At 60.3% G+C, this 112,359-nt stretch carries 111 protein-coding genes (2 of these 111 cut by a window edge); 32 read left to right on the top strand and 79 right to left on the bottom strand.

Annotation, left to right across the window (positions count from 1 at the left end):
• A protein-coding gene (queA, locus tag B5G12_RS02965) for a tRNA preQ1(34) S-adenosylmethionine ribosyltransferase-isomerase QueA (protein WP_087228603.1) crosses the window boundary here: on the bottom strand, nt 1–296 show its 5' portion. Its footprint begins 733 nt before the window's first position; the window shows 296 of its 1,029 coding nt (coding positions 1–296); it begins with the start codon at nt 294–296; its stop codon lies off the left edge, out of view.
• Nucleotides 297–473: 177 nt separating this feature from the next.
• Here queA and asd point away from each other — a divergent pair, with 177 nt between their 5' ends.
• The 6 genes from asd to B5G12_RS02995 all read left to right on the top strand — a co-directional run bounded on the left by asd (nt 474) and on the right by B5G12_RS02995 (nt 6,000).
• Nucleotides 474–1,556 (top strand): aspartate-semialdehyde dehydrogenase, encoded by a 1,083-nt coding sequence (asd, locus tag B5G12_RS02970; RefSeq protein ID WP_087323702.1) that lies wholly within the window; start codon nt 474–476, stop codon nt 1,554–1,556.
• A gap of 63 nt (nt 1,557–1,619) precedes the next feature.
• Nucleotides 1,620–2,510: a 4-hydroxy-tetrahydrodipicolinate synthase gene (dapA, locus tag B5G12_RS02975; RefSeq protein ID WP_087323868.1), complete on the top strand. Its 891-nt coding sequence runs from the start codon at nt 1,620–1,622 to the stop codon at nt 2,508–2,510.
• A gap of 78 nt (nt 2,511–2,588) precedes the next feature.
• Nucleotides 2,589–3,347, top strand: a complete 759-nt coding sequence (gene dapB / locus B5G12_RS02980) for a 4-hydroxy-tetrahydrodipicolinate reductase (RefSeq protein ID WP_087323704.1) — start codon at nt 2,589–2,591, stop codon at nt 3,345–3,347.
• 75 nt (nt 3,348–3,422) lie between these two features.
• A complete protein-coding gene (locus B5G12_RS02985) occupies nt 3,423–4,694 on the top strand; it encodes a CapA family protein (protein WP_087323706.1) in 1,272 nt (423 codons plus the stop codon).
• A gap of 68 nt (nt 4,695–4,762) precedes the next feature.
• Nucleotides 4,763–5,230, top strand: a complete 468-nt coding sequence (locus tag B5G12_RS02990) for an ACT domain-containing protein (protein WP_087228818.1) — start codon at nt 4,763–4,765, stop codon at nt 5,228–5,230.
• 242 nt (nt 5,231–5,472) lie between these two features.
• Nucleotides 5,473–6,000, top strand: a complete 528-nt coding sequence (locus B5G12_RS02995; RefSeq protein ID WP_087323707.1) for a PTS sugar transporter subunit IIA — start codon at nt 5,473–5,475, stop codon at nt 5,998–6,000.
• A gap of 157 nt (nt 6,001–6,157) precedes the next feature.
• Here B5G12_RS02995 and tyrS read toward each other — a convergent pair whose 3' ends face one another.
• From tyrS to B5G12_RS03125, 26 genes are all read right to left on the bottom strand, one after another.
• Nucleotides 6,158–7,378, bottom strand: a complete 1,221-nt coding sequence (gene tyrS, locus B5G12_RS03000; RefSeq protein WP_087323709.1) for a tyrosine--tRNA ligase — start codon at nt 7,376–7,378, stop codon at nt 6,158–6,160.
• 373 nt (nt 7,379–7,751) lie between these two features.
• Nucleotides 7,752–8,399, bottom strand: a complete 648-nt coding sequence (locus tag B5G12_RS03005; protein WP_087323711.1) for a flavin reductase family protein — start codon at nt 8,397–8,399, stop codon at nt 7,752–7,754.
• On the bottom strand, nt 8,396–8,614 hold the full coding sequence (locus B5G12_RS03010; protein ID WP_087323714.1) for a hypothetical protein: 219 nt from the start codon (nt 8,612–8,614) through the stop codon (nt 8,396–8,398). Before B5G12_RS03010 ends, B5G12_RS03005 begins: the two co-directional genes overlap by 4 nt.
• Before the next feature lie 102 nt (nt 8,615–8,716).
• The gene (gene recN, locus B5G12_RS03015) at nt 8,717–10,396 is read right to left on the bottom strand and encodes a DNA repair protein RecN (RefSeq protein ID WP_087323716.1); all 1,680 of its coding nucleotides are present in this window, start codon (nt 10,394–10,396) and stop codon (nt 8,717–8,719) included.
• A gap of 27 nt (nt 10,397–10,423) precedes the next feature.
• On the bottom strand, nt 10,424–10,912 hold the full coding sequence (locus B5G12_RS03020; protein ID WP_087228624.1) for an arginine repressor: 489 nt from the start codon (nt 10,910–10,912) through the stop codon (nt 10,424–10,426).
• A gap of 45 nt (nt 10,913–10,957) precedes the next feature.
• Nucleotides 10,958–11,809, bottom strand: a complete 852-nt coding sequence (locus tag B5G12_RS03025) for an NAD(+)/NADH kinase (protein ID WP_087228626.1) — start codon at nt 11,807–11,809, stop codon at nt 10,958–10,960.
• A 28-nt stretch (nt 11,810–11,837) separates the two neighbouring features.
• On the bottom strand, nt 11,838–12,641 hold the full coding sequence (locus B5G12_RS03030; RefSeq protein WP_087323717.1) for a TlyA family RNA methyltransferase: 804 nt from the start codon (nt 12,639–12,641) through the stop codon (nt 11,838–11,840).
• Complete coding sequence (gene dxs, locus B5G12_RS03035; protein WP_087323719.1) at nt 12,638–14,521, bottom strand: 1-deoxy-D-xylulose-5-phosphate synthase; 1,884 nt, start codon at nt 14,519–14,521, stop codon at nt 12,638–12,640. Before dxs ends, B5G12_RS03030 begins: the two co-directional genes overlap by 4 nt.
• Before the next feature lie 39 nt (nt 14,522–14,560).
• Nucleotides 14,561–15,040, bottom strand: a complete 480-nt coding sequence (locus B5G12_RS03040) for a divergent PAP2 family protein (protein WP_087228632.1) — start codon at nt 15,038–15,040, stop codon at nt 14,561–14,563.
• 37 nt (nt 15,041–15,077) lie between these two features.
• Complete coding sequence (locus B5G12_RS03045; RefSeq protein ID WP_087323722.1) at nt 15,078–15,959, bottom strand: polyprenyl synthetase family protein; 882 nt, start codon at nt 15,957–15,959, stop codon at nt 15,078–15,080.
• Nucleotides 15,956–16,207: an exodeoxyribonuclease VII small subunit gene (xseB, locus tag B5G12_RS03050; protein ID WP_242955904.1), complete on the bottom strand. Its 252-nt coding sequence runs from the start codon at nt 16,205–16,207 to the stop codon at nt 15,956–15,958. The genes B5G12_RS03045 and xseB overlap by 4 nt, the downstream gene beginning before the upstream one ends.
• Nucleotides 16,185–17,405, bottom strand: coding sequence for an exodeoxyribonuclease VII large subunit (xseA, locus tag B5G12_RS03055; protein WP_087323723.1), 1,221 nt, complete (start codon nt 17,403–17,405; stop codon nt 16,185–16,187). Before xseA ends, xseB begins: the two co-directional genes overlap by 23 nt.
• Nucleotides 17,393–18,331: a tRNA (adenosine(37)-N6)-threonylcarbamoyltransferase complex transferase subunit TsaD gene (locus B5G12_RS03060; RefSeq protein ID WP_087228640.1), complete on the bottom strand. Its 939-nt coding sequence runs from the start codon at nt 18,329–18,331 to the stop codon at nt 17,393–17,395. Before B5G12_RS03060 ends, xseA begins: the two co-directional genes overlap by 13 nt.
• Nucleotides 18,328–18,783 (bottom strand): transcription antitermination factor NusB, encoded by a 456-nt coding sequence (gene nusB / locus B5G12_RS03065; protein ID WP_087228642.1) that lies wholly within the window; start codon nt 18,781–18,783, stop codon nt 18,328–18,330. The genes B5G12_RS03060 and nusB overlap by 4 nt, the downstream gene beginning before the upstream one ends.
• A gap of 78 nt (nt 18,784–18,861) precedes the next feature.
• Nucleotides 18,862–19,242 (bottom strand): Asp23/Gls24 family envelope stress response protein, encoded by a 381-nt coding sequence (locus tag B5G12_RS03070; RefSeq protein WP_087323725.1) that lies wholly within the window; start codon nt 19,240–19,242, stop codon nt 18,862–18,864.
• Between the two features lie 187 nt (nt 19,243–19,429).
• On the bottom strand, nt 19,430–20,059 hold the full coding sequence (locus B5G12_RS03075; RefSeq protein ID WP_087228646.1) for a SpoIIIAH-like family protein: 630 nt from the start codon (nt 20,057–20,059) through the stop codon (nt 19,430–19,432).
• Nucleotides 20,060–20,104: 45 nt separating this feature from the next.
• Nucleotides 20,105–20,620 carry a SpoIIIAG-related protein gene (locus tag B5G12_RS15065; RefSeq protein ID WP_275532636.1) on the bottom strand — a complete coding sequence of 172 codons (516 nt, stop codon included), beginning with the start codon at nt 20,618–20,620 and terminating at the stop codon, nt 20,105–20,107.
• Between the two features lie 4 nt (nt 20,621–20,624).
• Nucleotides 20,625–21,095 carry a hypothetical protein gene (locus tag B5G12_RS03085; RefSeq protein ID WP_087323727.1) on the bottom strand — a complete coding sequence of 157 codons (471 nt, stop codon included), beginning with the start codon at nt 21,093–21,095 and terminating at the stop codon, nt 20,625–20,627.
• A 3-nt stretch (nt 21,096–21,098) separates the two neighbouring features.
• Complete coding sequence (locus tag B5G12_RS03090; protein WP_087323730.1) at nt 21,099–22,184, bottom strand: stage III sporulation protein AE; 1,086 nt, start codon at nt 22,182–22,184, stop codon at nt 21,099–21,101.
• Nucleotides 22,166–22,549, bottom strand: a complete 384-nt coding sequence (locus B5G12_RS03095) for a SpoIIIAC/SpoIIIAD family protein (protein WP_087228652.1) — start codon at nt 22,547–22,549, stop codon at nt 22,166–22,168. The genes B5G12_RS03090 and B5G12_RS03095 overlap by 19 nt, the downstream gene beginning before the upstream one ends.
• A gap of 12 nt (nt 22,550–22,561) precedes the next feature.
• Nucleotides 22,562–22,756 (bottom strand): stage III sporulation protein AC, encoded by a 195-nt coding sequence (spoIIIAC, locus tag B5G12_RS03100; protein ID WP_087228655.1) that lies wholly within the window; start codon nt 22,754–22,756, stop codon nt 22,562–22,564.
• A 23-nt stretch (nt 22,757–22,779) separates the two neighbouring features.
• Nucleotides 22,780–23,265, bottom strand: coding sequence for a stage III sporulation protein SpoIIIAB (gene spoIIIAB / locus B5G12_RS03105; RefSeq protein ID WP_087323731.1), 486 nt, complete (start codon nt 23,263–23,265; stop codon nt 22,780–22,782).
• On the bottom strand, nt 23,262–24,158 hold the full coding sequence (locus B5G12_RS03110; RefSeq protein WP_087323733.1) for an ATPase, T2SS/T4P/T4SS family: 897 nt from the start codon (nt 24,156–24,158) through the stop codon (nt 23,262–23,264). The genes spoIIIAB and B5G12_RS03110 overlap by 4 nt, the downstream gene beginning before the upstream one ends.
• 116 nt (nt 24,159–24,274) lie before the next feature.
• On the bottom strand, nt 24,275–25,513 hold the full coding sequence (gene spoIVB / locus B5G12_RS03115; protein WP_242955906.1) for a SpoIVB peptidase: 1,239 nt from the start codon (nt 25,511–25,513) through the stop codon (nt 24,275–24,277).
• A gap of 44 nt (nt 25,514–25,557) precedes the next feature.
• Nucleotides 25,558–26,385, bottom strand: a complete 828-nt coding sequence (locus tag B5G12_RS03120) for a hypothetical protein (RefSeq protein WP_087323735.1) — start codon at nt 26,383–26,385, stop codon at nt 25,558–25,560.
• Between the two features lies 1 nt (nt 26,386).
• The gene (locus B5G12_RS03125) at nt 26,387–27,844 is read right to left on the bottom strand and encodes a spore germination protein (RefSeq protein WP_087323737.1); all 1,458 of its coding nucleotides are present in this window, start codon (nt 27,842–27,844) and stop codon (nt 26,387–26,389) included.
• A 93-nt stretch (nt 27,845–27,937) separates the two neighbouring features.
• Here B5G12_RS03125 and B5G12_RS03130 point away from each other — a divergent pair, with 93 nt between their 5' ends.
• Both B5G12_RS03130 and B5G12_RS14705 read left to right on the top strand, forming a co-directional pair.
• Entirely contained in the window at nt 27,938–28,642 is a 705-nt protein-coding gene (locus B5G12_RS03130) for a DUF421 domain-containing protein (RefSeq protein WP_087323739.1), read from the top strand.
• Entirely contained in the window at nt 28,639–29,007 is a 369-nt protein-coding gene (locus B5G12_RS14705) for a DUF4363 family protein (RefSeq protein WP_087228666.1), read from the top strand. The genes B5G12_RS03130 and B5G12_RS14705 overlap by 4 nt, the downstream gene beginning before the upstream one ends.
• Nucleotides 29,008–29,063: 56 nt before the next feature.
• Here B5G12_RS14705 and nrdR read toward each other — a convergent pair whose 3' ends face one another.
• The 34 genes from nrdR to B5G12_RS03305 form a co-directional block, all read right to left on the bottom strand.
• Entirely contained in the window at nt 29,064–29,525 is a 462-nt protein-coding gene (gene nrdR, locus B5G12_RS03140; protein ID WP_087228668.1) for a transcriptional regulator NrdR, read from the bottom strand.
• Between the two features lie 52 nt (nt 29,526–29,577).
• On the bottom strand, nt 29,578–31,896 hold the full coding sequence (gene secF, locus B5G12_RS03145) for a protein translocase subunit SecF (RefSeq protein WP_087323741.1): 2,319 nt from the start codon (nt 31,894–31,896) through the stop codon (nt 29,578–29,580).
• Between the two features lie 75 nt (nt 31,897–31,971).
• Nucleotides 31,972–33,252, bottom strand: coding sequence for an aspartate aminotransferase type Ic (locus B5G12_RS03150; RefSeq protein WP_087228672.1), 1,281 nt, complete (start codon nt 33,250–33,252; stop codon nt 31,972–31,974).
• Nucleotides 33,253–33,520: 268 nt separating this feature from the next.
• Nucleotides 33,521–34,849 carry an ATP-dependent Clp protease ATP-binding subunit ClpX gene (clpX, locus tag B5G12_RS03155; RefSeq protein WP_087228674.1) on the bottom strand — a complete coding sequence of 443 codons (1,329 nt, stop codon included), beginning with the start codon at nt 34,847–34,849 and terminating at the stop codon, nt 33,521–33,523.
• Between the two features lie 50 nt (nt 34,850–34,899).
• Nucleotides 34,900–35,499, bottom strand: a complete 600-nt coding sequence (locus B5G12_RS03160) for an ATP-dependent Clp protease proteolytic subunit (protein WP_087228676.1) — start codon at nt 35,497–35,499, stop codon at nt 34,900–34,902.
• A gap of 162 nt (nt 35,500–35,661) precedes the next feature.
• Nucleotides 35,662–36,978 (bottom strand): trigger factor, encoded by a 1,317-nt coding sequence (gene tig / locus B5G12_RS03165; protein ID WP_087323743.1) that lies wholly within the window; start codon nt 36,976–36,978, stop codon nt 35,662–35,664.
• 201 nt (nt 36,979–37,179) lie between these two features.
• Nucleotides 37,180–37,863 (bottom strand): metallophosphoesterase, encoded by a 684-nt coding sequence (locus B5G12_RS03170; RefSeq protein ID WP_087323745.1) that lies wholly within the window; start codon nt 37,861–37,863, stop codon nt 37,180–37,182.
• A 46-nt stretch (nt 37,864–37,909) separates the two neighbouring features.
• The gene (gene thrC, locus B5G12_RS03175; protein WP_204245654.1) at nt 37,910–39,370 is read right to left on the bottom strand and encodes a threonine synthase; all 1,461 of its coding nucleotides are present in this window, start codon (nt 39,368–39,370) and stop codon (nt 37,910–37,912) included.
• Nucleotides 39,371–39,422: 52 nt separating this feature from the next.
• Nucleotides 39,423–39,791, bottom strand: a complete 369-nt coding sequence (locus tag B5G12_RS03180; RefSeq protein WP_087323749.1) for a YraN family protein — start codon at nt 39,789–39,791, stop codon at nt 39,423–39,425.
• Entirely contained in the window at nt 39,791–40,435 is a 645-nt protein-coding gene (gene rnhB, locus B5G12_RS03185; protein ID WP_087323751.1) for a ribonuclease HII, read from the bottom strand. The genes B5G12_RS03180 and rnhB overlap by 1 nt, the downstream gene beginning before the upstream one ends.
• On the bottom strand, nt 40,432–41,349 hold the full coding sequence (gene ylqF / locus B5G12_RS03190; protein WP_087323753.1) for a ribosome biogenesis GTPase YlqF: 918 nt from the start codon (nt 41,347–41,349) through the stop codon (nt 40,432–40,434). Before ylqF ends, rnhB begins: the two co-directional genes overlap by 4 nt.
• Nucleotides 41,346–41,897 (bottom strand): signal peptidase I, encoded by a 552-nt coding sequence (gene lepB, locus B5G12_RS03195; RefSeq protein ID WP_087323755.1) that lies wholly within the window; start codon nt 41,895–41,897, stop codon nt 41,346–41,348. Before lepB ends, ylqF begins: the two co-directional genes overlap by 4 nt.
• A 151-nt stretch (nt 41,898–42,048) precedes the next feature.
• On the bottom strand, nt 42,049–42,390 hold the full coding sequence (rplS, locus tag B5G12_RS03200) for a 50S ribosomal protein L19 (protein ID WP_087228691.1): 342 nt from the start codon (nt 42,388–42,390) through the stop codon (nt 42,049–42,051).
• 191 nt (nt 42,391–42,581) lie between these two features.
• Nucleotides 42,582–43,217: a TIGR03936 family radical SAM-associated protein gene (locus tag B5G12_RS03205; RefSeq protein ID WP_242955914.1), complete on the bottom strand. Its 636-nt coding sequence runs from the start codon at nt 43,215–43,217 to the stop codon at nt 42,582–42,584.
• Complete coding sequence (locus tag B5G12_RS03210; RefSeq protein WP_087323874.1) at nt 43,201–45,093, bottom strand: TIGR03960 family B12-binding radical SAM protein; 1,893 nt, start codon at nt 45,091–45,093, stop codon at nt 43,201–43,203. The genes B5G12_RS03205 and B5G12_RS03210 overlap by 17 nt, the downstream gene beginning before the upstream one ends.
• Nucleotides 45,094–45,177: 84 nt before the next feature.
• Nucleotides 45,178–45,678, bottom strand: a complete 501-nt coding sequence (locus B5G12_RS03215; RefSeq protein WP_087323759.1) for a M50 family metallopeptidase — start codon at nt 45,676–45,678, stop codon at nt 45,178–45,180.
• On the bottom strand, nt 45,675–46,253 hold the full coding sequence (locus B5G12_RS03220; RefSeq protein WP_242955907.1) for a M23 family metallopeptidase: 579 nt from the start codon (nt 46,251–46,253) through the stop codon (nt 45,675–45,677). Before B5G12_RS03220 ends, B5G12_RS03215 begins: the two co-directional genes overlap by 4 nt.
• Nucleotides 46,254–46,362: 109 nt before the next feature.
• On the bottom strand, nt 46,363–48,708 hold the full coding sequence (ppk1, locus tag B5G12_RS03225) for a polyphosphate kinase 1 (protein WP_087323764.1): 2,346 nt from the start codon (nt 48,706–48,708) through the stop codon (nt 46,363–46,365).
• An 11-nt stretch (nt 48,709–48,719) separates the two neighbouring features.
• Nucleotides 48,720–49,103 carry a ComEA family DNA-binding protein gene (locus B5G12_RS03230; RefSeq protein ID WP_087323766.1) on the bottom strand — a complete coding sequence of 128 codons (384 nt, stop codon included), beginning with the start codon at nt 49,101–49,103 and terminating at the stop codon, nt 48,720–48,722.
• 72 nt (nt 49,104–49,175) lie between these two features.
• A complete protein-coding gene (locus tag B5G12_RS03235) occupies nt 49,176–50,003 on the bottom strand; it encodes a haloacid dehalogenase (protein ID WP_087228703.1) in 828 nt (275 codons plus the stop codon).
• Entirely contained in the window at nt 50,000–50,932 is a 933-nt protein-coding gene (locus B5G12_RS03240; protein WP_087228705.1) for an RluA family pseudouridine synthase, read from the bottom strand. The genes B5G12_RS03235 and B5G12_RS03240 overlap by 4 nt, the downstream gene beginning before the upstream one ends.
• Before the next feature lie 3 nt (nt 50,933–50,935).
• Complete coding sequence (lspA, locus tag B5G12_RS03245) at nt 50,936–51,418, bottom strand: signal peptidase II (RefSeq protein ID WP_087228707.1); 483 nt, start codon at nt 51,416–51,418, stop codon at nt 50,936–50,938.
• Between the two features lie 119 nt (nt 51,419–51,537).
• Nucleotides 51,538–54,330 (bottom strand): isoleucine--tRNA ligase, encoded by a 2,793-nt coding sequence (gene ileS, locus B5G12_RS03250; protein WP_087323768.1) that lies wholly within the window; start codon nt 54,328–54,330, stop codon nt 51,538–51,540.
• Between the two features lie 166 nt (nt 54,331–54,496).
• Entirely contained in the window at nt 54,497–55,225 is a 729-nt protein-coding gene (locus tag B5G12_RS03255) for a DivIVA domain-containing protein (protein ID WP_087323770.1), read from the bottom strand.
• 21 nt (nt 55,226–55,246) lie between these two features.
• The gene (locus B5G12_RS03260) at nt 55,247–56,074 is read right to left on the bottom strand and encodes a YlmH/Sll1252 family protein (RefSeq protein ID WP_087323771.1); all 828 of its coding nucleotides are present in this window, start codon (nt 56,072–56,074) and stop codon (nt 55,247–55,249) included.
• Complete coding sequence (locus B5G12_RS03265; protein ID WP_087228715.1) at nt 56,058–56,522, bottom strand: cell division protein SepF; 465 nt, start codon at nt 56,520–56,522, stop codon at nt 56,058–56,060. Before B5G12_RS03265 ends, B5G12_RS03260 begins: the two co-directional genes overlap by 17 nt.
• Nucleotides 56,523–56,655: 133 nt before the next feature.
• Nucleotides 56,656–58,011 (bottom strand): biotin/lipoyl attachment domain-containing protein, encoded by a 1,356-nt coding sequence (locus B5G12_RS03270; protein ID WP_087323773.1) that lies wholly within the window; start codon nt 58,009–58,011, stop codon nt 56,656–56,658.
• 6 nt (nt 58,012–58,017) lie between these two features.
• Nucleotides 58,018–58,974, bottom strand: a complete 957-nt coding sequence (gene miaA, locus B5G12_RS03275; protein WP_242955908.1) for a tRNA (adenosine(37)-N6)-dimethylallyltransferase MiaA — start codon at nt 58,972–58,974, stop codon at nt 58,018–58,020.
• Nucleotides 58,958–61,021, bottom strand: a complete 2,064-nt coding sequence (gene mutL / locus B5G12_RS03280) for a DNA mismatch repair endonuclease MutL (RefSeq protein ID WP_087323775.1) — start codon at nt 61,019–61,021, stop codon at nt 58,958–58,960. The genes miaA and mutL overlap by 17 nt, the downstream gene beginning before the upstream one ends.
• Before the next feature lie 32 nt (nt 61,022–61,053).
• Complete coding sequence (gene mutS, locus B5G12_RS03285; RefSeq protein WP_087323777.1) at nt 61,054–63,669, bottom strand: DNA mismatch repair protein MutS; 2,616 nt, start codon at nt 63,667–63,669, stop codon at nt 61,054–61,056.
• A 117-nt stretch (nt 63,670–63,786) separates the two neighbouring features.
• Complete coding sequence (locus tag B5G12_RS03290; RefSeq protein ID WP_087228723.1) at nt 63,787–64,194, bottom strand: YlbF/YmcA family competence regulator; 408 nt, start codon at nt 64,192–64,194, stop codon at nt 63,787–63,789.
• A gap of 65 nt (nt 64,195–64,259) precedes the next feature.
• The gene (gene miaB, locus B5G12_RS03295; protein ID WP_087323779.1) at nt 64,260–65,642 is read right to left on the bottom strand and encodes a tRNA (N6-isopentenyl adenosine(37)-C2)-methylthiotransferase MiaB; all 1,383 of its coding nucleotides are present in this window, start codon (nt 65,640–65,642) and stop codon (nt 64,260–64,262) included.
• A gap of 141 nt (nt 65,643–65,783) precedes the next feature.
• A complete protein-coding gene (locus B5G12_RS03300; RefSeq protein WP_242955909.1) occupies nt 65,784–66,221 on the bottom strand; it encodes a Fur family transcriptional regulator in 438 nt (145 codons plus the stop codon).
• Nucleotides 66,218–67,489 carry a replication-associated recombination protein A gene (locus tag B5G12_RS03305; protein ID WP_087228727.1) on the bottom strand — a complete coding sequence of 424 codons (1,272 nt, stop codon included), beginning with the start codon at nt 67,487–67,489 and terminating at the stop codon, nt 66,218–66,220. Before B5G12_RS03305 ends, B5G12_RS03300 begins: the two co-directional genes overlap by 4 nt.
• Nucleotides 67,490–67,839: 350 nt before the next feature.
• Here B5G12_RS03305 and B5G12_RS03310 point away from each other — a divergent pair, with 350 nt between their 5' ends.
• Both B5G12_RS03310 and B5G12_RS03315 read left to right on the top strand, forming a co-directional pair.
• Entirely contained in the window at nt 67,840–68,529 is a 690-nt protein-coding gene (locus B5G12_RS03310; RefSeq protein WP_087228729.1) for an endonuclease III domain-containing protein, read from the top strand.
• A 27-nt stretch (nt 68,530–68,556) separates the two neighbouring features.
• Nucleotides 68,557–68,811 carry a GlsB/YeaQ/YmgE family stress response membrane protein gene (locus tag B5G12_RS03315; RefSeq protein WP_242955910.1) on the top strand — a complete coding sequence of 85 codons (255 nt, stop codon included), beginning with the start codon at nt 68,557–68,559 and terminating at the stop codon, nt 68,809–68,811.
• Nucleotides 68,812–68,924: 113 nt separating this feature from the next.
• Here B5G12_RS03315 and B5G12_RS03320 read toward each other — a convergent pair whose 3' ends face one another.
• From B5G12_RS03320 to B5G12_RS03335, 4 genes are all read right to left on the bottom strand, one after another.
• The gene (locus B5G12_RS03320) at nt 68,925–69,719 is read right to left on the bottom strand and encodes an ABC transporter ATP-binding protein (protein WP_087228731.1); all 795 of its coding nucleotides are present in this window, start codon (nt 69,717–69,719) and stop codon (nt 68,925–68,927) included.
• Nucleotides 69,712–70,659 (bottom strand): ABC transporter permease, encoded by a 948-nt coding sequence (locus B5G12_RS03325; protein WP_087228733.1) that lies wholly within the window; start codon nt 70,657–70,659, stop codon nt 69,712–69,714. The genes B5G12_RS03320 and B5G12_RS03325 overlap by 8 nt, the downstream gene beginning before the upstream one ends.
• A 176-nt stretch (nt 70,660–70,835) precedes the next feature.
• On the bottom strand, nt 70,836–71,870 hold the full coding sequence (locus tag B5G12_RS03330; RefSeq protein WP_087323781.1) for an ABC transporter substrate-binding protein: 1,035 nt from the start codon (nt 71,868–71,870) through the stop codon (nt 70,836–70,838).
• A 176-nt stretch (nt 71,871–72,046) separates the two neighbouring features.
• Nucleotides 72,047–72,772: a YkgJ family cysteine cluster protein gene (locus tag B5G12_RS03335; RefSeq protein WP_087323783.1), complete on the bottom strand. Its 726-nt coding sequence runs from the start codon at nt 72,770–72,772 to the stop codon at nt 72,047–72,049.
• Between the two features lie 276 nt (nt 72,773–73,048).
• On the opposite strand from B5G12_RS03335, the gene B5G12_RS03340 reads away from it, so the two are divergent.
• Together B5G12_RS03340 and B5G12_RS03345 are read left to right on the top strand one after the other, a co-directional pair.
• Nucleotides 73,049–74,014: an RING finger protein gene (locus tag B5G12_RS03340; protein WP_158099673.1), complete on the top strand. Its 966-nt coding sequence runs from the start codon at nt 73,049–73,051 to the stop codon at nt 74,012–74,014.
• Nucleotides 74,015–74,057: 43 nt separating this feature from the next.
• Entirely contained in the window at nt 74,058–74,933 is an 876-nt protein-coding gene (locus tag B5G12_RS03345) for a UTP--glucose-1-phosphate uridylyltransferase (RefSeq protein ID WP_087228741.1), read from the top strand.
• A 152-nt stretch (nt 74,934–75,085) separates the two neighbouring features.
• On the opposite strand, the gene rpsR is transcribed toward B5G12_RS03345, so the two are convergent.
• The 4 genes from rpsR to B5G12_RS03365 form a co-directional block, all read right to left on the bottom strand.
• Nucleotides 75,086–75,343 carry a 30S ribosomal protein S18 gene (gene rpsR, locus B5G12_RS03350; RefSeq protein WP_087228743.1) on the bottom strand — a complete coding sequence of 86 codons (258 nt, stop codon included), beginning with the start codon at nt 75,341–75,343 and terminating at the stop codon, nt 75,086–75,088.
• Nucleotides 75,344–75,387: 44 nt separating this feature from the next.
• Nucleotides 75,388–75,867 carry a single-stranded DNA-binding protein gene (locus B5G12_RS03355; RefSeq protein ID WP_087228747.1) on the bottom strand — a complete coding sequence of 160 codons (480 nt, stop codon included), beginning with the start codon at nt 75,865–75,867 and terminating at the stop codon, nt 75,388–75,390.
• 28 nt (nt 75,868–75,895) lie between these two features.
• Complete coding sequence (rpsF, locus tag B5G12_RS03360; protein WP_087228751.1) at nt 75,896–76,180, bottom strand: 30S ribosomal protein S6; 285 nt, start codon at nt 76,178–76,180, stop codon at nt 75,896–75,898.
• Between the two features lie 163 nt (nt 76,181–76,343).
• Nucleotides 76,344–77,639 carry a galactokinase gene (locus tag B5G12_RS03365; protein WP_087323787.1) on the bottom strand — a complete coding sequence of 432 codons (1,296 nt, stop codon included), beginning with the start codon at nt 77,637–77,639 and terminating at the stop codon, nt 76,344–76,346.
• 281 nt (nt 77,640–77,920) lie between these two features.
• Between B5G12_RS03365 and B5G12_RS03370 the strand changes: the two genes are divergently transcribed.
• The 11 genes from B5G12_RS03370 to B5G12_RS03425 all read left to right on the top strand — a co-directional run bounded on the left by B5G12_RS03370 (nt 77,921) and on the right by B5G12_RS03425 (nt 93,701).
• The gene (locus tag B5G12_RS03370) at nt 77,921–78,793 is read left to right on the top strand and encodes an AraC family transcriptional regulator (RefSeq protein WP_087323789.1); all 873 of its coding nucleotides are present in this window, start codon (nt 77,921–77,923) and stop codon (nt 78,791–78,793) included.
• Nucleotides 78,794–78,813: 20 nt separating this feature from the next.
• Nucleotides 78,814–80,457, top strand: a complete 1,644-nt coding sequence (rlmD, locus tag B5G12_RS03375; protein WP_087323791.1) for a 23S rRNA (uracil(1939)-C(5))-methyltransferase RlmD — start codon at nt 78,814–78,816, stop codon at nt 80,455–80,457.
• Nucleotides 80,458–81,149: 692 nt separating this feature from the next.
• A complete protein-coding gene (locus tag B5G12_RS03380; RefSeq protein WP_087323793.1) occupies nt 81,150–81,464 on the top strand; it encodes a hypothetical protein in 315 nt (104 codons plus the stop codon).
• 19 nt (nt 81,465–81,483) lie between these two features.
• The gene (locus tag B5G12_RS03385) at nt 81,484–81,951 is read left to right on the top strand and encodes a hypothetical protein (protein WP_144064087.1); all 468 of its coding nucleotides are present in this window, start codon (nt 81,484–81,486) and stop codon (nt 81,949–81,951) included.
• On the top strand, nt 81,951–82,283 hold the full coding sequence (locus B5G12_RS14285; RefSeq protein WP_144064088.1) for a hypothetical protein: 333 nt from the start codon (nt 81,951–81,953) through the stop codon (nt 82,281–82,283). The genes B5G12_RS03385 and B5G12_RS14285 overlap by 1 nt, the downstream gene beginning before the upstream one ends.
• Before the next feature lie 13 nt (nt 82,284–82,296).
• Nucleotides 82,297–84,324, top strand: a complete 2,028-nt coding sequence (locus B5G12_RS03390; protein WP_087323797.1) for a hypothetical protein — start codon at nt 82,297–82,299, stop codon at nt 84,322–84,324.
• Nucleotides 84,325–85,533: 1,209 nt separating this feature from the next.
• Complete coding sequence (locus B5G12_RS03395) at nt 85,534–85,746, top strand: helix-turn-helix domain-containing protein (RefSeq protein WP_087323799.1); 213 nt, start codon at nt 85,534–85,536, stop codon at nt 85,744–85,746.
• Nucleotides 85,747–85,776: 30 nt separating this feature from the next.
• The gene (locus B5G12_RS03400) at nt 85,777–86,736 is read left to right on the top strand and encodes a restriction endonuclease subunit M (protein ID WP_242955911.1); all 960 of its coding nucleotides are present in this window, start codon (nt 85,777–85,779) and stop codon (nt 86,734–86,736) included.
• Nucleotides 86,736–90,767: an Eco57I restriction-modification methylase domain-containing protein gene (locus B5G12_RS03405; protein WP_087323803.1), complete on the top strand. Its 4,032-nt coding sequence runs from the start codon at nt 86,736–86,738 to the stop codon at nt 90,765–90,767. Before B5G12_RS03400 ends, B5G12_RS03405 begins: the two co-directional genes overlap by 1 nt.
• A gap of 36 nt (nt 90,768–90,803) precedes the next feature.
• On the top strand, nt 90,804–91,430 hold the full coding sequence (locus B5G12_RS14290; RefSeq protein WP_144064089.1) for a hypothetical protein: 627 nt from the start codon (nt 90,804–90,806) through the stop codon (nt 91,428–91,430).
• Between the two features lie 1,050 nt (nt 91,431–92,480).
• Nucleotides 92,481–93,701, top strand: a complete 1,221-nt coding sequence (locus tag B5G12_RS03425) for a Mef(A)/Tet(V) family efflux MFS transporter (RefSeq protein WP_002584949.1) — start codon at nt 92,481–92,483, stop codon at nt 93,699–93,701.
• An 80-nt stretch (nt 93,702–93,781) separates the two neighbouring features.
• Here the strand turns inward: B5G12_RS03425 and B5G12_RS03430 are convergent, their stop codons facing one another.
• Both B5G12_RS03430 and B5G12_RS03435 read right to left on the bottom strand, forming a co-directional pair.
• On the bottom strand, nt 93,782–94,582 hold the full coding sequence (locus tag B5G12_RS03430; protein ID WP_002575858.1) for a helix-turn-helix domain-containing protein: 801 nt from the start codon (nt 94,580–94,582) through the stop codon (nt 93,782–93,784).
• Nucleotides 94,583–94,660: 78 nt separating this feature from the next.
• A complete protein-coding gene (locus B5G12_RS03435) occupies nt 94,661–94,924 on the bottom strand; it encodes a hypothetical protein (protein WP_002575859.1) in 264 nt (87 codons plus the stop codon).
• A gap of 228 nt (nt 94,925–95,152) precedes the next feature.
• Here B5G12_RS03435 and B5G12_RS03440 point away from each other — a divergent pair, with 228 nt between their 5' ends.
• From B5G12_RS03440 to B5G12_RS03465, 5 genes are all read left to right on the top strand, one after another.
• Entirely contained in the window at nt 95,153–95,566 is a 414-nt protein-coding gene (locus B5G12_RS03440) for a cysteine-rich VLP domain-containing protein (protein WP_002575860.1), read from the top strand.
• Nucleotides 95,567–95,677: 111 nt separating this feature from the next.
• Entirely contained in the window at nt 95,678–96,073 is a 396-nt protein-coding gene (locus B5G12_RS03445; protein ID WP_002575861.1) for a replication initiator protein A, read from the top strand.
• Nucleotides 96,074–96,246: 173 nt separating this feature from the next.
• Nucleotides 96,247–97,191: a MobV family relaxase gene (gene mobV, locus B5G12_RS03455; RefSeq protein ID WP_002575862.1), complete on the top strand. Its 945-nt coding sequence runs from the start codon at nt 96,247–96,249 to the stop codon at nt 97,189–97,191.
• Nucleotides 97,192–97,195: 4 nt separating this feature from the next.
• A complete protein-coding gene (locus B5G12_RS03460) occupies nt 97,196–97,387 on the top strand; it encodes a hypothetical protein (protein ID WP_321118048.1) in 192 nt (63 codons plus the stop codon).
• A gap of 94 nt (nt 97,388–97,481) precedes the next feature.
• Nucleotides 97,482–98,993: a recombinase family protein gene (locus B5G12_RS03465; protein WP_002575864.1), complete on the top strand. Its 1,512-nt coding sequence runs from the start codon at nt 97,482–97,484 to the stop codon at nt 98,991–98,993.
• A 576-nt stretch (nt 98,994–99,569) separates the two neighbouring features.
• Here B5G12_RS03465 and B5G12_RS03470 read toward each other — a convergent pair.
• From B5G12_RS03470 to B5G12_RS03480, 3 genes are all read right to left on the bottom strand, one after another.
• Nucleotides 99,570–100,568, bottom strand: a complete 999-nt coding sequence (locus B5G12_RS03470; RefSeq protein ID WP_158099674.1) for an AAA family ATPase — start codon at nt 100,566–100,568, stop codon at nt 99,570–99,572.
• 162 nt (nt 100,569–100,730) lie between these two features.
• Nucleotides 100,731–101,564, bottom strand: a complete 834-nt coding sequence (locus tag B5G12_RS03475; protein WP_087323809.1) for an ArdC-like ssDNA-binding domain-containing protein — start codon at nt 101,562–101,564, stop codon at nt 100,731–100,733.
• A gap of 55 nt (nt 101,565–101,619) precedes the next feature.
• Nucleotides 101,620–102,006 carry a DUF3846 domain-containing protein gene (locus tag B5G12_RS03480; protein WP_087323811.1) on the bottom strand — a complete coding sequence of 129 codons (387 nt, stop codon included), beginning with the start codon at nt 102,004–102,006 and terminating at the stop codon, nt 101,620–101,622.
• 217 nt (nt 102,007–102,223) lie between these two features.
• Here B5G12_RS03480 and B5G12_RS03485 point away from each other — a divergent pair, with 217 nt between their 5' ends.
• From B5G12_RS03485 to B5G12_RS03495, 3 genes are all read left to right on the top strand, one after another.
• Entirely contained in the window at nt 102,224–102,406 is a 183-nt protein-coding gene (locus B5G12_RS03485; protein WP_087323813.1) for a hypothetical protein, read from the top strand.
• A 31-nt stretch (nt 102,407–102,437) separates the two neighbouring features.
• Nucleotides 102,438–104,171, top strand: coding sequence for a recombinase family protein (locus tag B5G12_RS03490; protein ID WP_087323815.1), 1,734 nt, complete (start codon nt 102,438–102,440; stop codon nt 104,169–104,171).
• A gap of 254 nt (nt 104,172–104,425) precedes the next feature.
• On the top strand, nt 104,426–104,740 hold the full coding sequence (locus B5G12_RS03495; RefSeq protein WP_255396624.1) for a CD3324 family protein: 315 nt from the start codon (nt 104,426–104,428) through the stop codon (nt 104,738–104,740).
• A 181-nt stretch (nt 104,741–104,921) separates the two neighbouring features.
• Here the strand turns inward: B5G12_RS03495 and B5G12_RS03500 are convergent, their stop codons facing one another.
• Nucleotides 104,922–105,728, bottom strand: coding sequence for a hypothetical protein (locus B5G12_RS03500; protein ID WP_087323818.1), 807 nt, complete (start codon nt 105,726–105,728; stop codon nt 104,922–104,924).
• 229 nt (nt 105,729–105,957) lie between these two features.
• On the opposite strand from B5G12_RS03500, the gene B5G12_RS03505 reads away from it, so the two are divergent.
• On the top strand, nt 105,958–106,812 hold the full coding sequence (locus B5G12_RS03505; RefSeq protein WP_087323820.1) for a hypothetical protein: 855 nt from the start codon (nt 105,958–105,960) through the stop codon (nt 106,810–106,812).
• Between the two features lie 72 nt (nt 106,813–106,884).
• Here B5G12_RS03505 and B5G12_RS03510 read toward each other — a convergent pair whose 3' ends face one another.
• The 4 genes in view from B5G12_RS03510 to B5G12_RS03525 are tightly spaced (at most 15 nt apart) and all read right to left on the bottom strand, a layout consistent with a single transcriptional unit that may run on beyond the window.
• Nucleotides 106,885–108,990, bottom strand: a complete 2,106-nt coding sequence (locus B5G12_RS03510) for an S-layer homology domain-containing protein (RefSeq protein ID WP_087323822.1) — start codon at nt 108,988–108,990, stop codon at nt 106,885–106,887.
• Between the two features lie 15 nt (nt 108,991–109,005).
• Nucleotides 109,006–110,214, bottom strand: a complete 1,209-nt coding sequence (locus B5G12_RS03515) for an ABC transporter permease (RefSeq protein WP_087323824.1) — start codon at nt 110,212–110,214, stop codon at nt 109,006–109,008.
• Nucleotides 110,211–110,978: an ABC transporter ATP-binding protein gene (locus B5G12_RS03520; RefSeq protein WP_087323826.1), complete on the bottom strand. Its 768-nt coding sequence runs from the start codon at nt 110,976–110,978 to the stop codon at nt 110,211–110,213. The genes B5G12_RS03515 and B5G12_RS03520 overlap by 4 nt, the downstream gene beginning before the upstream one ends.
• Nucleotides 110,979–110,980: 2 nt before the next feature.
• On the bottom strand, nt 110,981–112,359 hold the 3' portion of the coding sequence (locus B5G12_RS03525; protein WP_087323829.1) for an RND family efflux transporter. Its footprint extends 268 nt past the window's final position; only the last 1,379 of its 1,647 coding nucleotides appear in the window; the start codon falls outside the window, past its right edge; it ends in the stop codon at nt 110,981–110,983.

The following is a 112,359-nucleotide window of genomic DNA, read 5'->3' on the forward strand; positions in this document are numbered from 1 at the left end:
CCGGGCTTGGCCAGGCATTCCCACTGATCCCCCTTCACCTGGCGGAGCAGCAGAAGTTCGCAGACAGCCCCGGTCGGCTGCTTGACCCCGATGATCCGGGCGGGCAGGACTTTGGAATTGTTCACCACCAGCAAGTCCCCCGGCATAAGATAGTCCGGGAGATCGTGGAAGATGCGGTGCTCGATGCGCTCGCTGTCCCTGTGCAGCACCATCAGCCGGGCCGAATCCCGGGGGTCGGCCGGTTCCTGCGCGATCTGTTCTTTGGGGAGATCGTACCAAAAATCTTTTTTCAACATGGGATGTATTCGCCTTTCCAGTGGGTTGACACGGAAGCCGTATCAATGATATCATAAGTTTTATACAACTGGTCTTTATTATATTGCAACACAATCCTGTTTGCAAGCCGCCAGGGTTTAAATCCGGCAATTTTTTGCAAATGGGTATCCTGTTTTTTGAAAGGAAAGGTGCTGGAAATGGAAAAAACGTACAAAGTGGGCATTGTAGGCGCTACCGGCATGGTGGGCCAGCGCTTTGTCACCCTGCTGGAGAACCATCCCTGGTTCAAGCTGACGGTACTGGCGGCCTCCAGCCGCAGCGCAGGCAAGACCTATCAGGAGGCTGTGGGCAGCCGCTGGGCCATGCCTACCCCCATGCCCGCGTGCGTCAAAGAGATGGTGGTACAGGACGCCGCCCAGGTGGAGCAGATCGCCAGCCAGGTGGACTTTGTTTTCTGCGCGGTGAATATGCCCAAAAGTGAGATCAAGGCGATGGAGGAGGCTTACGCCAAGGCCGAGTGCCCTGTGGTCTCCAACAACAGCGCCAACCGCTTTACCCCCGACGTCCCCATGGTGGTGCCCGAGATCAACGCCGGTCACATCGACATCATCCCCGCCCAGCGCCGCCGGCTGGGCACCAAGCGCGGCTTCATCGCGGTCAAGTCCAACTGCAGCCTGCAGAGTTATGTGCCCGCCTTCCATCCCCTGATGAAGGATTTCGGGGTCACCAAGGCCCTAGTGTGCACCTACCAGGCCATCTCGGGCGCAGGCAAGACCTTTGACCGGATGCCCGAGATCATCGACAACGTGATCCCCTATATCGGCGGCGAGGAAGAAAAGAGCGAGCAGGAGCCTCTCAAGCTGTGGGGCCATATCGAAGGGGACCGGATCGTCAACGCCGACGGCCCTGTCATCACGGCCCAGTGCTTCCGTGTGCCGGTATCGGACGGCCATACGGCGGCGGTCTTTGTCAGCTTTGCGAAGAAGCCCACCAAAGAGCAGATCCTGGAGGCATGGAAAAACTTCCGCGGCACCGCCCAGGAGCTGGATCTGCCCAGCGCGCCCAAGCAGTTCCTGCACTACTTTGAGGAAAACGACCGTCCCCAGCCCAAACTGGACCGGGATACCGAGCACGGCATGGCCGTCTGCATCGGCCGCCTGCGGGAAGATACCATCTTTGACTACAAATTTGCCTGCATGAGCCACAACACCCTGCGGGGTGCGGCCGGCGGCGGCGTGCTGCTGGCCGAGCTGCTGGCGGCAAAGGGATATATGGACTGACGGCACCGCCCGGCCCTGCTTTGCCGCACATACAATCCAACACAAAAGGAGAGCCTTAGTATGATGAAAAAGCCAGTTTTTACAGGCGCAGGCGTGGCGATCATCACCCCCATGCACCAGGATGGCAGCATCCATTTTGAGGTGCTGGGCCAGATCATTGAGGATCAGATCGCCCGGGGCACCGACGCCATTGTCATCTGCGGCACCACAGGCGAGTGCTCCACCCTCACTGACGAGGAGCAGCTGTCCGCCATCCGGTTCACCGTAGACAAGGTGGCCCACCGCGTTCCCGTGATTGCGGGCGCAGGCTCCAACGATACCGCCCACGGCTGCGCCCTGGCGTCCCGTGCCGCAGGCTGCGGCGCCGACGGCCTTTTGATGGTCACTCCCTACTACAACAAGACCAGCCAGGACGGCCTGGTGGCCCATTTCACCGCCATGGCCGAGGCCGGCGGCATCCCGGTGATCCTCTACAACGTGCCGTCCCGCACCGGCGTCAACATCAAGCCCGAGACGGTCAAAAAACTCAGCCAGCACCCCCTGATCAACGGCATCAAGGAGGCGTCGGGCAACATTGCCCAGGTGGCCCAGATCGCGGCGGCCTGCGGCGATGCCCTGAACATCTATTCGGGCAACGACGACCAGGCCCTGCCTTTGCTCGCTCTGGGCGGCAAGGGGGTCATCAGCGTGGTGTCCAACATTGCCCCCACCCTGGTGCACGACTGCTGCCAGGCATGGTTTGACGGGGATACCGACAAAGCCCGCCGCCTGCAGCTGGAGATCCTGCCCCTCTGCGACGCCATGTTCTGCGACGTCAATCCCATTCCGGTCAAGTATGCCATGAATCTGCTGGGCTGGCAGGCCGGCAAATGCCGTCTGCCCCTGGTGGAGCCGGATGACGCCAAAAAAGCCAAGATCGAGCAGACCCTGCGGGAGCACGGCCTGCTGTCATAACAGTGTGCGAATGCCCGGCAAAGTCCCCTTTTCCGGGCATTCGCCTCATCTGACAGACAAAAGAAAGGAAGGGTCCAAATGACGGATATTGTAATTCAAGGGATCAACGGCCGGATGGGCCATGTGCTCTGCGATATGATCGCCCAGCGGGAGGACTGCCGGGTGGTGGCGGGCATCGACCTCAAAGCCGGCCAGCAGAACGGCATCCCGGTGGTCACCAGCCCCGACGAGCTGGAAGGCCGGGGCGATGTCATCATCGATTTCAGCTCCCCTGCTGCTGTGGAAAAGGTCCTGCCCTACTGCGAGGCCCACAAGACTCCCATCGTCCTGTGCACCACCGGTATGTCGGATGAGCTGAACCTCAAGATCGTCCAGCTGTCCCGCAGCGTTCCGGTCTTTAAAAGCGCCAATATGTCCCTGGGCATCAACCTGCTGATCGAGCTGTGCAAGCGCGCTTCGGCCATCCTGGGCACCGCCTACGACGTGGAGATCGTGGAGCAGCACCATCACAACAAGGTGGACGCCCCCAGCGGCACCGCCCTGATGCTGGCAGATGCGGTCAACGAGGAGGCGGGCGGCGCCTACCATTATGTTTACGATCGGGCTTCGGTGCGGGCCAAGCGCGACCCCATGGAGATCGGCATCAGCTCGGTGCGGGGCGGCAGCATCGTGGGAGATCACGAGGTGCTGTTCTGCGGCCCGGACGAGGTGGTCACCCTCAAGCACACCGCCTATTCCCGCAGTGTGTTTGCCAACGGCGCCATCAACGCCGCCGTCTATCTGGCCGGCAAGGAGCCGGGCCTGTACAACATGAGCGACCTGATCGCCGAGCGCTGACCCCAGCGTCCTGAAAGCGCCCCTCTATCCGCCGGATGCATCCCGGGCCGCTCCCATCCTCAAAAGGAGGAACCTATGCGCAAACATCCTTCGGGGCCGCCCGGAGCCGAACCGCCCTCCGGCAGGCCCAACAGCCGGCTGCCCCTCTGGTGCGCTCTGGGTGCGCTCTGCGCGGCATTGCTGCTCTGCGCGGCGCTGGGTGGGTTCCGGCCGGCGCAGCCGGCGTCGGCCCAACCGGTCGCCAGCAGCACCGTCTCCAGCACACCCGATCCAAAGCCGCCGCCGGAACCGCAGCCTGTGGTGGAGACGGTCCGCTTTTCCGCCACCGGCGACAACCTGATCCATTCCAAGATCTACGAGCAGGCTGCTGCCCGGGCGGTGGGATCGGCCTCTTACAGTTTCGACTACTGCTACGAAAATCTGGTCCCCTTCTACCGCACCTTTGACGTCAACTGGATCAACCAGGAGACCCTCTGCACCGACGAGCTTGCCCCCTCCACCTACCCCTGCTTTTCCACGCCGGGAGATTGTGCCAGGGCGCTCTACCGGGCCGGTTTCCGGGTGTTCAGCCTGGCCAATAACCATACCTATGACAAGGGCAGCGGCGGGATTGCCGCCACCCAGCGGTTTTGGGATTCGATGCCGGCCGACACCGTCACCACCGGCCTGTGGCGCAGCGACGATGGGGAGATCCCGGTGCACACCGTCAACGGCATCACCATCGCCTATCTGTCCTACACCGAGCACACCAACGGCATCCCGCCCAACGACAAGATGGAAGCCCATGTCATCTACACCAGCCAGACCGATACCATCCGGCAGCAGGTGCAGCGGGCAGCCCAGCTGGCCGACTTTGTGGTGGTGGGCGTCCACTGGGGCGTGGAGGACAGCCACACCATCACGGACGCCCAGCGCGGCCTGGCCCAACAGCTGGCGGACTGGGGCGCAGACGTGATCGTGGGCACCCACCCCCATGTGCTGCAAAATGCCGAGTGGCGGACTGCGGCAGACGGCAGAAAGGTCTTTGTGGCCTATTCTCTGGGCAATTTCCTCAGCACCCAGAGCAAAAAGGATCAGCTGATCGGGGCGATCCTCACCTTACGGCTGGAAAAAACCACGGCGCCCGACGGCGCTGTCACCCTGAGCGTACAGGACCCCCAGCTGCACCCCACCGTCACCCACTATGGCCCGGGCAAATCGGACGTGCAGGCCTACCTCTACCGGGATTACACCTCCGAGCTGGCCCAGTCCCACGGCGTGCGGGCATCTTACAGCGACTTCAGCTTCGACTACATCCGCGCTGTGGCCCAGCAGTACATCGACCCGGCGTTTTTGGCGCTGGACTGACCCGGCTGCACAGGCGGCAGAGTTCCGAAAATCGATTGTGCCTTACACAGGCAGATTGGAGCATGATTATGTACGGAGTATCAAAAATCAGCATCGAGCCAGGCGTCATGATGATCAGTGTTCAGGACGCCGCTTTCAGCGCCGGCAGCCTGGCACGCTATTTGCAGATCTTTGCCGATACCGGCATCGTGGTGGATATGATCAGCCAGAGCGCACCCCACGGCACCCGGCTGGACTTCAGCTTCACTGCGTCCAGCGGCGATCTGCCCCTGGTGATGAAGGCCATCTCGGCCGCCAAGCTCGATCCCGACGCCAAAGCCGCCCCCCTGATCAGCGTGGGCTATTCGAAACTCAACCTCTTTGGCGAGGAGATGGTGGCCAGCTGCGGCGTGGCCGCCCGGGCCCTCAGCGCCTTGGCTGCGGCAGGCATCGAAGTGCATCTCATCACCACCAGCGACCTGGATATTTCCCTGCTGGTGCGCAGCGAAAACGAAGATGCCGCCTATGAGGCCCTGCGCCAGGCTTACGAGCTGTGAAAGCCGGGTCTACTTATAGGCAGGTTTCACAAGAAACAAGTTTCTCTTTTGGGCTGATTCACGAAATATAAATCTTCTTCCCTTTTTTACTGTAAATTATGGGAAATTGTGATAGAATTGCATATAGAGAGACTGTTCTTCAAGGCCCGCGGCATGGCTGCAAAGCATCCAGCGCGCTGCCTTTGCGGGTGCGCCGCCTCCCAAAGGAACGGTAAATATGGCAAGATAAGGAGAAACGTACAATGGGATTCTTTTCCAATCTGTTCCACAAGAAGGAAGAGCCGGCTGCACCGGCCGCCAAGCCCGCGGCTCCTGCCGGTGACAAGATCGTCTGCGCCCCTCTGGAGGGCGAGATCCGCATCCTGAGCGAGATCGACGATCCCGTCTTCTCCAGCGAAGCGCTGGGCAAGGGCTGTGCCATCGAGCCTTCCAAGGGCGAAGTGGTCGCGCCTTTTGACGGCACCATCGAGCAGGTAGCCGAGACCAGCCACGCCGTTGGCATCATGGGGGACAACGGCCTGGAAGTTCTGATCCATGTGGGTATGGATACCGTTGAGCTGAAGGGCGAGGGCTATAAGCCTCAGGTCAAAGTGGGCGACAAGGTCAAGAAGGGCCAGCTGCTGCTCAAGTTTGATATGGCCTTTATTTCGGGTAAAGGCTACAAGCTGACCACCCCTGTCGTGGTCACCAACACCGACGACTTTACCAGTGTCGAGCCCATCGCCACCGGCAAGGTCACCCAGGGTCAGGAAGTGGTCCTGGTCAAATAAGACTTCCTTGTGGTGTAGGGATCTTGCACTGCGGAGGCGGAGTCTTTCGGGTCTCCGCCTCCGCACGTCCCCGCTCCCAAAAAGCAACGGCGCCTCCCCTGTCCGGACATCCGGACGGGAGAGGCGCCGCTTTTTGTTGTGTTGTGCGGAAAGAGGGTTACAGGGTCACCTTATGGTAGACCTTCTTGCCCTTTTTGATGACGATGCCCTCGGCCAGCTGATCCGCGCTGAAGCAGGCGGTGGGAGCGGCCACCTTTTCGCCGTTGACCAGTACGCCGCCCTGGGTCACCAGACGACGGGCTTCGCCGTTGGAAGATGCCAGCCCCGCCTTGACCATCAGGGTCAGGATGCCGATGGAGCCGTCGGTCAGGTCAGCCTCGGTGAGGGTGGTGGTGGGCATATGCTCGGTGTCGGCGGCGTTGCCGCTGAACAGGGCGCGGGCTGCGTCCTGGGCCTTTTCGGCCTCCTCCTTGCCGTGGACCATGCTGGTCAGCTCGTAGGCCAGGATCTCCTTGGCCTCGTTGAGCTTCTGGTCCTTCCAGGTGTTCATCTCATCGATCTGCTCCAGAGGCAGGAAGGTGAGCATCCGGATGCACTTCATGACGTCGGCGTCATCCACATTGCGCCAGTACTGGTAGAAATCGAAGGGGCTGGTCTTGTTGGCGTCCAGCCACACTGCGTTGCCCGCAGTCTTGCCCATCTTTTTGCCCTGGGAGTCGGTCAGCAGGGTGATGGTCATGGCATAGGCGTCCTTGCCCAGCTTGCGGCGGATCAGCTCGGTGCCGCCCAGCATATTGCTCCACTGGTCGTCGCCGCCAAACTGCATATTGCAGCCGTAGTGCTGGAACATGTAGTAGAAGTCATAGCTCTGCATGATCATGTAGTTGAATTCCAGGAAGGACAGACCCTTTTCCATCCGCTGCTTGTAGCACTCGGCCCGCAGCATATTGTTGACCGAGAAGCAGGCGCCCACCTCGCGCAGCAGCTCAATGTAGTTCAGCTTGAGCAGCCAGTCGGCGTTGTTCAGCATCATGGCCTTGCCCTCGCCAAAGTCGATGAACCGCTCCATCTGCTTTTTAAAGCAGGCCGCATTGTGGTCGATGTCCTCTTTGGTCAGCATCTTGCGCATATCGGTGCGGCCCGAAGGGTCGCCGATCATGGTGGTGCCGCCGCCGATCAGGGCGATGGGCTTGTTGCCCGCCATCTGCAGCCGCTTCATCAGGGTCAGGGCCATAAAATGGCCAGCGGTCAGGCTGTCGGCGGTGCAGTCGAAGCCGATGTAAAAGGTCGCTTTGCCTTCGTTGATCACGTCGATGATCTCCTCATCGGTGATCTGGGCCACCAGGCCGCGGGCTTTCAGTTCGTCGTAGAGCTTCATAAGAACATACCTCCTGTTTTTGTACCCAGCGGAGGATAAAAAACACCCTCCGCCAACTTGAATTGGCAGAGGGCGAGAAGATCGCGGTACCACCTCTGTTTGCTGCCCCCTCACGGATGACAGCCTCATAAGTGCGGGCCCCTCAGTGGATGGACCAACACTCTGCGTTTGTAACGCTCGCACGCGGCGGGGCCTACTGGGCGCTGTGCGCCGGTTCAGCCTGCGGCTCCGGGAGGTATTTCACCTGCGGCTCTGCACGCCCCTTTCACCAGCCGGGGCCTCTCTGGGCAGAGCGGTTCAGGGTACTTGGTCCCATCATCGCCTTTACGATTGTCTATTGTACAGGAACAAAAGCGGAATGTCAAGGGGTTTTTCAATCCAGCCGCTCCACCTGCAGGGTGGCAATGCCGGACTGACCGGGCTGCCCGGTGACCAGATCCTGGGGCGCCGGGGTCAGCAGCATAAAACCGTCCGGACCATAGCGCTTTCCATAGCCGCGGGCGTAGTCCTGTTCCACCGAGGCGTGCTGTACCCGCCCGGTCACCATGGCGGTGATGCCGGAGCCGCTCAGGTCCTGCACCTGCTCCAGGGTGCATTCCAGGGTGAGGAAAGCCTCCTCTATGACCGGGGCGTGGATGGTCCTGGCCCGGTCCAACGCAAAGCCGCCGGCGGCAAACTCGTCTGTCTCCTCCTGGTTGTTGTGGATGGTCTGTACCAGGCGGTCGTAGCAGCCGATGGGCAGAAAGTTGACCGCAAAGCACCGCTCCCGCAGGATGTTGGCATAGGTATGGGTGTGCTGGTACAGATTGCCCATCACCGCAAAAAAGGCGGTCTTGTCCCCATGGAAGCAGCTCCATGCGTGGAAGCACACATTGGGCTTGCCGTTTGCCTTCCAGGTGGTGACGGCAAACAACACGGTGGGGATGCCCGCCGTGACCTCAAAGTGGGAAAAGAGTTCGAACTCCTCCGGATACGCCGGCCGGAAGTAAGACGGCAGTTCCTGCCCGATCTCGATCTTCATAAAGCCGCTTTCCCCTCTGCGATCAGGGCCAGCGCGCGCTTATACAGCGGGTCCAGCCGGCACCCGCAGCTGCCGCACTCTTTGTCGGCCTGCTGTAAGGCGGCGGTCAGAGCCGCAGGGTCACTCCGGCCTTCCAGCCATGCCTGGGCAGGGACCGCGATCAGCTCCCAGCCGGATGCGGCGAATGTCTCCATGATCTGTCTGAATTCTTCCATAGGTTCCTCATCCTCCTTGGCGCGGGGTGTCTTTCGGGCAAGATAAGGATACCATACGGCTTGCCGGAATACAACCGGAAAGCGCAAAAAAGCATCCGGCGGTCATCCCCGCGCCTCCTGTCCTGCCAGGTCCAGCATTTCCCGGGCATTGGCGCGGGCCAGGTCGGTGACATGGTCGCCCGAGATGAGGTGGGCCAAAGCGTCCACCCGGCCCTCAGTGTCCAGGGGGGTCACCTGCGTATAAGCCCGGTCCCCTTCCACCCGCTTTTGAATCAGCATATGGCAGTCGGCCAGGGCGGCGATCTGGGCGGTATGGGTGATGCAGAGGATCTGGTGGCCGCTGCGGGAACTCTGGCGCAGCACCTCGCCGATCTTCCCGGCCGCCTTGCCCGAAACGCCGCTGTCGATCTCGTCGTAGATGACGGTGGGCACGGCGTCCCTGTCGGCCAGGGCATTCTTGATGGCCAGGGTGATGCGGCTCAGTTCGCCTCCGGATGCGATTTTGGCCAGGGGTTTGGGCGGTTCGCCGGGGTTGGTGGCGATATAAAATTCGATGCTGTCCTGCCCGTGGCTGGCCAGCGGCCCACGGCTGTGCCGCAGGCTGAGCCGGACTCCCGGCATATTCAGGAAATCCAATGTATCCGAGATCTTGCGGTTGAGTTCCTCAAAAGCCTTCAGGCGGGTCTGGGTCAGGGCTTCGGCGGCTTCCCGGGCCAGACCGTACAGCCGCATCTTTTCAGCTTGCAGACGGTCGTGGTGCTCCTGGGAGAACTGGATGCGCTCCAGCTCTTCCCGGGCCTTTTCCCCAAAGGCCAGCACATCTTCCACCGTGTCGCCGTATTTCCGCTTGAGCTTGTAGATCAGGTCCAGCCGCTGCTCGATCTCGTCCAGTTCCCCGTCGTTGCTCTCGTAATCCTCCAGGCGGGAAGCCAGGTCGGCCGAAAGATCCTTGGCGGTGTAGTAGAGATCCAGCAGCTGGCCCGCGCTGTCCGCCAGGCCGCCGTCCAACTGGGCTGCGGCATCGATGGCGTTGGACGCTTCCCCCAGCAGATCCACTCCGCCGGCGGCCTCGTCCCCGCCCGACAGGGCTGCATAGGCCCGGGCGATCTGTTCCCGGATGGTGGAGGCGTTGGCCAGCACCTTACGGCGGCTCTCCAGGCTCTCCTCCTCCCCTGCGGTCAGGGCGGCGTCGTCGATCTCGTTCACCTGGTATTGCAGCAGGTCGGTCTTGCGGCGCTTCTCTTCCTCGTCGGTGACCAGGCTGTCCAGTTCCCGCTTGACCCGGATCAGCTCCTTGTAGATCTTGTAATAGGCCTGGTACTCGGACCGGTTCTGGGCATAATCGTCCAGCAGGGCCTGGTGATGGGCCGGGTTGAGCAGTCCCACCGAGTCGTGCTGGCCGTTGATATTGATCAGGCCCCCGCACAGTTCCCGCAGCAGGGCGGCGGTGGCGGGCATCCCGTTGATGCGGCAGCTGCTCTTGCCCTCGGCTGTGATCTCCCGGGTGAGCAAAAGCTCGTCGCAGCGCTCATAGCCCGCCTTTTCCAGGCTGTCCTGGACGGCGGCGGGCACCTGTTCGAAGGCGGCCCGGATGACGGCCTTGGACGCCCCCGACCGGACCAGATCCCGGGAGGTGCGGCTGCCAAGGATGGCGTTGATGGAATCGATCAGGATCGACTTGCCGGCGCCGGTCTCGCCGGTCAGCACGTTCAACCCTTTTTCAAAATGCACCGTGGCCTTCTGGATGACGGCCACATTTTCAATTTGCAGGCTGCTCAGCATTTCAATGCCTCATTTCCGCCGGAGCGGTCATTTATGTGCGATATAGCGTTCCAGCTCGGCGCTGATGTTTTTGGCGTCCCGCTCGGAGCGCACCAGCACCAAAAAGGTATCGTCACCCGAAAGGGAGCCCACCACGTTCTTCCACTGCATCGAGTCGAACACCTGGCAGGCGGCGTTGGCCATGCCGGGGTAGCATTTGACCATCACGATGTGCCCTGCAAAGTCCACGGCCAGCACCGATTCCCGGAAGATGGTCTCAAACCGTTCCTTGACTTTGGGGTCATACCGGTCGCTGTGGCTGGACACATAGCGGTATCCCTCGTCGGTGGCCGCTTTGACCAGACACAGCTCCCGGATGTCCCGGGAAATCGTGGCCTGGGTCACCTCATAGCCCTCGGCGTTTAAAAGGGTCTGCAGCTCTTCCTGGCGGCTGATGGGATGCTCACGGATCAGACGCAGAATGGCTTGCAGCCGTTCGGTGCGGGTCTTGGTATCTTCCTGGGGTTTCCGGCTCATGGAATTGCCGCCTCCTTTTCATTGTGCGCAGGGGTGGATATCAGTTCACCTTCTGCTTCTCAGCTTCTGGTCGATGGCCTGGAACTGGTCTGCCTGGCTGAAGGTGATCAGCTGGATGACCTGGTCGGACAGACGCACCACGGCGGTGGCGCCTGCCAGCAGCGGGTATCCGCTGTCTCCGTCGCAGCTGATGAACACCTCGTCGTCCTGCACCTGCCCCACGCCGATGCTGATCTTGCGCTCCTGCGCAAAGACCATGGGCGGGGTAGCCAGGCTGTGGGGGCAGATGGGGGTGACCACGATGCCCTTGGTCTGGGAATCCAGGATGGGGCCGCCCGCCGCCAGCGAATAGGCCGTGGAACCGGTGGGGGTGGCCACGATGACCCCGTCCCCCCGGAAATGCTCCACCAGGATATTGTCGCAGTAGACGCTGAAATCGATGGCCTGCTGCAGCCGCCCCTTGGTGACAACAACATCGTTGAGGGCATGGCCCTCCCAGTTGGGGTCGCCCAGCACACGCACATACAGCAACATCCGGTTGTCCAGGCTGTACTGTCCCCGCGCCACGGCGGCGAGCTTGGTCTCCATCTCGTCCACCTCGCAGGTGGCCAGAAAACCGCAGCGTCCCAGGTTGATGCCCAAAATGGGTTTGTGGTAACTCAACGTCAGATTGGCGACGTGCAGGATGGTGCCGTCACCGCCGATGGAGAGGATCACGTCGGTCTGCTCCAGGCAGGCGTCGAAGGGCAGATACTGCACCCCCGAGAGGTTGCAGTCCTTCTTCATGTTCTGATCCATCAGGACAGACGCCCCGTGGTTGTGCAAAATCTGCACCGCCCGCAGGGATACCTCTGCGGCAGAGCTCTTGCCTGGATTGGGGGCAATGTAGACGGTCATGGTTCCCACACCTCCTGTTCCAGTCATGTCAGCGGTCCAGCGCCTGGTGGCTGGCGGCCACCACGGCCGCCGCAGCCTCCTCCCCCAGTGTGCAGGGTTCGGCGCTCTTTTCCACAAACATCAGGTATTCGATATTTCCTTCCGGCCCTTTGACCGGGCTGAAATCCAGTCCGCGCACCGCAAAGCCGTTGGCGGCCGCATATCCCATGGCGTTGTGCAGCACCTCCTGGTGGGTGGCGGGGTCCCGGACCACGCCGTTTTTGCCCACCTTTTCCCGGCCCGCCTCAAACTGCGGCTTGACCAGGCAGACCCCGACGGCATCGGGGGTGGTCACCGCCCGGGCCACCGGGAAGATATGGTGCAGAGAAATAAAAGAGACGTCCACGCTGAAAAAGGCGATGGCATCTTCCAGCTGCTCGGGGGTGACATTGCGGATGTTGGTGCGCTCCATATTCACCACCCGGGGATCGGTGCGCAGGCTCCAGGCCAGCTGGCCGTACCCCACATCCACCGCATAGACTTTGGACGCGCCGTTTTGCAGCATACAGTCGGTAAAGCCGCCGGTGGACGCGCCGATGTCCATGCAGACCTTGCCTTTGGGACTGATGGGAAAGACCTGCATGGCTTTTTCCAGCTTGAGACCGCCCCGGCTGACGTAGCCGATGTCATGGCCCCGCACCTCCACCACAGCGTCCTCTTTGATCATGTCCCCGGCTTTGTCGGCCTTCTGGCCGTTGACAAAGACCACCCCGGCCATGATCATGGCCTTGGCCCGCTCACGGCTCTGGATCAGCCCATTCTGCACCAGGTATTGGTCCAAACGAATTTTCATAACCGTTCCTCTTTCTCTTGCAGGGCTTGCTGCAGGGTTTGGGCCAGGTGTTCCCCGTCCAGGCCCATAATGGCTTTCAGCTCCGGCACGGTGGCGTGGGTCAGCCGGGTATTGTCCACCCCGCAGCAGACCATGGCGCCCTGCCAGCCCAGCTGACACAGGCATGCCGTCAGCTGCTGGCCGATGCCGCCCCGTTCGATGCATTCCTCTGCAAACAAAACAACGTCAAACCGCATCAAATCGTGCAGAAGCTCCTCTGTAAAGGGATATATCTTTACAAGCTTGCAGACGCTGCATACGATCTTGCGCTCTGCCAGCAGGCTGGCCGCCGCCAGCACGTCTTCCACCTCGCTGCCGTAGCTGACCAGTACGGCCTTGGCCCCGACGGGGTCCTGCAGGAAATCGTAGTCCCTGCCGGTGCACCCATAGGAAGCCAGAGCTTTCACCTCTCCGCCCCGGGGGTAACGGATGGCCTGCGGCCCCGTCCTGTCCGGGCGCAGCAGCCGCAGCAGCCAATAGCGCAGTTCGGCATAGTTGGAGGGCGAGTAAGTGGGGATGCCCACCTGGCTCAGAAAGGCGGGATCGTAGATCCCCTGGTGGGTCTCGCCGTCGGCGGGCACCAGGCCCGCTCGGTCGATGGCAAAGACTACCTTGACTTGCAGCAGGCCCACATCGTGGATGATCTGGTCGTAGGCGCGCTGCAAAAAGGTGGAGTAAATGGCGGCCACCGGCGTCATGCCCTGGCTGGCCAGGCCGGCCGCAAAGGTGATCTCGTGCTGCTCTGCCATCCCCACGTCAAAAAAGCGGCTGGGAAAGGCCTTGCCAAAGAACTGCAGCCCCGTTCCATATTTCATGGCTGCGGTGATGGCGCAGATCTTGGGATCGGCGGCGGCAGCTTCGCACAGAGCCTTGCCGAAGGCGGTGGAGAAAGACGCCGGCGCCGAGACCTCCGGGTCGGGCACATAGCCCGGGCTGGAGGCGGACACACCGTGGTACTCACCGGGGTTTTCCTCGGCGGGAGGGTAACCCTTGCCCTTGGTGGTCACGACGTGCAGAAAGAGGGGCCCTGTGCGGGCGCAGAGATTGCGCAGCGTGCGCTCCAGCGCCTCCTCATTGTGGCCGTCCAGCGGGCCGAAATACTGGAACCCCATATCCTCGAACATGGTGGAATGGTACATGGCCCGCCGCACCATGGCTTTTGCCTGACTGAGAAAAGCCCGCAGGGGCGGCCCGATCAGGGGAACCTCGCTGATGGCGTCGCTGAGATGGCGGTTTACCCGGAAATATTCCGGGTCTGCCCGCAGCTGGGTGAGATAGCGGGCGATGGCCCCCACGTTTTTGGAAATGGACATCTTGTTGTCGTTCAGAATGACCATCAGGTTATCGAGGGCGGCGATGTTGTTCATCCCCTCGTAGACCATGCCGCCGGTGAAGGCGCCATCCCCGATGATGGCCACCACCCAGCCCGGCTCCCCCTTGAGCTTTTTGGCCCAGGCCATTCCGATGGCCAAAGAAAGGGCTGTGTTGCCATGCCCCGCAATGAAGGCGTCATGTACGCTCTCCCGGGGGTTGGGGAAACCGGAGATGCCGTCCAGCTGCCGCAGATGGGCAAAGCCTGCCTTGCGGCCGGTGAGCAGTTTGTGGGTATAGCACTGGTGCCCCACGTCGAACACCAGCTTATCCCGGGGAGAATCCAGCACACGGTGCAGGGCCACCGTCAGCTCAACGGTGCCCAGATTGGAGGCCAGATGTCCGCCGGTGTGCAGGACACTGTCCACCAGAAAGCGGCGTATCTCCCCGCACAACTGGATGACCTGCAGTTTGCTCAGTTTTTTGACATCCTCCGGCCCTGCGATCCGATCCAGCAGAGGGGTATCCATCCGAGTGCTCGCCTCCTTATGCGCCATGCTGTCCATAGTTTATGCCAGCACCCCGGACAGCGGATACAAAAAGCCCACAGCCGCACCTACGATCAGGCCGGCATAGACCTGCAGAGGGGTGTGGCCCACCATTTCTTTCAGGTGCATGGTCTGCAGGAAGGGCGAACGGCTCTCGTTTTCTTCCAGCCACATTTCGATGATGTTGTTCAGCACCTTGGCCTGTTCGCCGGTCTCGTGGCGGACGCCCATGGCATCGTGCATGGTGATGATCGCCACCACACAGGCGACTGCAAAGAGGGACGAATGCACCCCCTCCAGCCGGCCGGTGGCCACCACCATGGCGCAGACGGTAGCGCTGTGGGCGCTGGGCATACCGCCATCCCCCACCATCCGCTCCAGCTGCAGCTTGCCTGTCAAGATCGAGCTGATCGCAGTCTTGATCAGCTGCGCTGTGAGCCAGCCCAGGATCGAGACGGTCAGGATCTCATTCCATGATAAGATATTCCGGATCATTTCCATCGTCCTTTTCCCTTCTTTCCTGTGTTTTGGCCTGTCCTCAGCTGCGGCGTTCCAGCATGGCCGAAGCCAGCTGCTCCAGAAAAGCAGCCTTGTCCCCAAAGGCGGTGCGCACCGCCTCGCAGGTATCCTGGTTCACCTGCTGGGCCAGCGTCATGGCGCCGTCGGGGCCGTACAGCGTGACAAAGGTCGTCTTGCCGTTGGCCCGGTCGCTGCCGGCAGGCTTGCCCAGCTGCTCCGTGGTAGCGGTGGCGTCCAGCACGTCGTCCACGATTTGGAACATCAGCCCCAGGCCATAGGCGTACTGCTCCAGAGCCTCACGCTGGGCTGCATCGGCGCCGGCCGCCGCAGCGCCCATCTGGACGGCCGCGTTGATCAAAGCGCCGGTCTTGTTCCGGTGGATCTGCAGCAGCTGGCTCTCGGTGGTGTCCAGCACCTCGTACTTCAGATCCAGCTCCTGGCCATAGACCATGCCGCAGCTGCCCGCGCCCCGGCTCAGCGCCTGGACCGCCTGCAGGCAGACCTCCGGCGAAGCGGGGGCCTGGGCCGCCGCCTCAAAGGCTTCGGTCAGCAGCACATCGCCGGCCAGCAGGGCCGCGGCCTCTCCAAAAGCCTTGTGGCAGGAGGGCCGGCCCCGGCGCAGGTCATCGTCATCCATGCAGGGCAGATCGTCGTGGATCAGGGAGTAGCAGTGCAGCATCTCCACAGCCGCCGCAAACTGTTCGGCCGCAGCGCTGTCTCCCGCCAGCATATCACAGACACTGAGCACAAGCACCGCCCGCATCCGCTTGCCTCCGCCCATCAGGCTGTATCGGGCCGCCTGGCACACCTGCGATTCCGCCGGCAGATACCGCCGGCAGGCCTCCTCCAGGGCCCGCTTGGCCCGGGCCAGGTAAGCGTCATACTGTTGCTGATAGTTCATGCCTGTTCCTCCACGTTCTGTTCCGCATCCTGCCCTCCAGGGGCTGTGTTTGCAGCAGCCATCCGGCCGCTGATCTCGTCGATTTGCAGGGACGTTTTATCCAGGGTCCTGCTGCAATATTCCACCAGGCCGGCCGCTTCGGCATACAGTTTGACCGATTCGGCCAGGGTGGTTTCGTCGCTCTGCATTCTGGCAAGGATGTCCTCAAGGCGGGCCATCCCCTCTTCAAATGTTTTGGGTGCTTTCATCGGTCTCCTCCACTGCCGTCACCAGGCACTGCGCGCGGCGGTGCGCCGCCACCAGCCGGATGGTATCGCCCGGGGCCAGCTGGTCCGCCTGACGGATCTTGCCGTCTGCCCCGGCCACCATGGCATAACCCCGCGCCAGCACCTGATAGGGGCTGAGCGAGGCTGCCAGGGCTGCGGCGTGGCGGAACCGGCGGTCTTTTTCGCTCCAGCTCGCCCGGCTGCCCGCCTGCAGCGCTCCGCAGAGGGCCGAAAGCTGCTCTCTGCCCCGGCGCAGTTTTTGCCGCGGCAGGTCTCCGGCCAGGGCATCCGCATAGGCTTTGCAAGTATTATAGCATAAATCCCGGCGTTTTTGCATATTTCGATGCATATTTTCTTCCAATTCGTACAGCCTTGCCCGCAGCACCTGCCGGTCCGGCACGGCCAGTTCGGCGGCAGCCGAAGGGGTGGGGGCCCGCTGGTCGGCCACAAAGTCCAAAATGGTGTAGTCGATCTCATGGCCGATGGCGCTGATCAGGGGCGTTTTGCAGCGGTAGGCCGCCCGGGCGATGGCTTCGGCATTGAAGACCCACAGGTCCTCCCGGCTGCCGCCGCCCCGGGCCACGATGATCTCATCCACCCCGGCTTTGTCCAGCCTGGCAATGGCCGCCGCGATCTCCCCTGCCGCTTCAAAGCCCTGGACATTCACCGGGCACAGCAGCAGCCGCACTGCAGGCCACCGGCGTGCGATGACGTTCTTGATGTCCTGCAGCGCCGCGCCGGTGCGGCTGGTGACCAGCCCGATCCTCTGGGGGAAAGCGGGCAGGGGCTTTTTGTGCTCGGGGGCAAACAGTCCCTCTGCCTGCAATTTGGCCTTGAGCTGTTCCAGGGCCAGCTGGGCCTCTCCCACACCGTCCGGGAACATGGCGTTGACATAGACCTGGAATGCGCCGTCCCGCTCATACAGGGTGACCCGGCAGCGGACCACCACCTGCATCCCGTCCTGGGGGCGGAAGGCCAGCTGGCGGGCGTCCGAGCGGAACATCACCGCCTTGACGCTGCACTGCCCGTCCCGCAGGAAAAAGTAGCAGTGCCCGCTCTTGGCGTTCTGGACAAAGTTTGCGATCTCTCCCCGCAGGGCCACATCGTACAGCAGGTCGTTGTGGTCCAGCAGCGTCTTGACGTACCGGTTCAGGGCGGTCACGGTGATCACTTCAGCCATAGGCCCGCCTCCCGCGCTGCAAGCAGCGACACCCCGATGGCGTTGTCGCTTGCGTATTGTGCCGGCACAAACAGCACCGAGGGCAGGCGCTGCTGCACCCAGTCCCGGATGATATCGCTGCTCATGACGCCGCCGGCGCAGACCACCGGCAGCCCGGGATACTGCTCCAGAGCGGCCCGGGTCATCCGGACCACCGTGTCCGCCACGCAGAGCAGGCAGTATTTGCAGACATAGGCAGGGCTTTTGCCCTGGGCCAGCAGGGCGCCGCACTGGTTCTCCAGCCCCGAGAGACTGCAATCCATCCCCCGGACGCTGGACTTGGGCCGGATCGCATCGGGGCACTGGGCGGCCAGCCGGGACACCTCGGCCCCCGCCGGGAAGGCAAAGCCCAGCTTTACCCCCAGACGGTCCACGGCCTGTCCGGCGTAAAGATCGGTGCTGGTGCCCAGCTGCCGGATCTGGCGCACCTGGTCGCACAGCAGCAGGTCGGTGGTGCCCCCCGAAATGTGGAACAGCAGCACCTGCCGGCGGAACAGCTCCTCCCCTTTGGCCGCAAAAAGAGCCGCCGCCGCATGGCCCTGCTGGTGGGTGGTGCGCACCAGCGGCACTCCCCGGCCCAGAGCAAAGGCCTGCCCGGCGCCAACGCCTGCCAGAAAGCAGGGCATATAACTGCCCTCCACCGGACGCGGCTTTTCGGATACGCCCACCGCGTCGATCAAAGTCAGGTCGAATTCGGTCCCCAGTTCGGCCAGCATAGCGGGCAGGGCCGCGGTGTGGTGAAAGAGCGCGTCGCTCTGACGCAGGCCCAGCTGCCCTTCCTTCACCGGCAAAAAACGCTTTTTTGCGCAAATGACCTCCCCGGCTGTGGCAAAGACAGCCAGAGAGGTCGCATAGTTGCTGGTATCAATGCCCAGTGTATAGCTCACGGCTGTACAGGCTCCTCCTGCGCGCCGGCCTCGTCCTCTGTAAGGCCCGACTCCCGGGCGATGCTGCCCAGCAGGCCGTTGACGAACTGGTAATCCTCATCTGCGCCGTATTTTTTTGCCAGCTCCACCGCCTCGTTGATGGCGACGCTGGGCTTGTGCTCGGCACCGTACAACATCTCGGCGATGGCCAGACGCAGCACCGTGATGGTCACACGGGGGATGCGCTCCATGGTCCAGCCCCGCAGATGGGCGCGGATCAGGTCGTCCACCTCCGCCGAATGTTCGTAGTAATCCCGCAGAAGGCAGGCGCCAAAGGCGTCCACCGGGCGCTCCTCATCATTTTCACGGTTGGCCTCCAGGGCGTCCTCCAGGGGCAGTTCGCCAAACGTCTGGGAAAAGGCCAGCAGGAACGCATTTTCACGGGCCTGGCGGCGGGACATCTGATTTTCCATAGTATTCCTCTCACAACAATCAAATTCCCCTCTGCAGGCACACCTGCAGAGAGGTCGTTTTTCTTTATGATCTTTCGGTCACTCCGCGGCCGGATCGGACGGCTCGGCAGCCAGGCCCGCAATGATCAGGTTGACCCGGCTGACGGTGACGCGGGTCATATTCTGGACCGCGTTCTTCACATTCTTCTGCACCTTTTCGGCCATGACCGGAATGCAGGTGCCGAAGCGGACCACCAGGTTCAGGGTGATATCCGCCGTGCCTTCCCGCATCTCCACCGTGACCGGCGACTGAATGTTGACCATCTCCAGCAGCTCTTTGGTTTTTTTGCTCTGCTGCCTGCCGCAGGAGACTTCGGCCACACCCTCGATCTCAAGCGCCGCGCAGCGCGCGATCTTTGCGATGACCTCTGTGGAGATCTGAAGGCTCCCGCCCATAAGATCCATATTCTGCATATCCATTCTACGGTCCTCCGTTCATTCCGGCACGATTTGGATGCCGTTGCTCTGGTCCTGCCGCCTCCGCTATGCTGCGCAGGGCGGACAGCCTTTTTGCAGTTTTGCGCCCGGCTCGGGCTGCCGCGCTTTGGGGCCGGATCACTGCTTGTGCAATTATTATACCATCCTTTTTGCATTTTCACAACACCTTTTACTTGACTTCCACCACAGTGATATTCTGGGCAGTCACATTGCTTTTACTCATCACGATGTCACGGATCTGGGCCACCTGGGCGGCGGTCAGCGCCTCCCCCGAGGTCATCACGGTCAGATCCGCCCGGCCTGACTGCAAAAAGCACAGACAGTCGGCAAAGCCTTTGGCTTTGATCAGGGTCTCGATCTCGTTTTCTGCGTTGATGTCCTCCAGATTGGCGGTCATCTGGGCGGTGTAATCCGCCTTTTCCTGTTCGGACAGGGAGGAATCCTTCAGGGTTTTCTGGATGGTGTCCAGCGCCTCGTCGTGGGCTTTTTCCCGTTTGAGCCTGGCCTCGTCGAAGAACTGGCTGCCGGTGTCGTTGGCCACGCTGACCAGCTGGGCTTCGCCATAGTTTTTGCTCACCGAAGAAGCCGCTTCCGCCTCGGTGGGCAGCGCGTCGGTGATCCGGGCCTTGCCGGACGGCTCAGAGGACGCGGACTGGGAAGCGGCGGAGGCGGCAGTCTCCACCGACAAAGCGTCCAGGTCTGTTTGGGCGTACTGCCAGTTCAGATAGCAGGCCACCGCCAGGGCGGCAGCCAGGGTGACAGCGGTGGCACGGCGGGTGTTTTTGGCGATGTTTCTCATAGAACGGTCCCTCCCTTAAGTAGTCGATGATGGATGGGGCGGCGGTCAGCTTTGGCGCTGCTCCACGCAGATGCGGTTGGCGGGCACGTCGAGCAGCGCCGATACCAGCGCTGTGATCCGCGCTTCCACCCCCACGTCCCCGCCCCCTTCGCACAGGACGGCCACCCCGCAGACGGTGGGCAGGTAGGTAGTCTCCTCCAGTGCGGAGCCATCCTCCAGAAGGACGTGGGTCTGCTGGCTCTGGCCGCTGCCTGTCTGGGTGTCCAGCGCATAGATCCTCTCCTCTCCGCTTTCCAGCGTGATCATTACGGTGGTCCGGCCGGCTCCCTCCATCTGGCCGATCAGCTCTGCCAGGCGGGTCTCCAGCCGGGCCTGGTATGCCTCGGCGTCCGGAGCGGCCGCATCCTGCTGCGAAGAAGCCTGTCGGGGTGCGGCGGGCCACAGTTCGCTGCACAGGATCAGCAGCATGGCCGCCGTGCCCAGCAGCACCGCCAGGGAGGCGGCCCGGGGCTTTTCCTTCTGGCCCTTCAGCCAGGCTGCCAGGCGTTCCTGCCAAGCCATGGTCTCATCCTCCTTCCGGCGTTTCGCTCCACTGGATCTCCTCTGCCCCGATGCCCAGGGCATCGCAGAGCAGCCGCTGGGCCGCCGCCCTGCCCTGGGGCGGGCATCCCGTCACCTGCACCCACGCGGCCCGGACCCCGGCGTCGGAGGGCTCGAGACGGACCTGCACCGTCACGTCCAGGTCTTCCTGTCCGGCCAGCTGCCGGGCCAGGTCTGCGGACAGGTCCCGTTCGGCCTGCCGGAGGATGGCCTCCTCCGCTGTGCCGTAGGAGGAAGCGGTCACCTGGGGCAGGACCAGATCGGCCGCCCCGGCCCGGATGTCGGGCAGGGCATGAAAAAGGGCTACTAAGATATATAACCCCGCCGCCGCTTTTATGCACTGGCGGCCCCGCACATCCCCCAGCAGCCGTCCCACCAGTTCGGCGCAGATACAGGCGGTGCAGAATACGGCCACCGCCGTCTTGAGCTGCTGCATCCTTCATCCGCCTCCCATCGCAAACAGCAGGGCTGTGCCCAGGACCGCCATTCCAAAGACCAGCGCCGTGGCCGCCGCCAGGCCCTGCACTGCTTCCCGCAGGCAGTTGAACAGGGCGGCGCACCGGCTGATCCCTGCCGCGCTGCACAGCAGCTCGCAGCCAAACAGCAGCGCCGCATGGACCAACAGGATCATGTACAGGGGCAGGAACTCGGCGGCCAGCACAGCGATGGCGCCAAAGCCCAGCCCGCTTTTCAGCAGCTGCATCCCGCTGAGCACCGTGCCGGCCGCATCGCTGAGGCTCTGCCCGATGATGGGCACCGTACCGGTGAGCAGCTGGCCCAGCTGCTGGCTGGTGCGGTCCAGCTGGACGGTAAAGACCCGCTGCAGCCCCAGCAGAGCCCCAAATGCCCGGCCGGCCCAGCCCAGTCCCTTGCGGAACAGCTGTCCCACGCTGCGGCAGGCTGTGGCCAGAGCGGCCTCGGTGCTGATGCAGCAGGCGGTGCTGAGGGCAAGGTAGCAATGGAGCAGCGGCGGCACCCAGCTGCAAAGAAGCTGGGCCAGCAGGCACAGCCCCGTAAGGAACAGCCCGCCGGCAGCCGCCGCCGCGGTGGGTTCGCCGCCGGCGATCAAGACCCCTTCGTACACGGGGATGAAGCCCAGCAGAAACATCCGCCACCCCTCCAGCTTTTCGCATACCGTTTGAGCCAGAGCGGCCAGGGCGGCCCAGCACAGCAGGGCGCTGCCCCCTGCCGCCGCCAGGTCCAGCAGGTCGGCCCGGCCCTCCTGGGCAAAAAAGGAGAGCAGCACCACCACCAGCAAAAACAGCAGCACCTGGGCATAGCCCGCCACCGAATCCCGCATGGTTTGGGCCAGGTCCCCTGGCAGGATATCCCGGACGGCCCGCCACGGGTCCTCCACAAAATCCTCCAGGGTGACGGGGGCGCTGTCCAGATAGGGCTGCCAGCTTTCCTGGCCGGGCAGGGCCTGCTGGTCAGCGGCAAGCGCGGCGGCCCGGGGCGCAGCCAGGCCCAGCAGCAGGACCGCCGCCGCTGTCAGCGCCGTGCGCTTCAACCAGTCCATTCCCATATCATTTTGCAGACCTCCTCCAACAGGGGCCAGAGCGCGGCCAACGTCAGCACCCGCCCCGCAAAGGCCGTGCACCAGGCCAGGGCCTCGGCCTCGGCTTCCTTGCACACGGCGCAGGCATAATCGGTCAGCAGCAGCACCCCGGCGCACCGCAGCAGGCTGGTAAAGGCCACGCCGTCCACCCGGCCTGCCAGGGCGGTCAGGCCGGCGGCCATCCCCTGCAGGACAGCGGTCAGCCGGGCCAGGATGGCCAGCCCTGCCGCCAGCGACAACAGCAGGGCAAAGGCCGGGGCGGACCGGTGCAGCAGGCCGTACAATAGGGCCGCCGCTGCCGCCAGCCCCAGCGTGGGCAGCAGCGCTTCCATCAGCGCCACCGCCTAGAGGGCAAACAGGGATTTGATGGTCACAAACAGGTCGCTGATCTGCTGCACCAGCATGGACAAGACCACCACCAGCCCTGCCAAGGTGGTCATCATGGCCTGATCCTCCCGGCCCGAGCGGATCAGCAGCTGGTTGAGCACTGCCACGATGATCCCGATGGCTGCGATTTTGAAAACGAGATCGATCTCCAAAGCCCTGTCATCTCCTTTGCTTTTTATAGCACCAGCAGCCCCAGTATGGCGCCGGCCGCCAGGCCCAGCCGCCGGTCCATGCTGGCGGAAAGCCGCTCCTCCTCCCTGGCCTTTTCCAGAAATACACCGAACCGCCGCAGGTAATAATCCAGCTGGGCGCAGGCCCGTCCGGCGTCGGTGCGGCCCAGCTGGCCAAAACAGACCGCAAAGCAGGCGGCTTCCTCCAAACTCAGGTCGGCGGGGGGCTGCATCCCGGCAAAGCACTCTGCTTTTTTCATCGCCCGGCCCAGGCTGTCCCCGGGGCTGTACTCGTCTGCCAGGGTGCGGTACAGCTGTCCCAGGTCCGTGCGCCGGTAGGCGATCTCCTGCCGCAGCCTGGTCAGCAGGGCAATGGTCTGTTCCAGGGTGCGGCGGCGCCGGGCCAGCTTCTGGCGGCGGGCGTCCCCCGCGCAAAAACCACAGACGGCCAGCAGGGCGGCGGCAGCCCAGCGCAATGCTGCGGCGCTCATAACAAGTGCACCCCGCTGATCCGGCCGGGGTCCTGCCGGCCGGCCAACACCACCACGGCCCGCAGCATCTTCTGCTGCATCATGTATGCCACCTGGGGACGGCGCATCGCCTCCTCCAGGCTGGCGGCGTGGAGGCTCGCAATGCAGTCCGCCCCGCCAAAGAACCCCTGCTCAAGCCCCCGCACCTCCTCCATGCCGCCCAGCTCGTCCAGTACCACCACCTGGGGGGCCAGGGTCCGCAGGGCCATTTGCAGAGCCTTTTCTTTGGGCAGCCCGGCGATCCGGTCCAGGGGCGGCTGCTGTCCGGCCAGCCCCTGGGGCCACAGTTCCTCCCTCTGGTCGATGACGGCCACCGCCCGGCCCAGCCCGGCCAGAAAGGCCGCCATGGCGCGCAGCAGGGTGGTCTTGCCGCTGTCGGGTTCCCCGGCCACCAGAAGCCCGGTAAAATGCCCGGCCAGCAGGGTTTTCAGCCGGGGCGGCAGGACCGCCTTTTTGGCCCGGGCAATCCGCAGATCCAGGGAATACACCTCCTGCAGCACCACCCCTTCTTCCGGGTGGTCCAGGTAGCGCCCGCCCACCCCCACCCGGTGCCCGCCGGGCAGGGTGAGATAGCCCTGGGCCAGCTCCGCCTGGTGGGTGTGCACCGACTTGCCGCAGAGGGTATAAAGGGCTTCCTCCAGCTGATCCCGGGTGGGCCGCAATCGGGTCAGCTCTTCCGGGCAGCCGGGCAGCTGTCCGGCCGGGCAAAGCCGTCCCGAAAGGTTCATCCAGACCGGACACTCTGCCCGCAGCCGCACTTCATGCACCTGCTGTGCAGTCCGGGGTCCCACCCGGGCCAGCGGCCCGCTCAAAAAGGGCGGCAGCGCCTGCACCGCCTGCTGATACTCGTCCATCTCTGTCCACCTCCTTGGCCCGGTCGCCCGGGGTTACAACACTATATGGCCCGGCCTGTCCCTTTAGAACCGCGCAGGCGCCGGGCCGGGGGCTGCTGCTCCCCTGCCCGGCGCCCTTATGCGGCTGGTTCTTCTTCCAGGCTCTCGGCCTGGGCCAGCATGGTCTCGGCAAAGATGGCATACCCACGGGTGGGATCGTTGACCAGCACATGGGTCACCGCCCCCGCCAGCCTGCCGTTCTGAAGGATGGGACTGCCGCTCATCCCCTGGACGATGCCCCCAGTCTGTCCCAGCAGGTCAGGGTCTGTGACATGGATGACCATATTGCGGATCTCCTCCGCGTCGGACACCTTCTCGATCTCCACGTCGTACAGCTGCGGGGTCTGGCCCAGGATGGTGGTCAGGATCTGGGCCGGGCCCGCCGTCACCTCCTGGGCAAAGGCTACTTCCATCCGGGTGCCGGAGAAGCTGGTCCGGGTCTGCCCGTAGACGCCGTTCTCCCCGTTGATCGCAATGGTGCCCACGGCGTGGCTGCCGATGAACTTGCCCTTCAGCTCGCCGGGACTGCCGGCGGTGCCCACGGCACAGCCCACGATCTCACAGGGAACGATCTCCCCGCTGCGCAGCGCAATGCTCTGGCCGGTGTCCCCGTCGCTGATGGAGTGGCCCAGGCCCGCAAAGACCCCCTTTTCCTCGTCGATGAAGGTCAGGGTCCCCACCCCCGCAGAGGAATCCCGCACCCACATGCCCGCCCGCCATTCCCCGGCGGCGGCATCCCAGCAGGGGGTGAGCCGGGCCTCACGCTGTTCCCCGTCCCGGACGTACACCACCCGCACCGGCTGTCCGGCGGCGGCAGCCAGGGCGGCTTTTACGGCGTCGTTGCCCTCGGTGGGGGTGTCCCCGATGCAGATCACACGGTCGCCCAGGCGCAGCCCCGCGGCTTTGGCCGGGTTGACCGGGGCGCCGGCGTCGTCGGTGAGGTCGGTAAAGCCCACGATCAGCGCTCCCTCCGAGAACATCTTGACCCCGAAGGGAGTGCCGCAGACGGTGACGCTCTGCCGCGGGGTGACCACGGCCTGCACCCGCTTGACGGGAAATATGCCGCCGATCGAGAGGGTGGCCTGGTAGCTGCCCACCGTCCGGGTGCTGACCACGTTCCGCGCTCCGCCGCTGCCCAGAGGCTGGATATAGGAAAACCGCGGCAGGGCCAGCGTCTGGCCCGGTTCCAGTAGGATATGGTCGGGCAGGCTGCTGTACAGCCAGCCCAAGGCGGCCGTCAGGGCCACCAGCAGATAAGAAATGCCCAACCGGCCCAGCGGGCAGGTACGGGCTTTTTTACGGCCTGTTCTTCTCACGTTGACGCTCCCTTATTTTGGTTTTGGGCGGAAGCCGGGTCTTTCTACCCGGTGTTGCGCTGCCAGAGGGTGCGCAGCACAAAGGCCAGCATACACAGCCGCCACAGCGCCGCCGTCAGCCACACCAGCAGGAACAAGGCATCCAGGCGTGAAAAATAGCCCAGCGACCAGGCCCGCAGCAGCTCGATGCCGGTGTAGCCGGACCCTGCCATCCGCCCCAGTACCAGCTGCAGCACAAAGGCGTAGCCGGCCTGGGCCAGGTAGCTCCAAAGGGGCAGCCAGGCGCCGCGCCGCCTTTCCTGCCCGGTGCACAGCAGAGGCAGGGCAAAATATTCCGGGTAAAGGGCTGCCGGCGGCCACCCGTCTGTCAGCAGCGGAGCGGGGCTGTCCGCAAGCAGGCGCGGCCAGCTCATCTGGTCCCACAGCCCCGCCAGACAGACCAGAACGCCGGCAGCCAGCAGCCACCAGAGCGCCCGGGCTGCGCGGTCCAGGGCGGCGGCGTTCAGCTGCCAGGAGGCCAGCAGCAGCAAGGGCAGCACCGCGATCAGCGCGTTGGAGGCAAAGTGTTCCCGGCAGACGGTCTGGGCTGTGACGGCCGTGCGGACGAATTCCACCCCGAACCAGAGAAAAAAGCCCCAGCCCGCCAGACGGGGCAAAAAGCCCGACCCGTCGAACAGGCCGGTCTTTTGGGCCCAAAGCGCAAACATCCGGCAGAGCACTGCCAGCGCCAGGGCGCTCAGAAGCCCCAGCAGCAGGACGCTGCGCGCGCTGTAAGCTCCTGCTTTGCCATAAAAGCTGCCGGCCAGGGTGGCCGTGACCATTCCCAGCCCCAGCGCCGGCAGAGAAAAGCCCCTGTCTTTTTCCTGCTGCATCTCATTCCCTCCTCTGCCAGATATTGAAGGTCCTGCGGGACATCTTGCGGTAATCCCGCCGGATGACACCGTCGTCGGCCAGGGGCCTGTGGGGGAAGGGATAGGGGGCCAGATAGGGCACCCCCAAAGCCGATACCCCCGACAGGCTGAACAGGAACACCAGAAAGACCGCCGCCAGCCCCACCGGCCCGGCCAGCCCGGCCGCTACCACCACCAGAAGCCGCAGCAGAGTGGCGGGCTCGTAGAGGGAGGGGGTGATGAACACCGCCACCGAGGTGATGCAGGCAGTGAGGATGACAGGAGTGCTCATGAGGCCGGCGGCGATGGCCGCATCCCCGATGATGAGCGCCGCCACCAAACTGACCGAATGGCCCAGGGACTGCGGCATCCGCAGCCCCGCCTCCCGGATGATCTCCAGCATCAGGATGACCATGACCATCTCGGCAAAGAGGGGCAGAGGCGTCCCTTTTTCGGCGGCGGTGATCTTGTACAGCAGCTGGGGCGGGATGAGCTCCGGCAGGTACACCGCCAGACAGACAAAGACCCCCGGCAGAAAGATGGTCAGATAGAAGGCGGCGTATTTCATCACCCGCAGAAAGGAGGAGAAAAAGGCCGTGGTGCCGTAGTCATCCAGGCATTCAAAATTCTCGGCAAACAGGGCGGGCAGCACCATGGCAGAGGGGCTGCCGTTGACCAGGACGACGATCTTGCCCTCACAGAGTTTGGCGGCCGCCACGGCGGGGCGCTCGGTATAGCTGACGGGTGTGAAAAAGCGGTATTTGACCGGCAGCAGCCAGGGCACGAAATAGCTGGAATCCAGCAGCATCTCGGGCTTGGCCTGGCGCAGCACCCGGCGTACCTGCTCCACCATCCGCTCATCCGCCTTGCCGCGCTGGTAGCACAGGGCGTATTCGGTCTTCATGGAGGTATCGGCCTGAGCCACCTCCATCACCAGCCCGTCGGTGCGGAACAGCCGGCGCAGCAGACTGAGGTTGACCCGCAGCAGATCGGAAAAGCCTTCCCGGCTCCCCCGCAGGTTGCCCTCCCCTGCCGGTTCCCCGATGGTGCGGAACTTGAGGCTCTGGACCGAAAAGGCCACCCCCTGTCCCCAGCCGTCCAGCAGCACCACCGCAAAGCCCGCCGTCAGCAGGGTGACGGCGTCCTCCACTGTCTGTACCGGGCTGCTCTGGGCGGGCAGGTCGGAGTGGTGCATCAGATGGTCGTACACCTGGCGGCCCGCAGCGGGCGAGTCCTCGAAATCGGTAAACTGGTCCTCCCGGTTGACTGCGTCCAGCACCATCGTCCACAAGGTGGACAGGCTGGCCATGTTGTCGAACAGCAAAATGGCGGCCTGACAGCCGCAAATGCAGATCTGCTTTGCATAATAATCCGCCGAAGGGCCAAACATGGTATCGAAGGCCGCCAGGTTTTCCTTGAGATCGGCCGAAAGCTGCTGCATCTCGCACCGCCATCCTTTCTGCTGCTTGCAAGGGCAGTATGCCCGAAAGGCGGCGGATTCATACCCTGCGCCCTGAAAGGAGGCCACCACGCCTTGAAACTGCTGATCTTCCGCACCATACTGATCTATCTCTGTGTCCTGTTCGCCATGCGGCTGATGGGCAAGCGGCAGCTGGGGGAACTCCAGCCCGAGGAGCTGGTCTCCACCATGCTGATCTCCAATCTGGCGTCCATCTCCATCGAGTCGGAGGAGGTGCCCATCACGGCCAGCCTGATCCCCCTGTTCCTGATCGCGGGACTGGAGCTGCTGGGATCGGTCCTCAGCTTCCACAGCCAGCGCTTTTCCAACCTGGTGGCGGGACGGCCCAAAACCGTCATCCTGAACGGGCAGATCGACCAGCAGGCCCTGCGGATGCTCCGTCTGACCGCCGCCGACCTGCTGGAGGCGTTGCGGGGCAAGGACGTCTACGACCCCCGTGACGTAGCCTATGCCGTCATCGAGACCAATGGCAGCCTGTCGGTGGCACGCAAGCCGGACAAGGAGACGCCCACCCTGGCCGACCTGGGGCTGGCGGTCCAGCAGCAAAAGGCTACCCTTCCCTTTGTGGTGGACGGGCAGGTGCTGACCGACAACCTCACCGCCTGCGGCAAGAACGCCGCCTGGCTGGAACAGACGGCCGCAGCCCACCGTCTGCCGGTGGACCAGATCCTGGTGCTGTTGGGCAACGACACCCAGGACTATTTCCTGCTGAAAAAAGAAAGCCGTCCCGGGGACGGCGGAAAGGGGGCGGCCGGATGAAGCGGATCTGGGTCTGTCTTGCCCTGATGGCGGGCATCCTGCTGCTGACCGGATACAGCACCCGCCGGGTGCGCCTGTTTGCGGACCAGCTCTCCTTCCAGCTGGAGACAGCCGCCGAGGCCCTGCACCAGGACGACGTCCCCGCGGCCCGGCAGGCCATCCGGCAGGGCGCCCGGCTGTGCGGGCAGATGCGGCGGGAAAGCGTGCTCTATCTGCGCACCGGGGACTTCATCGAATTGGAAGCCAGCCTGCAGGCTGCCGGCAGCCATCTGGACGAAGGGGCCCAGGAGGAGGCTTTGGGGGAGCTGGGGCGGGCCTCGGTCCAGGTGGAGAACATCGACTGGCTGACCCGGCGGTGGCTTTAAAACAAAAAAGGCCGGCGGAGGAGATACGCTCTCCCCTGCCGGCCTTTTGGATGCGGTCAGGAATTGTGGTCCTTCATCAGTTTTTCCAGTTCGGTGAAAAAGCTCTCCACGTCTGCGAAGCGGCGGTAGACCGATGCAAAGCGCACATAGGCGACCTCGTCGATCTTTTTCAGCTCCTGCATGGCCAGCTCACCGATCTGCACGCTGCTGACCTCCCGGTCGTAGCCGCTGAGCAGGGCCTGCTCGATGTTGTTCACCGCTGTCTCGAGCTGTTCGTAGCTGACAGGACGCTGGGCGCAGGAGCGCAGCATCCCGTTCAGGACCTTCTGGCGGTCGAACGGTTCCCGCGAGTTGTTCTTTTTGATCACCATAAGGGGCAGCGTCTCCACGGCCTCGTAGGTGGTAAAGCGCTTGTGACAGGCCAGGCACTCCCGGCGGCGGCGGATCCGCTCTCCGTCTTCGGTGGGGCGGGAATCGATGACCTTGGATTCTTCTCCGCCGCAGTAAGGGCATTTCATAGGGTGTCCTCCGTACTCAAATCATGGGTGGCGGGCCGGCCTGCGGCGGCGCTCACTTCTTCTGCTTTTCCTTCCGGCCGTTCCAGCAGACCCAGGCGGAAGTGGACACGCACAAAGAGGTGTACACGCCGCTGACCATGCCCATCATCAGGGGGAACGCGAAGGTAAAGATGCTTTCCAGGCCATACAGCACCGAAACCACACACATGACAGCCAGGGCCGCCACGGTGGTGACGCTGGTCATCAGGGTGCGCTTGAGGGACTGGTTCAGGGACTGGTTGACCAGATCGCCAAAGGGGGCCTTTTTGCCCAGCAGCTTGCGGTTCTCACGGATGCGGTCGTAGATGACCACCGTGTCGTTGACCGAGTAGCCCAGGATGGTGAGCAGGGCCGCGATGAAGTTACCGTCCAGCGGAGCGCGCAGCACCACAAAGGTGCCGAAAATCACCATCAGGTCGTTGACCAGGGCCAGGATGGCCATGGCGCCGCCGGTCAGGCCGCCGATGTTCTTGAAGCGGAAAGCGATGTAGATCAGGATCAGCGCCAAGGCAAAGACCACCGCCACCAGGCTCTTCTGCAAAAAGCGCGTGCCCATGGCCGGGCTGACGTTGCTCAGGGACAGCTGGGCGAACTGGTTATCGGAGCAGCTGGCCGCCAGGCTGTCCAGCAGGGCCGACACCTGGTCGGTGGTGACCGTCTCGCTGCCCGGCAGGGAGATCTTGAGGGTTGCCTCGCCGGTGGCCACGTTCTCGCCGGTCTGCAGGGTCAGGTTGGTGTTGTCCAGAGCCTGCTCGGCCGCCTGCTCCACCAAGCCAAGGTCTGCCTGGCCCTGGTAGCTCAGGGTGATCATGGCGCCGCCGGTGAACTCGGTATCCATCTGGACCCCCAGCACCACCGCGCACAGAACGATGGCCGCCATCAGGCAGGAGGAGAAGGTCAGGAAAGCCTTCCGCTTGCCCACAAAGTCGATCTGCCGGGGCTCCTTCTTCTCCCGATCCGCGCCGTAGAGCCAGGGGTTCTGCAGAGCCTTGATGGCCGAAGCGCCCCAGATCATCACGCGGGTGCCAAAGACACCGAACACAAAGTTGAGCAGAACGCCGGTGAGCAGGGTGTAGCCGAAGGCGTAGATGGTACCCGCGGTGGATGCGCCAAAGGGGAAGAACACAAAATTCAGCAGGCGGGCAAAGATGCCGTCGGTGGGACCGAAAGCGCCCATCAGGACCACAGCTACAATGACGATGGTCACATTGCCGTCGATGACGGGGGTCAGGCCCCGGGCAAAGCCGGACTTCAGCGCGCCGGGCAGGGATTTGCCGTTGCGCAGCTCCTCCTTGATGCGCTCGGCGGTGATGACGTTGGCGTCAACGCCCATGCCGATGGCCAGGATGATGCCCGCGATGCCGGGCAAAGTCAGGGTAAAGCTGTTGAACACCGGGAAATAACCCGAGACGAACGCCAGAGTGGCGGCCACCTGGCCCAGCAGGCCCACGCAGGCCAGCACGCCGGGCAGACGGTACATCACCGTCATGATGGCAAAGACCACGATGAAGGCGATGATGCCGGCGAACACCATGGCTTCCAGGCTGTTCTCGCCCAGGGTGGGGCTGATGGTGGAATAGCTGTCCACCGTCAGGGCAAAGGGCAGTGCGCCCGAATTGATCTGGCGGGCCAGGGTGACCACATCATCCCGGGTGAAGCCGGAGCCTGTGATGACCGCCTGCCCGTCGGTGATGGCCGAGTTGACGGTGGCCACGCTGATGTTCTGGTCGTCCAGCCAGATGCTGATGGTGCCGCCCTCCTGGTACAGGCGGGTGGTGGCATCCCCAAAGGCCTGGGCGCCTTCGCTGTCAAATTCCAGCGCCACAAAGTATTCGGACGCGCCGCCGTCGGTCACCGGGCCGTACTGGGCGGTGGCGTTCTCCACGCTGGAGCCGTCCAGGATCAGCGCGCCGTCGGCGCTGCTCCCTTCCCGGAAGGTCAGGTATGCGGTGGTGCCGATCTCCTGGATGGCAGCCTCGGGGTCAAAGGCGGTCTCGTCCGACTGCCAGGGGAACTCCAGGATCAGGCTGTCCTGGTTGTAGTCTGCATACAGCTCATAGTCGGTGATGTTCAGGGCCACCAGGCGGTTCTCGATGACCGACTGGGCCGCGTCCAGCTGCTCGTCGGTGGCATCGAAGTCCCCCGACGGCAGGAAGGTCACATTGACGCCGCCCTTGATGTCCACGCCAAAGCGGATATCCCGGACGCCCTTGATGTAGGTGGTGGTCACGTCACCGTATTTGGCCGAAACGCCGAAGAATGCGGTGAACGCGAACGCCAGGATCAACAGCACCGCAGCGATGAGATGCCATGCTCTGCCTTTTGTCTTCATAAATTCTCGGAAACCTCCCAATTTATTCTTTCCGCCTGCCGGTTCCAATGACAGGCCAAAAGCAGTGTCGGGGCATCAGCCCTGGTTCTGGAGCAGGTGCTCCACCGTGGCCAGCCGGGTGCAGACGGTCAGCAGCTCCGAGGCCTGCTCCACCTCGCTCAGGCTGGGATAGGTGGGGGCGATGCGCAGGTGGGAATCCTCGGGATCCTTGCCATAGGGGAAGGCCGCGCCGGCGCCGGTCAGCACCAGGCCCGCCTCCTTGCACAGCTGGGCCACCCGCTTGGCGCAGCCGGGCATCACATACAGGCTGATGAAGTAGCCGCCCTTGGGGTCGGTCCAGTGGGCGATGTCCCCGCAGGGGGTCAGCTTCTGGGCAAAGGTGGTCTTGACCGCGTCGAAGCAGGGCACCAGACGGCGGCGGTGCTTGAGCATATGGGCCAGCACGCCCGCCTTGTTCTTCAAAAAGCGCACATGGCGCAGCTGGTTCATCTTGTCGTAGCTGATGATCATCACTTCAAAGCGCTTGCAGACGTACTTCATCATCCGGTCGCTGCAGGCCAGAGCCGAGACGCCCGCTCCGGGGAAGGTGATCTTGCTGGTGGAAGTGAACATGAACACGCGGTCCTCGTTGCCGTAGGGCTTGCTCTCCTCCAGCAGCACCGGGGTCTCGATGATCTCGTCGGTCAGGTGGTGGACGATGTAGGCCTCATCCCAGAAGATCTTGAAATCGGGGGCGGCGGTCTTCATCGAGGCAAAACGGCGCACCGTCTCGTCGCTGTAAGTGTAGCCGTCGGGGTTGGAATACTGCGGCACGCACCAGATGCCCTTGATGGTGGGGTCCTCGGCGGCCAGTTTCTCCACCATGTCCATATCCGGGCCTTCCGGGGTCATGGGGACGTTGATCATATCGATCCCAAACTCCTCGGTGATGCGGAAGTGGCGGTCATAGCCGGGCACCGGGCAGAGGAACTTGGGGCGGTCCACCTGGGACCAGGGGCAGGGCGACTCCGGGAAACCGAAGGTATAGCCGATGCTGACCAGGAAATACATCAGCTGCAGGCTGGAGTTGCCGCCCACAAAGACGTTTTCGGGCTTGACGCCCATCACCTCGCCAAACAGCTCCCGGGCTTCGTACAGGCCCTCCAGGTTGCCGTAGTTGCGGGCGTCGGTGCCGTCCGCAGCGGTGTAGTCGGTGGTCTTGAACAGGTCCATCGCCAGGTCCATCTGGTGGGGGCCGGGCTTGCCGCGGGCCATATTCAGATTCAGGCCCATGCCCTTGAAATTCTGATAGGCGGCGCGCAGCTTGCGCTCCTCCTCCTTCAGCTCTTCGGTGCTCATCTCCAGATAATTTGCCATTTCGCTTACTCCTTTACTATACTTTCGGTTGCCGTATCTTCACCGCATCCGTGCGCGCCGGATGCGCCCCAGGCCGCTCCCCTGCCAGAGAAAGCGGGGGGCCGGACACCATCAGCCGGCCGGGCCGGCATGATCCCAGACTTTATTATTATAGTACACTTTGCTTTGAGAAACAAGAATTTTACACGAAAAAAGCCCGGCGGGGACTTATGCCCCCTCCGGGCCCGGCGTACCGGATGCCGGCACGCCTCCGATCTGGCGGCGGGCCTCAGCTCACCGAGATCTGATTTTTATACCGCTTGCGGACTGCGCCGTATTCCATGTGGGCTTCCCCGCCCTCCACCGTATCCTGATCGATGGTCACGCGGACGATGGTGGGGTCGCTGGGCACAGCGTACATCACAGGCATCAGCAGGTTCTCCATCACGCTGCGCAGGCCGCGGGCCCCGCTCTTGCGCTCGATGGTCTTGCGTGCGATGGCGCGCAGGGCCTCGTCGGTGAACTCCAGCTCCACATTGTCCATGCCAAGCAGCGCCTTGTACTGCTTGACCAGGCTGTTCTTGGGCTCTTTCAGCACCCGCACCAGGGTCTCCTCGTCCAGGTCATCCAGGACGGTGATGACGGGCAGGCGTCCGATCAGCTCGGGGATCAGGCCGAACTTGACCAGATCGTGGGGCTCCACCTTCCGCAGCAGGGCCTTCTGGGCGTCGGAAGAATTGTCCTTCAGGGTGCTGCCGAAGCCCAGGGCCGAATTGTCGGTGCGGCGCTGGATGTACTTATCCAGCCCATCGAAGGCGCCGCCGCAGATGAACAGGATGTTGGTGGTGTCGATCTGGATGAACTCCTGCTGGGGATGCTTGCGGCCGCCCTGGGGAGGCACGTTGCTGACCGTGCCCTCCAGGATCTTGAGCAGCGCCTGCTGCACGCCCTCGCCGCCCACGTCCCGGGTGATGGAGGGGTTCTCGCTTTTGCGGGTGATCTTGTCGATCTCGTCGATATAGATGATGCCGATCTGGGCGCGCTGGACGTCAAAGTCCGCCGCCTGGATCAGCTTGAGCAGGATGTTCTCCACATCCTCGCCCACATAGCCCGCCTCGGTCAAGGTGGTGGCGTCCGCGATGGCGAAGGGCACGCCCAGCATCCGGGCCAGGGTCTGGGCCAGCAGGGTCTTGCCCACGCCGGAGGGACCCAGCAGCAGCACGTTGGATTTTTGCAGCTCCACGTCGTTGCCCTTGCCGCTCATGATCCGCTTGTAGTGGTTGTAGACCGACACCGACAGCACGCGTTTGGCGTCGTCCTGGCCAATGACATACTGGTCCAGCCCCTCCTTGATCTCCTCGGGGGTCATGATGTTGACCGGCGCCACCGCAGCCGGCTGGATGCGGCCCCGGGCGCTGGAAGCGCCGCGGCCCGGCCGATTGCCGCTGGAGCGGTCGGGCTTGTCAGACAGCAGGTCATAGCACAGGCCGATGCACTCGCTGCAGATGTTGACGCCGGGGCCAATGATCATCCGCTCGACTTCGTCCTGGTGCTTGCCGCAGAAGCTGCAAACAAGGTCTTTTTCGTTTTTGTCTCTGCCGGAATTGTTATTTGCCATAGCTGTATTTTCCTTTATTCTGCGTTTCTGCGCTCAAGGCCGCCCGATCCTCAGCGGGAGGCGATCACCTCGTCCACCAGGCCGTATTCCTTGGCCTGCAGGGCGGTCATATAGTTGTCCCGCTCGGTGTCCTGGCGCACCCGCTCGATGGGCTGGCCGGTGTATTCGCTGAGCAGGCCGTTGATCTTGTCGCGCAGATAGACGATGTGGTCGGCGTGGATCTTGATGTCGGTGGCCTGGCCCGACAGGCCGCCGCCCTGCCCGCCGGCGATCAGGGGCTGGTGGATCAGAATCTCGGAGTTGGGCAGTGCGATGCGCTTGCCCTTGGTGCCGCTGGCCAGCAGGAACGCGCCCATCGAAGCGGCCATCCCCATGCAGATGGTAGAGACGTCGCACTTGATATAGCGCATGGTGTCATGGATGGCCATGCCCGCGCTGATGGAACCGCCGGGGCTGTTGATATACAGGCTGATGTCCTTGTCCGGGTCCTGCCCCTCCAGGTACAGCAGCTGGGCAACCACCAGGCTTGCCGAGGTGTCGTTGACATCCTCGCTGAGCACGATGATGCGGTCATTCAGCAGACGGGAGAAGATATCATACGAGCGCTCTCCGTGGGCCGTCTGCTCTACAACATAAGGAACAAAACTCATTACAGTTCGCCTCCTGAAAATCAAATTCGATTTCGTTCTTTTTGCAAAATTGACCGATGCGGCCCTCAAACCGCCGCATCGGTCAATTTCAACAACTTGTGCACAGGCCAAAAGCGGCGCAGCTGCGCGCTTCATCCCGGCTTATGACCCCGGCCGGTCCGATCACTCGGCGTCGGCAGCCTCTTCGGCCTCAGCGGCCTTCTCCACGATATTGGCGTGGCTCTTGATGAAGTCGATGGCCTTGTTGACAGCCAGGTCCTTCTTCAGCTCGTCCATGTTGACCAGCTCGCGGACCTTGCTCTCCTCCATCTTGTACTGGTCTGCGATCCGCTTGATCTCAGCGTCCACATCCTCCTCGGATGCAGCGATGTTCTCAGCGGCGGCCACAGCCTCCAGGGCCAGGCGGATCTTGACCTGCTTCTCAGCCTGGGGCATGAAGGAAGCGCGGAACTGCTCCATGGTCTGGCCCATATACTTCAGGTAGTTCTCCAGGCTCAGGCCCTGCTGCTCCACACGGAACGCAAAGTCGTTGACCAGCTCGTCCATGCGGGTGTCATACATAGCCTGGGGGATCTCAGCCTCCATGCCGCCGATGACCTGATCCACCAGAGCGTTCTCCACAGCCAGGTCATCCTGCTTGTCCAGCTGCTCCTGGTCGGCCTTGCGGATGGATGCCTTGAACTCCTCCAGGGTGTCGTACTCGGAGCAGTCCTTGGCCAGCTCGTCGTCCAGAGGGGGCAGCTCCTTGTACTTGACCTCGTGCAGCTTGATCTTGAACACAGCGGGCTTGCCGGCCAGCTCATCGGCCTGGTACTGCTCGGGGAAGGTGACGTTGACGTCGAACTCCTCGCCGGCGCTGTGGCCCACGATCTGATCCTCGAAGCCGGGAATGAAGCTGCCGCTGCCCAGGGTCAGGTGATAGTGCTCGGCCTTGCCGCCCTCAAAAGCCACACCGTCGGTGAAGCCCTCGAAGTCGATGTCCACGATATCGCCGTTCTGAGCGGCGCCCTCACGGGTCAGCTCGCGGGCGTTGCGCTCCTGCACACGCTTGAGTTCGGCCTCCACAGCCGACTCCTGTACAGTATGGACCGTCTTTTCCACGGTCAGACCGGCATATGCGCCCAGCTTGACCTCGGGCTTGACGGCGACCTTGACGGTCAGGACAGCGCCCTGGTCGTCGCTGGCCGAATCCACCGACACCTCGGGACGGCCCACAGGCTCGATGCCGGCCTCTTTGACCGCAGCCTCAAACTCGCTGGGGAAGAGGTTGTTGATGGCGTCGTAGGTGAACACATCGGGGCCGTACATCCGCTCGATCAGGTGGCGGGGCGCCTTGCCCTTGCGGAAGCCGGGGACGGCATACTTCTTGCCCTCGGTCTTGAAGACCTTCAGGACCTCATTCTTGTAGGTGTCTGCATCGATGGAAAACTGCAGCTCTGCCATGCTCTTTTCGAGCTTTTCACACTTGATAAGATTCATTTGATTTTCCTCCGCTCAAATATTGGTGCTGGGGCAGAGGAATCCTCTCCCCGCATCTGCGCCGCGCGCCCATCTACTTCTCAAAGGGCGCACGCGCCTTTGGGTACGACAATCGCGTCAGCGTTTATTATAACACGTTCAGTGCATAAATGCCAGCTGTTTTTTCACATTTTGGGATTTTTCCCCTGCGCCCTGCCCGTTTCATGTGATTTTATACGGACAGAAGTGCAGTCCGTCGGCGCTGACGAGCTTATAGCGGATGCCGTCCACCTCGCCCTGCACCGCAAAACGGATGGCTTTGCCGTGCAGGTGGGCGTAAAAGCACCGTCGCACCCCGTATTCCTTCAGCACCGCCACGATCTCGGGGGCATCCGCGTTGGTGTACACCGGCGGGTAATGCAGGAAGGCCAGCTTTTCCAGGCCCGGTTCGGCGGCGTCCAGGCTCAGCCGCAGGCGGCCGATCTCCCGGTTCATCACCTTTTCATCGTGGGGTTCCCCCACATCGAACAGCCAGCCCCGGGTGCCGCACAAGGCACAGCCATCCACCGTATAGGAGTTGTTGTGCAGCAGATGCAGCGTATCAAAGCCCTCGGCCTTGAAAAAAGCGTTCATCTTGTTGGCGGTGGCCCACCAATAGTCGTGGTTGCCCTTCATGATGAGCTTCTGGCCGGGCAGGCTGTTCAGAAAGGCGAAGTCCCGGCGAGTATCGGTCAGGCGCATGGCCCAGCTGATGTCCCCTGCCAGTACCACCGTATCCTCCGGCTTGACCAGCTTGCGCCAGTTGGCCTCCAGCTTTTCCACATAGCCGCCCCATCCGGGGAATACGTCCATGGGTTTGGCGGCGCCCAGGGATAGGTGGGTGTCGCCCAGCACAAAAAGTGCCATCGGTCTCTCCTGTTCCAGGGTGTGCGGCAAGGCACACCGGTTTTATTTAAATTTGATAGCCCAGAGCGACCGCCGCGATCTGTTCCGGGTCGATGACGGCGTCGAAGCGCTCGGCCTTGCCCCGCAGGCCGGCCAGGCTGGCCGGGGCGGTGCGGCCGGTGGCCTGCTCCAGCAGGCCCATGGCCTCAAAGTCGTTCTCGGGGGCACGCTGGCCCAGGGCGGCCAGGACGCTGCGGGGGAACTTGAAGGGGGATGCGGTGGACAGCACCACCATGGGCACCCCTGCCCGCTTGTTCTGCCGTGCCACATGGAAGGCCACCGCCGTGTGGGTGTCGCAGAGATAACCGTCCTGCTGCCAGCGGGCGCGGATCTCCCCGGCCACCTGATCCTCCTCGGCATAGCCGCAGGAGAAGGTCTCCTGGATGGCGGCCAGCGTCTCGGAGCGGACGGTGTAGCTGCCCGTCTGGCTCAGCCGGGCCATCAGGGCGGCCACCTCGGTGTCGCTGCCCGTCACATGGTACAGCAGCCGCTCCAGGTTGGAGGAGACGAGGATGTCCATGCTGGGGGAACTGGTCTTGAAGAAAGCGCGCCGGGCGGTGTAGACGCCTGTGTTCAAAAAGTCGGTCAGGACGTTATTTTTATTGGACGCACAGACCAGCCGGCCCACGGGCAGGCCCATCCGTTTGGCATAGTAGCCCGCCAGGATGTCGCCGAAGTTGCCGGTGGGCACGCAGAAGTCCACCGGATCGCCCATGGCCACCTTCCCTGCCTTGAGCAGCTGGGCATAGGCCGCAAAATAATAGACGATCTGGGGCACCAGCCGTCCCCAGTTGATGGAATTGGCGCTGGACAGGCGGATGTTCTGGCCGGCCAGCTGCTCTGCGATCTGCTTATCTGCAAACACCCGCTTGACCCCGGTCTGGGCATCGTCAAAGTTGCCCCGCACCGCATACACCGCCACATTGTCCCCCTGCTGGGTGGCCATCTGCAGCCGCTGGATCTCGCTGGTGCCGCCGGTGGGATAGAACACCGCGATCTCCACCCCGGGAACGTCGTGGTAGCCGTCCAGAGCGGCCTTGCCGGTGTCCCCGCTGGTGGCCACCAGGATCAGGGTCTTTTCGGTGCGGCCCAGATTGCGCTTGGCCTCCACCAGCAGCTTGGGCATCAACTGCAAGGCATAATCCTTGAATGCGCAGGTAGGCCCGTGCCACAGCTCCAGAGCCCAGGTATCCCCTTCCACCGGGGCCAGGAAACCCGCTTTGCCCGCAAAGGCGGCGCCATAGATCTCGGCCGCCGCCCGGGCCAGGAAAGCCGGGTCGTAATCGGTGAGGTATTCCCGCAGGACAGCCGCCGCCATGGCCGGATACTCCAGCTGGCAGACCGCCTGCACATCCACCTGGGGGAAGGACTGGGGCACGAACAGGCCGCCCTCATCCGACAGGCCCTGGACGATGGCCTGCGAGGCGGACACCTGCCGGGCCGCGTCTCTTGTGCTGAAAAACTGCATTGTCAATCGCTCCTTTTCGCTCCTGGGGCGTATCCGGTGGATAGCGCCCGGGTCATCTGGCTTCAAATGCGCGTTTTATAATATGTACCATCCAGCGCCCCCCTGGCAGAGGGGTCACCTCGGCCACATCGAACCGGACCAGGCATTCGCTCTGGCCAGTCTGTTGCAGATAGAAGGCAGCCGTCCGGATGATCCGCCGCTGCTTGGCTTTGGTCACCGACTGGGCGGGCCGGCAGACCGCCTGGGGGTTGGTGCGGGTCTTGACCTCGCAGACGATGATGGTGCCCTCCGGGTCTTTGAGCACCAGATCCAGTTCCCCCTGCCGGATGGCATAGTTGTGGGCCAGCAGGGTACAGCCCTGTTGGATGTAATAGCGGGCTGCGGCCCGCTCGCCCCGGCGGCCCGTTTCGGCCCGGTCCATCACTTGTCCTCCGGCCAATAGCCCTGCTTTTTCAAAAAGCTGCGGCGGTAAAAAGACTGGATGCCGTACCGGGCGATCAGCTCATAGTGGAGTTTGGTGGGATAGCCCTTGTGTTTGGCCAGCTGGTACTGAGGATATTGGCGGTCCAGCTCGGCCATATAGCGGTCCCGGCTGACCTTGGCCAGGATGGACGCCGCGCCGATGCTGGCGCTGGTGGCATCCCCTTTGACCACAGGCTGCGCGGGCATGGCCAACCCTTCGGGGCAGCGGTTGCCGTCCACCAGCACCAGGTTGGGCACGATGTCCAGCTGCTCCACAGCCTGCCGCATCCCGCCCAGGGTAGCCTTGAGGATGTTGTCCCGGTCGATGACCTCCGGCCCCACAAAAACGATGCTGTAAGCCAGAGCCTTCCGGCAGATCTCCTCAAAAAGAGCCTCCCGTTTTTTCTCGGTCAGCTTTTTGGAGTCGTTGATCCCCCACACCGGGTCCTGCGGGTCCAGGATGCAGGCGGCCACGCAGACCGGCCCGCACAGAGGGCCCCGGCCCGCCTCGTCCACACCTGCAAAGCAGCCCTTTTCGGCCCGCACTGCGCTGTCGTACTCGTACAGCGGACGGGATATTTCCTCGTCTGTGCGGCGCTTCATCCCTGGTCCTCCCCTTCTGCGGGGTCTTCCCGGCGGGGCGGGCGCTCCAGCGTGATCCGGCCCCACTTGCAGGCCCGGAACTCATCCACCAGCATGACGGCGCACCGCTCGGTATCCACCTCGCCGCCCCGCACCAGCAGGCCGCGCCGGCGGCCGATGGCGGTCAGCAGGTCGTAGGGGGGCAGGGCCAGAGCCTCCTGGTCCAGCTTGTAGCGGCTGGCCACCAGGTCGGGATAGTAGCAGCGTACCTCATCCAGCAGGTTCATGGCCAGCTCCTCCACATCCAGGATGTCGTCCTTGATGGAGCCGATGAAGGCGAGGTTGGAGGCAATGGCCTTGGAATCAAATTTCTTCCACAGCACGCCGGGCATATCCAGCAGGTCGAACTTCTCGGTCGAGACCCACTGCTTGCCCTTGGTCACGCCGGGGCGGTCGGCCGCCTTGGCCCGGGCCGACCCTGCAAAGGTATTGATAAAGGTGGATTTGCCCACGTTGGGGATGCCGCACAGCATGATCTGGGTCTTGGCGCCTCCCATGCCGCGGGCCTGCCGGCGGGCCAGAAGGCCGGACAGTTCCTTTTCGATGGCCGAGCGGACCGCCGCGGTCCCGCCCTTGCTCTTGGCGTTGATGGCCACGCATCCGGCGTCGGCGGCGCGGAAATAGCGGATCCACTCCTCGGTGACGGCCGGGTCGGCCAGGTCGGCCTTGTTCAGGGCATAGAGCCGGGGCTTGCGGGCGGTGATCCGCTCGATCTCCGGGTTGAGGCTGGACAGGGGGATGCGGGCGTCCAGCAAGATCAGGCTGGCGTCCACATGCTGGATCTCCTGTTCCATCACCCGCAGGGTCCGGGCCATATGCCCCGGAAACCACTGGATGTTGTATTGATTGGAAAATTGCAGTTCTTCGTTTTTCACTTGACCACTCCTGCGTCCTCCAGGGGCAAAAAGCAGAACAGCACTTTGCCCAGGATATCCTCTTCCGCAATGCAGCCGATGCTGGAAGACCGGCTGTCCAGCGAAGCATTGCGGTTGTCCCCCATCAAAAACAGCTGCCCTTCGGGCACAGTATAGGGAAATTCCACATCGTAGCCCAAATAGGTGGGTTCCGCGATGTAATCCTCCTGCAGCAGCTGGCCGTTGACGGTGACGGTGCCGGCGGTGTAGTCGATCGAGATGGTGTCCCCGCCTTTGGCGATGATCCGCTTGACCAGCGGCCTGCCATAGGAGGTGTAATCGTCCACGATCACCACATCTCCCCGCTGGGGGGTATAGCCCGCCCCCCAGACCACCAGCTTATCCCCATCCCAGAGGGTGGGGTTCATCGAGCCGCCGTCCACCTGGATGATGCGGAAAAAGAAGGAGAACAGCAGCACCATCACCACCAGCGCCGAGACCAAAGCCTCGTACCACTCGATCACGGCCTGCCCGGGAGCTTCTTCCGCGCCGGGTTTTGTCTTTGCCATCCATGCCACCCCGCATTCTGTTCCGTTTCCTGTTGTATTGTACCACACACGCCGCCTCCAGAAAAGGCGTATGTGTGAAAGGATAAAGAAAAAAGGGACAACAAGTGCCCCTTTTCCCTTGCGGACAGCCTGAACCACAGGCTGCGGATGATCAGATATCGCTCTTGACCTTGGCAGCTTTGCCGGTGCGGCCGCGCAGGTAGTACAGCTTTGCACGGCGGACCTTGCCCTTGCGCACAACAGTGACCTTCTCCACGAAGGGGCTGTTGATGGGGAAGACACGCTCGATGCCCACGCCGTAGGCGATGCGGCGGACGGTAAAGGTCTCAGCGACGCCGCCATGCTTCTTGGCAATGACAGTGCCCTCAAAGGCCTGGATACGCTCACGCTCGCCTTCCTTGATGCGGACGTCCACCCGGACGGTGTCGCCAACGTTGAACTGGGGGCGCTCAGCCTTGATGCTGCCCTCGGAAATAATCTTCAGTGCGTCCATTTGTTGATCCTCCATTTGTTTTAGACGTTCATACACGGCAAACTTCCAGCCGTCAGAGGACCGCCCGTTTAATGATTGTTTGTCATTAACCCCGCTGTGGTCTCAGCGGACACTAACGCCATACTATGATAGCACAAACCCCCGCTGAAAGCAAGCGTTTTGCCCAAAAAACAGGGGGAAATTTTTCCGTCTCAGCAGAAGGGGGTCTTGTCCTCCTTCAGCAGCGCGGTGCGCAGGATGGAAGCCGAGGCCGCAGGCAGGCCGAACCGCTCTTCCAGGAAACCGGCCAGCAGGGACGGGTTGAGGTTCAGCTCCTGGGCGGCGGGCAGGCATACTTCAAAACAGACCCTATCCCCTTCCACACGGCAGTCCAGCGCCGGGATATAGGCTTTCAGGTCGATCTCCTTTGCGCCGCGCTTGCTCTTTTTCTGCACGGCGGCAGCCGGCAGGCTGTTGTAGCTTTCCAGCTGGGGCAGCGCCTGGGCCGGATAGCGGATGGCATAGCAGGCATAGGCGATGGCGCTGGCCTTGTCTTTGGCGGGCTCCACCCGGAACACCCGGATGCCGGACGGCATGATGGCGTTCAGCCTGTCCTGCCACTGGGCAAAATCCGGGTCCGTTGCCTCGGTCTTGACGTCCACGCTCTCACACAGGCTCTCCTGCCCCAGGGACAGCGGACAGGTAAAGGTCATATAGATGTGGGGGTTGAAGCCCAACGTATGCCATACCGGCAGCCCGCTGCGCTTGAGCACCCGCTGCATCACCCGCTGCAGGTCCAGCAGAGAGATATAAGAAGCTTCGTTCCGTTTTTCAAACCAGATCCGCACTGTAATCAAAGCAAGGCCCTCCCAACAGACGGTTTGCGCCGCATCCGCTGCAGGCGCGGTTGCAGGGCGGGGTGGTCTGGGCAGCCAGTGCCTTCTTGTACTCCCGCACCAGGTATTCATGGGTGATGCCGTAATCCATATGGGACCACGGGGTCACTTCGTCCAGGCCGATGGCCCGGTTGCAGTAGAAATGGGGGTCGATGCCCAGATCCGCAAAAGTCTGCATCCAGGTGTCGTACCGGAAGCACTCCTCCCAGCCGTCAAAGCAGCAGCCGCGGCGGTAGGCTTCCACCAGGGCGGGGGCCAGGCGGCGGTCCCCCTTGGCGAACACCCCTTCCAGGAAGCTGGTCTTGCTGTCGTGGTAGTTGACCTTGATCTTGCGGCTGCGGACGCTCTCCAGCAGGTGCTTCTGCTTGGCTGCCAGCGTCTCGGCGGTATCCATGGGCACAAACTGGAAGGGCGTGTGGGGCTTGGGCACAAAGCAGGCGCAGCTGACCGTCACCTGCACCCCCTTGCCCTTGGCGTGGTTCTGGGTGTGGTAATACAGGTCCACCACCTTCTGGGCCGTCTCGGCGATCCCCTCGATGTCGGCCATGGTCTCGGTGGGCAGGCCCATCATGAAGTACAGCTTGACCGAGGTGTAGCCCGCCTCAAAGGCGATGCGGCAGGTCTTTTCGATCTCATCCCAGGTGACGTTCTTGTTGATGACGTCCCGCAGGCGCTGGGTGCCCGCCTCGGCGGCAAAGGTCAGGCCGCTCTTGCGCACCCGGGTGGTCTTTTCGATCAGGCTCTCGGAGAAGTTGTCCATCCGCAGGGAAGGCAGCGACAGGCTGACGTGTTCCTGCGGGGCCCAGCTGTTCAGGTCGTCCAGCAGTTCTTCCAGCTGGCTGTGATCCGAAGTGGACAGGCTGGAGAGGCTCAGCTCCTCATAGCCGGTATTGGCGCACAGGTCGCGGGCGGCCTTGTCCAGCAGCCCGGCGTCCCGCTGGCGCATGGGACGGTAGAGGAAGCCTGCCTGGCAGAACCGGCAGCCCCGCACACAGCCCCGCAGCACCTCGATGCTGGCCCGATCCTGGATGGCGCCCACCATGGGCACCACAAAGTTGGTGGGGGGTGCAAAATCGTTCATGTTCTGGATGATGGCCTTGGTCACCACCGCGGGCACCCCCGGCTGGTTGGGGGTGATGGCCCTGACCCGGCCGTCCTCCTCATAGGACACATCGTAGAAAGCCGGGATGTAGACGCCAGGGATCCCGGCCAGCCGCAGCAGCAGTTCCTGTTTGGAGATGCCCTCCTTTTTGCCCTGCTCGATGGCGGCGCAGATGGAGGGAAGCTGCCGCTCCCCTTCCCCCAGCTGGATCACGTCAAAGAAGGCGGCCAGAGGTTCGGCGTTGCAGGTGCAGGGGCCTCCTGCCACGATCAGCGGCCACCGCTCGTCCCGGTCTGCGGCATACAGGGGGATGCCCGCCAGATCCAGCATGGCCAGGATGTTGGTGTAGGACAGCTCGTATTGCAGGGTGAACCCCACCGCGTCAAAGGCGGTGAGGGGGTCCTTGCTCTCCAGAGCGTACAGAGGCAGGCCCAGCCGCTCCATCTCGGCCTTCATGTCCAGCCAGGGCATGAAGGCGCGCTCACACCACCAGTTCTCGTGCTGGTTGAGCAGCTCATAGAGGATCTTCTCCCCCAGAAAGGACATCCCCACCTCATAGGTATCGGGGAAGCAGAAGGCAAAGCGGACGTCCATCTTTTCTTTTTCTTTGTAGACGCTGCCCGGTTCGCCGCCGGTGTAGCGGCCCGGCTTCTGCACATGGCTCAGGGCCTCCTTCAGCCTGGGGTCAAAGGCGAAGGTCAGCTTTTCAGGCGGGAGCCCGGCCATAACGTCGGACAGCGCGTTTTTCAGCTCCTGATCAATCATCGGTTCCTCCACAATCGGTTTGATAGTCGTTGGTTGTATTGTACCCTATTTGAAGGGAGAATGCAATTTGTCATTTCGGCCCGTGCGGCGTCTTTCCAGGGCGGCCGCCAGCATCTGGGCCCCATCCAGGGGCGGGATGGGCAGCAGGTTGAACAGGCCGGTCAGCACGTTGGCCGCCCAAAAGGCCGCGCCCCAGGCCGTGAACTGCCGGCTGGCCTGCGCCCAGGCCAGCAGCGCCAGCAGAGCGTTGGCCGCAGGACCGGCCGCGGCCAGACAGAACCTCTGCCCTGCCCCCATACGACAGCCCCGGGTCTGCATACAAAAACCCGTCACCGTCACTTCAATGACGGGCAGCCGGCGGAACAGCGTCCAAAAGGCCAGGATATGCCCGCATTCGTGCAGGCAGGCTGCCAGCAGGCCGATCCGCAGGAACTGGCTGCTGTCGAAATAGAGCAGCAGATACAGCAGGCCGCAGGCCGGCAGCGGATCCCGAAAGACCAGACGGCCCACCTGCACCCGCCGGGGAAACAGCGGCCCCCGCCTCATCCGTCCAGGCCCAGCAGGACCGACGGGTCACAGCGGACAGCCCGGTACAGCAGTTCAAAGTGCAGGTGGGGGCCGGTGGCCCGGCCCGTCTGTCCCGCCGTGCCCAGCGTCTGCCCCGCCTTCACCAGCTGGCCGGGGCGGACGTACAGATATTGCATATGGGCATAAAGGGTCTCGACGCCGTCTTTGTGGGCCAGGCGGATGCAGTTGCCATAGCTGGCGCTGCGCCGGGCCGCCAGAACGATACCGTCCATGGCAGCCAGCACCGGCGTCCCCTCGGCACAGGCCAGGTCGGCCCCGGTATGGAAATCCCTCTTTTCATCCAAAGGATCCTGCCGCCAGCCATACCCCGAGGACAGCCGCCAGCTGCTTGTCCCCAGGGGGAACACACACTGGCCGGCCGGCTCGGGACGGTACAGGCTGCACCCTTCGGGAGCGGCCTGGCGGGCGCAGGCCCGCAAAACCAGGACGGCGCAGCAGAGCAGCCCGCACACCAGGGCTGCCAGCCGCCTGTTCCGGCGGACGGCGGCCCCTGCACGGGCTGCCTTTCTTGTTCTGGAACGGTTTCGTTTCAAGGCCCCTCTTGCCAGCACCTCCCGCATCCCCCTTCTCCCGGGGCGCATCCGATACGCCCTGTTACGGGTATGGTATGCGGGCGGCAGGGCATCTATGACAGGGCCGGGGTCATTGCCAGCTGCGCAGCAGGCGGCGCAGACGGCCCAGAACGCCCCGGACCGGGCGCTCCTCCACCGCCTTCGGCTCCTCTTTGGGTGCGGGCGCGGGAGCGGCAAGTTCCTGTGCCATGGGCGCAGGCTCATGCACCGCCGGAGCCGGCCGGACCGGCGCCGGGGCAGGCTGCGGCTGGGCTGCGGCCTGTGCGGCAGGCTGGACCGCAGGGGCGGCAGGAGCGGGACGGGCCTCCACGGCGGGGCGCGGCTGAGGCGCGGGCGCGCCAACCGGATGGCCGCCGGTCCAGTCGTCCTTGAGCAGCTCGTACATCCCCATCTGGCTGTTGACGATGGGTTCGCCGGGAGCGCGCTTGACCTTCTGGTAGCTGCCGTCGGGGGTCATCTCCCGGGCGTTCACATTGTCGGCCAGCTGCATCTCCAGGATATCGGTCAGCTTTTTCACCAGCACCGGGTCTTTGATGCGGACACCCACCTCCACGCGGCACTCGGTGTTGCGGGTCAGGAAGTCGCCCGAAGCGATATAGATGCGGGTCTCGCGGCCGTCAAAGAAGCTGTAGATGCGGGCGTGCTCCAGATAGCGGCCCACGATGCTGCGGATGTGCAGGTTCTCGGTCTTGCCGGGCACCCCTGCCCGGACACAGCAGATGCCGCGGACGATCATGTCGATGCGGGCGCCGGCCTTGCTGGCTTCCTCCAGCTTGAGGATGATGTCCCGGTCGCTGATGGCGTTGTTCTTCAGGATCATGGAGGCGGGACGGCCCAGGCGGGCGGCCTCGGTTACCCGCTCGATCTCGTCCAGCAGCACGCTCTTGAAGCGCAGGGGGGCCACCAGCATCTGGTCGGTCTCCTCGGTCAGCTTCTGCACCGCCAGATTCTGGAACACACCGGCCGCCTCGGCGCCGATGTCGGGGTCTGCGGTGATGAAGGACAGGTCGGTGTACAGCTCGCTGGTCTTTTCGTTGTAGTTGCCGGTGCCGATCTGGGTGATGTAGGAATAGCCCTCGGCATTCTTGCGGGTGATGAGGGTCAGCTTGGAGTGGACCTTGTAGTCCTCAAAGCCGTAGACCACCGTACAGCCCGCCTCTTCCAGCTGCTTGGACCAGTCGATGTTGTTCTGCTCGTCAAAGCGGGCCCGCAGCTCCACCAGGGCCACCACTTCCTTGCCGTTTTCGGCGGCGTCCACCAGGGCCTGCACGATTTGGGACTCCCGCGCCAGGCGGTAAAGGGTCATCTTGATCGAGATGACCTCCGGGTCCCGGGCAGCCTTTTTGAGCATCAGGATGAAAGGCCGGATGGACTGGTAGGGATAATACAGCAGCACGTCATGTTTCTGCACCTCGCTGGTCAGGCTGTAGTGCAGGGGCGGCAGCATGGGCCGGGCCGGCGAATAGAACAGCTCGGCGTGGCCGTCGTTCTCGATGCGGCTGTCCAGCTTGTAGAAAAAGCTCAGGTCCAGGGGGCTCTTCTGCTCAAAGACGCGGCGGTGGTTCAGTTCCAGCCGGGCGCAGAGCATCTTGATGATCTCCGGCGCAGGGGCCGGGGTGACCTGCAGGCGGACCGCCGCCAGCTTGCGGCGGCGCTTGAGCAGCTCGGTCATGATCTCGCGGTAGTCGATGTCATGGTCCATCATCCCCTCTTTCACGTCGATATCGGCGTTGCGGGTGACCCGGAACAGGCATTTTTCCACGATGCTCTCTTTGGCAAAGACCATGCTGACAAAGTGGTAGACCATCTCCTCGGTGAGGGCGAAAAGGGTCTCCCCATCCCGCTTGAGGAAGCACAGCCGCTCCATCTGGCTGGAAATGGGGATGATGCCCAGGCTCATCTCCTCCGCCTTTTTATCCTTCAGCAGTACGCCCAGATAGATCTCCTTGTTGCGCAGGAACGGGAAGGGATGGCGGTTGTCCACGATCTGGGGGCTGAGGATGGGGAACAGCTCGTTCTGGAAGTATTTTTTCCAAAAGCGCTCCTCCTCCTTGGTCAGCTTGTCGAAGTTGACCTTGCGGTAGCCGTGCTCTGCCAGGGCCTCCAGGGCCTTGTGGTAATATTTGTCGCAGTCCATCTGCAGCTCCGCCGTCTTGGGCATGATGGCGTTCAGCTGCTCCTCCGGGGTCATGTTGGTCTTGTTTTCAGGCTTTTCCTTCTTGCCCTTCAGGTTGGCCCGCTCCTGCAAAGAGCCCACCCGGACCATGAAAAACTCGTCCAGGTTGGAGCCATAGATGGCCAGAAACTTGAGCTGCTCCGCCAGAGGGACGTTCTTGTCCTTGCCCAGCACCAGCACACGCTGGTTGAAGTCCAGCCAGCTGAGCTCCCGGTTGATAAAAATGCTTTCTTCCTTCATAAACCTTAACCTTATTCCTCTCCTGACCTGTCCGGCGGCCCGCTGACATAGGCGAGCCGCCCCCAGTCCCCAATGGTATTCTGGGTGATCCCATCCACCCGCGTCACATCTTCGACCTGGGCATAGGGGCCGTTGAGCCGCCGGTCCTCCAGGATGGCCCAGGCTGTCTTCCGCCCGATGCCGGGCAGGGTGCACAGCTCCTGCAGGCCGGCCGTGTTCAGATCCACGCGGGCCGCCTCCAACAGGGTGGAGGAAGAAGCAGGGCGGGCCGGACCGTCCGCATCCGGCAGCAGCGGCGCCTGATACCACACGGCTGCCGCCAGGACCAGAACGGTCGCTCCCAGCGAGGCCGCGAAAAACTTCCGCTGTTCCGGGCCGAGATGTTTCCTTACCATTGTACTGTATCCTCGCCAAAAAAGAAAGCCCTCCGCACAGGGTGCGGAGAACTTTTTACAGGAATTTTACCCTTATCTCTCGCTGTCCCGCACCATCTGGTAGAGATATTCCGCCGCAGCGCCTTCAAAGGCCCTGCAGAGGGTGGTCTGCCCTGCCGCCAGCCGCACCTCGGCGGGGGCGTCAAAGGCGGCCGCGCTCTGCCCTGCCAGCCCCAGCAGCTCCACCATCGCGTTGCTGCCGGCCAGCACCGACACCTGCTGGGGGGAGAGCATGGCCGCGGCGCACACCGCGCTAAAAGCCGCCCCCATGCTGACCGCGTGGGGGGTCAGGGCCAGGCAGTCGATGGAAAGCCGTTCCTGGCGCACCGGCGCCCCTGTGTCCTCCAGGGCCTTTTCAAAGGCCTGCAGGGCCGGGATGGTCCGGGCGTCCTGGTACAGCAGCACCCGCAGCACGTCGGCGCTGCGCACGCCCTCGGGCTTGGTCAGCAGGTAGGGGGTCCACTCCCGGCGCAGATGGCGCTCCAGCGCGTGGTTCATCCGCAGCACCCGGGTGGCGCCGTCCTTCATCTGCAAGGCGATGCCCACCCCCGAGATCGCGGGCAGGGTGGTGAGGAACTGATCCCCCAGAGCCTCGAAGCTGCCCATGGGCTGTCCCGTGCCGGCGGCAAAGCTGTAGACCAGCGCGCCGCCGCACAGCATGGCCGGGGCCGCCAGCGGGACGCTGCCCAGCAGCGTGCGCACCGCCTTGGGGGTCTTTTGGGAAAAGACGGTCAGCTGGCCGCCCCGTGCGGCAAACAGCTGCAGCACGTCCCGCAGCACCTGCGGCATATTGCCGTCAGGGCCCAGCATCAGCGCATCCAGATCGCAGAGGACCAGGGTGGAACTCAGCCCTTGTTTCATGTGCGCCCCCTCCTTGCGGCGTCCAGAAAACGGACGAAATAGTCGGGCAGCGGGCTGTCAAAGGACAGCTGCTCCCCTGTGATGGGGTGGATGAACCCCAGCGTCTTGGCGTGCAGGCACTGGCCGTGCAGGCTGGCAATGCAGCTGCGGGGGCCGTAGACCGGGTCCCCTGCCACCGGGTGGCCAATGGAGGCCATATGCACCCGGATCTGATGAGTTCGGCCGGTCTTGAGCCGGCACTCCAGCAAAGTGAACGGCCCCATCCGCTCCAGCACGCGCCAGCCGGTATAGGCGTACTTGGCATGGGGTTCCCCCACCGGGTAGGCCGCCATCTTTTTGCGGTCGGTCCTGGAGCGGCCGATGGCCCCCTCCACAAAACCCTGGTCCTGGGCAAAGCCCCCATAGACCACCGTCTGGTAGGTCCGCTGGACGCTGTGCTCCGCCATCTGGCGGGACAGGCCGATGTGGGTGGCGTCATCCTTGGCCACCACCAGCAATCCGCTGGTGTCCTTGTCGATGCGGTGGACGATGCCGGGACGGATCTCGCCGCCGATGCCCGACAGGCTGCCCCGGCAATGCCACAGCAGGGCGTTGACCAGGGTGCCGTCCGGGTTGCCGGGGGCCGGGTGGACCACCATCCCTTTGGGCTTGTTGACCACCAGCAGGTGCGGGTCCTCGTAGACGATGTCCAGCGGGATCTGCTGGGCCACCGCCTCGATGGGGGCGGCGTCGGGGATCTCCACCAGAATGGTATCCCCCGGCTTGAGCCTGCGGTTTTTGGCCGCGGGCTGGCCGTTGGCCAGCACATGGCCCCCGGCGATCAGATCCTGCAGCGCGCTGCGGGACAGTCCGGTGTCCTCTCCTGCCAAAAAGCGGTCGATCCGCTGGCCGGCGTCCTCTGCCTCCACGGCAAATTCACGCTGTTCCATGGATCACTTGTCCTCTCCGGGCTGCCGGGCGGCGCTGCGGCGTTCCTCCAGGATCACCGACAGCACCCACAGCCCCATGCCCACGCAGACGCAGATATCCGCAAAGTTGAAGACCGCAAAGTTCATAAACAGCAAATTGATGTAGTCCACCACTTTGCCTGCGGCGATGCGGTCGATCAGGTTGCCGATGCCGCCGCCCAGCACCAGCACCCAGGCCCAGCGCTGGAGCTGATCGTTGCGGCAGTGGGTGAACAGCCACCAGGCGATGAACAGCATCCCGATGCTGGTGGCCGCGATCAGGATCTCCTGCCGGCCGCTGAGCAGGCTGAAAGCCATCCCCTCGTTGTAGACGAAATGCAGCTCCACCACATGGGGGATCAGGGGCATGGTGCCCACCGGCTGCAGGTTCTGCACAGCCCAGAGTTTGATGGCCTGGTCGATGCCCACCAGGGCCGCGATGCAGACCAGATTCAGGAACACAAACATACAGTCACTCCTGTGGGAAGGCCGGGGCCAGCGCCCCGCCTTGACAGTTGATTTTGCAAAGAACGGCGCTCCCCTTGCAGGGGGAACGCCGCTTTTCAGTTTTGCTGCAAAGGCGCTCCTCAGCCCTCGATGACACTGGCGCAGCGGGCGCACAGGGTGGGATGGGCCGGGTGGGTGCCGATGTCGGCGGTGTACTTCCAGCAGCGCTCACACTTGGCGCCCTCGGCGTGCTGGGCCGCGATGCCCAGGCCCTCGATGGCGCTGGCTGCGCCGCCCTGGCCCTTGACCAGCTCCACGCGGGAGACGATCATCAGGTCGGCCAGCTCGTCCATGGGCACGCTGTTCAGCAGCTCATAGACCGCCCCGTCGCAGTACAGGGTGACGGCGGCCTCCAGGGAGGCGCCGATCTTCTTGTCGTTGCGGGCGATCTCCAGAGCCTTCTTGACCTCGTCGCGGACGGCGATCAGCTGGGCCCACTTGGCCTTGAAGGCGTCATCGGCGCCATACTGGCCGGCGTGGGGCATATCCTCGAACACCACATAGCGGTTCATCCCCTCGGCCTTGGGCAGGAAGTCCCAGATCTCCTGGCTGGTGAAGCAGAGGATGGGCGCGATGATCTTGTCCAGGGCCACCAGGATCTTGTACATGGCGGTCTGGGCGGCCTGGCGGGCTGCGCCGTTGGTGCAGTACAGGCGGTCCTTGGTCACATCCAGGTAGAAGTTGGACATGGCCACCACGCAGAAGTTGTACACCGCATGGTAGACCTTGTTGAAGTTGTAGGCCGCATAGCCTGCATCCGTCTCCTTCAGCAGGTCGTCCAGAGCGACCAGGGCCCAGCGGTCGATCTCCTGCAGCTGGTCGTCGGGCAGCATATCGGTGTTGGGGTCAAAGCCGTCCAGGTTGCCCAGGATGAAGCGGGCGGTGTTGCGGATCTTGCGGTAGGCCTCGCTGAGCTGCTTGAAGATATTCTTGCCGGCGCGCACGTCCACCGTGTAGTCGGAGGAAGCCACCCACAGGCGGATGATATCGGCGCCGTAGTCCTTGATGATCTCGGCGGGCTCCACGCCGTTGCCTGCGCTCTTGTGCATCTGCTTGCCCTGCTCGTCCACCACCCAGCCGTGGCACAGCACGGCCTTATAGGGGGCGCCGCCGCGGCTGGCCACACTGGTCAGCAGGCTGGACTGGAACCACCCGCGGAACTGGTCGGCGCCCTCCATATACAGGTCGGCGGGGTAGCGCAGTTCATCCCGTTCCTCCAGCACGGCGCTCCAGGTGGAACCGGAGTCGAACCAGACGTCCATGATATCGGTGTCCTTGGTCCACTCGGTGCCGCCGCAGTTCTCGCACACTTCCCCGGCGGGGATGATCTCCTCGGCGCTGTACTTGTACCAGGCGTCCGAGCCCTCCTTGCGGAACAGATCGCTGACCGCCTTGATGGTGGCGTCGGTGATGTGGTACTTGCCGCACTTCTTGCAGTAGAAAGCGGGGATGGGTACGCCCCAGGTGCGCTGGCGGCTGATGCACCAGTCGCTGCGGTCCCGCACCATGCCGTACATCCGGTCGTGGCCCCATTCGGGCATCCACTGCACCCCGTCCACCGCCTGGTAGACGTCTTCCTTGAAGCGGTCGATGGAGCAGAACCACTGCTCGGTGGCCCGGAAGATGATGGGGTTGTGGCAGCGCCAGCAGTGGGGATACTGGTGCTTGATGTGCACCTGGCCCAGCACGGCGCCGCTGGCGGTCAGGTCGGCCAGGATGGTCTTGTTGGAAGCCCAGACCTTCTGGCCCGCATACTTGCCTGCCAGCTCGGTGAGATAGCCGCCGTCATCCACAGGGACAGTGATGGGCACATTGTACTTCTGGCTGACGTTGAAGTCGTCCACGCCGTGGCCGCCGGCGGTATGGACACAGCCGGAGCCGCTCTCCAGGGTGACATGGTCGCCCAGGATCACCAGGCCCTCTTTGGGCAGGTAGACGTGCTGGTAGCGCATCAGCTCAAACTCCGAGCCCGGCACAGGCTGGCCCACCACCTCATACTCGGTGATGCCGCAGGCCTTCATGACGCTGTCCACCAGGTCGGTGGCCATGATGTGGTACTCGCCGCCGAACTTGACAAAGGAATATTCCAGCGCGCCGTTGAGGCAGATGGCCTCGTTGGCGGGCAGGGTCCAGGTGGTGGTGGTCCAGATCACGAACCAGGTCTTGTCCATGGGGATGCCGTACTTGGCCAGCACGCCGTTGGGGTCCTGGGTGACGTGGAAGCGCACAAAGATGGAATCGCAGTCGTCCTCGCCGTACTCGATCTCGGCCTCGGCCAGGGCGGTGCGGCACTCGGGGCACCAGTAGACCGGCTTGAGGCCCTTGTAGATATAGCCCTTCTTGGCCATCTCGCCAAAGATCTCGATCTGGCGGGCCTCAAACTCGGGCTTGAGGGTGAGGTAGGGATGCTCAAAATCGCCAATCACGCCCAGGCGCTTGAACTGATCGCTCATGATGCCGATGTGCTCGGTGGCAAACTTCTCGCAGATCTGGCGCAGCTCCAGCTTGGAGATGTCCTTTTTCTTGTCCCCCAGAGAGGAAAGGGCCTTCAGCTCGATGGGCAGGCCGTGGGTATCGAAGCCGGGCACATAAGGGGCCTGGAAGCCGTTCATGTTCTTCTCGCGGATGATGATATCCTTGATGATCTTGTTCAGCGCCGTACCCATATGGATGCTGCCGTTGGCGTACGGAGGGCCGTCGTGCAGCACAAAGCGGGGCTTGCCCTCGTTATGCTTCATCAGCTGGTTGTACAGGTCGTTCTTGTTCCAGTCCTCCAGCATGACGGGCTCTTTCTTGGGCAGGCCGGCACGCATTTCAAACAGGGTCTTGGGCAGATGCAGGGTACTGTCGTATTGGGATTTTGTCTTAGGCACTGGTTCCACACTCCTCAAAATTCTTTCTTCCTGCGCACACCGGGCGCAGTTGGACGGAAAAGACCGGCGCAGCGGAACAGCGGGGGCTTTTGGCGCCCTGCGCCTGCCGCGCCGGCAAAGGCCGCCCGCTGTGTGCGGGCAGCCGGGTCAAACGCTGCTGTGTTGTTTACTTGCTGAACTGGATGCCCTGGAAGGCGGAGTAATCCACCTCGGCGGGCTGCTTCTGCTCGGGGCTCTTCAGTTCGCTCTCATCCTTGTCCCAGAAATCCTCGCCGGCGGGCTGCTGGCTGTCGGTGCCATCGCCGGCCTCCTCTTCCCCGGCAGCGGCGTCCGTCTGGGCCGCGTCGCCGACCGCATCGGCCTGGGCGTCGGGGGTGTATTCGGGCAGGCGGCTGAGGGATTCCACATGGCTGCGGTAGAGGTTCAGCACGTCGGCCTTGAAGCGGGTGACCTCCAGGCGGACGCGCTCGTATTCCCGCTCCTCCAGCAGACGCTGGTCGCTGGCCTCACGGACGATCTCGTCGGCGCGGTCGGTGGCCTTCTGCAGCAGGTCGTTGGCATCCCGGATGATGTCGTCGCTGCGCAGGTTGGCCTTGTGGATGATGTCCTCCGCCTTCTGGTTGGCCTCACGGATGACGTTTTCACCGATCCGCTGGGCATTGATGAGGGCGGACTTCATGATCTCGCCGTCGGCGCGGTAGTCCTCGGTCTCCTTGGACAAACGCTGGTTCTCGCCCTGCAGCTGGTCCAGCTGCCGCTGCAGCCGCTCCATCTCATCGGCATTGTTCTTGAGCTGCTCCTCGATCCTGTCCAGGAAGCGGTCCACGTCCTCGATCCGGTAGCCGCGGAAGCTCTTTTCAAATTGGACAGAGTGTACGTCCTGCGGTGTCAGCATGCTGATTTCCTCCTGTCTATGTCATTGATACTGAAAAAACTCGATGATCTGACGGTCTTTTCTGGTCTTACCCGGCAGGGCGGTGAGGGCGAAGCGCCCCTTGCCCCGGATGGTGAATATGTCCCCCTCAAAGACGGGGGCGTGGGTGCTTTCGGTGGGCAGATGGTTGATCTCCACCCGTCCCGACTGGATCAGTTCCGCCGCAGCTCCGCGGCTGCAATGCAGCATGGCCGCAAGCACCGCATCCAGCCGAAGCGAAGAAACAGCCGCCGTGCGCAGCACCCGTTCGCTTTGGCCGAAGTCCGGCAGCTGTTCCAGCGGCAGGGCCGCACAGCTGACCTCGGTCCGGCCCACCCCGCACAGCTCCTCGCAGATCAGGCGGGCCGCCGGCTCCAGAGCGAATACGAAGGCGGTGCCGGGCATCTGTGCCGGCAGCACGATGTCTCCCAGGGCCTCCCGCCGCAGGGCCAGGCCCATCAGGCTGCCCAGATAATCCTTGTGGGCGGGCAGGGCCGCGCCGGGGGCCGTCCTGCAGTCCAGACGGACGCAGGCCAGCGGGCTGTCGGTCCAGCTGTCCTCCGGCTCGATGGCCACAAGGCGCCGCTCCGCTTCCGGATAGCCTCCTTCCAGCCGCCAGCAGGTGCAGCCTGCTTTGGCCAGAGCGGCTTTGGCCAGCACCTGTTCCCTGTCGCTGAGGAAAGAAGAATACCGGGGGATGCCCCGGCTTTGGGCGGCGCGGGCCAGATCCTCGATGTGCCGCATCAGAAAGCGCTCTTTGTCGTTCTGCGGCGGGATGAATCCCCGCGCCTGGCGGGGCGCATCCTGGCCGGGATCAATAGAACGCGCCATTGCTCTCCAGCTCGTCCAGCAGATCGCCCATGATATCCACGTTGTAGGGGGTGATGATAAAGGTGCTGTTGGCCACACGCTTGATCTGGCCGTTGTTGGCATAAGCCACGCCGGACAGGAAATCCACCAGACGGCGGGAGACCTCCTTGTTGGTGGACTCCAGATTGAGCACCACCGTGCGCTTGTTGTTCAGATGGTCTGCGATGGTGCTTGCATCCTCGAAGCGCTCGGGCTTGACCAGCACCACCTTGAGCTGGGTGGTGGCGTTGATGTTGACGACCCGGTTGCCGCTCTTGCCGGTGCTGTCGCTGCCCTCATCCTCGTAGGAATCAGCCCCAAAGCTGTTGCTGTTGTTGTTCACCATCTGGGGCCCGTCGTCGATGTACTGCTCATCGTAGCCGTCATCCTCACCGAAAAGTCCCTTTTTGATATTTTGCATAAAAGACATCGATACCGCTCCTTTCATCTGCCATACAGATGCCGTTTGCCACGAAAACTGCCTTGCGCCCGTCCGCCGGGCCCAAACAGAAAAGAATAGCTTTCTATATTATCTGTTTTTTTGTGCCGGATGTCAATAACAGCTAAGACAAAAGTTTGCCGTCGTAGAGATTTTGTCCCTCCACGATCACCTGATCGTACAGCCGGACCTGGCTGACCGAGCCGGTCGTCCCTCTGGGAGGCACGATGATATAGTCCCCGTCGGTGACCAGCGGGTGGTCGTCGTCCACCGGGTCGATGCGGCAGAAGCGGGCCAGGTTGCCGAATTTGACATAGACGCCGGGGATGTAGTTCTCCCCCGCCTCAGCCGCGGCGGCCTGGGAAGAAGCCTGGCCGGACTCCGCCTTCGGGGTCTCCAGCACATAGTGGACCGCCTGGGCGGGCACCCGCAGACCGGTGGTGGTGTTGACGATCACCTCGGCGCTGGCCTGGCCCAGGCGCAGCACATCCCCGGTGACCGAGCCGCAGCTGAGCACGAACCGCGCCAGGCCCGAAGCCTCGTCGATGGTCACTTCTTCCACCTCTGCGTCCAGGGCCCGGTCGGTCTGCCCGGGGAACCGGATCTGGACCGTGCCCGTCAAGGGGGTGCCGTCCGCCCGCAGCAGCTTCTGGGCCTGCTGGGCGGTGCACACCCCGCAGTAGGTCCAGCTGAAGCCGGAGACGATCTTTCCCGCGCCGCCGGTCATCTGCACATCCGCCCCGCCGTCCAGCCAGGCTTTCAGGGTAGGGGCGTCCATGGCCAGCACGGCCTCGGCGGACTGGGTCAGCTGGCGGGTGCTGGTGCTGCGGACAAAATAGCCGGTGAGGGGGGCCGTGATCTGCACCAGGCTCCCCAGCCGGCTCTGCAGCTGGTCGGCCTGGGCCTGCAGGGCGGTGATCTGCGCCGAAAAATCCGACGCCTCCCCCGTGACCACCAGGATCTTGTTCTGGGCCAGCAGGTATTTTTCCCGCCCGGCGTCCATATCGCCAAAGGCGCCCCGGTCGGCGGCGTCCATCATATCGTACAGGGCGGTGGTGCGCTCCTGGATCATCGAATCCACCTGGGTGGACGACACGTTCTCGGCCCGGTGCAGCAGGTCGATCTGCTCGTTCAGGCTGTTCAGTTCGCTGCGCAGGGCGCTCTGCTCGTGGCTGGTGTACACCTCGGCCACCACCGTCCCCGCCGACACCCGGGCCCCGTCTTCCACAAGGTACCCCATGTCGCCGCTGCCCGGCACGGCGGTCTCGGTGAACAGCAGCACGCCGTCCGCCTCCACCTTGTCCTCCACCGTGGCCATCAGCACCGTCTCGTAGGTGTTGGGCGGGTTGAGCAGATGCAGGATCTGGTAGCCCACATAGCCCACCGCCAGCAGCAAAAGAAGGGCCACCGCCCCGCCCAGCCCAGTCAGCCAGCCGGCGCGGGTGTTCTCCTTCCCCGCGCGGTCATTGGGATCTCGCATACAGGATCACCCCTCCTTGAGAAATGCGGCGGCCAGGCTCTCGGCCCGGTCGGCCAGATGCGGGTCGTCGGCCTGCAGCCAGGTCACCCCATCCATATGGCGGAACCAGGTCAGCTGCCGCTTGGCGTAACGGCGGGAGGCCTGCTTGAGCTTTTCGACGCAGTCCTCCAGAGCGGCCTCCCCCGCAAAATACGGGAACAGTTCCTTGTATCCGATGGCCTGGGCCGCCGTGGAATAGCTCTGCCGGTGCTGATAGACCAGCCGGGCCTCCTCCTCCAGCCCCTGCTCCATCATCCGGTCCACCCGGACGTCGATGCGGCGGTAGAGGTCCGCCCGGTCGGCGAAATCCAGCCCCAGCACCAAAGCGCGGTAGGGCCGCTCTGCCGGCAGGGAATCCGCCTTCTGGCTGCTGAGGCGGCAGCCGGTGGCCTGGTAGTGCTCCAGCGCCCGCAGCACCCGCACATGGTTGTTGGGATGGATGGCCGCAGCGGCTTCGGGGTCCACGGCCTGCAGCTGTGCATACATGGCCGCAGGGCCCCGGGCTTCCAGTTCTGCCGCCAGCCGGGCCCGCAGCCCCTCGGGGGCCTTTTCCCGGGCAAAGCGCACGCCATACAGAAGGCTCTGGACATACAGCCCGGTGCCACCCACCAAAACAGGCAGGCGCCCCCGGGCCGCGATCTCCCCGATCCGCTGTCCGGCCAGGGCGGTGAAGTCCGCCACGCTGAAAGGGGCCTCGGGGGGCAGGATATCCACGCAGTGGTGGGGCACCCCCCGGGCTTCCTCAGGGGTGACTTTGGCAGTGCCCACGTCCAGGCCCTTGTAGACCTGCATCGAGTCGGCGCTGATGATCTCGCCCCCCAGCGCCAGGGCCAGCCGGACCCCAAGGGCCGTCTTGCCGGTGGCGGTGGGACCTACCACCGCAAGCACCGGCTGTCTGGGGCGTTTCTCATTCGATCCTTCCAAACTGTTTTTCCAGCTCCTTTCGGGTCAGCTTCAGGACACAGGGGCGGCCATGGGGACAGAAAGGCGGTATCTGCCCCGAAAGGACCTTTTCCGCCAGGGCCATCAGCTCCCGGGGCGTGTTGGGGTCCCCTGCCTTGACCGCCGCCCGGCAGGCGATGGACTGCAGCACCCATTCGGTGCGGTCGCTCAGGGCTTCCCGGCTGCCCCGGGCCAGCTTGTCGGCGATCTCCACCAGCATATCCTCTGCGTCGGCCTGCTCCACGTCCGAGGGCACCGCACGCAGCAGCATGGTGCTGCCTCCAAAATCCTCCGCCTCGATGCCCGCGTTCTCCAGCAGGCGGATGTTGTCCAGCAGGGCCTGCTTCTCCTCGGCGGACAGGGAAACGGGCAGCGGGGACAGCAGCATCTGGCTGGGCACGTTGCGATAGCTGGCCGACAGCTTTTCGTACAGCTGGCGCTCATGGGCGGCGTGTTTGTCGATCAGGCACAGCTCGTCGCCCCGCTGGACGATGATATAGGTCTGGAACGCTTCCCCCACATAGGTCAGGGGTTCGGCGTCCTTCAACCCCTCCATGGCGGTCTGCTCTGCCTGGACGAATGTTGTCTGTTCTGTCTCCTCCTGTACCGGCGCGGCAGGCTGTGCGGCGGCCGGTTCCTCCAGGGGCAAAAGCGCCTCGTCCTCCAGGCTGATGTCCAGCCGGGACTCCTGTCCCGCCAGCCGGAAGGAGGGCTTTTCCTCCTTCTCCGGCTTTTCGGGCCGGCTGTGAAGGGTCATGCTCTGCCGCAGCGGCACGCCCCAGCCCTTGTTCGGGATGGCGGCTGCGGGCCGGGCGGTCTCGGGCAGGGTTCCCGGCTCGGATTGCCCCGGAATGACCGCAGAAAGTCCTGTAAAGTTGCATTCCTTTACAGTATTTTCCTGTTTGTTTTCGTCGTTTTCTTTAGGATTCAGTCGGCCGGCTTCTGTTGGTTCGGCCGGCTCGCCAGCCATGCTGTCAAGTATTTCTGCTTTCCAGCTTTCTTTGGGCTTTTCCTCAAAACTGAAAAGCTGCTCCCCTGTGCCGGGCTTGGCCAATGCCAGTTTGACCGCATGGTACACCACGTCAAAGATCTCATTCTCCCGAGCGAAGCGCACCTCGGTCTTGGCGGGGTGGACGTTCACGTCCACCATCGCCGCCGGCAGATCCAGCATCAGAAGGCCGCCGGGGAATTTGCCCTGCATCTTGGAACTTTTGAACGCAGCTTCCATGGCGGCCATCATGGTGCGGTTGCGGACGTAGCGCCCATTGATGTAGAAATATTGCATACTGCGGCTGGCGCGGCAGCTTCTGGGGGGAGTGATCAGGCCGCGGACCCTGTACACCCCTTCCGTGCTGTCCACCGCCACCAGGTCCCGGCTGAACTCACGTCCCAGCACGGCATAGGCCGCGCCGCGCACATCTCCATCCCCGGGGGTGACATACTGGGTCTTGCCCTCCCGCACGAATTTGAAGCGGATCTCCGGATTGCTGAGGGCCAGCCGGGAGACCACATCCGCCACAAAGGTACCCTCGCTGGAATCCTTTTTGAGGAATTTCATTCGGGCGGGGGTGTTGTAGAACAGATCCCGCACCCGGATGGTGGTGCCCACTCCCCGGGCGGCAGGCTGGGGCGGCTGCTCCTCCCCGCCCTCGTTGCGGTAGAGGGTTGCAAACTCGCTGGTCTGGGTCCGGGTCAGCAGCTCCACCCGGGAGACGCTGGCAATGGAGGCCAGCGCTTCGCCCCGGAAGCCCAGAGTGTGGATGTCGTTCAGGTCCTCCTCCGCTGCGATCTTGCTGGTGGCGTGGCGGATGAAGGCGGTGGAGATGTATTCCGGTTCGATGCCGGTGCCGTTGTCGCTGACCTCGATCAGTTTGACGCCCCCCGACTCAATGGAAACGGTGATCTGGGTCGCACCGGCGTCGATGGAATTTTCCATCAGCTCTTTGACCACCGAGGCAGGACGCTCCACCACTTCGCCCGCAGCGATCAGCTCGGCGGTATGCTTATCCAGAACGCGGATGACTGCCATATGGATATCCTCCTTTCATGCCGGGAGCACACTCAGCCCGAGAGACTGCCCTTGAGGGTCTTTTTGAGTTCATAGAGGAAATTGAGCGCCTCGATGGGGGTGAGGGTCTCCAGATCCAGCGCTTCCAGCTTATCCATCAGTTCGCGGGGGACCGCCGGGGACTGATAATCCTCCAGGGTGCCGAAGTCCATCTGCTCCACATTGTTCTTGGGGGCACTGGCCTCCAGCCTGCGGAGCACCTCATGGGCGCGGCGGGTAACGCTGCCGGGCAGGCCGGCCAGCTTGGCCACCTCGATGCCGTAGCTGTCATCGGCGGGACCGCGGACGATCCGCCGCAGGAAGGTGATGTCCTCCCCTCTCTTTTTGACGGCGATGTTGTAGTTTTTGACCCCTTCCACCGTGCCTTCCAGGTCGGTCAGCTCGTGGTAATGGGTGGCGAACAGAGTCTTGCAGCCCAGACCGGTGGCCGGGTCCGCGATGTGTTCCACCACCGCCCGGGCAATGCTCATGCCGTCAAAGGTGGATGTGCCCCGGCCGATCTCGTCCAGGATCACCAGGCTGCGGCGGGTGGCGCTTTTGAGGATCTCGGCCACCTCCGTCATCTCCACCATGAAGGTGGACTGGCCCGCGGCCAGGTCATCCGAAGCGCCCACACGGGTGAACACCGCATCCACGATGCCCACATGGCATTCGCTGGCCGGCACGAAGGAACCGATCTGGGCCATCAGAGCGATCAGGGCATTCTGACGCATATAGGTGGATTTGCCCGCCATATTGGGGCCGGTGATGATGAGGCAGCGGTTGTCGCGGCAGTCCAGCAGGGTGTCGTTGGGGACGAACAGGCTGCCCTTGAGCACCTGCTCCACCACCGGGTGACGTCCCTCCCGGATGACCAGCTGGTCGCTGTCGTCCACCACCGGACGGCAGTAGTTGTTGTCCGCCGCCACCGTGGCCAGCGAGACGAACACATCCAGCCGGGCCACCGCACGGGCGGTCTGCTGGATGCGGTCCAGCTCCCGGCTGATGCCGTCCAGCAGCTCGGCAAAGAGCTGATGCTCCAGACTGATCAGCCGCTCGTGGGCCCCCAGGATCTTGTTTTCCAGCTCTTTCAGTTCGGGGGTGATGTACCGCTCGCCGTTGGTCAGAGTCTGCTTGCGGGTGTAGTTGTCGGGCACCATGTTTTTGTAGCTGTTGCTGACTTCGATGTAGTACCCGAACACATGGTTGAAGCCGATCTTCAGCTTGGGGATACCGGTCTCGTCCCGCAGGCGGGCCTCCAGCCGGGCCAGCACGCTCTTGGTGTTCTCCCGGATGGAGCGCAGTTCGTCCACCTCCTGGTTGTAGCCGGCGGCGATGACCCCGCCGTCTTTGAGGGTGGAGGGTGCGTCGGGGTCCACTGCGGCATAGATGCGGGCCTTGATGTCCTCCAGAGGATCGATCTTCTCCGCCAGCTCGGACAGTTTCTGGCAGCCGCAGTCCTGGGCCAGCTTTTTCAGTTCGGGCAGCCGGTCGAAGGTCTGGGCCATGATGTAGATCTCTTTGGGGGTGGCGGAGCCATAGACGGTCCGCGTCATCAGGCGCTCGATGTCGGTGATGTAGTGCAGGACCTCGGACATCTCTCCCCGGGTCACCGTGTGCTTGACCAGACACTCCACCGCGTTGAGGCGGTGGTTGATGATCTCACTGGACACCAGCGGCTGTTCCAGCCAGTTGCGCAGCAGCCGCTTGCCCATGGCGGTGGAGGTCTTGTCCAGCACCCACAGCAGGGTGCCGCGCTTTTCCCGCCCGCGCATGGTCTCAGTCAGCTCCAGATTGGAGCGGGTCACGCCGGGCAGGTGCATATACTGGGCTTCGGTGTAGCGGATGACGGTCTTCAGACGCCCCACCCCTTTGATCTGGGTGTCGTGCAGGTATTGCAGCAGGCCGCCCATGGCAAAGCGCACCAGCCCGTCGGCGCCGATCTCGGTGGTGGAGGCCCAGTCCCGGCCAAACTGGTCGGACAGAATGGAATCGATCAGGCCGGGGGCGTACTGCTCGTCCTCCATCAGCTCCACGGCGCAGCTCATGTGCTTTTTGATGTAGTTGGTCACATCCCGGCTGGAGAGGACCCCTGTATTGACAAGGGCTTCGCTGGGATGGTAGCGGCACAGCTCGGCAATGACGGCCATCCCGATCTTGGCGTTTTTCAGCTGGGTGACGTGGGCGGTGCCGGTGGAGATATCCGCAAAGCAGATCCCCGCCTCGTCCCCCTTCAAAAAGAGGCTGGCGATGTAGTTGTTGCGGTCATCCTGCAGCATACTGCTCTCGATGACGGTGCCGGGAGTCACCACCCGGACGATGTCACGCTTGACCAGGCCCTTGGCGGTGGCAGGGTCTTCCACCTGCTCGCAGATGGCCACCTTGTACCCTTTGGCGATCAGCCGGGCCATATAGGTCTCATAGCTGTGGAAGGGCACCCCGCACATGGGGGCCCGCTCTTCCAGGCCGCACTGCTTGCCGGTGAGGGTGAGGTCCAGCTCCCGGGAGGCTGTGATGGCATCGTCGAAAAACATCTCATAAAAATCGCCGATGCGGTAAAATAAGATCTCATCCTTGTGCTGTTTTTTGATCTCCAGATATTGTTTCATCATGGGCGACAGGTCCGCCATGGCATTCCCCTTCCTTCCCTGAGCTGCAGTGTGTAAAGCTGGTTTGTTCCCCGTAACCAGCAGAGACAAGAAACGCGGCTCTGCATATGCACAGCCGCGTTGGTTTTTGCGCCCCGCTCAGCCGCAGCCGCCGCAGGTGGAGCAGCTCCCGGTGCAGGAAGCAGCAGGCTCCTGCACCGTCATCGGGTCGCCGCCGTTCATGGCAGCGTTGATGATGGCGTCGATATAGTTGACCAGGGCCTCGCACTCCCGCTTGGCCTCGTTGTAGGCCACCATTCCCTCGTCGTTCATGATCTGGCCATAGAGGGTATTCACCTTTTCGTTCAGCTCGGCCACCCGGGCATCGTCCCGCTCGGCCTTGCTGATCTCATTGTTCAGGTCCATCCGGGCCAGGTTGAACTGGCCGATCAGGTCCTGCAGTTCCTCGTCCTTGTCGTTCATCTTGCGGGCCTGGTCCAAAGCCAGGTAGCGGCTGTCGGTCTGCAGCGCCACGGCGGCGCGCTTGAAAAGATCAATGCAATCCATATTGTTTCTCCTTTATTTTAAACGCAGTGCGTCTTTTTCGCTTCTAGAATACCCGGCGGGGGCCGTCACGATACCTGTTCGCCCAGCAGCACGGTGGCGCGGGCGCCGGTGAGGCGCACCTGGACATACTGTCCCAGCAGGGCGGCATCCCCTGCAAATTCCACCGTCAGGTTGTTGTCCAGCCGGCCCGAGAGGGCGCCCTCCGCCCGGCCAAAGCCTTCCACCAGCACCCGGACGGTCTGGCCTACCTGGTCCTTGACCAGTCCCATGGCGATCTCGTCCTGCAGGCGGAGCAGCCGTGCCATCCGGTCGGCCTTTTCCTTGCGGGGGGTGGGGTCGGGGTAACCGGCCGCCGGCGTGCCCTCCCGCTTGGAGTAGATAAAGGTGAACAGCTGCATATAGCCCACCTGGCGCACCAGATCCAGCGTGCCCTGGAAATCCTCCTCTGTCTCACCGGGGAAGCCCACGATGATATCACTGGAGAAGGTGATACCCGGCACCCGGGCCCTGGCGTACCGGATCAGGTCCAGATAGTGCTCCACCGTATAGTGGCGGTTCATCCGGGCCAGCAGCCGGTCCGAGCCGCACTGCACCGGCAGGTGCAGGTGCCTGCACAGATGGGGCTGGGCGGCAATGGTGTCGATCAGCTTGCGGCTGGCATCCTTGGGATGGCTGGTCATAAAGCGGATGTGGTAATCCCCCGGCACGGCGCAGAGCAGGTTGAGCAGGTCGGCAAAGTCGATGGGTTCTTCCAGCCCTTTGCCGTAGCTGTTGACGTTCTGGCCCAGCAGGGTGATCTCCTTGTAGCCGGCCTGTACCAGGCTGCGGAACTCGGCCAGGATGTCCGCCGGGCGGCGGCTCTTTTCCCGGCCTCGCACATAGGGCACGATGCAGTAGGTGCAGAAATTGTCGCAGCCGTACATGATGGGCAGCCAGGCCCGGAACTCGCTCTCCCGCCGGATGGGCAGGTTCTCCACGATGACCGGACGCTGGGCCGGCTCCAGCAGGACCCGTTTGTGCTTTTCCAGCCTGCGCAGGATCAGCTGGGGCAAAGTATCGATGCCGTCCACCCCAAAGACGATGTCCACATAGGGGTAACTTTGACGCAGCTTCTCCACCACATGCTTCTGGTTGGCCATGCAGCCGCACAGCCCGATGATCAGGCCCGGCTTTTTCTCCTTGAGGCCCTTGAGGGCGCCCACATTGCCAAAGACCCGCTGTTCGGCGTGTTCCCGCACGGCGCAGGTGTTGAACAGGATCAGGTCCGCGTCCTCCGGCCTGCTGCACAGGCCATAGCCTATATCCACCAGCACGCCCTTGATCCGCTCGCCGTCGTTGACGTTCTGCTGGCAGCCGTAGCTGTGCACAAAAGCCAGCGGCGGGGTATCGTAATACCGGCTGATGAGGGCGGCCGCCTGCGCGTTGTGTTCGTATGTTATGTATTCCAACAAAGTACCATCCTTCACCCCGCGGCGGCAGGCGCTGCGGGTCTGTATTCCTGACAGGCCGGCCCCGGGGCCAGCCCTCCATCTTGTCTATTATACAGGTTTCTCCCCCGTGAAACAAGGGAAATTTTGTGTCAAAGCCCTTTAAAAAACGGCAGCCTCGGACCCAGCCGGTTCTTCCGGCAAGTCCAGCTCCCCGGCACAGGCCTGGCACAGGCCGATCCAGGTCACCACACAGTCGCTGATGCGGCTCTGGGGGACCGTCACGGCGCGGCGCAGGGCCTCCCCGTCCAGGGGCAGATCCTCCACCCTGCCGCACCGGGTGCAGTAAAGGTGGCCGTGCCAGGGCAGGGTGTGGTCAAAGCGGTCGGGCTGGCCGGGGATGCACACCCGGCGCACCTTGCCCATCTCCACCAGACTGTTCAGATTGCGGTAGACGGTGCCCAGGCTGAGGCTGGGGCACAGATGGAGTGCCGTTTTGTAGATCTCCTCTGCCGTGGGATGGTCCTGCAGTTCCTGTACCTGCTGCAGGATCAGTTCCCGCTGCTTGGAATAGCGCATCCCGGACAAATCGTTCTTCATCCTTCCTCTCCCTTGATCCTGTCCCAATATGCCTTGGCGGCCTGTTCGGCCCGGTTGTCCCCATAGGTGTAATATTTGGCGTCCTTGATGGCGTCCGGCAGGTACTGCTGGGCCACCCAATGGTTTTTGTAGTCCTGTGCGTACTTGTAGTTCTGCCCTTTCACCAGGGCGTCCGCCCCGTCGAAATGCTTGTTTTGCAGCTGCCGGGGCACCGGGCCGGTGCGGCCCGCACGCACGTCCGCCAGGGCCGCGTCGATGGCCGCTTCCCCGCTGTTGGACTTAGGGCTGGTAGACACCAGGATCACCGCGTCGGCCAGGGGGATGCGCGCTTCGGGCAGGCCCACCATGTTGGCCGCGTCCACCGCCGCCTTGACGATGGGGATGATCTGGGGGTAGGCCAGGCCCACATCCTCGCAGGCACAGACCATCAGCCGGCGGCAGGCCGAGGGCAGATCCCCCGCCTCCAGCAGGCGGGCCAGATAGTGCAAAGCGGCGTCCGGGTCCGATCCCCGCATCGATTTCTGATAGGCCGACACGATGTCGTAGTGGTCGTCGCCGTCCTTGTCGTACCGCATGGCGGTGCGGCGGGTCACCTGCCGGATCATGTCCAAAGTGACCAGACGGCCCTCGGGCCCCACCTCCGCCGCCGAGACCGCAAATTCCAGGCTGCCCAGGGCCTTGCGCATATCGCCGCCGGCGCTCTCGGCCAGGTATACGGCTGCCTCGTCGGTGATGGACACAGGGGTATCCCCCTCGGCAGACAGGCGCTGCACCGCGCTGCGCACTCCCTGCTCCACATCCCGGGCGGTCAGGCTCTTGAATTCAAAGACCGTGCACCGGGACAGCAGGGCATTATAAATGTAAAAATAGGGGTTCTCGGTGGTGGAGGCAATCAGGGTGACGGTCCCCTCCTCCAGGCATTCCAGCAGGCTCTGCTGCTGCTTTTTGTTCAGATATTGGATCTCGTCCAGGTAGAGCAGGATGCCCCCCGCCCCCGCCAGGGTGCCGATGTCCTTGAACACCGCCTTGATATCCCCGGTGCCGCAGGACGTGCCGTTGAGCTTGTGCAGGGTCATGCCGCTGTTCTCGGCAATGATCCGGGCCACGGTGGTCTTGCCGGTGCCGGACGGGCCATAAAAGATCATGTTGGGGATGTTGCCGCTCTCGATGGTACGGCGGAACACCCGCCCCGGGGCCAGCAGATGCTGCTGGCCGCAGACGTCAGCCAGGGTCTTGGGCCGAAGCCTCTGGGCCAATGGTTCCCGCATGGGGTGCGCCTCCCTCTGTGGTGTAAAACTGCGAATGATTCTGACTAATGCATATTATACAGCATTTTTTCCCAAAGGACAAGGGCGGCCGGCGTTTTGGGATGCATCCGAAAAGCCAAATCGGTTGATCGTTCGCCCGAAAGCGCCGCGCTCCTCCCTGAAGCGCAGCACAGCCGATGGGGCTTTGGGGCCAAAGGGGACCGCATGGAGGATTTCCCGGGTGCGCCCCGGGGAAATATTTACAAATCCGATAAAACGTGGTATCATCACACGGTAGGGTGTATCCGAAACGGACCGGCGTTTTTGGCTTTTCGGGTATGCCCCAGCCTATCAGTCAGGAGATGGATACCATGCCCAAAAAGCAGATACCTGCCGCAGAGCTTGCGGCCAAAAAAGAGCTGGCCCTGGAAGTGATCGCCCGGCTGAAGGCCGCGTATCCCGATGCGGCCTGTACCCTGGACTATGCCGACGCCTGGCAGCTGCTGGTCAGCGTCCGGCTGGCCGCCCAGTGCACCGACGCCCGGGTCAACGTGGTGGTCGAGGAGCTGTTTGCCAAATATCCGGGGGTGGCTGCCCTGGCCGCCGCCCAGCCCGAGGAGATCGAGGCCATCGTCAAGCCCTGCGGCCTGGGGCGCTCCAAGGCGCGGGACATCTCCGCCTGTATGCGGCTGCTGCGGGACAAATACAACTGCCAGGTCCCCACTACCTTTGAGGAGCTGCTGGCCCTGCCCGGGGTGGGACGCAAGAGCGCCAACCTGATCATGGGGGATGTATTCGGCAAACCCGCCATCGTCACCGACACCCACTGCATCCGGCTGTGCAACCGCATCGGCCTGGTGGACAACGTCAAGGAGCCCCAAAAGGTGGAAATGCTGCTGTGGCAGATCATTCCCCCGGAGGAGGGCAGCGACCTGTGCCACCGCTTCGTGCTGCACGGGCGCGCCGTGTGCGATGCCCGCAAGCCCGCGTGCAGCCAGTGCTGCCTGGCGGACATCTGCCGCACCGCCCAGGCTGCAGAAAACGCGGCGGCCCCTGTATAAGGCCGCCCTGTCAGGAGGTTTATCGCTATGATTTCTGCATTGTTTTCGGTCGTTTTCAGCATCCTTGTGGGAGCCGCTGCCGGCTATGTGGCCGGCCGCCTGATGGGCAGCGCCGGCTCCTCCCCTCTGCACAACATCATCCTGGGAATGGTGGGCGGCTTTGTGGGCAGCTTTCTGCTGGGGCTGATTGGCCTGCATTCCTTCAGCTTTATAGGCGACTTTGTGGTCTCGGTGGCAGGCGCCTGTGTCTGCATCTGGGCCGCCCGCAAGCTGTCCCGGTGAACGCCCGTTCTTGAGGCCGGCCCTGCCTTTGGTTTCCTCCTATATTTTATATGGAATTTATACAGAAAAGACCCGGAGCCTGCGGCCCCGGGTCTTTTCTGTTGTGTATGGACTCAGGAGAGGATCATGCGGTCGTTGGCGAACTCGTCTCCGCTGGCTGTCTGGAACTTGGCCAGCAGGTCCGAAACGTGGAGCTTCTTTTTCTCCTCGCCGCTCACATCGTAGATGATGCGGCCTTCGTGCATCATGATCAGCCGGTTTCCGTATTTGATGGCATCCTTCATATTGTGGGTGATCATGAGGGTGGTCAGGTTGTTTTCCGCAACCAGCTTGGCCGAAAGGGTCAGCACCTTGCTGGCGGTCTTGGGGTCCAGAGCGGCGGTGTGCTCGTCCAGCAGCAGCAGCTTGGGCCGGTTCATGGTGGCCATCAGCAGGGTCAGCGCCTGGCGCTGGCCGCCGGACAGCAGGCCCACCCGGGCCGTCAGGCGGCTCTCCAGCCCCAGATCCAGGGTCTTGAGCAGTTCCCGGTATTCCTCCCGCTCCTTTTTGGTGATGCCGATGCGGAGGGTGCGGGGCTTGCCGCGGCGGGCGGCCAGGGCCAGGTTCTCCTCGATCTGCATGGTGGCGGCGGTGCCGGTCATGGGGTCCTGGAACACCCGGCCGATGTATTTGGCGCGCTGGTATTCGCTGAGGCGGGTGACATCGGTGCCGTCGATGGTGATGCGGCCGTTGTCCACCGGCCAGACGCCGGCCACCGCATTGAGCATGGTGGACTTGCCGGCGCCGTTGCCGCCGATGACGGTGACGAAATCGCCCTCGTTGAGGTGGAGGGTCAGGCCGTTCAGGGCGGTCTTTTCGTTCACCGTGCCGGGATTGAAGGTCTTTGAAATATTCTGGATATCAAGCATGACGTTCTTCCTCCTTCTGGGCCTTTTTGGGCGCGGGCTTGGAGAAGTACTTCCCTTTCCAGTAGGGGACGGCCAGGAAGATGGCCACCACCACAGCCGACAGCAGCTTGAGGAGGTTGGCATCGAAGCCCAGGGTCAGCACCAGCTGGATGACGATGTAATAGATCACCGCGCCGATCGAGACCGACACCAGCTTGAGGGCAAAGTTGTGGAAGATACGGCCAAAGATCGCCTCACCGATGATGACGGCCGCCAGGCCGATGACGATGGCGCCGCGGCCCATGCTGACATCCGCGAAGCCCTGATACTGACTGAGCAGCGCTCCCGACAGGGCCACCAGGCCGTTGGAGACCATCAGGCCCAGCACCGTATTGAAGTCGGTGTTGATGCCCTGGGCCCGGCTCATGTGGGGATTGGAGCCGGTGGCACGGATGGCACAGCCCAGCTCGGTGCCAAAGAACCAGTAGAGGATGCCGATGAGCGCCAGCGTGATGAGGGTGACCATCGCCACCGGGTTGCGCAGGGCCAGCTCTTTGACCCAGCGCAGGGAGATGAGCAGGTCATAGTTGTCCACGTTGATGGACTGGTTGGCCTTGCCCAGGATCTTCAGGTTGATGGAATAGAGGGACAGCTGGGTCAGGATGCCGGCCAGGATGGCGGGGATGCCCATGAAGGTGTGCAGCAGGCCGGTGATCAGGCCGCAGGCCAGGCCGGAGATGAGGGCCAGCAGCAAAGCCACCCAGACGTTCTGCCCGGCCAGCAGGGCCATGACGCAGACCGCGCCGCCGGTGCCAAAGGAGCCGTCCACCGTCAGATCCGCCACATCCAAGATGCGGTAGGTGATGTAGACGCCGATGGCCATGATGCCCCAGATCAGGCCCTGGGCACAGGCCCCCGGCAGCGCGCCGGGCAGGTTCGCCAGTCTTGCTAAGACTTCCAAAATGATTCCTCCTGTTTTTGACGATTTGCCGCGGACCGTTGCAGTCCGGGGCAGGGTTTATGGGTACAGGCCGCAGACGCGCCTGCGACCGCCCCGGCAAACGCCGGAGCGGTCGTTCATGCAAAAAGGCGGGCAGGATGGTGGCCCATTCTCCCCGCCTGGATCTTCAGTGGGATTTATGCTTCGATGGCCTCGTACCCTTCGGGAACGGTCAGGCCCAGCTCGTCGCAGATGGTCTTGTTGTACTTCTTGGTGGCGCTGGTGTACTGGATGGGCATGGTGGAGATATCCGCCTCGCCGGTCAGGATCTGGACGGCCATCTCGCCGGTGGTGTAGCCCAGGTCATAGTAGCTGATGGACAGGGTGGCCACACCGCAGCCCGAGCAGATGCCTTCCTCGCCTGCAAAGACGGGGATGCCCATGGGCCGGCAGATGCCGTCCACGATGCCGGTGTTGGCCGCCACCGTATTGTCGGTGGGGACATACAGCAGCTCATTGGCGCTGGCTGCCTGCTGGCAGACCGAGGACAGGTCGTTGGAGTCCGAGAAGGGGTACTGGGTGACGGTCAGGCCCGCATCCTCCAGGTAGGTCTGGATGGTGTCCACCTGGTACTGGCTGTTGGCCTCGGCCGAGCAGTACAGCAGGCCGGCGGTCTTGGCTTCCGGCATCCACTCCAGGATCATGGCAGCCTGCTCATCCAGGGGTGCCAGGTCGGAGGTGCCCGAGATGTTGCCGCCCACCGTGCCGCTGAAATCGGTCAGGCCCAGGGCCACGCCATACTCGGTGATGGAGGTGCCCAGGATGGGGATATCGGCGGTGGCCGCCTGGGCCGCCTGCAGGGAAGCGGTGGCATTGGCCAGGATCAGGTCCACGCCGGCCGAGACAAAGCCGTTGCAGATGGTGGCACAGGTGGCGGTGTCGTTCTGAGCGTTCTGCATATCAAAGGTGACCGCATCCCCGAGCTGTTCGGTCAGCGCATCCTGGAAGCCCTGGGTGGCGGCGTCCAGCGCCTCATGCTCCACCAGCTGGCAGATGCCCACGGTATAGCTCTGGCCCGCGGCTGCGGAACCGGCCGAGGATGCCGCAGAAGAAGCCGTGCTGGCGGCGGTGGACGACGAAGAAGACGATGTAGAACCGCAGGCGGCCAGCACGCCGGCCGCGGCGGCAGCCGCAGAAACAGCCAGGAACGAACGACGGGAAATCTTACGCATACCAATAACTCTCCTCTATCTTGGTCTTTTCCGGGGACAGGACCCCGGGCGCTCACTTCATGGGTGTGAATCGCTTCATGATTGTGAAGTATAGCACACTTTTTGAAAAGTTACAATAGATCCCCGGCGATTTTATTCTCCTGAAGCGGCTCAATTATTGATAATACAGAAAATATCTATCTGTTTTTTCGATGGATGTGCCGCTGCATCTCGGCGAGGCGGGCTTTCTGACCTTCCAGCCAGAGCAGATTTTCTTCAAACTGCTGCGGCCAGGGGCGCTCCAGGTCATAGCGGTAGTAGAGCGCCTGGCAGACTTTTGCCTGGAACCGCCGCAGCACCACCGGCTGGAACAGTTCCGCCCATCCGGGGGCCTGCCGCTCCAGCTCCATGCACCGGCAGGCCCACAAAATGTCCAGCGGCTCCCGCCGGGCGATCCCCTGAGCCTCCAGGTAGGCGGCCAGGGTCCCCTCATGGACCGTGCCCCCGCACCGGGTGCCCTGGAAATAATACGACGCCTGCCCTTCGGGGCTGATCTCCTGTCCCAGCGGGTAGAGGGCGCAGACCAGAGGCCGGGCCTGGTGGACGGCGCAGCGCCCTTCGGTCAGGAACGGACAGTTGTTCCCTGCGGCGCGCACCGGCGCCAGCCGCAGCACCGGCAGACGGCTGACCGTCCCGATATAACGGCGGCAGAAAGCCTGGGCGGTCAGTTTGGGCGGCAGGCCCAGCCGCCTGGACAAGCGGTAGAGATCGTACCCCGAGAGGACGATATCCTCCCGGCCCCGGCAGCACCCGCCGCAGCCGGCGCAGCGGAACGCAAAGCGGTCCTCTGCCGCCAGATAGGGCATATCCGGGGCGCGGCCTCCCCCTTCCACTCCGCACAAATCGATTTCGCTGTCCCTCATGGTTCCTCCTCATCTGCCGGCAAGCCGGCCGTGCGGACCGCAAAGCCCAAAGGCCGACCGCCGCCGTTCCCTGCAAGGATAACACGCTTTGGGTGCATCTGTCAATTTTTTGTGAATGTGCAGTCAAAACGGGATTTGTTTTCAGTTTCTTCAAGATTTTGTGCTATATTGGGGCAAATGCATCAATCAAAAGCGCAAATTTGAAAGTTTGGCTTTTCTTTTATGCTTCCAGAGAGTATACTAGACATACCATATTCGTTTAATGTGGAGGCTTTTATGTATCAGTTTACTGGTTGTCCCTGTTCGGTCTGCGGCAAGACCCTGACCGATACGGACGATATCGTTGTATGCCCCGACTGCGGCGCACCCTATCACCGTGCCTGCTACCAGGTGCAGGGGGCCTGCGTCTATGCCGGCAAGCACGGCACAGGCTTTGAGTGGACGCCCCCCGCCTCGGCACAGCCCGAGCACAAGTGCCCCAACTGCGGCGCGCCCAACCCGGAATCCGCCCAGCGGTGCAGCCACTGCGGCTATGTGTTTGGCAGCGAGCAGGCCGCTCCCCCGCCCCGGGTGGACGCCAACCGCCAGGCCCAGCAGCCCGGCGGCGGCTTCAACTACACCCGCCTGTACCAGGAGGCCCAGGCCGGCGGCTATTGGCAGGCCAGCGCGGCCAGCGCCGACGAGCCTATCGACGGCATCCCCAGCGACGAGTGGGCCACCTATCTGGGCCCCTCCAGCCCTGCCTATCTGCGGGACTTTTCCCAGATGCAGAAGTATGGCCGCAAGAGCTCGATCTGCTTTTCCGCCCTGCTGTTCGGCCCCCTGTATTTCTTCTACCGCAAAGCCTGGAAGCCGGCTTTCGTGTTTCTGGCGGTGGATCTGCTGCTGCAGCTGCCCAGCCTGCTGGAACTGCTGGTGCTGAGCGAGAGCGCCTTTGCTCCTGCCATCAGCGGTTCCACCCTGCTGTTCCTGGCGCAGATCGCGTCGATCGCCAGCTTTGCGGTGATGGTTCTCAGCGGGATGTTCGCCAAGTATCTCTACCGCCGCATCGCCGCCGAGCGGATCCGCCGCATCGAGGCAGAGTTCCCCGACAAATCCAAGCGCGAGGCCGTGCTGCGGGCGCAGGGCGGCGTCAGCTGGGCCGCCGTGGTGGGCGTCTGCACCGCTATGGTGGTGCTGGGGGCTGTGTTCAGCCTGCTGCTGGGCCCCAACCTGCAAGCTGTCATGGGGCTGGTGCTGTGAGACGCGCCGGCCAACCATGTGAAAACGACGAAGGAGGTCTCTTATGAAAGCCGTCACCAAAGCCGTCATCCCTGCCGCGGGTCTCGGCACCCGGGTGCTGCCCGCCACCAAGGCCATGCCCAAAGGGATGTTGCCCATCGTGGACAAACCTGCCATCCAGTATCTGGTGGAGGAGGCTGTGCGCTCCGGCATCACCGACATCTTGATCATCCTCAGCCGAAACCAGACCATCATCGAGGACCACTTTGACCGCAGCCCGGAGCTGGAGGCCAAGCTGACCGCTCCCGGCAAGGAAAAGATGCTGGAGGAGTGCCTGGGCATCTCCAACCTGGCCAACATCTACTTTGTCCGCCAGCACCAGACCCTGGGTTTGGGGCACGCGGTCAGCATGGCCCGGCCCTTTACGGGGGACGATCCCTTTGTGGTCATCTACGGGGATGACGTCATCATCGGGGAGGACCCGGTCTGCGCGCAGCTGATCCGGGCCTACGAGGCATTCGGGCGGCCTGTGGCCGGCGTCTGCGCTGTGCCCTGGGCGGATGTCAGCCGCTATTGCAGCCTCAAGACCACCCCCATCCGGGACAATTACTTCTTTGTGGACGACATGATCGAAAAGCCCAAAAAGGGCCAGGAATTCAGCAACTACTCCATCCTGGGGCGGGTGCTGCTGACCCCGGAGATCTATCCCCTGCTGGCCGCTACCAAGCCCGGCGCAGGCGGTGAGATCCAGCTGACGGACGCCATGGCCGAGTACGCCCGCACCAAGGGCGGCATGACGGCAGTAGCCTTCACCGGCAAGCATTACGATATGGGCAACAAGCTGTGCGTGGCGCAGGCCCAGGTGGAACTGGCCCTCCAGCACCCTGAGATCGGCGAGGCGTTCCGGGCTTATCTGAAGGAATTCTGCAAGACGCTGTAAATCGCACCCATTCCAAAACCGACGCCTGACCCCAGACAGGGGCCAGGCGTTTTTGCGGCGGTTTCGGGAGAGCGATACAAAAAACGCCCCCGTCGAAGGACGGAGGCGTTTGGTGCTGATTGCTGATTGTTTTGGAATGGGATAGCGAACGATCAGTCGCTGACGTAGGGCATCAGAGCCACATGACGGGCACGCTTGATGGCCACGGTCAGGGCACGCTGATGATAAGCGCAGGTGCCAGTGACGCGGCGGGGAATGATCTTGGCCCGCTCAGAGACATACTTGCGCAGACGGGCAACATCCTTGTAATCGATCTCATCGATGCGATCCACGCAGAAGCTGCAGACCTTCTTGCGGCCGCGGCGCACGGGACGTGCGGGGCGGGAGCCTTCGTTTTTCTCAAAAGCCATTGCTGGTTTACCTCCTGTTTGAATTTTTGTCGAGTTGGACAAGGTCAGAACGGCAGATCGTCGCTGTCGTCGATGACCGCAAAGTCATCGGTGTCCCCTGCCGAGTAACCGGGGACTGCCTCAATGGCAGACGGGCGGGCGGGCTGCTGTGCGTTCTGATGGGGCTGGCTGCTCTGAGGAGCGCCGCCGCCATTGCCGTTGGAGTTCTTGGGGCCGCCAAAATTGATGTTGTTGGCCACGATCTCCACACCGGTGCGGTTGTTGCCGTTCTTATCCTGATACTGGCGGCTCTGGATGCTGCCCTCAATGATGATCAGGCTGCCCTTCTGGAAGTATTTGCAGACGAAATCCGCCTGCTGGCGCCATGCCACGACGTCCAGAAAGTCGGTCTGGCGCTGCTCACCCTGGCGGGCATAGCTGCGGTCACACGCGATGCGGAACCGCGCCAGATTGATACCGTTGGTGGTGGTGCGGAGTTCAGGGTCCGCCACCAGGCGGCCCATGATAACGACGACGTTCAACATAAGACGGGACTCCTTGTACTGTGTGGAATTAGCCTTCCTTTGCAACGATCAGGGAGCGCATGACGCCCTCGGTGATCTTGTACACGCGGTCCAGCTCGGCGGGGAAGTCGGGCTCACTGGTGAAATTAATCACAGTGTAGACGCCCTCGTTCTCGTCGTTGATGGGGTATGCCAGACGGCGCTTGCCCCACTCATCGATGGAATCGATGGTACCGTTGGCCTCGATCAGGGACTTGAACTTGCCCACCAGAGCGGCGGTAGCCTCGTCATCGAGGGTGGCGGTGGTAATCAGCATGGTTTCGTACTTTGCCATTTTTGTGCACCTCCTTTTGGACATAAGGGCTTCGGATGGAAGCCAAGGGTCTGCGGGGCATCCCGCAGGGCTGCCTTTGCAGACAGCAATTCATTATACCAAGAGGATGCGGGATTGTCAATCACTTTTTTGGGATTTTTTGCGCCCTGCGCCAGCCGGCCTGTCACCTGATGGCCAGCCCTGCCCCCTGCTCCCGCAGCGTGAGGATGTGGCAGCTGCCGGGGCCGAACACCGAATCCATGGCGGCACAATAGCGCTCCAGACAGTTCGCAGGCACAAAAGCCTGGATGGTGCCGGCAAAGCCGCCCCCCTGCATCCGCCAGGCGCCGCCGCTGTCCTCCAGGATATGCTGGCTGAGGGCCAGGGCCACCGACAGGGACTGGCGGCGCGGATCGGCGCTGCTGTAAACGTTCTGGCAGAGGGTGAAGGAAGCATGGCCGCTCTGGCGCACCAGCCGGAGAAATTCTTCAAAGCGGCCCGCCCGCAGGGCCCGGTGCTCGGCCAGGGTGCGGGCGTTCTCCTCAAAAAAGTGGACGGCGCGCAGGCAGGCCCGGTCCCCGCAGCAGGCGCGCACCCGGGACAGCTGCGCCCAAAAAGCAGCCTCGTCCACCTGCCCCAACACCTGACAGTCAAAACAGGCGGCCACCGCTTCCATCTCGCGGCGGATGGCGGCGAACTCGGCGGTCAGCTCACTGTGACTGCCCCGGGTATCGGTGACGCACAGGCTCATCCCGGCGGGCAGAAGCTCCCGGGTGTGGATCTTCTCCACCCGGGGAGACTCAGGGTCCTGGAAGTCCGCAAAGACCACCCCGCCCAGCGCGCTGGTCAGCTGGTCCAGCAGGCCGCTAGGCTTGCCAAAATAAATGTTCTCGGCGTACTGGCCCAGCCGCGCCACCTGGGCCGGGGTCAGCCCGCAGCCGTACATCCCGTTCATCACAGCCCCCATGGCCATCTCGAAGGCCGCCGAACTGGACAGCCCCGATCCCCGCAGGACGCTGCTGACCGTGTAGGCATCGTAGCCGCCCACCGGCCGGCCCAGCCCGCGGAAGCCCTCGGCCAGTCCGCGGATCAGGCTGGCGGAATGGGTGGACTCCTCCGACCGGGGGTCCTGCTGGGACAGGTCGATGACATCCAGCTTGTTGAAGCCCCAGGACTTGACGCGGATGTAATGGTCGGTGTTGGGCGAAGCGACCGCCACCAGGTCCAGGTCCACCGCTGCGGCCAGGCCATAGCCGTGCTGGTGGTCGGTGTGGTTGCCGCCCAGCTCGGCACGGCCGGGGGCGGTGTACAGCTCCACCTGCCGGCCGGGGCCAAAATAGCACTCGAACTGCGCCAGCGCCTGGCACCATCTGTCCCGCTGCCGGGCCAGCACCTCCTCCGACGGGCCATACAACGCCCTTAGGACGTCATCCCAGACGCCCGCCCCGATCTCCTGCCGCCGCTGTGCGCTTGTCGCCATATTCTCTCCCCCTGTGCCCGCATTCCTGTGACGGCCCGCCCGGCGGACAGGCCCTTTCGTTTGCCTGCAATGCAGGGGCAGGCCACGCAGGCCCGCCCCGGGATCTTGCTTCTATTGTAGCGTATTTGCACCATTTTTGCAAATTTTCACAGAGAAAAGCGGACATTTTCAGCGGCAAAGCCAAAGTTCAGGATGTACTTTTGTTGAATTTGCGCCGTCGGATATGGTATACTGGTATCGCTTTCCCTGTTGTACGAGTTTGCGTTTCAAAGGAGGCCCCTATGCCGGAGGTTTATAAACAGTCGTTCAAACAGAATTATACCAACAATGTGGACCTGTCCGTCTTCAACTGCGGGCTGGAGCGCTGCGCCCCCGGCCACACCTGGGGCCCCGGCATCCGGGACCACTACCTGATCCACCTGATCCTTGCAGGCAAAGGCACGTTTCAGACCGGCGGCAAGACCTGGGAGCTCAACCCGGGGGACCTGTTTTTTGTCCGGCCCAATCAGCTGAACACCTACACCGCCGACGCCCAGCAGCCCTGGGAATACTGCTGGGTGGGCTTCAACGGGATCAGCGCCCACCGGCTGGCCTCTCTGCTCCCCTTCTCGGACGAGCAGCCGGTCCACCATACCCAGCGCCCCGAGGAGATGTATCACGCCATGGAGAACATTTACCGCGCCCGGGGGCTGCGGGTCCAGGATGAGACGGCCATGGTGGGGTATCTGTACCTGTTCATCGCCGCCCTGATGGATGAGACCAGCGAGCGCAAGCCCCACAACACCAACACGTCCAGCCAGTATGTTCTGAATGCCATCAAGTACATCCAGTTCAACTATTCCCACGATATCTCCATCGACGATGTGGCCAAGAGCGTGGGGGTCTCCCGCAGCCACCTCTACCGCGTCTTTATGAGCAACGTGGGCAAAAGTCCCATCGACTACCTGACCGAATACCGGATCAACGAGGCCTGCAAGCTGCTGCGCACCGGCAGCCTGTCCATTGCCGAGGTGGCCATCTCAGTGGGCTTCTTTGACCAGTTCTATTTTTCACGGGTGTTCAAACGGGCCAAAGGGATGCCGCCCAGCAAATACGCCGCCCAGCAGGCGGCTGCCCCGGCCGATGACAGTCCCGCTCCGGCCGCCGCGCCGTGACCAGTCCCAAGGAGGGAACCATGCCTTTACAGAAAAACCAGATCATCCCCCTCGCCATCCAACGGCTGTCCAGCGACGGCAGCGGCGTCGGCCATTGGGAAGGCGAGGCGGTCTTTGTGCCCGGCACCGCTCCCGGCGATCAGATCCAGGCCCGGGTGGTGAAAGACTGCAAGCGGTACGCCTTTGGCATTGTGGAGCAGATCGACCAGCCCTCCCCCGACCGCATCCCGGCGGACTGCCCGGTAGCAGGCCCCTGCGGCGGGTGCAGCCTGCGCCACCTGCGCTACCAGGCCGAGCTGCAGGCCAAACAGGCGTCGGTGGCAGACGCTTTCCAGCGGATTGGCGGCCTGGACGTCCAGGTGGAGCCCATCCTCCCCTCCCCCCAGGTGGACCGCTACCGGAACAAAGTCCAGTTCCCGGTGGGTTTGGACAAGCAGGGCAAACCCTGCATCGGGTTTTATGCCGGGCGCAGCCACCGCATCGTCCCCTGCGGGGACTGCAAGTTGCAGCCCGCCATCCTCAACCGGATCGGCCAGACCCTGTGCGGGCTGTTCGGGGAATACGGCATCCAACCCTATGACGAAGCCACCGGGCAGGGGCTGGTACGGCACATCTTCCTGCGCCAGGGCGCCCACAGCGGCCAGATCATGGTCTGCCTGGTCTGTACCCGGCCCAGCCTGCCCCATGCCCGCCAGTGGGTGGAGCAGCTGCGCAGCCAGTTCCCCGACATCGCCACCATCCTGATCAACGTCAACCGGCAGAACACCAATGTGATCCTGGGCTCTGAAAATCACATTCTCTTTGGCCCCGGCTCTATCGAGGACACCCTCTGCGGGGTGCCTGTCCGGCTGGGCCCTTTCTCCTTTTATCAGGTGAACACGCCCGGCGCAGAACAGCTGTATGCCGTGGCTGCCGCCTATGCAGACCTGCGCCCCGACGACCTGCTGCTGGACCTTTACTGCGGCATGGGCACCATCGGACTGTCTATGGCCGGCCGCTGCCGGGAGCTGGTGGGGGTGGAGATCGTTCCCGAGGCCATCGAAAGCGCCCGCGCCAACGCGGTCCGGATGGGTGGGGAGATCGCCGGCAAAAGCCGCTTTTTCTGTGCCGACGCTGGCCAGGCAGCCGCCCGGCTGGCCGCCGAGGGCCTGGCCCCCGATGTCATCATCGTGGACCCGCCCCGCAAAGGCTGCGACCAGGCGACCCTGGACGCCGTGGTCCGCATGGCGCCCCGCCGCCTGGTCTATGTCAGCTGCAACCCCGCCACCGCCGCCCGCGATGCGGCCATCCTGACCCGTGAAGGTTACCGCGTGGAGAAAGTGCAGCCGGTGGACATGTTCCCACGGACGGGGCATGTGGAGACGGTAGTTCTCTTAGGTAGGGAATTAGAGAAAAGCCGCGAACATGTCTACTTGGACTATGAGCCGTCAAAAGAAATTGATCTGCCCGGCGGCGCGACCTATTCCGAGATAAAACAATGGATACAGGCCGAATACGGTTTGAAGGTGTCCAGCTTGTATGTCGCACAGGTTAAACAGAAGCACGGTATCATCGAGCGGGAGTGTTACAATAACCCAAAATCCGAAAATGTCACGCGGCCGCAGTGCCCGCCGGAAAAGGAAGCGGCAATTGAGGCAGCGTTGAAGCATTTCAAGATGATCTAACGGATTGCTCTTAGATTCTGAGCCGGAGGCAGAGCCACCGACAGGTTCAGTTAAGTATGGCGGTCAAATCGTGATCGGTTTGCAAATAAGACTCTCCAGCGCACAAACACATGCGGGACGGACAAAGAAAATTGTACAGCATAAATCACCAACGCCTCGAGAAAAAGGCGGTGGCGATTTATGCTCTGAGACATTTGGGCCTCATATGATGTATTAGCCCTTCTCCATTTTGAGAGGGACTATTTCCCCATAATTATGCATCGATATGCTCAGTATATTTTGTGCAATCCTACAAAAAATTTTACGCAATCTGATTAAAGTTGGAAAAAGCCTGATTTATGAGGTTAAATCGGATTTTATGAAATCAGTCGGAATCTTGACTAAACAGAGAAAAAGTAGTATGCTAAAAACACAAGGAAATATCGAGAAGATAGCCACCGAATGAAAAATCTAATATAAAACTTATTTGGGCAAACACCATATGACCCGACGGATTTCTCCTGGTTGCCGCCGGCGATGGTACTGACACCGGAGTGCGGGCGAGCGGACAAGTCCAAGAGCAAAAACCGCAAACAAGGATCCTACAACGACCCGGACAGCAGCGCAAATAGATACGTAATACGTGTCTATTTGCGCTGCTTTTTTATTTTCAAACTTATCTAGACTACATCATCATCAAGGAGGAAAACACCATGACAATCAACGAACGAGTACACAGCATCGCAAAAACAGGCTGGAACAGCCCCGCAGTAGATATGGCTAATCCTGATAAACCGGCGAGCATCGAAAAGATGATCCTACTGGCGTACGAGATCGGTCGCGAGGAAGCAACAAAAGAAGTTTCCAACGCGTACGCCAATCTGCTGCACAAGATCCGCGAGCGAGCAGACCAGTGTCGATACCATCACATGGTCCGTAGAATCATCGGAGATACCAAGTACCTCTATCATTCTGACTATGCAGGCCGAGTGGCTAAAGAGTTCGGCGGCGACCTCGCAGATGTATGATAGCGAGGTGATAAGCAGAATGAAAGATTATACAACCATGACACCGCGACAGTATTCGGCAGCCCGCCGGTCTTTGCCATTTGGCGCATACATGCTCCAAGCTTCTGGCAATCCTGATTGGCGCAAAATCGGCCGTGGAATGATTGCAGCGGTAGACGGCAGCACATATGGGCCGATGATCTACCCTGGCAAGGTTTATGCAATCGAGATCCATAACGGCCAGATTGGATTTGCGTCCTACAGGCGTAAGCCGCGAGACGATGAGCCATATAGTTATAATTACGGTCGGCTGTGTGCCGTACATGGCGACTATGAGATCGACAGATGGCCTATGACCTACGACGAGATGATCGCCGACGCTCGGACAGCATATCCGACGCTCTGGTCTCCAGGTCCAATCGACTGGTACCGTGAGTATGGCTTGTCCTATAACGAGACCACTGGTGAAGTACACAACCCGCTAAACTTGAAAGAGGAGGAACACTAATGACAGAACTACAGAAATTACACCGGGACAGAAGAGATGCCGATATTATTTCAGGTGCAGTGCTGATTATCACAGCACTAGATGATTATGAGGCAGTCTACCCATCTGCAACAGGAGCTAAAGCCCGCCGAAATGTATACGATATGCTTGTGGCGTGCGGATTAAAAATGACCACTCTGCAGGACCGGAAGGAATCTGTCGCTCGTGCGATTGGCGAAATGACATGCCAAGCTGGAAAACGCGAGCTGCGCGAGATGCGTGCTGATATTGATCGATTAAGAGGTAAACGACGAGCGCTTAATACGCATTCCAATGTTACCTCGAAAAAATAAGAGGTAACATAAGATGACAAATACAAACATACACTCCGATCCACCTCAACAGAATATTGACTCTACCACACATACCTCGGCAACACAGTCGCAGCAGCCCACAGCACAACCTGTGCCTCAAGTAAAGCAGCAGACGCAGCCCACAGACCGCGACAGCCTGATCAACAGGGCTGCAGATGGTGTGATTGACACGCTCGACAGATTGACTCTCCCTGATCTGCTCGATCGGTCGGGCGATGTACCTGAGCAGATCCGCGGCCAGATACTCTCGGCGATGGTCATATTGTTCGAACTTGAAAACCAGGCGCGGCCGCGTAATGCGAAGCTCAAGCCTCCTCAGGCATTGCCTGGATACATTGTCGCTCGTATTATCATGCGTACAGGTGCTATCCGCCTCATGCAGACAGGCACAAGCGGCCACAAGATCATTGCCAAGCAGTACCACAGAGAGGCAGACGCCTGGAAGTGGTCAGGTACGTATAATGTTGTCGACGAAGACGATAACACGAGCCAGGTTATGATGATCTTCCAGCGTCTTTGCCCGAACGGGACAAAGCAGGACATCGCGACGTTTATCCGCGAACTGTGCAAGGCGCCGTGCGTATATTTGCAGGACGACAACATGCTGATCTGGTTCCGCAACGGCGTCTGGGACTACCGCACAGGGAAGCTGACCAAGTATGACGACGAGGATTTTGATGCAAAATACCCAACGCAGATCAGCCTCGGTAAGCTGCCGGTATATCATCCCGAAGGACCAGGTGCTGTGCTCCATAAAGATGCATCAGGTGTTTACGCTGAGCCTGTTATCCACAACGACAATGACGGGACAGACTGGCACCCTGGACAGATGCTGACAGATCCTTTTGATATGACAACTGACGAGGGCAAAGCCAGCAACATGATCATCTGGCAAGCCATGCAGTTTATGGTGCGGCGTCTCAACGGTGCACCCGGCCTGTATCACTTTTGGGTCAACGGCAACGGCCGTGGGCACAACGGCAAGAGTGCCATCTGGTCTATGATGCGCCGCCTGATCGTCAAAGATACACAAGATCAAGGTGATGATGATTTGCGCAGCGATGCACAGCGCGTCATCCCTGCGTCTGTCGAGTCGCTCGGCAAGGATTACAATTTGGCCCAGAACATTCTTACGGCCTATGCCATTGTCGGTGAAGAGTCCGACAGCGGTAGCGGCACAACATACGTTGACCAGTGTGCTACGGCTAAGATGCTGGCCCGCGGACAGGAGATGCCGTTCAGAACCATCTACGGCAAGCCGTTCTCGTATACGTTCCGAGGACTGCTGCTGCAGCAGTCGAACAAAGCCCCCATCTTTGCGGAAAAAAACGACAGCATTATTTCGCATACTGTCGTCATCCGGTTTGAACGATCTTTTGATGACTCTCGCCCGTATATCAAGTCTGATTACGTGCTGCGTGAGGAAGTAGCAGAGTGGCTGGCCTATAAGCTGACCATGGGTATGCCTTGTTATGATGCTTATGACGCCAAATCGCTGAAAGCGCTGGAGCCCAATAAGCGCGAGATGTTGACAGAGTCTATGCCGTCTCTGAGATTCCTGGACGATGTTGTGCCTAGTCTCAAGATGCGAGTGATGCCCCTGGAACTGCTGTACGAGATGTATGTGCGGTGGTGCGATGTTACCGGCGAGCGTGAGCAGAGCATGCGCGTGTTGCGCGATGACCTCGAGCAGTGGGCCAACAACAATGCGTATGGTGTTGAGTTTTTTAAGCCGGGCCGCCGAGTGCGCACTGACATGGATGATCTGAGATACGTGCAATCCCCTCTGTCAGATTACAGAGAGACTCGCAAACACGGCCGCAACAAATTCTGCAACCCCAACGCATGGGGGCTTATATCACCTGACAAGGTGCGTCGCTACGCAGGTAGCCTCAACACAGATGAGATGTGCTACGTCGACAATACGGGCAAAGCTAAGCCGCGGCAGTGGAACAAGGGCGGCCTCATCCGTACAACCCCTTGGCAGCAGCTTGCCAATGACGATACAACCGAAGAATAAAAGCATAGACCACGCTGGATGTACAGCGTGGTCTTTTTTGTCCGCACAAACTCCGGGATAGGAATACAGGGCAGAGGCGATCAAGACCTTTACGAGCATACCATCACTCGGCCTCGCTGCTCATTCCATCTTCACGTGTGCACTCGTGTGCACTCGTGTGCAAACGTTTTGCACACATGTTTCTTCTCATTTATCAGGCTTTTTATCCTAAAAACAGCACTTGTGCAGTGTGTGCACTTTTTTTCTGACATTTCTTATATATATACACATATATAAAACCTATATAAAACATAAAAATGTTATATATATAGGTTTTATAAGAAAAAACTGCACAAAGTGCACACAATGAAAATTCTTGCCATTTATGAGTGTTTTTTGCTTGAAATCGCGTGCATTTTAACTGCACACCGAGTGCACACACTGCACACAATCGACGATATGAGCTTGATATTATCAGTGACGTCATGTGTGACTGCTGAATGATATGCTGGCTGGCTGCATCTGTTTCGCTCCTGCCTGTATCCGCTCCACCGTGCGTCCGCCGGCGGTCTCGTGTGTGTCTGTATCGTCCGTCCTCTCGACCTATGGCCAGGAGTGAGCCTCGCAGTGGGCCAAGCTAGGCCCAAGAGTGAGCCATTCTGTGGGCCATAACGAGCCCAAGAGTGAGCCGCGCTGTGGCCCATGATCGGCCCAAGGTTGAGCCACACTGTGGGCCGAAAGTTGCCCAGCAGTTGATATAATTGTTCTATTTTTCGCCGCCGAGAGGGCGGCATGGGCACCCCGTCAGGGGCTTGTAAGAGGGGTACCGGCTATGCCGGGCGCAGCGAAGCTGCGTCACCCCCTCTTATGCCCTTTTTTGTTTTACCCTGCGGAGCTGAGCCCGGACAGGGCGAACGGAGCTCATGCCGCTCCAGCACTGAGCGGAAGGCAGTGACTGCCTGCGCAAAAATCGACGGAAATGGTGTGATCCGAAAGCACAACAGGTGACAGGGCGGCCACGAAGCCGCGCCAGTGCTAGACACAGACGTCACCATTTGCCGGAGTATGTGACGCAGCAAGTAACAACACATTCAAATCAATATCGATGGTGACGGATGAATAATATCGCATTTCAACACAGATGGTTCTTTCACTTTCATTGAAATTATCACGAGTTCGTGATATAATTTAATAGACACCTACAAACCTGTAAAAGGCTGGAGGATACTTATGGCAGTTCAGTATAATAAGCTATTTAAGATGATGATCGACCGAAAGATGACCAATAATCAGTTAGCTAAGCAGGCGGGGGTCAGTTTGAATATTATTACCCGTCTGAAGCGGGATGAATATATTGCCATGCAGACCATTGAGAAAATCTGTATCGCTCTGGACTGCGGTGTGGATGATATCCTTGAGTTTATCCCGGAGTCCCAACAATGAGTTGCCATAATGATAGAGAGGAGGCGTATCATGCAATTTGAAGAAAAACTGGATGTGATCGAAGAAGATATTGCTCAATACAGCCGTGAACTGCTTGATATCCTTCTAAAAGACAGAACAACAAATGAGAACATTATCTGGGCAACCAGTGACTATATCTCCCATGGGGAGCTTTATGCAGCGACAGAGCAAATCTACGCCAGCCTGATCACTGGCGTTCATTCTAAGCTGATTCAGCCTCGTGTAGCAAAGGCACATGAGCAAAAAAACAGCCGCACCAGAGATAAGGCGGAAGTGTTTACCCCTTCCTGGATCTGCAACGCGCAAAACAACTTGGTGGACGAGCATTGGTTTGGTCGGTCTAATGTGTTTAATATCCAGCAAGACAGCACCTGGACGGCAACGAAACAGGTCGTGTTTTCTGAGGATAAGCAGCACACCTGGAAGCATTATGTGGATGCACGGAGAATTGAGGTTTCCTGCGGTGAGGCCCCCTATCTCGTGAGCCGCTATGATACTGTAACCGGTGAGCCTATCGAACTTTTTTCCAGAATTGGTTTACTGGATCGCAAGCTGCGTGTGGTGACCGAAAATGCCTCCGACGAAAGCGAATGGCTGAAATGGGCGTATCGAGCTTATGAAAGTGTGTACGGTTTTGAGTTCCAAGGTGACAACTTATTGCTTGCACGAGAAAACCTGCTGTATACTTTTATTGACTATATGCGGTATGCACTGAAGCGCACACCTACGCTCAATGAGCTTAAAAAAGTGGCTACCATCATTTCCTGGAATCTGTGGCAGATGGATGGGCTCACCTATGGCCCACCGCTCTGTGATATTCAGGAAGAGATGAACCAGCTTTCTCTGTTTGACTTTATAGAAACAGAAACACTGATTGTGCAAAAGCCTGCACAGTCACGGTGCAAAATCAAGGATTGGCGATCCAAAGTGATCGTGGAATACTACTCTTTGGTGAAGGGGGAACGATAATGGAAACCGTATTTGGAACTTCTTTTGAGTACAAATTGATTTATGTTTTTGCCATCAATGACGAGACCCATAAAGGACTTTTGAAAATTGGTGATACGACAATTCAGTCAGACGCTTCCATTGATGCCCTGTTCCCCAACTGTAAGGCGCTGAATCAGGCGGCGCTGAGCCGGATTAAGCAGTACACGAACACAGCTGGTATTTCTGCCCAGCTGCTACATACCGAGTTGGCTGTCCGTCTTGTTAGAGGCAAGGATGGACAGCAGGTGTTGAAAGCTTTCCGGGACCATGATGTACACCGGGTGCTGGAGAACTCCGGCATCCCCAAGAAAAAGCTGAAAAACTCCACCAGCAGAGAATGGTTTGAGGTCGATCTGTCCACCGTCCTGAAAGCAATCGAAGCGGTAAAGAAATGCCAGCCTAACCTGTCCGGCATGGGGACAGGTACAGGGTTTACTCCCATCGTGTTCCGCCCGGAGCAGGAAGAAGCCATCGAGAAAACGCTGAAGCAGTTCAAAACGGGAAGCCGGATGCTCTGGAACGCAAAGATGCGTTTCGGCAAAACCCTTTCTGCCCTTCAGGTGGTTAAGAAGTCTGGCTTTGCCAAGACCATTATTGTTACTCACCGCCCTGTGGTGGACGATGGCTGGTATGAGGATTTTCAGAAGATTTTCTATAATACCGATGACTACACCTACGGCTCCAAGGGCCACGGGGCTGCCATCGAAGATCTGCTGAACAGCGGCAAAAAATTCGTCTATTTTGCATCTATTCAGGATCTGCGTGGTTCTTCCACCGTTGGAGGCAAATTCGATAAGAACGATGCAGTGTTCTCACTGGACTGGGATCTGGTCATCGTGGATGAGGCCCATGAAGGAACCACCACCGCCCTGGGCGATGATGTCATCAAAAATCTGGTCAAGGAAGGAAACGGCTACAATACCAAGTTCCTTGCCCTGTCCGGTACGCCGTTCAATATTCTCAAGGAATTTGACGATAACATCTACACCTGGGACTATGTGATGGAGCAGCAGCGCAAAGCACAGTGGGACGAGCTGCACTTTGGAGATTCCAATCCCTATGACGAGTTGCCGGAGCTGAAAATCTACACCTACGATCTGGGTAAAATCCTGACCGATAAAAGCTATGTGGAGCTGGAGGACAAGGCGTTCAATTTCCGGGAGTTTTTCCGTGTCTGGACTGGTGATATCAAGCACGACCACAAGGCCATGCCAGCTACTGCACAGGTGGGCGATTTCGTCCACGAAAGCGATGTTTGGAGCTTTTTGAACCTAATTACAAAAGACGACCCAGACAGCCACTATCCTTATGCCAACGAAGAATACCGCAACCTGTTCCGCCATGCCCTTTGGATGGTTCCCGGCGTCAAAGAGGCTAAGGCCCTGAGCAAGCTGATGAAGAAGCATCCGGTCTTTGGCTGCGGTGCATTTGATATTGTCAATGTGGCCGGTGACGGTGATGAAGAGGAACGCTCTGAAGACGCGCTCCAGAAGGTGCGGCAGGCTATCAACGGCGCTGGAAACGACGGCTACACCATCACCCTTTCCTGCGGCAAGCTGACCACCGGTGTCACGGTGCCGGAGTGGACGGCTGTGTTTATGCTGGCCGGATCGTTCTCCACTTCTGCCGCCAACTATCTGCAAACCATCTTCCGGGTACAGTCGCCCTGCAACAAGGACGGCAAGATCAAACGTTGCTGCTATGTGTTTGACTTTGCCCCCGACCGCACCTTGAAAATGGTAGCGGAATCTGCGGCCCTGTCTACCAAAGCGGGCAAGGCGAATGAATCCGACCGTCGAATCATGGGAGAGTTTTTGAACTATTGCCCGGTGATTGCGGTGGATGGCACGGTGATGAAAGCCTATGACACCAATCGCCTGCTCCAGCAGCTGAAGCGGGCCTATGCGGAACGGGCTGTACAGAACGGTTTTGATGACACCAATCTATATAACGATGAGTTGCTGCGCCTGGAAGAACTTGATATCGAGAAGTTCAATAACCTAAAAAAGATTGTCGGCACATCCAAGGCAGCACCTAAGGCCAAAGAAATCGACATCAACGCCCAGGGCTTTACGGATGAAGAATACGAAGAACTGGGCCGGATTGAGAAAAAGCCCAAGCGGGAGCGCACACCGGATGAAGAAAAGCGTTTGCAGGAGATGAAGGAAAAGCAGAAGCTCAAAAATAATGCGATTTCCATCCTGCGTGGTATTTCTATCCGTATGCCGTTGCTGATTTACGGCGCTGATATTCCCATTGACGAGGATATCACCATGGAAAAGTTGGTGGACATCGTGGACGATTCCTCCTGGGAGGAATTTATGCCTTCCGGTGTCACCAAAGAGATGTTCAAAAGTTTCATCAAATACTATGACCCGGAAATCCTTGTGGCTGCTGGTCGCCGGATTCGCATCACGGTTCTCAGTGCCGATGAGCTTTCCCCCACGGAGCGGGTCAAGAAAATTGCACAGCTGTTTGCTTGCTTCAAAAACCCGGACAAGGAAACCGTTCTGACCCCGTGGCGGGTAGTGAATATGCACATGAGCGACTGTCTGGGCGGCTATGACTTTTACGACGAAGCTCACGAGCAGATGGTAGATGAACCACGCTTTGTGGATCGTGGTAAAGTGACCGCCGATACCTTTGCAAACGCAGGTGCCCGCGTGCTGGAAATCAACTCTAAAACCGGCCTGTATCCCTTGTATGTAACATACAGCATTTTCCGCAGCCGGTGCGCCGCCTGTTCCGAAGAAGAACTGGATGATGCAAAATTGCAGCAGCTTTGGGATGCAGCTGTGCGGGAAAATGTGTTTGTGATTTGCAAAACGCCTATGGCCAAGCAGATCACCCGGCGCACACTGGCTGGATATCGGGATATTCCGGTGAACGCCCATTATTTTGATGACCTGATCAATATGATGAAGAATAAGCCCCGGCAGTTTGTTGACCGGGTCCTGAAGCCCAGCTATTGGAAGCAGGAAGGGGTGAAAACCATGAAATTTGATGCTGTAGTAGGCAATCCGCCGTATCAATCCATGACAAATGGAGGCTCTGACTCTGGCAGAGCTGCACGGCAGGCAGCTCCTATCTTTAACTACTTTGTAGAACAGGCAAAGATGTTAGAGCCTGGATATGTCTCTATGATCATTCCAGCCCGTTGGTATAACGGCGGTATTGGATTGAATGCCTTCAGAGCCGATATGCTGAACGACAAACACCTTACCAAACTTGTTGACTTTGCAAACTCCAAAGATTGCTTTACAACGGTTGATATTGGCGGAGGCTTATGCTATTTCCTTTGGGAAAGAGACCATGAAGATGAATGCCTTGTTATTAACATGAATTCAGGCGAACAGGATGCACTCCGGCGCTCTCTGAATCAATATGGAAATTTGTTCATACGCTCCAACAAGGCAATTTCAATCATTGAAAAAATCAGGGCAAAAGCTGATTCCTTTGTGGATGAAATGGTTTCTGCAATCGACACATTTGGCATCCCCTCAAAAGTGCGGGGGCATGAGGAGTATACGGAAGGAGATATTTTGCTCGTCCATAGCGACGGAGCCAACAGTTCCAAAACGAGCTATATTTCCAGGGATGTTGTCACCAAGAACGCTCATTTGATTGACAAATATAAGGTTCGCATATCTATTTTGGTTCCGCAGAATGGCGAGGCAGGAGTAAAGTCCGAAAAAGGCTATCGCTCAATGTCTACTCCTCACCTTGTCTATCCTGGGCAAGTGGATTCGTTCTCTTATCTGAACATTGGCTTTTTTGACAATGAAACTGAGGCGGAAAACTTCAGAAAGTATATGATGTGTAAGTTGCCACGCTTTATGATGCGGACAACTTATTCCTCTGCACACATTTCACAGAGTAATTTCATTTTTGTCCCCAAAATGGATTATACTCGTTCTTGGACAGACTCCGAGCTATATGAGTATTTCGGCCTTTCAGATGAAGAAATCAAGTTGGTCGAGTCCACAATGCGCCCGATGACAGATTCCTGATTTCCTATTCCCAAGAAAAATTAAGGAGGTGGATATATGAGCAAACAAGACCGAAAGCTATTTTGGGATACCTTGAACGGACTGCATGAAAACTCGCAGGAATGTTGGGATAAATTAAGAGCGGTTTATAAGCCGCCTGAAATGCTGTGCCGATTTCGGTCAGTAAATAAAAACACTTTACAACAATTACAAGAAAACAAATTGTTTTTCTCATCAGCAGATAGATATGATGATCCATTTGATACCTATTTTTATATTGATTATGCCAAAGTTAGAAGTGGGATTAACTCTTTGAAAGCCTTGGTGCATACTGAAAGTCCACAACAAATTGCGTCAATTTTAGAGAAAAACGGATTCCAACATCTTGACAACGATTTCTTGATGTCGATGATCGAAAGCCTAAAACAAACTTCTCCTAACCTGCCTGAAATGGAAAAGGATTTGTCAGAAGTAAGAAAAAAGGTTCAACAGCAGTTGTTCTCTATTTGCTTTTGCGATGATCCTCTTAATGAGAGCCTTTGGCTAAAATATGCTGATAATCATAGTGGATTTGTCATGATTTATGATATGCTTGACCCCGATGTATTTCAATGCGGAAGAGAAGCACACTGCGGAAATTGTTTTATGAATCAGATAAAGCCAAATGTTTATCCAGTCTATTAGGTCAGTTTACAAGGAACTACACGCAGACCGTGAAACGGGCTGCTGACAACAAACGGCGCTATGCTCCCGGCTGGGTGCATAGCACCTGTTTGTTGCGGGGGTTTCCAAAGGGGGCAGCGCCCCATTTGGCACACGACTTTGCGGAGCAAAGTGTAGTGTGTTATACGCTCTGTCGGCGTTGCCCTGAAAATACCGTTGCCGCCGGGGAGGGCAAGGGCATTTGACGCGGCAGGAAAGCAGGGCTTTGTTTGGGGCTGGTAAGCCGGAAACAAAGGGCTGATTTCAGCAGCAGACAGGGCGTATTATGAAAGCCCCCGTCCCTCGTCCTCCGCCCCCGGCCTATGGGACAAAAAGTCCCAAAGCTCTGGACACCGTGACCAGATGTGTGGCCACACTCCGGGAAAAGTAGCAGGACGGCAGGAAACCGTCAAGGCTGAAATGAATGGGCTGACGCCCGGCCTTGACCGTTCCCCGCCGCCCCGCTGGATGGGTGGACAAGGTGGCCAATCCCTAAAAGTGTTTGGCCGCACTCGTTCATTTTGGGGCCTTTCTTCTCCCAAAATTGAAATGGGCGGGAAAGCCCTAAAATGGCTTTCCCGCCTTGATTACCCATTAGCAAAGACGGGCGAGACTGTCAACGGCGGCGCTGAAAGCGCCGTTCATCTTGACCGTTGACTGGCTCGCCTGGCTTTGCTACTGCCCGTAAGAGATGGAAAAACAAGATGGAAAACAAGGTTAAAAATGGTTGACAAGTCTATCGGATGTGTGTTATACTGTGCGACAGTTTGAGATTGGAAGGAGGCTTACGTGTGTTAATTTGTGTACGCTAATAAGCAATAAAAAGTAGAAGTACCTTTCCACATGATGGTGGGCTTTTTTTGCGTGCGTATGCAAAGGAACACGTAGGTTTGACACGAGCAGTCTTTGAACTGTATCGTGGTGTTTTTTCGTGCTTTGTTGTTATGCAGGCGTCTGCCCTCTCTGTGGGACAACGCCTGCTTTTTATTGCAGAAACAAAGGAACAATGCAATAAAAAAGGAGGTTCGCATTATGACCCAAAACAACAATTCATGGAGAAAAACTTATTTTACACTTCTTGCCGGACAAGCAATATCCTTTATTAGCAGCGGTATTTTGCAAATGGCCATTATCTTTTATTTGGTTGCGAAAACTAATTCTGCAATCATATTGACGGCGGCAACACTGATTGGATTTTTGCCGCAAGCCTGTTTAGGCCCGTTTGCAGGTGCTTTTGTTGACCGGCACAGCCGTAAAAGCGTAATGATTGGTGCGGATTTGATAATTGCCGCCGCTGGCGGTATTCTGGCGCTGGTGGCGTTTTACATGGAATTGCCCGTATGGTCTATTATGGTTGTCCTGTTAATCCGAAGTGCGGGAACTGCTTTTCATTCTCCAGCATTCAGCGCAGCAACACCTATGATTGTGCCAAAAGAGGAACTTACAAAATGCGCTGGTTACACGCAGACCATGCAAGCAGTAAGTGCGATTATCAGTCCAGCTGCCGCAGCGTTTTTATATGCTGTTTGGCCTCTTAATGCAATTATATTGTTAGATATTGTGGGTGCAATCCTTGCCTGTGTGACTGTTGCGATTTCGTCCATACCAACGCCTGAACTATGTCCAGAAACGAAAAGACAACAGTTTTTACAGGATATGAAAGAGGGGTATGTGGTATTAAAGCAAAACAGGGGCCTCTTTGCTCTGCTCTGGATTGGTGTAATTTATATGTTCTTTTATATGCCAATCAGTACGCTTTTTCCTCTCATCTGTATGTCATACTTCAAAGGAACACCGGCCCATGCCTCTGCCGCTGAAATTGCTTTTGCGGTTGGTATGCTGCTTGGCGGAGTCATTCTGAGCATTTGGGGCGGTTTTAAGAAACGGCGGTACACCATCGGTCTTTCCGTTCTCCTGATGGGCGTTAGCAATATGCTCTCCGGGCTTTTGCCGCCAGACGCATTTCTTGTCTTTGTTGTGTGCTGTACTGTTATGGGAATTTCCGCTCCATTTTACGGTGTGCAAAATGCGATTTTTCAAGAAACGGTCAAACCAGAATATCTGGGGAGAGTTTTTTCTCTACTGACAAGCGCCGCTTCCCTCGCCATGCCGTTTGGCCTTGTCATTTCCGGGCCTCTGGCGGAGCGGCTGGGAGTTGAGAAATGGTTTGTCATTTGCGGAATTGGCATTATCATCGTTGCGCTTGCCGTATTTTTACTACCCGGTTTGAGAGAGATTGACAATACGCAATAATCAACTGCACCTTTTTCTATTACTAAACAAAATGCCTGGATGGTGGTTCTGAAAAACCAGAACCGCCGTTCAGGCATTTTTTATCTTCGTCCTCTCTGCGGTTTTGGATTCTTCAGCAAGTCGGATTTTTCCGCAATCTTTTTCAGCCACTTCCGTTCTTCTACTGACAGCTTCCTAAAATTCAGCTTGAGCCGTTTGCAGATAAACGCCAAGTACGCTTGTTCCGTGTCGCTGTCCTGGCTGACGATTTCACCAGCAGTTTCCAGCATTTCTTTTAGCGGGTTATCCTCTGGGACGCTGAAAAAATCGTCCTTGTGTGTTTCCCGCAGAGCAAGGGCAATCCCGTTTATGTCCCGTTGTATCACATAGCGGCAAAACTCGTCCTCATCAATATGGGCGGTGATAAGCTGTCTTAACTGCGTATCACTCATGCCAGGATTATGCTTTTTTATAACAGTTGCGCTCATCGTGTCCACTATGGCGTTTGCACCCTGCGCCTGTTTCAGTGCCGTTCCGTTCACATAGATTTCAAGGTCAGCCATCAGCCGGGGGAAATCCGGGTGCGCCGCCAGCTCACACAGCAGGGTATTGTCTATCCTCCCGCTTTTCAGCAGGTCAATCATTTCATCACTCAAACGCAGGTCTGCAAGATCGGCGTTTGGGTGATTTTTCATTTCAGACAGCCCCAGCAGATAATCAGCGGTCACACCGTAAAACTTCGCCAGCCGGATAAGGGCATAGTGGCTGATGTCCTTGAAGTCTTCCGTTTCGTAACTGCCCAGCGCAGACTTGGAAAGCCCGGTCTGCTCCGCAAGCTGCCCCAGCGTCAAGCCACGCTCCACACGTAGGTCTTTTAATCGCTCTTGTATGGATAAAGACATATTCACCCTCCTTGCTAGCTCAACGAAAGAGAAGCCGTTATGCTATGTACTATGCTCATAGCATAACGGCATAGGCATTTACAGTTTTATTTTACCATTTGCTACATCTTCACGAAATTTATCAACAAGCTTCGCTGTCAGCTTGGATTTACCGTAGTGTTCAAGTACAAAAGTACGATAACTTTTTCCATCTACAAGCACATCACTTTTTCTGGTCAACAACCAATTTCCGTTACCTCCTCCCTGTTCTCTAATATTCCAGTCTTTCCCATATCTTTTATAGATTTCATCTTTTTTACCTTGAACAGACATTGATTCGCTTGGAATATAAACAATTTGCATAATAGCTCCTCCTTTATTTTGTGCAAGAAGACCAGAAACCTGAATTTGTCTTTTATCTTTTTTTTATTATATCACAAATCCGAGAGCGTGGAAATAGGGAGTTTTTCAGGCTGATTTCCTACCTCTTGGATATACGGCACAGGCGGTCAAAAAGGTGTAGACTTGGGATAGTTCATCGATGGACAAGCACCTTGGAAACAGAACACGCCAAAGAAAACGGAGGGACGCATGAGCAAAAGACCCTATCAACACCTGCCGCCGCTGGAACACAGGCCGGACGGCTCCCCCTACCGCATAACCCCGCCCCAGAAGAGACGAGCCAGCGGCCTGATACGCCGGGAGTGCTGCAACTGCGAGGACGGAAACTGCCTTGCGCTGGACGATGGCGACACCTGCGCCTGTCCGCAGATGATTTCGTTCTCCGTCTGCTGCAAGTGGTTCCGCTGGGCGGTCTTGCCGCTGGACAGGACGCTGGAAGCGGAGATTTACCGGGACAGGGACTTGAAACGCTGTGCGGAGTGCGGCGGTGTGTTCGTCCCGAAGTCCAACCGGGGCAAATACTGCCCGGACTGCGCCGCCAGAGTTCACAGGCGGCAGAAAACAGAAAGTGAACGGAAAAGGAGGTCTGCTGTGGACAGTTAAGAGCGGGAAAAGCCTTGATTTGCAAGGCTCCGCAAGCCCTCAACCGGGGCGGCTGGTATCATTTATCATTCGCCCCGGAAAACGGGCCTCTAACCGTCCACAAAACACGCTATGACAAACACGATTTATATTCACCAGCCGGAAAAGGCGTTCAGTTTCACCCGGCTCCCCAATTTCCTTTTTGAAGCACCCACATTCCAGCCCTTGAGCAACGAAGCGAAGGTGCTGTATGCCTTTGTCCTGCGCCGGGCGGAGTTGTCCCGGAAGAACGGCTGGGCGGACGAGTACGGGCGGGTCTACCTGTACTACCCCATCTGCGAGGTGGTCGCTTTGCTCCGCTGCGGGCGGCAGAAAGCGGTCAACACCCTGCGGGAGTTGCAGTATGCGGGGCTGGTGGAAATCCAGAAACAGGGCTGTGGAAAACCCAACCGCATTTACCCGAAATCCTATGAAGCGGTTCCAAACACCGACTTCAAGAAATCCGGTTATGGTACGCCGGAGGGCTGAAAACCGTACTTGGCGAGTACGAAAATCAATCCTCTTGAAGTACGGAAATCTGACGGTATATAGAAATACAGAGATTAAAACCATCTATTTACATTCATTCCATTCCAATCCTATCAGAGATATTTTCGGCGGGAAAACCCGCCGGAAAGGAATGGAATGGGGAAAGGAGTTCAATGGCACAACACGCAATTTTGCGATTTGAGAAGCACAAGGGCCACCCGGCGGGGCCGCTGGAAGCCCACCATGAACGGAAAAAGGAGCAGTACGCCAGCAACCCGGACATTGACACCAGCCGGAGCAAGTACAATTTCCACATCGTCAAGCCGGATGGCCGCTACTACCATTTCATTCAGAGCCGCATCGAGCAGGCCAGATGCCGCACCCGCAAGGACAGCACTCGGTTTGTGGACACGCTGATTACCGCCAGCCCGGAGTTTTTCAAGGGCAAGTCCCCAAAGGAGATAGCGGCCTACTTCCAGAGGGCGGCGGACTTCCTCATTGACCGGGTGGGCCGGGAGAACATCGTTTCGGCTATGGTACACATGGATGAAAAAACGCCCCATCTGCACTTGGTCTTTGTGCCGCTGACAAAGGACAACCGCCTGTGCGCCAAAGAAATTATCGGCAACCGGGCCAATCTGACGAAGTGGCAGGACGATTTTCACGCCTGTATGGTGGAGCAGTACCCCGACCTGGAGCGTGGGGAAAGCGCCAGCAAGACGGGCCGGAAGCATATCCCCACCCGGCTGTTCAAACAGGCGGTCAACCTCTCCAAACAGGCGAGGGCCATTGAAGCGGTTCTCTCCGGCATTACCCCGCTGAACGCCGGAAAGAAGAAAGAGGAAGCCCTCTCCATGCTGAAAAAGTGGTTTCCGCAGATGGAGAACTTCTCCGGGCAACTGAAAAAATACAAGGTCACAATCAATGACTTGTTAGCGGAAAATGAAAAGCTGGAAGTCAGGGCAAAGGCCAGCGAAAAAGGCAAGATGAATGACACGATGGAACGGGCGAAGTTAAAAAGCGAACTGGACGATATGCGGCGGCTGGTTGACCGTATCCCGCCGGAGATTTTAGCGGAACTGAAACGGCAACAGCGGCAGCATGGAAAGGAAAGGTGATCTTATAAGTAATATCAGATACAAAAAGGAAATCGAAATCGTGACTTTTCAGGGAAAGGAAATCACACTGGAAAATCTCTCCCCGGTGTTCACGCCGGAACAGGAAGCAGCCAAACGCCGGGAACTGGAACAGCAGCTTTATGAGGTGTTCCGCAAGTACGCCGACAAGCGGGAGAGTGAGGAAGCCGGGACATAAGGTTTTCCAAACCCATCATTGATTTGCGGGGCTGCTGGCGGTATAATAGAACTGTCAGCAGCTCCGTTTCTTTTTTAAGAAAAGGAGCGACAATATGAACAATCGGATAGACGCAATCTATGCAAGACAATCGGTAGACAAAAAGGACAGCATTTCCATTGAAAGCCAGATTGAATTTTGCAAATACGAGTTGAAAGGCGGTAACTGCAAGGAATACACAGACAAAGGGTACAGCGGCAAGAACACAGACCGTCCGAAGTTTCAAGAACTGGTGCGGGACATCAAGCGGGGCTTGATTGCAAAGGTCGTGGTTTACAAGCTCGACCGTATCAGCCGTTCCATTCTGGACTTTGCCAACATGATGGAGCTGTTCCAGCAGTACAATGTGGAGTTTGTGTCCTCTACGGAAAAGTTTGATACCTCCACGCCGATGGGACGGGCCATGCTGAATATCTGTATCGTGTTCGCCCAGCTTGAACGGGAAACGATACAGAAGCGGGTAACGGACGCTTACTACTCCCGCAGTCAGCGGGGCTTTAAGATGGGCGGGAAAGCCCCTTACGGCTTCCATACGGAGCCTATCAAGATGGACGGTATCAACACAAAGAAGCTGGTGGTAAACCCGGAGGAAGCGGCCAATATCCGGCTGATGTTTGAGATGTACGCCCAGCCCACAACTTCCTACGGGGACATTACCCGGTACTTTGCCGAACAGGGGATTTTGTTCCATGGCAAAGAGCTGATACGCCCCACGCTGGCGCAGATGTTACGCAATCCTGTCTATGTGCAGGCAGACCTTGATGTGTACGAATTTTTCAAAAGTCAAGGTACAGTCATTGTCAATGACGTTGCCGATTTTACGGGCATGAACGGCTGCTATCTGTATCAAGGGCGAGATGTAAAGGCCAGCAAGAAAAACGACTTAAAAGACCAAATGCTGGTACTGGCTCCCCATGAGGGTATCGTCCCCTCCGACACCTGGCTGACCTGCCGCAAGAAGCTGATGAACAACATGAAAATCCAGTCTGCCCGGAAAGCCACCCACACATGGCTGGCAGGAAAAATCAAGTGCGGGAATTGCGGGTATGCTCTTATGAGTATCTACAATCCCTCCGGCAAACAGTATCTCCGCTGCACGAAACGGCTGGACAATAAAAGCTGTCCTGGCTGTGGGAAAATCATCACTTCGGAACTGGAAGCGGTTGTTTATCAGCAGATGGTAAAGAAGCTGGCAAGCTACAAGACGCTGACAGGAAAAAAGAAAGCGGCAAAGGCAAACCCGAAAATCACCGCCCTGCAAGTGGAACTTGCCCATGTAGACAGCGAGATTGAAAAGCTGGTGGACAGTCTGACGGGGGCAAACAATGTCCTGTTCTCCTATGTGAATGTGAAGATAGCGGAACTGGACGGGCGCAAGCAGGAACTTCTGGCAAGGATAGCGGAGTTGACTGTGGAGGCCATCAGCCCGGAACAGGTCAGCCAGATTTCCGGCTACCTCGATACCTGGGAGAATGTATCTTTTGATGACAAGCGGCGTGTGGTGGATTTGATGATCACCACCATAGCCGCCACAAGCGACAGCTTGAACATCACATGGAAAATCTGACTGGCGGCACCCCTCCCGTCAGATACCTACCCTGTGTAGTCCCTTGTAAACTGTACTTTATTCTGATGTTAAATATGATGCAACCAGATATGCTATTGGTGTGCAAGCGTTCAATGTGCTTCCTCCGCTGATACAAGAAAAACTATCTGTTTTTATAAATTTAGACTGGGAAATCGAAAAGATCTCGCTAATTAAGAAGAAATGCCATGAATATGATCAAGAATGGCGCATGCTATGCCCAATCGTGGGACCTAATCGCCCTTGTATCAAAATGAAACCCAGTAGTATTGCCCTTGGTCTGAGAATGCCAGAGTATGAGCGAAGATTGGTCATTTCTGCTGCAAAAGTGGCAGGTATCACCTCTATCAATGAAATTATTATCGGTGACAACGACAATCTGACGATGAGACCTATTGCTGAATAGGTATAACATCTGAGAGTCGATCATATTTCAGAAAAGGCCGTTACCCACAAGAGGGCAACGGCCTTTTCTGCTATCTGCGCTTTTTCTTCTTTATCCCATGGTTTGCCTGTGTCCGAGCCTTCCGGTAGTGTCAACAGGTCTCTTATTGTACTTTATCTAAATTCTTCCTGTCTGCGTTTGTCTGCATCCGGTGGCTCATACTCGAACACATAGCGCGGCGCATCTGGGTCATCATAGATCATGTCTTCAATCATCGTGCCGATCTTGGATTTCATCCAGCGGGCGCCGAGGCCCTTGTGCAGAGCAATACGCGCCAGCATGATCAGGGCATCTGGCGCGATATCGACAGGCCGGTCAAGCAGCAGTGAGAGGCGGTCGGCCTCATCTTTGCCGATCCGTACCAGGTCCCGGATTGTCAGAGAATCCATGCAGACAATACGGTTGATGCGACCCGCAAGCTCGGCCCGCATACCGTACTTGATCAGATCGTCAACTGTGATCTCTTCGGTCTGTATGTCTCCGGCGGGGGCGGTTACGGTGCCGAACCCGATGTGTTTCTGGCCAATCGCCTTGCGCTCACGCAGCCGCGAGAACGCGCCAAGCATCACTACAGATACACCGGCACAGTCAACCGACAGGGCGCTGTTGCTGTCATCGCCAGCGCCAAAAAAGAGCGTGTCATGGTCGCACAGGCGAAGCAGTTGATTTTGTATCAGATCGCTGTAATTGGTGCCCTGGGCGCCGTATTGAGGCTCCAGCACTTTGTCAAATTCGTCAAGGACAAGGATGCAGCGGCCACGGCGATCCGGACGGATCGATCTGAATATGGACGAGATCTTGTTGCTGCCGCGCCAGCCTTCTGCTGTCAGTGTCGATGCGTCGATAATGTGGACGTTGCCGGCGCTGTATTCGCGTCGCAGTGCACGCCAGATCTCAGTCTTGCCGCAGCCGGTCGGTCCCGCAAACAAGGAGACAGAAGGGCGGCGCTCAAAATGGTTGTACACGATCATGGCCGCGGCCCGGCAGGCTGCGTCTTGGCCCACGATCCCGCCGACGTCGGAGTGCAGCCATTGCTCGATATCCTTGGGCGACCAGTTGTCGATCTTGCCGTCGGCTATGGCCCGCTTATAGTCTCGGACGCTCATTTCCATACACGCATCTCCTTTCGTTTCATGTGGACAAAAAAAGACACCATGCGGAAATGTATGCACGGTGTCGTTACAAAGCATATTGCTTTTCGAATTATGCATATTATAATATATTTTGCACAAAAAGTCAATATATTTGTCGATTTTATGATGGTTTTTGTGAGATCAAGCGGCCGAGGTTTCCCGGCCGCTGTTGTTTTCGGAAGGTTCGAACGCCTTGAGAATCTTGTCGGACGTGCGCACGATACAGTCAAGAGACGCCTTGAGGGCTTTGAGCTCTTTGTCAGCACTCCAGCCCGCGACGTATCCGAAAGAGTAATCGGAAGTGTCCAGGCCCAGGGCGCGGCAGACGACATACGCCACAGATTCGGCTTGTACTTCCCGCGTGCTGCGGTCTGCATCGGCTTCTTCCGCACCTTTGGCATGCAGCATGGCGTGAGCGATTTCATGGATTGCTGTCTTGACGCGCTGCAGCTCTGCCAGGCCGTCGCGGATGACAATGCGCTGGTCAGCATGGCTGTAGTATCCGTTGGCTTCGCAGTCTGTGATCGGCTCGACCGACACAGGCACAGGAGATACAGCCAGGAGCGTATCCCAGATGCGGGTAAAGCCATCGACAGTGCCGGTCAGTTGATGCGCCGGGCCTTCGGGAAGGTCCTTTCCATCGGTCTGCGATACGTCAAAACAGTACGCGATGTGAAAACCGAGGCGCTGCTTGATTTCGCCCGTATCGTCGTCAACGTCCTTGACGGTATGCGGCGCTAGGATCTTGATCCCGTGCTCGCCCTTTTTGACATTGCGCCCTTTGCGGCGCCAGTCACTGAAAGAGGCGACGAGAGATGCAGTCGGACGCTGCAGGTAGATCGCGATTGTGTTGTTCGCGGAGTAGCGGTGGAATCGGGAAAGGAAATCAAGGTAATTCTTCCAGCGGTCAGACGCGAACAAGTCACGCACTCCGGCGTCCAGATCGGCAATGTATTTACGAGTCAGATCAGACATCTGCGTCACCCTTTCTTATTATAGATATAGTCTAACTATATTTAGCGGCATACGGTCAGAACGGACACACGTCCGGGTCCGGGCCCATGGGAAAGACGAGGATGCGGTCTCCGGATCGGAGGAAAGCCTCTGGCGTCCCAAATAGCGCGACGTACTTGGCGGCCATCTCGTCGGACAACTCTGCAAAATTGTCTTCATCCAGTCCAACGATCAGGAACGTTCCAGCGATGATATCCATGATCTCTCCGTCTGCGTCATAGATGGCGCGATTCGGCCGCATTCCATTGAACTTGCCATCGTCGTTGCAGACGATTGCGACGGGGTCGTCAAACGGATACACGGCCTCGATATAGCCGCCGACTGCTGCCTGCAGTGCTTCGAGCGTGCCGTCCATATCGACGATCTCAGGGGATTTCTCAGGTTCGACTCTCAGGATCTTCATGGTCTTTCTCCTTTCTGTATGCGGGGTCGGCGAGCCGGTCCGGTCAGATCTTCATACCTACACCCGGCCGCGCCCTCTGGGCGCGTGCATACAGGTTAAGAAGTTTGATATATATGCGTTTTTTCTATGATTATATGTTGATTTTTGCGGAATTCTGTGTTATGTTATTACGCAAATACACAAGAACACAGAATTCTGTGTTGAGAGGAAAATCAAAATGGCAGAAAGAAACATGGTAAATTTGACGATCACGATGACAAAGGAAGAGCGCAAGGCGCTCAAGCAGATTGCATTAGATAAAGACATGACGGTTTCTGCCCTTCTGCGTGAATGGCTGAAAGAGCATCAGATACAGGAAGGGGCAGAAAAAAATGGCTACTATAGTGCCGACTTTGTTTGAGTATGAATTCCTGAAATAAAGGAGGCAACATATGAATCAAGCAAAGAAACACTGTTATCTCTATACCCGCGTTTCCACGCAGATGCAGGTGGACGGATACAGTCTGGATGCACAACAAGATCGACTGAAAAAGGAGGCTGCTCACCGCAGTTTGCAGGTGGTTGCCGTCTTTTCGGACGAAGGCAAATCCGGCAAGAATACCACCGGCAGGCCGCAGTTTCAAGCCATGATGCAACGGATACAGAACGACAATGAGGATCATGTTGATTATGTGCTGGTGTTCAAGCTGTCCCGGTTTGGCAGGAATGCCGCTGATGTGCTGAACAACTTGCAGATCATGCAGGATTTCGGTGTCAATCTCATCTGCGTGGAAGATGGGATTGATTCTGCCAGTGCTGCCGGAAAAATCCTCTTTCCTGTTCTTGCCGGTGTCGCCGAGTTGGAGCGCGAAAACATCCAGGCGCAGACGATGGCCGGGCGTTGGCAGAAGGCCCGCGAAGGCAAATGGAACGGTGGTCAGGCTCCATACGGCTATCGGATCGAGGATGGTGTACTGGTCATCGAAGATTCCGAAGCTGCGCTTGTTCGGCTAATTTTCGAAAAATATGTGCAGTCTGATATGGGTATAAATGGCGTTGCCAAATGGTTGAATGAGAACGGATATAGTAAGCAGACCCGCCAAAATGGGATATACAGTCGGATTTCAACCACTTTCGTGAGGGGTGTATTGGACAATCCAGTCTATGCCGGAAAAATTGCCTACGGACGCCGGAAAAACGAGAAAATCGAAGGAACACGAAACGAATACCACATTGTCAAACAGGCGGAATATGAAACATTTGACGGCAAGCATGAGGCCATTATTTCGGACGATCTCTGGCAAGCCGCGCAAGTAAAACGCGAGTTGAATGCCTATAAGCGGGAAAAAAGATACAGCCCGGAACACGCTCACATCCTTTCCGGTCTCGTCAAATGCCCTGTCTGCGGTGCGCCGATGTATGGCGCGGTGAATAGGAAAAAGAAAAAAGACGGTTCCGGCGAATTCTATTCGGACATGTGGTACTACATTTGCAAGAATACCAAAACCGTGAGCGGCCAGCGCTGCACATACACAAAGCATATCCGGCAGGACGATGTGAATGAGCAGGTGCGCCGCGTGGTCCAGGAAGCGTTGCGGAATATGGATTTCACGCAGGATATCATGAAATCCATCGGAACCGACGCCAATCTGGATGCTTTGCAGGCGGAAGCTGATACTCTCGCTGCCACAAAGAAAAAGGAAGAACGCCAGAAGTCCAAGCTGCTATCGAAGATTATGGAGCTTGACGCCGACGATGATCTCTACGACGAAATGTACGATGACCTGCAAGGGTTACTGCGCCAGCGTATGAAGCGTATTGCCGAATTGGACAGCAAGATCAATCAGGTAAGTATTGCTATCCAAAACGCCGGGAGCAAGGCTGCTACGGCTGAGGAAGTGTACGCAACCATGCGGATCATTGTTGACATGATGGACATTATGCCGGAGCGTGACGAACAGGAAATCATGCACGCACTGCTAGATAGCGTACAGATTTACCCTGAGCGGCAGCCAAACGGCCTCTGGATCAAGAGCGTTCGTTTCAAAGTCCCTCTTGAATTTGATGGTGTTTCGTCGCAAGACGTGATTATCGATAATGACAGCAATTCCCTACCTAACGCAAGTAATGATGAGACCGTCATCCTTTTGTCCAACCTCTATCCCAAACAGAACATCGAGGCGTGAGTTTTGTTTGGCTGCGTCAAGCCGGAATGCAGGACCCAGTTTCTTGCATGGCCAAGACATCCATGCCGCGCTCTGGCAGCCTCATGTTTGGTTCTCAAAAGAGGGCGGGGTTTCGCTTTTCTTTTTCTTATGATAAAATGAAGGCAGCACAAAAAGAAGGAGGCTCTGCGTTCATGCTTGATCCCATCGTTCCCGCTGTGTAAGCAAAGTCTGACACGGCGGCCATCATCCGAAGGTGTTGCGTGCGGGCTTTGCTGTTCCGGCAAAAAACGACCAAGGAGCGCAACATGAGCTATAAAAAGGCAGCGCAGGTCCTTCCCGAAGAGCTGCTTGCACAGATCCAGGAATACATTGACGGGGAGTTCCTGTATATTCCGCGGGCCGCAGAAAACAAACGGTGCTGGGGCGCATCGACGGCGACCCGCCGGGAACTGCGGGAGCGAAACCAGCGCATCTATGCCGAATACCTCGCGGGGGTCCGCATCGATTCCCTGGCTGACGCCTATTTTCTCTCCCCCAAAAGCATTCAGCGGATCATTGGGCAAATGAAAAAAGAACAGGGCCGGTGAAGAAGATGCACCACTGCAAAGCGCATCCTGCTTCACCGGCGCTCAAAACGCACCGAAAGGGCTTGCCGCCTGTGATATGCACAGGCCGGCAGGCCCTTTCCTCTGTCTTACTGTGGCTGTTCCCACCCTGCCCCGGCGCCGTTTGGGGCACGGGATCGTTTTGGTCTTGCATCCCGAGTGATCAGGAGCGCTCTGCGCCGCCGGGCAGGGCGCTGCTTGCCAGGACGCCGTCCAGCTGGGCATAGTCCACCACCAGGATATAGGCGGTGTCCAGACCTTCCAGGCTGCCTGCGGGGAATTCCACTTCCAGACGATCCTCAAAAAAGATCACATGGACCGGGTCGATGGCAGCGGCCAGAGTTTCCTGTACGGCGGGGTCATCCCCTGCTGCGGCAGCCAGCGCCATGCGCGCATCGGCTTCCGGCACCGTGAACAGGGTCCACAGGTCCAGCCTCTGGCCGGTGGCCCGGTCAAAGGCGGCGCTGTACCGCAGCTGCTGGCCGTTTTCCGGATCGACGGCCTGCTCCACCGTGGTGGTAAAATAGATGACGCTGCCGCTGGTGGCGGTGGATGCGGTGCTCTGTCCCACGCGGCCAGGCACAAAACTCTCCCCTTGCTCCTGCCAGCGGGTATAGCTGGCGGACAGCAGGGCGGACAGGTCATAGTATTTGCCTTCTCCCTGGTACCAGGCCGAAACGGCCGCCTGCACTTCTTCTGTCAGGCTGCCATAGCCGGCCGTATCGCTCTCCACAGAGACTACATCGTCCTCCGTCAGCAGGACCGTGCCGTCGGCCAGTTCGTACACCGACCACGGCTCCTGGAGGCCGTTCTCAAAATAGCCGCGCCAGCGGTCCACCGTTTCGCCGTCCGAAAAGGTGGCCACGTTCTTTTCTTCCAGTTCCCAGATCTCCTCCTGTACAGCCTGCCGGCCGCAGCCCCCCAGCAGCATCAGCCCGCACAGGATCAGAGACAGCAAACGTCGTTTCATGGGGCTTTCTCCTTCTGTTTGCGGAATGTGCAGACAAGTCCCTCCTGTCTGCTTCGGACGGGTCTATTTTACCATGATGTTTCAATGCAAACAAGGGAAACCCGGCAGATTGCACAGAACCGTCACCAGATGTCCCATTTTTTTGCCTCCGGCCAAAGGTTATACATGGTTCTGTCACCCCTTTGTGCTATAATAAAAGAAAAGCCTTTTGCGAAAGGAGGCTGTCTTTATGCTGACATCCAAATCCACTGCCGGCGCCGCAGTGTCTTCTGCGCTGCGGGCAGTCCTGGCCCTGGTGCTGGCTGCGGCCGTGCTGCTGGGAGGTTTCGGCCTGCTGCTGCACAGCCGGATCGACGCGCTGCGCCGCGGCTCCGCCTTCCATTTCGACTATACCGTCACCTCCACCTCGGCCCAGCCCTCTGCCACATGGTCCCTGCTGGAAGCCCTAGGCGCCACCACCGGCACCCTCTCGGGCCAGAACAGCGGCAGCGATCTGACCCTCAGCTGGTACGCTCCCGGCAGGGAGGAGCCCTATACCCAGCTGGTTCTGGCCGACGGCCAGGTCTATCTGGATGTGCGGCAGATCTACCGCACCTTCCTGTCCGGACTGCACGCCCAATACCCGGCCATTGCCTCCCTCATCCCCGACTGGGGCCTGGGGGACTACATCACCGGCAGCCAGATGGCCACCCTGCTGGGGCAGGAACCGGCCATGAACGGCCTGGAGCAATACCAGTCCGGCGCCTTTGCCCTGGCTGCCCTGGAACCGGCCCACCCCGACCAGGCCCTGGACGGCTACTTTTATTTCACCCTGAAGGAGCCGCTGGGGGGCATCGGCATCACGGTGGGCTTTCCCCCTTCCAGCCTGTGGTCTGCTTTGTGGGGGGACTTTTTCCGCTGCCATGTGCTGGTGGATATTCCCAGCCAGGGGCTGCGCCTCGAACTGACCGGCAAGGCCCTGCCCGGAGAATACGCCATCCAGGCCCCCGCCTCCGTGATGCGGGATGAGGACATCGCCGCCCTGGCCGAACTGATCCAGACGGTGCGATCCATTGCAGACTTTGTCAAACAGCTGGTGCAGTGATGACCGGCAGCAGAAACGCCCCGAGCGGTTCACACCGCCCGGGGCGCTTTTCTTTTGATCTTCAGGGCCGGGTCAGTCCTTTTTGACCGCCACCAGCACCCGGACTTTGCTGCCTGCGGTGCAGCCCATGTTGTCGTACCAGCCGATCAGGTGATAGCCCTCGGGATTCACCTGGGAGAGGCTGGTGGGGTAATACTGGCCCCTGTACCAGAGATAAACCTGCATATCATCGGCGATATCGTAGCGGGTGCTGCCGCTCATCACCGAGGCAGGGCCCAGCCGGTCGATCATCACAGGCATCAGCTGCACCATGTTTTTCACCGTGCCGTTGGTGCTGCGGCTGACCGCCACACCGCCCGCCACCACTGGGTATTTGACGGCGGTGTTGAGGGTGGCCGCCTCCCCGTTGACGTAGCAGACATAGCTGGCGCCGCTGCCCAAGAAGCCGAAGATATCGCTGATGGTGCCCGTGGTGTTGCGGGACAGCAGCTGCAGCGCATAGCTGGCCATGCTGCCGGTGCTGGAGGACAGGCTCTGCCACAGGGTGCCGGCGATGCTGCCGTCGATGATGCCATAGAGGATATCGCTGGTGCTGGGCAGGTTGATGCCCACCACCTGGTTGCCGGTCTGGGTGGTCAGGCTGCCTGTATCGGGCAGCGTGGTGCTCTGGCCGTCCTTGAGGGCATCGTCGATGGCGCTGCCTGCCACATTGGCCAGGTTGCGCACATCGTCCAGCACGCCGTAGGTCCACAGGTCGCCGGTGACATCGTCCAGGATCAGCCGGTCGATCTGGCCGGCGGCGTTGGTGGTGTAATAGCGCACATCACCGCTGCGCAGGTTCACACCCGCTAGTCGGCTGGGGCTTACCGCCCCAGCAACACCCTCCGAAGTCGTATCCAAGATCTCTACATCCTCTGCCAGAGGGGTATCCCCCAGGGTGGTCCCCTCTGCATTGAAGGTGCCGCTGAGGGAGCGGGCGTCGATGCTCTCCACCTGTTCGCCGTTTTCATCCACGGTGATCTCCACCAGCCACCCGGCGGGGAAGTTCAGGCTCTTGTCCACATGGACGGTGCGGGCCACGCCGTCGGTGCAGGCCACCGTGACGCTCTGCATCACATCGGCGCCGTCCTCCTCGATCAGGCTCCGGGCCGAGTTCTGCACCACGCCGTAAAAGACCTGCTCGGCCTGCTGGCCGGTCAGCACCTGCACCACCTGGTTGTCCATCCCCAGCAGCAGGGTGACCACCTGACCCACGCCCCCGCCGTTGAGGGAGGAGATCTGGGCGGCGGCCGCCGCAGTGCCCAGGGTGTATTCGGTGCCTGCCACCGTGACGGTGGCGGGAGCGCTGGCCGAGGGGGTCACCGCCGTGATCCGGCCCGCGGCCTTGCGGGAGTAGACCCACAGGGTCCTGGCGTTCTGGCTGTAATAATAGACGTCGTAGGGCTGGAGGCCCGCCGTGGCCACCGCCGTGTCGTTGCGGTAGATGGTGGCGGGCTCAAAGGGCAGCTGGGTGTTCTCCCCTGCCACGAAGGGGCCTTCCAGGCTGCCCATCACGATGGAGGAGAGGGCCACCTCGCCCCCTTCTGCCGTGAAGCCCAGGGAGGTGCCATAGTTCTGGCCTTCCCCGTTCAGGGCGGTGAGGGCATTGTAGAGCAGCACCGCGCCGTCCTCCAGGTTCATCCCCTGGCCGGGGGCGCAGGTCAGGCCGTCCCGCAGCCCCAGCTCGCTGGCTTTGTTCAGCTGGGCGGTGGGGAAGGTGCCGCTGAGGGTGGTGACGTCATAGCCCAGCAGTTTGAGGACCGCCGAGCAGGCTTCTTCCAGAGTGACGGGGCTGCCCGGCCGGAAGGAGCCATCGGTATAGCCGCTCATCCAGCCCTGGGCGGCTGCGATGCGGACATAGGGGGCCAGGGGGTCGCTGCCGCTCACATCGGTAAAGATGCTGCCTGCGGCGCCCTGGGCGCCGGCGCTCTCACGGTAGGGGGAGAAAGCCACCAGCAGCCGGGCCAGCTGGCCACGGGTCAGCTGGGCGTTGAGGCCAGCGGTCTGATCCGCGGTCAGGCCCCCCAGGATCACTGCGGTCTGGACGGCGGTGTTGGCGCTGCTGGCCGAAGCGGGCACCACCAGCATGGTGCACGCGATGCAGGCCGCCAGCAGCAGCGCAAGGAAGCGTTTTCTCATCTTTTGTATTCCTCCTTAATCATAGCGCAAAGCCTCGATGGGGTTGAGCCGTGCTGCGCGCTTGGCGGGCAGGTAGCCAAACAGGACGCCGATGCCCACCGACACGCCGAAGGCGATCATCACCGACGACAGCGAAGGGCTGATGGTCATGCTGGGGTCGCCCATGACGACGGCCACCAGCGGGGAGGCTGCGGCCGACACCAGGTAACCCAGCAGGATGCCGATGACGCCGCCCAGGGCCGATGTAGTAGCCGCCTCCGCGACAAACAGGGCCAGGATCGAGCGCTCCTTGGCGCCCAGGGCCTTGCGGATGCCGATCTCCCGGGTGCGCTCGGCCACCGACACCATCATGATGTTCATGATGCCGATGCCGCCCACCAGCAGGGAGATGGCCGCGATGACGGTGAGCACCGACACCACCATGCCGATCATCGAGCTGAGGGTGTTGAGCATCTCGGAAAGGCTGGTGACAAAGTAGCTGTTGTCCGAGTGGAGCAGCTCCTGCAGGTTTGCCTCCAGCACGGCCTTGCCCTCGGCCACCTGATCTTCCCGCACGGTGGTGACGCCGTACGTGTCCGCGACGGCGTTGCGGGCCACCCGCTGGGCGGTGGTGTAAGGGATGTAGACGTAGTCGTCGCTGCTGCCCTCCTGCAGCGAGGGGTCATCCACCTCTGCGGCAGCCACCCCGATGATGGTGAACTGGTTGGGACCGATCTTGATGGTCTGGCCGATGGCGTTGCCGCCGTAGGCCACCCGGGCGATGTAGTCGCCCACCATGCAGACCCGCTTGTATCCCGAACAGTCCACATAATTGAGCAGCCGGCCCTGGGCGATCTTGGTGCCGGTCATCCCGAAATAAGCTTCGCTGACCCCGATGACACTGGTCTGGTTGTAGCTCTTGGTCCCCACCTTGACGGCCGAGCTGGTGCGGTCCATGCTGACCATGGGGGAAATGCCCGAGAACAGGTCGGGCCTGGACTCGATGATGTTGTACATCTCCTGGATGTCCACATTCCGGGCCCGCGGGCCGTACACATTGACCTGCAGCAGGTTCATCCCCATGGAGGAGACGCTGGCCCGCATGCTCTCCGTCAGGCCGTTGCCCAGACCTACAATGATCATCACCGCCATGATGCCGATGATGATGCCCAGCATGGTCAGGAAGGTGCGGAATTTATTGCTCCAGATGTTCTTGATCGCCTGGCGGAAGGTGACATAGATCATACGCTGCCCTCCTGTTGTTGTTCTTCTTGGTCCTTTGCCTCCTCGGAGGCGTAGTTGGGATGGACCACCGCCTCGGGAGAGTGGGCGTCCCCGTCATAGACCACCCGTCCGTCCTCCAGCCGGATGATCCGGGGAGCCTGCATGGCGATGGAGTTGTCGTGGGTGATCAGCACCACCGTATTGCCCTGGCGGTGCAGCTTTTGCAGGATGCCCAGCACCTCCCGGCCGGTGTGGCTGTCCAGAGCGCCGGTAGGCTCATCGGCCAGGATCACCGCCGGGCGGCCCACCAGGGCCCGCGCAATGGAAGCTCGCTGCTGCTGGCCGCCCGAAAGCTGGCTGGGACGGTTGTTCAGCTTGTTGCCAAGGCCCACCTGTTCGAGGGCTTCGGTGGCCCGCTGGCGCTGTTCGCTGCGGGACAGCCCCGCATAGACGAGGGGCAGCTCCACATTCTCCAGCAGCGTCAGCTTGGGCAGCAGGTTGTACTGCTGAAAGATAAAGCCCAGCATCTCGTTGCGGATCTCGGCCAGCTCGTTTTTGTCCATGCTGCCCACGTCCCGGCCATTCAGACGGTAGACGCCGGAGGTAGGCACATCCAGACAGCCGATGATGTTCATGCAGGTGGACTTGCCCGAACCGGACTGGCCCACGATGGCCACGAACTCCCCTTTCTGGATCTGCATCGAGATGTGGTCCGCCGCCTTGACGGTGGTATCTCCCATCTGATAATATTTGCAGACGTCGTCAAATTCAATGAGTGCGCTCATCCTCAGCCTCCCGAAACGGTGACCTGCATTCCCATGGCCCCATAACTGCTCGAGCTGACGCTCGAAGCGTCGTAGGCCACGGTGTCGCCCTCCTCCAGACCCTCCAGCACCTGGATGTAATCGTCGTCGCTGATGCCGGTCCGGACCCGGACATAGACATAGCCCTCGGGGGCGGTCATATCCGTCACGGCGTTGGCTGCGCTGGGGGAGTCTGCGGTCACCAGCACATAGCTGCCGCGGATCACGGCGGCATTGGGGATGGAGAGTGCATCCTGGACGCTGTCCACCACGATCTCGGCGGTGGCGTTCATCCCGGGCAGCAGCTGGCCGTAGTCGTCGATCCGGATGGTGACCGGGTAGGTGGTGGTGCCGCTGGTGGTGGTGCCTGCCGAGGACACGTTGGTCACCACCCCGTTGAAGGTCTGGTCGGGGATGGCGTCGGCCTTGATCTGCACATTCTGGCCCACCTGCATCGACAGGATCTGCAGCTCGTCCACGTTCAGGGTCATCTCCAGATAGCTCAGGTCGTGGATGATGCACATAGCGGTGGCAGCCGTGGTGCTGTCGCCTCCCACCGTCTCCCCTGCCTGGACGTTTTTCTGGATGATGGTGCCGCTGATGGGGGCGGTGATGGTGTAGTTGTCCATGGTATTCTCGGCGTCATCCACCGACAGCTCGGCGCTGAGCAGGTTGTCGCTGGCTGTCTCCACCTGACGGGTCAGGCTGTCGCTGGCCAGCTGGATGACATTGGCCCCGGCCCCCACGGCGCTGCCCGGCTGCACGCAGAGGGCGGCCACCGTGCCGGCGGAGGCGGCGGCAAGGGTCTGGGACTTCTGGTAGGCCAGCCGGGCCGAGCCCAGGGCGCTGACCCCGTTCACCGAAGCGGTGGCCGCCTGGGCCGCCGTCAGGCTGCCGTTGTTGGGCACCGCGATGGTCACCGAACGCACCAGCAGGCTGCCGCTGCTCAGGGTATCGGCCCCCGAGACGGAGCGGATGGTACCGGCGATCCTTTCATAGGTGCCGTCCAGGGTCACTTCGGCGGTCTGACCCACCGCGAAGCCGGCTGCATCCGCCGCAGGGAAATCCAGCGTCAGCAGCATCACGCTCTCGTCCCGGATGGTGGCGACTTCCTGTCCGGCCGTGACCACATCGCCCGGGGCCACACCGATGGACACCACCGTGCCCCCGATGTCGGTGCGGACATACTGGGCGTTCACCGCATCCTCATAGCTGCGCTGGGCCTGGTTGAGGGACAGCTGGGCCCGTGCCACGCTGTTGGCGGCGTCCGAGCTGTCGATGGTGTACAGCACGTCCCCGGCCTGGACCATATCCCCTTCCTGGAAATCGGCGGTGAGGACGGTGCCCCGCACCAGCGGCTTGA

Origin of the sequence: Faecalibacterium sp. An58 (assembly GCF_002161515.1) — a bacterium.
Lineage (GTDB): Bacteria > Bacillota > Clostridia > Oscillospirales > Ruminococcaceae > Faecalibacterium > Faecalibacterium avium.

Bases quoted from the DNA above. Each gene is read 5' to 3' on its own strand.
- asd (WP_087323702.1), top strand. From the start codon at position 474: ATGGAAAAAACGTACAAAGTGGGCATTGTAGGCGCTACCGGCATGGTG.
- dapA (WP_087323868.1), top strand. From the start codon at position 1,620: ATGAAAAAGCCAGTTTTTACAGGCGCAGGCGTGGCGATCATCACCCCC.
- dapB (WP_087323704.1), top strand. From the start codon at position 2,589: ATGACGGATATTGTAATTCAAGGGATCAACGGCCGGATGGGCCATGTG.
- B5G12_RS02985 (WP_087323706.1), top strand. From the start codon at position 3,423: ATGCGCAAACATCCTTCGGGGCCGCCCGGAGCCGAACCGCCCTCCGGC.
- B5G12_RS02990 (WP_087228818.1), top strand. From the start codon at position 4,763: ATGTACGGAGTATCAAAAATCAGCATCGAGCCAGGCGTCATGATGATC.
- B5G12_RS02995 (WP_087323707.1), top strand. From the start codon at position 5,473: ATGGGATTCTTTTCCAATCTGTTCCACAAGAAGGAAGAGCCGGCTGCA.
- tyrS (WP_087323709.1), bottom strand. From the start codon at position 7,378: ATGAAGCTCTACGACGAACTGAAAGCCCGCGGCCTGGTGGCCCAGATC.
- B5G12_RS03005 (WP_087323711.1), bottom strand. From the start codon at position 8,399: ATGAAGATCGAGATCGGGCAGGAACTGCCGTCTTACTTCCGGCCGGCG.
- B5G12_RS03010 (WP_087323714.1), bottom strand. From the start codon at position 8,614: ATGGAAGAATTCAGACAGATCATGGAGACATTCGCCGCATCCGGCTGG.
- recN (WP_087323716.1), bottom strand. From the start codon at position 10,396: ATGCTGAGCAGCCTGCAAATTGAAAATGTGGCCGTCATCCAGAAGGCC.
- B5G12_RS03020 (WP_087228624.1), bottom strand. From the start codon at position 10,912: ATGAGCCGGAAACCCCAGGAAGATACCAAGACCCGCACCGAACGGCTG.
- B5G12_RS03025 (WP_087228626.1), bottom strand. From the start codon at position 11,809: ATGACCGTCTACATTGCCCCCAATCCAGGCAAGAGCTCTGCCGCAGAG.
- B5G12_RS03030 (WP_087323717.1), bottom strand. From the start codon at position 12,641: ATGAAAATTCGTTTGGACCAATACCTGGTGCAGAATGGGCTGATCCAG.
- dxs (WP_087323719.1), bottom strand. From the start codon at position 14,521: ATGGATACCCCTCTGCTGGATCGGATCGCAGGGCCGGAGGATGTCAAA.
- B5G12_RS03040 (WP_087228632.1), bottom strand. From the start codon at position 15,040: ATGGAAATGATCCGGAATATCTTATCATGGAATGAGATCCTGACCGTC.
- B5G12_RS03045 (WP_087323722.1), bottom strand. From the start codon at position 15,959: ATGAACTATCAGCAACAGTATGACGCTTACCTGGCCCGGGCCAAGCGG.
- xseB (WP_242955904.1), bottom strand. From the start codon at position 16,207: ATGAAAGCACCCAAAACATTTGAAGAGGGGATGGCCCGCCTTGAGGAC.
- xseA (WP_087323723.1), bottom strand. From the start codon at position 17,405: ATGGCTGAAGTGATCACCGTGACCGCCCTGAACCGGTACGTCAAGACG.
- nusB (WP_087228642.1), bottom strand. From the start codon at position 18,783: ATGGAAAATCAGATGTCCCGCCGCCAGGCCCGTGAAAATGCGTTCCTG.
- B5G12_RS03070 (WP_087323725.1), bottom strand. From the start codon at position 19,242: ATGGATATGCAGAATATGGATCTTATGGGCGGGAGCCTTCAGATCTCC.
- B5G12_RS03075 (WP_087228646.1), bottom strand. From the start codon at position 20,059: ATGAGAAACATCGCCAAAAACACCCGCCGTGCCACCGCTGTCACCCTG.
- B5G12_RS15065 (WP_275532636.1), bottom strand. From the start codon at position 20,620: ATGGCTTGGCAGGAACGCCTGGCAGCCTGGCTGAAGGGCCAGAAGGAA.
- B5G12_RS03085 (WP_087323727.1), bottom strand. From the start codon at position 21,095: ATGCAGCAGCTCAAGACGGCGGTGGCCGTATTCTGCACCGCCTGTATC.
- B5G12_RS03090 (WP_087323730.1), bottom strand. From the start codon at position 22,184: ATGGGAATGGACTGGTTGAAGCGCACGGCGCTGACAGCGGCGGCGGTC.
- B5G12_RS03095 (WP_087228652.1), bottom strand. From the start codon at position 22,549: ATGGAAGCGCTGCTGCCCACGCTGGGGCTGGCGGCAGCGGCGGCCCTA.
- spoIIIAB (WP_087323731.1), bottom strand. From the start codon at position 23,265: ATGAGCGCCGCAGCATTGCGCTGGGCTGCCGCCGCCCTGCTGGCCGTC.
- B5G12_RS03110 (WP_087323733.1), bottom strand. From the start codon at position 24,158: ATGGACGAGTATCAGCAGGCGGTGCAGGCGCTGCCGCCCTTTTTGAGC.
- B5G12_RS03120 (WP_087323735.1), bottom strand. From the start codon at position 26,385: ATGCAGCAGGAAAAAGACAGGGGCTTTTCTCTGCCGGCGCTGGGGCTG.
- B5G12_RS03125 (WP_087323737.1), bottom strand. From the start codon at position 27,844: ATGCAGCAGCTTTCGGCCGATCTCAAGGAAAACCTGGCGGCCTTCGAT.
- B5G12_RS14705 (WP_087228666.1), top strand. From the start codon at position 28,639: ATGAAGCGGATCTGGGTCTGTCTTGCCCTGATGGCGGGCATCCTGCTG.
- nrdR (WP_087228668.1), bottom strand. From the start codon at position 29,525: ATGAAATGCCCTTACTGCGGCGGAGAAGAATCCAAGGTCATCGATTCC.
- secF (WP_087323741.1), bottom strand. From the start codon at position 31,896: ATGAAGACAAAAGGCAGAGCATGGCATCTCATCGCTGCGGTGCTGTTG.
- B5G12_RS03150 (WP_087228672.1), bottom strand. From the start codon at position 33,252: ATGGCAAATTATCTGGAGATGAGCACCGAAGAGCTGAAGGAGGAGGAG.
- clpX (WP_087228674.1), bottom strand. From the start codon at position 34,849: ATGGCAAATAACAATTCCGGCAGAGACAAAAACGAAAAAGACCTTGTT.
- B5G12_RS03160 (WP_087228676.1), bottom strand. From the start codon at position 35,499: ATGAGTTTTGTTCCTTATGTTGTAGAGCAGACGGCCCACGGAGAGCGC.
- tig (WP_087323743.1), bottom strand. From the start codon at position 36,978: ATGAATCTTATCAAGTGTGAAAAGCTCGAAAAGAGCATGGCAGAGCTG.
- B5G12_RS03170 (WP_087323745.1), bottom strand. From the start codon at position 37,863: ATGGCACTTTTTGTGCTGGGCGACACCCACCTATCCCTGGGCGCCGCC.
- thrC (WP_204245654.1), bottom strand. From the start codon at position 39,370: ATGCAGTTTTTCAGCACAAGAGACGCGGCCCGGCAGGTGTCCGCCTCG.
- B5G12_RS03180 (WP_087323749.1), bottom strand. From the start codon at position 39,791: ATGGACCGGGCCGAAACGGGCCGCCGGGGCGAGCGGGCCGCAGCCCGC.
- rnhB (WP_087323751.1), bottom strand. From the start codon at position 40,435: ATGAAGCGCCGCACAGACGAGGAAATATCCCGTCCGCTGTACGAGTAC.
- lepB (WP_087323755.1), bottom strand. From the start codon at position 41,897: ATGGCAAAGACAAAACCCGGCGCGGAAGAAGCTCCCGGGCAGGCCGTG.
- rplS (WP_087228691.1), bottom strand. From the start codon at position 42,390: ATGGACGCACTGAAGATTATTTCCGAGGGCAGCATCAAGGCTGAGCGC.
- B5G12_RS03210 (WP_087323874.1), bottom strand. From the start codon at position 45,093: ATGGCCGGGCTCCCGCCTGAAAAGCTGACCTTCGCCTTTGACCCCAGG.
- B5G12_RS03215 (WP_087323759.1), bottom strand. From the start codon at position 45,678: ATGAGGCGGGGGCCGCTGTTTCCCCGGCGGGTGCAGGTGGGCCGTCTG.
- ppk1 (WP_087323764.1), bottom strand. From the start codon at position 48,708: ATGAAGGAAGAAAGCATTTTTATCAACCGGGAGCTCAGCTGGCTGGAC.
- B5G12_RS03230 (WP_087323766.1), bottom strand. From the start codon at position 49,103: ATGGTAAGGAAACATCTCGGCCCGGAACAGCGGAAGTTTTTCGCGGCC.
- B5G12_RS03235 (WP_087228703.1), bottom strand. From the start codon at position 50,003: ATGAAACAAGGGCTGAGTTCCACCCTGGTCCTCTGCGATCTGGATGCG.
- B5G12_RS03240 (WP_087228705.1), bottom strand. From the start codon at position 50,932: ATGGAACAGCGTGAATTTGCCGTGGAGGCAGAGGACGCCGGCCAGCGG.
- lspA (WP_087228707.1), bottom strand. From the start codon at position 51,418: ATGTTTGTGTTCCTGAATCTGGTCTGCATCGCGGCCCTGGTGGGCATC.
- B5G12_RS03255 (WP_087323770.1), bottom strand. From the start codon at position 55,225: ATGCTGACACCGCAGGACGTACACTCTGTCCAATTTGAAAAGAGCTTC.
- B5G12_RS03260 (WP_087323771.1), bottom strand. From the start codon at position 56,074: ATGGCGCGTTCTATTGATCCCGGCCAGGATGCGCCCCGCCAGGCGCGG.
- B5G12_RS03265 (WP_087228715.1), bottom strand. From the start codon at position 56,522: ATGTCTTTTATGCAAAATATCAAAAAGGGACTTTTCGGTGAGGATGAC.
- B5G12_RS03270 (WP_087323773.1), bottom strand. From the start codon at position 58,011: ATGCGAGATCCCAATGACCGCGCGGGGAAGGAGAACACCCGCGCCGGC.
- mutL (WP_087323775.1), bottom strand. From the start codon at position 61,021: ATGGCAGTCATCCGCGTTCTGGATAAGCATACCGCCGAGCTGATCGCT.
- mutS (WP_087323777.1), bottom strand. From the start codon at position 63,669: ATGGCGGACCTGTCGCCCATGATGAAACAATATCTGGAGATCAAAAAA.
- B5G12_RS03290 (WP_087228723.1), bottom strand. From the start codon at position 64,194: ATGGATTGCATTGATCTTTTCAAGCGCGCCGCCGTGGCGCTGCAGACC.
- B5G12_RS03300 (WP_242955909.1), bottom strand. From the start codon at position 66,221: ATGAAGAACGATTTGTCCGGGATGCGCTATTCCAAGCAGCGGGAACTG.
- B5G12_RS03305 (WP_087228727.1), bottom strand. From the start codon at position 67,489: ATGCGGGAACCATTGGCCCAGAGGCTTCGGCCCAAGACCCTGGCTGAC.
- B5G12_RS03310 (WP_087228729.1), top strand. From the start codon at position 67,840: ATGCCCAAAAAGCAGATACCTGCCGCAGAGCTTGCGGCCAAAAAAGAG.
- B5G12_RS03315 (WP_242955910.1), top strand. From the start codon at position 68,557: ATGATTTCTGCATTGTTTTCGGTCGTTTTCAGCATCCTTGTGGGAGCC.
- B5G12_RS03320 (WP_087228731.1), bottom strand. From the start codon at position 69,719: ATGCTTGATATCCAGAATATTTCAAAGACCTTCAATCCCGGCACGGTG.
- B5G12_RS03330 (WP_087323781.1), bottom strand. From the start codon at position 71,870: ATGCGTAAGATTTCCCGTCGTTCGTTCCTGGCTGTTTCTGCGGCTGCC.
- B5G12_RS03335 (WP_087323783.1), bottom strand. From the start codon at position 72,772: ATGAGGGACAGCGAAATCGATTTGTGCGGAGTGGAAGGGGGAGGCCGC.
- B5G12_RS03340 (WP_158099673.1), top strand. From the start codon at position 73,049: ATGTATCAGTTTACTGGTTGTCCCTGTTCGGTCTGCGGCAAGACCCTG.
- B5G12_RS03345 (WP_087228741.1), top strand. From the start codon at position 74,058: ATGAAAGCCGTCACCAAAGCCGTCATCCCTGCCGCGGGTCTCGGCACC.
- rpsR (WP_087228743.1), bottom strand. From the start codon at position 75,343: ATGGCTTTTGAGAAAAACGAAGGCTCCCGCCCCGCACGTCCCGTGCGC.
- B5G12_RS03355 (WP_087228747.1), bottom strand. From the start codon at position 75,867: ATGTTGAACGTCGTCGTTATCATGGGCCGCCTGGTGGCGGACCCTGAA.
- rpsF (WP_087228751.1), bottom strand. From the start codon at position 76,180: ATGGCAAAGTACGAAACCATGCTGATTACCACCGCCACCCTCGATGAC.
- B5G12_RS03365 (WP_087323787.1), bottom strand. From the start codon at position 77,639: ATGGCGACAAGCGCACAGCGGCGGCAGGAGATCGGGGCGGGCGTCTGG.
- B5G12_RS03370 (WP_087323789.1), top strand. From the start codon at position 77,921: ATGCCGGAGGTTTATAAACAGTCGTTCAAACAGAATTATACCAACAAT.
- rlmD (WP_087323791.1), top strand. From the start codon at position 78,814: ATGCCTTTACAGAAAAACCAGATCATCCCCCTCGCCATCCAACGGCTG.
- B5G12_RS03380 (WP_087323793.1), top strand. From the start codon at position 81,150: ATGACAATCAACGAACGAGTACACAGCATCGCAAAAACAGGCTGGAAC.
- B5G12_RS03385 (WP_144064087.1), top strand. From the start codon at position 81,484: ATGAAAGATTATACAACCATGACACCGCGACAGTATTCGGCAGCCCGC.
- B5G12_RS14285 (WP_144064088.1), top strand. From the start codon at position 81,951: ATGACAGAACTACAGAAATTACACCGGGACAGAAGAGATGCCGATATT.
- B5G12_RS03390 (WP_087323797.1), top strand. From the start codon at position 82,297: ATGACAAATACAAACATACACTCCGATCCACCTCAACAGAATATTGAC.
- B5G12_RS03395 (WP_087323799.1), top strand. From the start codon at position 85,534: ATGGCAGTTCAGTATAATAAGCTATTTAAGATGATGATCGACCGAAAG.
- B5G12_RS03400 (WP_242955911.1), top strand. From the start codon at position 85,777: ATGCAATTTGAAGAAAAACTGGATGTGATCGAAGAAGATATTGCTCAA.
- B5G12_RS03405 (WP_087323803.1), top strand. From the start codon at position 86,736: ATGGAAACCGTATTTGGAACTTCTTTTGAGTACAAATTGATTTATGTT.
- B5G12_RS14290 (WP_144064089.1), top strand. From the start codon at position 90,804: ATGAGCAAACAAGACCGAAAGCTATTTTGGGATACCTTGAACGGACTG.
- B5G12_RS03425 (WP_002584949.1), top strand. From the start codon at position 92,481: ATGACCCAAAACAACAATTCATGGAGAAAAACTTATTTTACACTTCTT.
- B5G12_RS03430 (WP_002575858.1), bottom strand. From the start codon at position 94,582: ATGTCTTTATCCATACAAGAGCGATTAAAAGACCTACGTGTGGAGCGT.
- B5G12_RS03435 (WP_002575859.1), bottom strand. From the start codon at position 94,924: ATGCAAATTGTTTATATTCCAAGCGAATCAATGTCTGTTCAAGGTAAA.
- B5G12_RS03440 (WP_002575860.1), top strand. From the start codon at position 95,153: ATGAGCAAAAGACCCTATCAACACCTGCCGCCGCTGGAACACAGGCCG.
- B5G12_RS03445 (WP_002575861.1), top strand. From the start codon at position 95,678: ATGACAAACACGATTTATATTCACCAGCCGGAAAAGGCGTTCAGTTTC.
- mobV (WP_002575862.1), top strand. From the start codon at position 96,247: ATGGCACAACACGCAATTTTGCGATTTGAGAAGCACAAGGGCCACCCG.
- B5G12_RS03465 (WP_002575864.1), top strand. From the start codon at position 97,482: ATGAACAATCGGATAGACGCAATCTATGCAAGACAATCGGTAGACAAA.
- B5G12_RS03470 (WP_158099674.1), bottom strand. From the start codon at position 100,568: ATGGAAATGAGCGTCCGAGACTATAAGCGGGCCATAGCCGACGGCAAG.
- B5G12_RS03475 (WP_087323809.1), bottom strand. From the start codon at position 101,564: ATGTCTGATCTGACTCGTAAATACATTGCCGATCTGGACGCCGGAGTG.
- B5G12_RS03480 (WP_087323811.1), bottom strand. From the start codon at position 102,006: ATGAAGATCCTGAGAGTCGAACCTGAGAAATCCCCTGAGATCGTCGAT.
- B5G12_RS03485 (WP_087323813.1), top strand. From the start codon at position 102,224: ATGGCAGAAAGAAACATGGTAAATTTGACGATCACGATGACAAAGGAA.
- B5G12_RS03490 (WP_087323815.1), top strand. From the start codon at position 102,438: ATGAATCAAGCAAAGAAACACTGTTATCTCTATACCCGCGTTTCCACG.
- B5G12_RS03500 (WP_087323818.1), bottom strand. From the start codon at position 105,728: ATGAAACGACGTTTGCTGTCTCTGATCCTGTGCGGGCTGATGCTGCTG.
- B5G12_RS03505 (WP_087323820.1), top strand. From the start codon at position 105,958: ATGCTGACATCCAAATCCACTGCCGGCGCCGCAGTGTCTTCTGCGCTG.
- B5G12_RS03510 (WP_087323822.1), bottom strand. From the start codon at position 108,990: ATGAGAAAACGCTTCCTTGCGCTGCTGCTGGCGGCCTGCATCGCGTGC.
- B5G12_RS03515 (WP_087323824.1), bottom strand. From the start codon at position 110,214: ATGATCTATGTCACCTTCCGCCAGGCGATCAAGAACATCTGGAGCAAT.
- B5G12_RS03520 (WP_087323826.1), bottom strand. From the start codon at position 110,978: ATGAGCGCACTCATTGAATTTGACGACGTCTGCAAATATTATCAGATG.